Annotated in this window: 99 protein-coding genes and 4 pseudogenes (2 of these 103 running past the window's edge); 56 read left to right on the top strand and 47 right to left on the bottom strand. The window is 70.1% G+C overall.

Translation table 11 applies throughout. The features are described from left to right. Positions 1-1,635, top strand: the 3' portion of a protein-coding gene (locus ABCR94_RS27340) for an NHLP bacteriocin export ABC transporter permease/ATPase subunit (protein ID WP_347122698.1). It extends 1,272 nt beyond the left edge of the window; only the last 1,635 of its 2,907 coding nucleotides appear in the window; its start codon lies beyond the left edge, outside the window; the stop codon is at positions 1,633-1,635. Positions 1,636-1,679: 44 nt separating this feature from the next. Here the strand turns inward: ABCR94_RS27340 and ABCR94_RS27335 are convergent, their stop codons facing one another. Then, positions 1,680-3,014, bottom strand: coding sequence for a DUF6777 domain-containing protein (locus ABCR94_RS27335; RefSeq protein ID WP_347122697.1), 1,335 nt, complete (start codon positions 3,012-3,014; stop codon positions 1,680-1,682). Between the two features lie 152 nt (positions 3,015-3,166). Here ABCR94_RS27335 and ABCR94_RS27330 point away from each other — a divergent pair, with 152 nt between their 5' ends. After that, positions 3,167-4,438 carry a streptophobe family protein gene (locus tag ABCR94_RS27330; protein ID WP_347122696.1) on the top strand — a complete coding sequence of 424 codons (1,272 nt, stop codon included), beginning with the start codon at positions 3,167-3,169 and terminating at the stop codon, positions 4,436-4,438. 13 nt (positions 4,439-4,451) lie between these two features. Here the strand turns inward: ABCR94_RS27330 and ABCR94_RS27325 are convergent, their stop codons facing one another. The 3 genes from ABCR94_RS27325 to ABCR94_RS27315 are packed head-to-tail and all read right to left on the bottom strand — an operon-like array spanning position 4,452 to position 8,715. Then, positions 4,452-5,465 (bottom strand): serine/threonine-protein kinase, encoded by a 1,014-nt coding sequence (locus ABCR94_RS27325; protein WP_347122695.1) that lies wholly within the window; start codon positions 5,463-5,465, stop codon positions 4,452-4,454. After that, entirely contained in the window at positions 5,465-6,349 is an 885-nt protein-coding gene (locus ABCR94_RS27320) for an SH3 domain-containing protein (RefSeq protein WP_347122694.1), read from the bottom strand. The genes ABCR94_RS27325 and ABCR94_RS27320 overlap by 1 nt, the downstream gene beginning before the upstream one ends. A gap of 14 nt (positions 6,350-6,363) precedes the next feature. Beyond that, a complete protein-coding gene (locus tag ABCR94_RS27315) occupies positions 6,364-8,715 on the bottom strand; it encodes an FHA domain-containing protein (protein WP_347122693.1) in 2,352 nt (783 codons plus the stop codon). A 469-nt stretch (positions 8,716-9,184) separates the two neighbouring features. Here ABCR94_RS27315 and ABCR94_RS27310 point away from each other — a divergent pair, with 469 nt between their 5' ends. The 9 genes from ABCR94_RS27310 (at position 9,185) to ABCR94_RS27270 (ending at position 20,885) form a co-directional block, all read left to right on the top strand. Then, the gene (locus ABCR94_RS27310; protein WP_347122692.1) at positions 9,185-11,350 is read left to right on the top strand and encodes a hypothetical protein; all 2,166 of its coding nucleotides are present in this window, start codon (positions 9,185-9,187) and stop codon (positions 11,348-11,350) included. A gap of 91 nt (positions 11,351-11,441) precedes the next feature. Next, complete coding sequence (gene pelF, locus ABCR94_RS27305) at positions 11,442-12,953, top strand: GT4 family glycosyltransferase PelF (protein WP_347122691.1); 1,512 nt, start codon at positions 11,442-11,444, stop codon at positions 12,951-12,953. Continuing rightward, a complete protein-coding gene (locus tag ABCR94_RS27300) occupies positions 12,950-14,311 on the top strand; it encodes a hypothetical protein (protein WP_347122690.1) in 1,362 nt (453 codons plus the stop codon). Before pelF ends, ABCR94_RS27300 begins: the two co-directional genes overlap by 4 nt. A 30-nt stretch (positions 14,312-14,341) precedes the next feature. Continuing rightward, positions 14,342-15,361, top strand: coding sequence for an SDR family NAD(P)-dependent oxidoreductase (locus tag ABCR94_RS27295; protein WP_347122689.1), 1,020 nt, complete (start codon positions 14,342-14,344; stop codon positions 15,359-15,361). A 79-nt stretch (positions 15,362-15,440) separates the two neighbouring features. Beyond that, a complete protein-coding gene (locus ABCR94_RS27290; protein WP_347122688.1) occupies positions 15,441-16,154 on the top strand; it encodes a nucleotidyltransferase family protein in 714 nt (237 codons plus the stop codon). 7 nt (positions 16,155-16,161) lie between these two features. Beyond that, positions 16,162-17,064 (top strand): NAD-dependent epimerase/dehydratase family protein, encoded by a 903-nt coding sequence (locus tag ABCR94_RS27285; RefSeq protein WP_347122687.1) that lies wholly within the window; start codon positions 16,162-16,164, stop codon positions 17,062-17,064. Between the two features lie 68 nt (positions 17,065-17,132). After that, the gene (locus tag ABCR94_RS27280; protein ID WP_347122686.1) at positions 17,133-17,777 is read left to right on the top strand and encodes a spherulation-specific family 4 protein; all 645 of its coding nucleotides are present in this window, start codon (positions 17,133-17,135) and stop codon (positions 17,775-17,777) included. Beyond that, the gene (locus tag ABCR94_RS27275) at positions 17,774-18,574 is read left to right on the top strand and encodes an endo alpha-1,4 polygalactosaminidase (protein WP_347122685.1); all 801 of its coding nucleotides are present in this window, start codon (positions 17,774-17,776) and stop codon (positions 18,572-18,574) included. The genes ABCR94_RS27280 and ABCR94_RS27275 overlap by 4 nt, the downstream gene beginning before the upstream one ends. A 253-nt stretch (positions 18,575-18,827) precedes the next feature. After that, on the top strand, positions 18,828-20,885 hold the full coding sequence (locus ABCR94_RS27270; RefSeq protein WP_347122684.1) for a phosphocholine-specific phospholipase C: 2,058 nt from the start codon (positions 18,828-18,830) through the stop codon (positions 20,883-20,885). 343 nt (positions 20,886-21,228) lie between these two features. Here the strand turns inward: ABCR94_RS27270 and ABCR94_RS27265 are convergent, their stop codons facing one another. The 5 genes from ABCR94_RS27265 to ABCR94_RS27245 all read right to left on the bottom strand — a co-directional run bounded on the left by ABCR94_RS27265 (position 21,229) and on the right by ABCR94_RS27245 (position 25,737). Beyond that, the gene (locus ABCR94_RS27265) at positions 21,229-21,387 is read right to left on the bottom strand and encodes a hypothetical protein (RefSeq protein ID WP_347122683.1); all 159 of its coding nucleotides are present in this window, start codon (positions 21,385-21,387) and stop codon (positions 21,229-21,231) included. A 100-nt stretch (positions 21,388-21,487) separates the two neighbouring features. Then, a complete protein-coding gene (locus ABCR94_RS27260) occupies positions 21,488-22,441 on the bottom strand; it encodes a cytochrome c oxidase assembly protein (protein ID WP_347122682.1) in 954 nt (317 codons plus the stop codon). A gap of 108 nt (positions 22,442-22,549) precedes the next feature. After that, entirely contained in the window at positions 22,550-23,575 is a 1,026-nt protein-coding gene (locus ABCR94_RS27255; protein WP_347122681.1) for a 6-phosphofructokinase, read from the bottom strand. Positions 23,576-23,730: 155 nt separating this feature from the next. Next, on the bottom strand, positions 23,731-24,459 hold the full coding sequence (locus ABCR94_RS27250; RefSeq protein WP_347122680.1) for a type 1 glutamine amidotransferase: 729 nt from the start codon (positions 24,457-24,459) through the stop codon (positions 23,731-23,733). A gap of 39 nt (positions 24,460-24,498) precedes the next feature. Next, entirely contained in the window at positions 24,499-25,737 is a 1,239-nt protein-coding gene (locus ABCR94_RS27245) for a MurT ligase domain-containing protein (protein ID WP_347122679.1), read from the bottom strand. Between the two features lie 149 nt (positions 25,738-25,886). Between ABCR94_RS27245 and def the strand changes: the two genes are divergently transcribed. Beyond that, positions 25,887-26,432: a peptide deformylase gene (def, locus tag ABCR94_RS27240; RefSeq protein ID WP_347122678.1), complete on the top strand. Its 546-nt coding sequence runs from the start codon at positions 25,887-25,889 to the stop codon at positions 26,430-26,432. Between the two features lie 10 nt (positions 26,433-26,442). On the opposite strand, the gene ABCR94_RS27235 is transcribed toward def, so the two are convergent. Next, the gene (locus ABCR94_RS27235; RefSeq protein WP_347122677.1) at positions 26,443-27,090 is read right to left on the bottom strand and encodes a TetR/AcrR family transcriptional regulator; all 648 of its coding nucleotides are present in this window, start codon (positions 27,088-27,090) and stop codon (positions 26,443-26,445) included. Positions 27,091-27,254: 164 nt separating this feature from the next. Between ABCR94_RS27235 and ABCR94_RS27230 the strand changes: the two genes are divergently transcribed. Further along, positions 27,255-28,481, top strand: a complete 1,227-nt coding sequence (locus ABCR94_RS27230; protein WP_347122676.1) for an acyl-CoA dehydrogenase family protein — start codon at positions 27,255-27,257, stop codon at positions 28,479-28,481. A gap of 82 nt (positions 28,482-28,563) precedes the next feature. Here ABCR94_RS27230 and ABCR94_RS27225 read toward each other — a convergent pair whose 3' ends face one another. The 3 genes from ABCR94_RS27225 to ABCR94_RS27215 form a co-directional block, all read right to left on the bottom strand. Beyond that, on the bottom strand, positions 28,564-29,052 hold the full coding sequence (locus ABCR94_RS27225) for a glutathione peroxidase (RefSeq protein WP_347122675.1): 489 nt from the start codon (positions 29,050-29,052) through the stop codon (positions 28,564-28,566). 116 nt (positions 29,053-29,168) lie between these two features. Then, entirely contained in the window at positions 29,169-30,050 is an 882-nt protein-coding gene (locus ABCR94_RS27220; RefSeq protein ID WP_347122674.1) for an acyl-CoA thioesterase, read from the bottom strand. 17 nt (positions 30,051-30,067) lie between these two features. Beyond that, positions 30,068-32,590 (bottom strand): DEAD/DEAH box helicase, encoded by a 2,523-nt coding sequence (locus tag ABCR94_RS27215; protein ID WP_347122673.1) that lies wholly within the window; start codon positions 32,588-32,590, stop codon positions 30,068-30,070. Between the two features lie 143 nt (positions 32,591-32,733). Here ABCR94_RS27215 and ABCR94_RS27210 point away from each other — a divergent pair, with 143 nt between their 5' ends. Together ABCR94_RS27210 and ABCR94_RS27205 are read left to right on the top strand one after the other, a co-directional pair. Beyond that, positions 32,734-33,525 (top strand): metal-dependent hydrolase, encoded by a 792-nt coding sequence (locus ABCR94_RS27210; RefSeq protein ID WP_347122672.1) that lies wholly within the window; start codon positions 32,734-32,736, stop codon positions 33,523-33,525. A 50-nt stretch (positions 33,526-33,575) separates the two neighbouring features. After that, complete coding sequence (locus ABCR94_RS27205; RefSeq protein ID WP_347122671.1) at positions 33,576-34,082, top strand: DinB family protein; 507 nt, start codon at positions 33,576-33,578, stop codon at positions 34,080-34,082. Between the two features lie 33 nt (positions 34,083-34,115). Here the strand turns inward: ABCR94_RS27205 and ABCR94_RS27200 are convergent, their stop codons facing one another. Next, a complete protein-coding gene (locus tag ABCR94_RS27200) occupies positions 34,116-35,897 on the bottom strand; it encodes an ABC transporter ATP-binding protein (protein ID WP_347122670.1) in 1,782 nt (593 codons plus the stop codon). Continuing rightward, complete coding sequence (locus tag ABCR94_RS27195) at positions 35,894-37,780, bottom strand: ABC transporter transmembrane domain-containing protein (protein WP_347122669.1); 1,887 nt, start codon at positions 37,778-37,780, stop codon at positions 35,894-35,896. The genes ABCR94_RS27200 and ABCR94_RS27195 overlap by 4 nt, the downstream gene beginning before the upstream one ends. Before the next feature lie 184 nt (positions 37,781-37,964). Here ABCR94_RS27195 and ABCR94_RS27190 point away from each other — a divergent pair, with 184 nt between their 5' ends. Next, positions 37,965-39,569 (top strand): peptide-N4-asparagine amidase, encoded by a 1,605-nt coding sequence (locus tag ABCR94_RS27190; RefSeq protein ID WP_347122668.1) that lies wholly within the window; start codon positions 37,965-37,967, stop codon positions 39,567-39,569. A 97-nt stretch (positions 39,570-39,666) separates the two neighbouring features. Here the strand turns inward: ABCR94_RS27190 and ABCR94_RS27185 are convergent, their stop codons facing one another. Then, positions 39,667-41,160: a Gfo/Idh/MocA family protein gene (locus tag ABCR94_RS27185; protein WP_347122667.1), complete on the bottom strand. Its 1,494-nt coding sequence runs from the start codon at positions 41,158-41,160 to the stop codon at positions 39,667-39,669. A gap of 280 nt (positions 41,161-41,440) precedes the next feature. Continuing rightward, the gene (locus tag ABCR94_RS27180; RefSeq protein WP_347122666.1) at positions 41,441-41,908 is read right to left on the bottom strand and encodes a MarR family winged helix-turn-helix transcriptional regulator; all 468 of its coding nucleotides are present in this window, start codon (positions 41,906-41,908) and stop codon (positions 41,441-41,443) included. A gap of 92 nt (positions 41,909-42,000) precedes the next feature. On the opposite strand from ABCR94_RS27180, the gene ABCR94_RS27175 reads away from it, so the two are divergent. Together ABCR94_RS27175 and mltG are read left to right on the top strand one after the other, a co-directional pair. Then, the gene (locus ABCR94_RS27175) at positions 42,001-43,812 is read left to right on the top strand and encodes an ABC transporter ATP-binding protein (protein WP_347122665.1); all 1,812 of its coding nucleotides are present in this window, start codon (positions 42,001-42,003) and stop codon (positions 43,810-43,812) included. A 280-nt stretch (positions 43,813-44,092) separates the two neighbouring features. Continuing rightward, positions 44,093-44,899, top strand: coding sequence for an endolytic transglycosylase MltG (mltG, locus tag ABCR94_RS27170; protein ID WP_347122664.1), 807 nt, complete (start codon positions 44,093-44,095; stop codon positions 44,897-44,899). 3 nt (positions 44,900-44,902) lie between these two features. Here mltG and ABCR94_RS27165 read toward each other — a convergent pair. Beyond that, positions 44,903-45,298 (bottom strand): annotated as a pseudogene (locus tag ABCR94_RS27165) (pyridine nucleotide-disulfide oxidoreductase); the annotation flags it as partial. Positions 45,299-45,381: 83 nt separating this feature from the next. On the opposite strand from ABCR94_RS27165, the gene ABCR94_RS27160 reads away from it, so the two are divergent. From ABCR94_RS27160 to ABCR94_RS27145, 4 genes are all read left to right on the top strand, one after another. Then, entirely contained in the window at positions 45,382-46,959 is a 1,578-nt protein-coding gene (locus ABCR94_RS27160) for a recombinase family protein (RefSeq protein ID WP_347122663.1), read from the top strand. Between the two features lie 180 nt (positions 46,960-47,139). Then, positions 47,140-47,346 (top strand): hypothetical protein, encoded by a 207-nt coding sequence (locus tag ABCR94_RS27155; RefSeq protein ID WP_347122662.1) that lies wholly within the window; start codon positions 47,140-47,142, stop codon positions 47,344-47,346. Then, positions 47,330-47,851, top strand: a complete 522-nt coding sequence (locus ABCR94_RS27150; RefSeq protein ID WP_347122661.1) for a DUF6879 family protein — start codon at positions 47,330-47,332, stop codon at positions 47,849-47,851. The genes ABCR94_RS27155 and ABCR94_RS27150 overlap by 17 nt, the downstream gene beginning before the upstream one ends. Next, positions 47,841-48,674 (top strand): helix-turn-helix domain-containing protein, encoded by an 834-nt coding sequence (locus ABCR94_RS27145; RefSeq protein ID WP_347122660.1) that lies wholly within the window; start codon positions 47,841-47,843, stop codon positions 48,672-48,674. The genes ABCR94_RS27150 and ABCR94_RS27145 overlap by 11 nt, the downstream gene beginning before the upstream one ends. Positions 48,675-49,870: 1,196 nt before the next feature. On the opposite strand, the pseudogene ABCR94_RS27140 reads toward ABCR94_RS27145, so the two are convergent. After that, positions 49,871-50,578 (bottom strand): annotated as a pseudogene (locus ABCR94_RS27140) (NAD(P)-binding domain-containing protein); the annotation flags it as partial. Positions 50,579-50,732: 154 nt separating this feature from the next. Here ABCR94_RS27140 and ABCR94_RS27135 point away from each other — a divergent pair. Continuing rightward, positions 50,733-51,023: a hypothetical protein gene (locus ABCR94_RS27135; RefSeq protein ID WP_347122659.1), complete on the top strand. Its 291-nt coding sequence runs from the start codon at positions 50,733-50,735 to the stop codon at positions 51,021-51,023. Positions 51,024-51,095: 72 nt separating this feature from the next. Here the strand turns inward: ABCR94_RS27135 and ABCR94_RS27130 are convergent, their stop codons facing one another. The 5 genes from ABCR94_RS27130 to ABCR94_RS39210 form a co-directional block, all read right to left on the bottom strand. Then, complete coding sequence (locus tag ABCR94_RS27130; RefSeq protein WP_347122658.1) at positions 51,096-52,304, bottom strand: LLM class flavin-dependent oxidoreductase; 1,209 nt, start codon at positions 52,302-52,304, stop codon at positions 51,096-51,098. Further along, complete coding sequence (locus ABCR94_RS27125; RefSeq protein WP_347122657.1) at positions 52,304-53,347, bottom strand: ABC transporter substrate-binding protein; 1,044 nt, start codon at positions 53,345-53,347, stop codon at positions 52,304-52,306. Before ABCR94_RS27125 ends, ABCR94_RS27130 begins: the two co-directional genes overlap by 1 nt. Positions 53,348-53,409: 62 nt before the next feature. After that, positions 53,410-54,309 carry an ABC transporter ATP-binding protein gene (locus ABCR94_RS27120; protein WP_347122656.1) on the bottom strand — a complete coding sequence of 300 codons (900 nt, stop codon included), beginning with the start codon at positions 54,307-54,309 and terminating at the stop codon, positions 53,410-53,412. Then, positions 54,282-55,166, bottom strand: coding sequence for an ABC transporter permease (locus tag ABCR94_RS27115; RefSeq protein ID WP_347122655.1), 885 nt, complete (start codon positions 55,164-55,166; stop codon positions 54,282-54,284). The genes ABCR94_RS27120 and ABCR94_RS27115 overlap by 28 nt, the downstream gene beginning before the upstream one ends. Positions 55,167-55,307: 141 nt before the next feature. Next, positions 55,308-55,391 (bottom strand): putative leader peptide, encoded by an 84-nt coding sequence (locus tag ABCR94_RS39210; protein WP_434600287.1) that lies wholly within the window; start codon positions 55,389-55,391, stop codon positions 55,308-55,310. Positions 55,392-55,576: 185 nt separating this feature from the next. Here ABCR94_RS39210 and ABCR94_RS27110 point away from each other — a divergent pair, with 185 nt between their 5' ends. Further along, positions 55,577-55,999 carry a secondary thiamine-phosphate synthase enzyme YjbQ gene (locus ABCR94_RS27110; protein WP_347122654.1) on the top strand — a complete coding sequence of 141 codons (423 nt, stop codon included), beginning with the start codon at positions 55,577-55,579 and terminating at the stop codon, positions 55,997-55,999. Here ABCR94_RS27110 and ABCR94_RS27105 read toward each other — a convergent pair. Next, positions 55,991-56,829 (bottom strand): annotated as a pseudogene (locus ABCR94_RS27105) (substrate-binding domain-containing protein); the annotation flags it as partial. The gene ABCR94_RS27110 and the pseudogene ABCR94_RS27105 sit on opposite strands and share 9 nt — an antisense overlap. Here ABCR94_RS27105 and ABCR94_RS27100 point away from each other — a divergent pair. Then, positions 56,793-57,293 (top strand): annotated as a pseudogene (locus ABCR94_RS27100) (LLM class flavin-dependent oxidoreductase); the annotation flags it as partial. The pseudogenes ABCR94_RS27105 and ABCR94_RS27100 sit on opposite strands and share 37 nt — an antisense overlap. A 36-nt stretch (positions 57,294-57,329) precedes the next feature. Here the strand turns inward: ABCR94_RS27100 and ABCR94_RS27095 are convergent. Further along, the gene (locus ABCR94_RS27095) at positions 57,330-59,903 is read right to left on the bottom strand and encodes a polysaccharide lyase family 8 super-sandwich domain-containing protein (RefSeq protein WP_347122653.1); all 2,574 of its coding nucleotides are present in this window, start codon (positions 59,901-59,903) and stop codon (positions 57,330-57,332) included. A 233-nt stretch (positions 59,904-60,136) separates the two neighbouring features. Here ABCR94_RS27095 and ABCR94_RS27090 point away from each other — a divergent pair, with 233 nt between their 5' ends. The 8 genes from ABCR94_RS27090 (at position 60,137) to melC2 (ending at position 70,219) form a co-directional block, all read left to right on the top strand. Then, positions 60,137-61,183, top strand: a complete 1,047-nt coding sequence (locus ABCR94_RS27090; RefSeq protein WP_347122652.1) for a hypothetical protein — start codon at positions 60,137-60,139, stop codon at positions 61,181-61,183. Positions 61,184-61,194: 11 nt separating this feature from the next. Beyond that, positions 61,195-62,865, top strand: a complete 1,671-nt coding sequence (locus tag ABCR94_RS27085; RefSeq protein WP_347122651.1) for a CHAT domain-containing protein — start codon at positions 61,195-61,197, stop codon at positions 62,863-62,865. Beyond that, on the top strand, positions 62,865-65,654 hold the full coding sequence (locus tag ABCR94_RS27080; protein ID WP_347122650.1) for a tetratricopeptide repeat protein: 2,790 nt from the start codon (positions 62,865-62,867) through the stop codon (positions 65,652-65,654). The genes ABCR94_RS27085 and ABCR94_RS27080 overlap by 1 nt, the downstream gene beginning before the upstream one ends. After that, positions 65,647-67,344 (top strand): FHIPEP family type III secretion protein, encoded by a 1,698-nt coding sequence (locus ABCR94_RS27075; protein WP_347122649.1) that lies wholly within the window; start codon positions 65,647-65,649, stop codon positions 67,342-67,344. Before ABCR94_RS27080 ends, ABCR94_RS27075 begins: the two co-directional genes overlap by 8 nt. After that, positions 67,341-67,580 carry a hypothetical protein gene (locus ABCR94_RS27070; RefSeq protein WP_347122648.1) on the top strand — a complete coding sequence of 80 codons (240 nt, stop codon included), beginning with the start codon at positions 67,341-67,343 and terminating at the stop codon, positions 67,578-67,580. Before ABCR94_RS27075 ends, ABCR94_RS27070 begins: the two co-directional genes overlap by 4 nt. Before the next feature lie 83 nt (positions 67,581-67,663). Next, positions 67,664-68,485, top strand: a complete 822-nt coding sequence (locus tag ABCR94_RS27065) for an SDR family NAD(P)-dependent oxidoreductase (protein WP_347122647.1) — start codon at positions 67,664-67,666, stop codon at positions 68,483-68,485. Between the two features lie 399 nt (positions 68,486-68,884). Beyond that, the gene (gene melC1 / locus ABCR94_RS27060) at positions 68,885-69,292 is read left to right on the top strand and encodes an apotyrosinase chaperone MelC1 (RefSeq protein WP_347122646.1); all 408 of its coding nucleotides are present in this window, start codon (positions 68,885-68,887) and stop codon (positions 69,290-69,292) included. A 99-nt stretch (positions 69,293-69,391) separates the two neighbouring features. Continuing rightward, positions 69,392-70,219: a tyrosinase MelC2 gene (gene melC2, locus ABCR94_RS27055; protein WP_347122645.1), complete on the top strand. Its 828-nt coding sequence runs from the start codon at positions 69,392-69,394 to the stop codon at positions 70,217-70,219. Here the strand turns inward: melC2 and ABCR94_RS27050 are convergent, their stop codons facing one another. Together ABCR94_RS27050 and ABCR94_RS27045 are read right to left on the bottom strand one after the other, a co-directional pair. Next, positions 70,220-70,924, bottom strand: coding sequence for an HAD family hydrolase (locus ABCR94_RS27050; RefSeq protein ID WP_347122644.1), 705 nt, complete (start codon positions 70,922-70,924; stop codon positions 70,220-70,222). 68 nt (positions 70,925-70,992) lie between these two features. Then, positions 70,993-71,475, bottom strand: coding sequence for an Lrp/AsnC family transcriptional regulator (locus ABCR94_RS27045; RefSeq protein ID WP_347122643.1), 483 nt, complete (start codon positions 71,473-71,475; stop codon positions 70,993-70,995). Between the two features lie 230 nt (positions 71,476-71,705). Here ABCR94_RS27045 and ABCR94_RS27040 point away from each other — a divergent pair, with 230 nt between their 5' ends. The 3 genes from ABCR94_RS27040 to ABCR94_RS27030 all read left to right on the top strand — a co-directional run bounded on the left by ABCR94_RS27040 (position 71,706) and on the right by ABCR94_RS27030 (position 75,758). Next, on the top strand, positions 71,706-73,211 hold the full coding sequence (locus tag ABCR94_RS27040; protein WP_347123103.1) for an FUSC family protein: 1,506 nt from the start codon (positions 71,706-71,708) through the stop codon (positions 73,209-73,211). A gap of 304 nt (positions 73,212-73,515) precedes the next feature. Then, the gene (locus ABCR94_RS27035) at positions 73,516-74,646 is read left to right on the top strand and encodes a nitric oxide synthase oxygenase (RefSeq protein WP_347122642.1); all 1,131 of its coding nucleotides are present in this window, start codon (positions 73,516-73,518) and stop codon (positions 74,644-74,646) included. Positions 74,647-74,711: 65 nt separating this feature from the next. After that, positions 74,712-75,758 carry a lactonase family protein gene (locus ABCR94_RS27030; RefSeq protein ID WP_347122641.1) on the top strand — a complete coding sequence of 349 codons (1,047 nt, stop codon included), beginning with the start codon at positions 74,712-74,714 and terminating at the stop codon, positions 75,756-75,758. A 101-nt stretch (positions 75,759-75,859) separates the two neighbouring features. Here ABCR94_RS27030 and ABCR94_RS27025 read toward each other — a convergent pair whose 3' ends face one another. Next, positions 75,860-76,786, bottom strand: coding sequence for a sirohydrochlorin chelatase (locus ABCR94_RS27025; RefSeq protein ID WP_347122640.1), 927 nt, complete (start codon positions 76,784-76,786; stop codon positions 75,860-75,862). Between the two features lie 95 nt (positions 76,787-76,881). Then, positions 76,882-77,955: an N-acetylglucosamine kinase gene (locus ABCR94_RS27020; RefSeq protein WP_347122639.1), complete on the bottom strand. Its 1,074-nt coding sequence runs from the start codon at positions 77,953-77,955 to the stop codon at positions 76,882-76,884. 153 nt (positions 77,956-78,108) lie between these two features. Here ABCR94_RS27020 and ABCR94_RS27015 point away from each other — a divergent pair, with 153 nt between their 5' ends. Continuing rightward, on the top strand, positions 78,109-78,771 hold the full coding sequence (locus ABCR94_RS27015; RefSeq protein WP_521978008.1) for a uracil-DNA glycosylase: 663 nt from the start codon (positions 78,109-78,111) through the stop codon (positions 78,769-78,771). Positions 78,772-78,859: 88 nt separating this feature from the next. On the opposite strand, the gene ABCR94_RS27010 is transcribed toward ABCR94_RS27015, so the two are convergent. Next, positions 78,860-79,945 (bottom strand): WD40/YVTN/BNR-like repeat-containing protein, encoded by a 1,086-nt coding sequence (locus ABCR94_RS27010; RefSeq protein WP_347122637.1) that lies wholly within the window; start codon positions 79,943-79,945, stop codon positions 78,860-78,862. 525 nt (positions 79,946-80,470) lie between these two features. Here ABCR94_RS27010 and ABCR94_RS27005 point away from each other — a divergent pair. From ABCR94_RS27005 to ABCR94_RS26995, 3 genes are all read left to right on the top strand, one after another. Further along, a complete protein-coding gene (locus tag ABCR94_RS27005; protein ID WP_347122636.1) occupies positions 80,471-82,375 on the top strand; it encodes a neutral/alkaline non-lysosomal ceramidase N-terminal domain-containing protein in 1,905 nt (634 codons plus the stop codon). Positions 82,376-82,444: 69 nt separating this feature from the next. After that, positions 82,445-83,518, top strand: a complete 1,074-nt coding sequence (locus tag ABCR94_RS27000) for a hypothetical protein (RefSeq protein ID WP_347122635.1) — start codon at positions 82,445-82,447, stop codon at positions 83,516-83,518. 110 nt (positions 83,519-83,628) lie between these two features. Further along, positions 83,629-84,027: a hypothetical protein gene (locus ABCR94_RS26995; protein WP_347122634.1), complete on the top strand. Its 399-nt coding sequence runs from the start codon at positions 83,629-83,631 to the stop codon at positions 84,025-84,027. A gap of 54 nt (positions 84,028-84,081) precedes the next feature. Here the strand turns inward: ABCR94_RS26995 and ABCR94_RS26990 are convergent, their stop codons facing one another. Then, positions 84,082-85,161, bottom strand: coding sequence for an NADH:flavin oxidoreductase/NADH oxidase (locus tag ABCR94_RS26990; protein ID WP_347122633.1), 1,080 nt, complete (start codon positions 85,159-85,161; stop codon positions 84,082-84,084). Between the two features lie 183 nt (positions 85,162-85,344). On the opposite strand from ABCR94_RS26990, the gene ABCR94_RS26985 reads away from it, so the two are divergent. Then, the gene (locus tag ABCR94_RS26985; protein WP_347122632.1) at positions 85,345-85,719 is read left to right on the top strand and encodes an ArsR/SmtB family transcription factor; all 375 of its coding nucleotides are present in this window, start codon (positions 85,345-85,347) and stop codon (positions 85,717-85,719) included. Positions 85,720-85,764: 45 nt separating this feature from the next. Here the strand turns inward: ABCR94_RS26985 and ABCR94_RS26980 are convergent, their stop codons facing one another. Both ABCR94_RS26980 and ABCR94_RS26975 read right to left on the bottom strand, forming a co-directional pair. Continuing rightward, on the bottom strand, positions 85,765-87,111 hold the full coding sequence (locus ABCR94_RS26980; RefSeq protein WP_347122631.1) for an FAD-dependent oxidoreductase: 1,347 nt from the start codon (positions 87,109-87,111) through the stop codon (positions 85,765-85,767). A 190-nt stretch (positions 87,112-87,301) separates the two neighbouring features. Continuing rightward, positions 87,302-87,976 carry a DUF305 domain-containing protein gene (locus tag ABCR94_RS26975; protein WP_347122630.1) on the bottom strand — a complete coding sequence of 225 codons (675 nt, stop codon included), beginning with the start codon at positions 87,974-87,976 and terminating at the stop codon, positions 87,302-87,304. Positions 87,977-88,119: 143 nt separating this feature from the next. On the opposite strand from ABCR94_RS26975, the gene ABCR94_RS26970 reads away from it, so the two are divergent. Beyond that, the gene (locus ABCR94_RS26970) at positions 88,120-89,607 is read left to right on the top strand and encodes an LVIVD repeat-containing protein (protein ID WP_347122629.1); all 1,488 of its coding nucleotides are present in this window, start codon (positions 88,120-88,122) and stop codon (positions 89,605-89,607) included. Here ABCR94_RS26970 and ABCR94_RS26965 read toward each other — a convergent pair. The 9 genes from ABCR94_RS26965 to ABCR94_RS26925 form a co-directional block, all read right to left on the bottom strand. Continuing rightward, positions 89,595-90,236, bottom strand: a complete 642-nt coding sequence (locus tag ABCR94_RS26965; protein ID WP_347122628.1) for a TetR/AcrR family transcriptional regulator — start codon at positions 90,234-90,236, stop codon at positions 89,595-89,597. The genes ABCR94_RS26970 and ABCR94_RS26965 overlap by 13 nt on opposite strands. Before the next feature lie 156 nt (positions 90,237-90,392). Then, positions 90,393-91,154: a GNAT family N-acetyltransferase gene (locus ABCR94_RS26960; RefSeq protein WP_347122627.1), complete on the bottom strand. Its 762-nt coding sequence runs from the start codon at positions 91,152-91,154 to the stop codon at positions 90,393-90,395. Positions 91,155-91,216: 62 nt separating this feature from the next. Continuing rightward, positions 91,217-91,912 (bottom strand): HAD family hydrolase, encoded by a 696-nt coding sequence (locus ABCR94_RS26955; protein WP_347122626.1) that lies wholly within the window; start codon positions 91,910-91,912, stop codon positions 91,217-91,219. Continuing rightward, positions 91,909-92,577: a phosphatase PAP2 family protein gene (locus tag ABCR94_RS26950; RefSeq protein WP_347122625.1), complete on the bottom strand. Its 669-nt coding sequence runs from the start codon at positions 92,575-92,577 to the stop codon at positions 91,909-91,911. Before ABCR94_RS26950 ends, ABCR94_RS26955 begins: the two co-directional genes overlap by 4 nt. 33 nt (positions 92,578-92,610) lie before the next feature. Then, positions 92,611-93,546 (bottom strand): M56 family metallopeptidase, encoded by a 936-nt coding sequence (locus ABCR94_RS26945; RefSeq protein WP_347122624.1) that lies wholly within the window; start codon positions 93,544-93,546, stop codon positions 92,611-92,613. 125 nt (positions 93,547-93,671) lie between these two features. Further along, entirely contained in the window at positions 93,672-94,247 is a 576-nt protein-coding gene (locus ABCR94_RS26940) for a DUF5134 domain-containing protein (RefSeq protein WP_347122623.1), read from the bottom strand. Positions 94,248-94,424: 177 nt separating this feature from the next. Then, positions 94,425-94,676 carry a hypothetical protein gene (locus tag ABCR94_RS26935; RefSeq protein ID WP_347122622.1) on the bottom strand — a complete coding sequence of 84 codons (252 nt, stop codon included), beginning with the start codon at positions 94,674-94,676 and terminating at the stop codon, positions 94,425-94,427. A 45-nt stretch (positions 94,677-94,721) separates the two neighbouring features. Continuing rightward, a complete protein-coding gene (locus ABCR94_RS26930; RefSeq protein WP_347122621.1) occupies positions 94,722-95,108 on the bottom strand; it encodes a VOC family protein in 387 nt (128 codons plus the stop codon). A gap of 101 nt (positions 95,109-95,209) precedes the next feature. Next, the gene (locus ABCR94_RS26925) at positions 95,210-95,896 is read right to left on the bottom strand and encodes a DUF2848 domain-containing protein (RefSeq protein WP_347122620.1); all 687 of its coding nucleotides are present in this window, start codon (positions 95,894-95,896) and stop codon (positions 95,210-95,212) included. A gap of 126 nt (positions 95,897-96,022) precedes the next feature. Between ABCR94_RS26925 and ABCR94_RS26920 the strand changes: the two genes are divergently transcribed. Further along, complete coding sequence (locus ABCR94_RS26920; RefSeq protein WP_347122619.1) at positions 96,023-97,399, top strand: nitrilase-related carbon-nitrogen hydrolase; 1,377 nt, start codon at positions 96,023-96,025, stop codon at positions 97,397-97,399. An 8-nt stretch (positions 97,400-97,407) separates the two neighbouring features. Here ABCR94_RS26920 and ABCR94_RS26915 read toward each other — a convergent pair whose 3' ends face one another. Then, entirely contained in the window at positions 97,408-98,055 is a 648-nt protein-coding gene (locus tag ABCR94_RS26915) for a GntR family transcriptional regulator (RefSeq protein ID WP_347122618.1), read from the bottom strand. A 96-nt stretch (positions 98,056-98,151) separates the two neighbouring features. Between ABCR94_RS26915 and ABCR94_RS26910 the strand changes: the two genes are divergently transcribed. Next, positions 98,152-98,703, top strand: coding sequence for a GNAT family N-acetyltransferase (locus tag ABCR94_RS26910; protein WP_347122617.1), 552 nt, complete (start codon positions 98,152-98,154; stop codon positions 98,701-98,703). 63 nt (positions 98,704-98,766) lie between these two features. Here ABCR94_RS26910 and ABCR94_RS26905 read toward each other — a convergent pair whose 3' ends face one another. Further along, the gene (locus ABCR94_RS26905; protein ID WP_347122616.1) at positions 98,767-99,450 is read right to left on the bottom strand and encodes a glycerophosphodiester phosphodiesterase; all 684 of its coding nucleotides are present in this window, start codon (positions 99,448-99,450) and stop codon (positions 98,767-98,769) included. A 565-nt stretch (positions 99,451-100,015) separates the two neighbouring features. On the opposite strand from ABCR94_RS26905, the gene ABCR94_RS26900 reads away from it, so the two are divergent. The 5 genes from ABCR94_RS26900 (at position 100,016) to ABCR94_RS26880 (ending at position 104,670) form a co-directional block, all read left to right on the top strand. Beyond that, positions 100,016-101,413 carry a DUF6421 family protein gene (locus tag ABCR94_RS26900; protein ID WP_347122615.1) on the top strand — a complete coding sequence of 466 codons (1,398 nt, stop codon included), beginning with the start codon at positions 100,016-100,018 and terminating at the stop codon, positions 101,411-101,413. A 26-nt stretch (positions 101,414-101,439) separates the two neighbouring features. Then, positions 101,440-102,213, top strand: coding sequence for an SDR family NAD(P)-dependent oxidoreductase (locus ABCR94_RS26895; protein ID WP_347122614.1), 774 nt, complete (start codon positions 101,440-101,442; stop codon positions 102,211-102,213). Next, the gene (locus ABCR94_RS26890; protein ID WP_347123096.1) at positions 102,210-103,280 is read left to right on the top strand and encodes a threonine aldolase family protein; all 1,071 of its coding nucleotides are present in this window, start codon (positions 102,210-102,212) and stop codon (positions 103,278-103,280) included. The genes ABCR94_RS26895 and ABCR94_RS26890 overlap by 4 nt, the downstream gene beginning before the upstream one ends. Before the next feature lie 74 nt (positions 103,281-103,354). Next, positions 103,355-103,954: a transglutaminase-like domain-containing protein gene (locus ABCR94_RS26885; RefSeq protein ID WP_347122613.1), complete on the top strand. Its 600-nt coding sequence runs from the start codon at positions 103,355-103,357 to the stop codon at positions 103,952-103,954. Between the two features lie 11 nt (positions 103,955-103,965). Further along, on the top strand, positions 103,966-104,670 hold the full coding sequence (locus ABCR94_RS26880) for a B3/B4 domain-containing protein (RefSeq protein WP_347122612.1): 705 nt from the start codon (positions 103,966-103,968) through the stop codon (positions 104,668-104,670). A gap of 20 nt (positions 104,671-104,690) precedes the next feature. Here the strand turns inward: ABCR94_RS26880 and ABCR94_RS26875 are convergent, their stop codons facing one another. Beyond that, positions 104,691-105,413 (bottom strand): lysophospholipid acyltransferase family protein, encoded by a 723-nt coding sequence (locus tag ABCR94_RS26875; protein WP_347122611.1) that lies wholly within the window; start codon positions 105,411-105,413, stop codon positions 104,691-104,693. Between the two features lie 246 nt (positions 105,414-105,659). Here ABCR94_RS26875 and ABCR94_RS26870 point away from each other — a divergent pair, with 246 nt between their 5' ends. The 6 genes from ABCR94_RS26870 (at position 105,660) to ABCR94_RS26845 (ending at position 112,261) form a co-directional block, all read left to right on the top strand. Beyond that, positions 105,660-106,022: a TlpA family protein disulfide reductase gene (locus ABCR94_RS26870; RefSeq protein WP_347122610.1), complete on the top strand. Its 363-nt coding sequence runs from the start codon at positions 105,660-105,662 to the stop codon at positions 106,020-106,022. Positions 106,023-106,232: 210 nt separating this feature from the next. Then, entirely contained in the window at positions 106,233-106,748 is a 516-nt protein-coding gene (locus ABCR94_RS26865) for a flavin reductase family protein (protein ID WP_347122609.1), read from the top strand. Between the two features lie 200 nt (positions 106,749-106,948). Beyond that, positions 106,949-107,734, top strand: a complete 786-nt coding sequence (locus tag ABCR94_RS26860; protein ID WP_347122608.1) for an electron transfer flavoprotein subunit beta/FixA family protein — start codon at positions 106,949-106,951, stop codon at positions 107,732-107,734. Positions 107,735-107,919: 185 nt separating this feature from the next. Then, positions 107,920-108,882 carry an electron transfer flavoprotein subunit alpha/FixB family protein gene (locus tag ABCR94_RS26855; RefSeq protein ID WP_347122607.1) on the top strand — a complete coding sequence of 321 codons (963 nt, stop codon included), beginning with the start codon at positions 107,920-107,922 and terminating at the stop codon, positions 108,880-108,882. A 184-nt stretch (positions 108,883-109,066) separates the two neighbouring features. Next, positions 109,067-110,350, top strand: a complete 1,284-nt coding sequence (locus ABCR94_RS26850) for a DUF6986 family protein (RefSeq protein ID WP_521977898.1) — start codon at positions 109,067-109,069, stop codon at positions 110,348-110,350. Between the two features lie 69 nt (positions 110,351-110,419). Then, the gene (locus tag ABCR94_RS26845) at positions 110,420-112,261 is read left to right on the top strand and encodes a serine/threonine-protein kinase (RefSeq protein ID WP_347123088.1); all 1,842 of its coding nucleotides are present in this window, start codon (positions 110,420-110,422) and stop codon (positions 112,259-112,261) included. 39 nt (positions 112,262-112,300) lie between these two features. Here the strand turns inward: ABCR94_RS26845 and ABCR94_RS26840 are convergent, their stop codons facing one another. Beyond that, complete coding sequence (locus ABCR94_RS26840; RefSeq protein ID WP_347122605.1) at positions 112,301-113,347, bottom strand: LacI family DNA-binding transcriptional regulator; 1,047 nt, start codon at positions 113,345-113,347, stop codon at positions 112,301-112,303. 133 nt (positions 113,348-113,480) lie between these two features. Here ABCR94_RS26840 and ABCR94_RS26835 point away from each other — a divergent pair, with 133 nt between their 5' ends. Beyond that, positions 113,481-113,976, top strand: the 5' portion of a protein-coding gene (locus ABCR94_RS26835; protein WP_347122604.1) for an ROK family protein. The gene runs 467 nt beyond the window's last position; only the first 496 of its 963 coding nucleotides appear in the window; the start codon lies at positions 113,481-113,483; its stop codon lies beyond the right edge, outside the window.

Here is a 113,976-nt window from a genome sequence, read left to right as displayed (position 1 = left end):
CTTCTCGGAGTGCTCGTGACGGTGGGCCTCGGCGCACTCGTGCCGATCGCGACCGGGCAGGTGCTCGGCGTCTACGTGCCCACGGCCCGCACCGGCCTCATCGTCCAGGTCTCGCTCGCCCTCATGATCGCGGCCATGGTGTCCGCCGCGTTCATGCTGCTGCAGAATCTCACCGTCCTGCGCATCGAGGGGCGCATCGAGAGCGTCCTGCAACCAGCGGTGTGGGACCGGCTGTTGCGGCTGCCGACCCGGTTCTTCACCGAGCGCTCCACCGGAGAGCTCGCGAGTGCGGCGATGGGGGTCAGCTCCATCCGGCGGCTGGCGTCCGGCATCGGACCTGTCGTCGTGCAGTCGAGCACGGTCGGTGCGATGAACATCGCCCTACTGCTCTGGTACAGCGTGCCGTTGGCGCTGGCGGCCATCGCCATGCTGCTCGCCATCGGAGCGGTGTTCCTCGGGATGGGGCTGTGGCAGCTGCGATGGCAGCGCCAGCTGGTCGAGCTGGGCAACAAACTCAACAACCAGGCGTTCCAGACGCTGCGCGGGCTGCCGAAGCTGCGGGTCGCCGGGGCGGAGAGCTTCGCCTACGCCGCCTGGGCCCGCGAGTTCGCCCGCTCCCGCGAACTGCAACAGCGGGCGGGCCGCGTCAAGAACCTCACCACGGTCCTCGACGCCGTCTATCTGCCGGTGTGCTCGCTCACCATGTTCATCCTGCTGGCGGGACCGGCCCGCGGCAGCATGTCGGCCGGGGAGTTCCTGACCTTCAACACGTCCGTGACGATGCTGCTGACCTCGGTCACCCAGCTCACCGGCGCGCTGGTGTCGGCCGCCGCGGTGCAGCCCATGTTCGAGCAGCTCAAGCCGGTCCTGGACGAGGCGACCGAGGCCGGAGACGCCGGCGCGCAACCCGGGGAGCTGTCCGGCGGGATCGAGGCCAGGGACCTCTCCTTCCGCTACACCGAGGAGGGGCCCCTGGTCATCGACGGCGTGTCGCTGACGATACGGCCGGGCGAGTTCGTGGCGGTCGTTGGCCCCAGCGGGTGCGGGAAGTCGACGCTCCTGCGGCTGCTGATCGGATTCGACCGACCGGCCTCGGGCAGTGTGCTGTACGACGGCCAGGACCTGGCGGCGCTGGACAGGGCGGCCGTACGCCGTCAGTGCGGGGTCGTCCTGCAGAACGCGCAGCCGCTCAGCGGCTCCATCCTGGACTGCATCTGCGGCACCGAGGCCTTCAGTCAGGAAGAGGCGTGGGAGGCCGCCGAAATGGCGGGACTTGCCGAGGACATCAGAGGTATGCCGATGGGGATGCACACCATGATCTCCGACGGTGGCGCCATCTCAGGCGGTCAGCGCCAGCGTCTGATGATTGCCCAGGCGCTCGTACGCCGCCCCCGCATCCTGTTCTTCGACGAGGCGACGAGCGCGCTGGACAACGAGACCCAGCGGATCGTGACCGAGAGCACCCGCAGGCTGAGCGCCAGCCGCCTGGTGATCGCCCACCGGCTGTCCACCGTCATGGACGCCGACCGGGTGATCGTGATGGCGGACGGCCGGATCGTCGAACAGGGCCCGCCGGGCGAGCTGCTCGCCGCCGACGGGCACCTCCACAAGTTGGTGCGGCGTCAGATGACCTGATCAGGCCGGGCCCCGCGAGCCCAGCCTGATCCGAACGACACCCCCTAGTAGACGTCCGCAGGGGCCGCCGAGCCGGACTGCGCCGAAGGCGGCGCCGGGGAATCCTCCGCCGAGGACTCGGGGGACAGCTGTGACGTCGGGGGTGCGGAGGACGGCGGCTCCAAGGACGGCGACGACGGCGACGACTCGGGCGGCGAGGACGGCGGCGACGGTGACGCCGAGGACGGGGGACACGTACCTGTGGACCCGCCGGGGTCCGGGGACCCGGATCCGCTGACGGACGGCGACGGGCAGGCCGACGTGGACGGCGCCGACGAGTCCGCGGACGGCGCCGGGTCGGTCACGGGCGGCGGGGTTTCCTTGTCGCTGCCGCCGGTGTCGCCCGCGTCGCGCGCGAACCATTGCTCCTGCTGCGGGTCGAAGATGATGAACACGTTCACCACCTGGACCGCCGGCGCCACCGCCACGACCTTCGACGGGCGGTACGCGGGCCAGTTGTCACCCGTGCGCCGGGGCGTGCCCTGTACGGCGACCGGCGGGAGCAGCGGATTTCCGCACGCGCAGCGCACCCGTGGCACACCGCGGTCATCGATGAGGACGGCCGTGCCCGACTGCAGCACCGCCTGGTAGCTGGTGGGGGAGCCGCTCCGGTAGCCGTGGTTGGTGACCCGGGTGTCCATCCGCAGCTGGACGGGCGTCAGCTTCCGCAGATACGCCGGGACGGCTGAGGGCTCGATGCTCAGGACGGAGGCGAATGCCTTGTTCTTGGCCGGTTCGGCGGTGAGCGCGGTGATCTGCTTCTCCACGTCGCAGCTGGCGACGTCGCGGGTTCCGCCGTACAGACCGGGTGCCGACCCCTGTACGCCGCGGGTGACGGTGCCCCCGGACGTGGCGGTGGAGGTGGGTGTGGAGGCGCTCGGCGGCGCGGGAGGCGATGTCGCGGGGGAGCTCTTGCGCGCCGATGATCCGGTGTACGGATCCGGCCCGGACGAGCCCGCGGCCTGCAGGAACACCTCGCCGCCCGCGACCGGCCCGCCGTCGGGCCTGGTGAGGACAACGGTCAGCACCACCGCCGCCACGAGAGCACCGGCGATCGCCGCCACCCGGGGTGCGGAACGCCACCAGGGACGGCCGGGTCCCCCACCGGGGCTCGACCCGGAGCCCTTCGCAGGGCCACCTGGCCCAACCGGGCCACCCGGACCACCTGGGCCACCCGGACCACCTGGGCCACCCGGACCACCGCCGCCGCTCGGCGGCTCCGGGGGGCGGCCGGAGGGCGGTGTGGGGACCTGCTGTGTCGGCCCCGGCTGTGAAGGGCCCGAAAGCGGGCCGGAGGGGGGTCCTGTGGGGCGGCCGGACGATGGCGGTTGGGTACTCACGGGCTCCGCTTCCCAACGTAGGGATTAATCCCAGTTTCTTACGTACTGTCCCTATTCTGTGCCCTGTAGTCGGCCGGCCCGCAAGCCGACGGGTCCGGTCCGTTCGGCGCGCTCAGCTCGCGGCGGGCCGAACCGCTGCTTAGCGTGGCAGCGTGAGCCAACCCGGATCAACCGTCGGCAGCGCCGCCCACGCCTGGCGTGACGCCTTGGTGGCGGTGCTCGCCGGGCTGGCGGCCATGGTGGTCACGGCCGCCCTCGGCCTGTGGGCCGCCGGTGCGACCGGTCTGCCCGGCAGCGCCTTCGTGCCGGTGGTCGCGGCCGTGGTCGTCATGGCGGCCGGCGGCTCCGTCGGACTCTCGGGAGACGCCGGGGCTATCGCCGAGACCAGTGCGAGCCTCACGGTGATGCCCCTCTCGGTCACCCTCGCCGGGGCCCTGGTGACCGCCGCCGGCTTCCTGCGGCCACTGCGGCACCGAGCCGTGGCCGGTACCCGCGAACTGGCAGGCCGAGCCGCCCGGCTGGCGGCGCTGTGGGCGCTGGGGCTCATCGGCCTCTCCGGCCTGGCCCGCCACACCTTCACACTCCCGGTCGAGGACCCGACGGGCGGCATCATCGGCGACGCACTGGACGCTTCCCCCAAGGTCGGGTTCGAGGCCGACATCCCCGTCACCCTCATCTTCGGCCTGCTGTGGCTCGCGGGCGTCCTCGCTCTCGCCCTCCTGGTGTCGCGCAGGGCCCCGCTCCCCGCCCGCCTGGTGCGCTTCCAGGAACCGGTGCGCCCGGCGGCCTTCGCGATGGTGGTGCTGCTCCTCGGGTACGTCCTGCTGGGCCTGCTCGCCGGTCTCGTCGTCATGGCGACGCGCGGTCACCCCGCCGAGACGGTCGCCGTGATCCTGCTCGGACTGCCGAACCTCGTCTGGCTCGCACTTACCCTCGGTCTCGGGGCTTCCTGGGAAGGAAAGGTGGAAGGCCCCTTCGGGCTGCCGATGCCGCAGGCGCTGGACTCGGTCCTCCGCACGCCGCAGGACTCCACCCTCAATCTCCGTACGCTTGCCGACTACGACGGGCGGGCCTGGTGGCTGGCGGCCGTGGCCGCCGTCCTGCTCCTGGCCACCGCGTTCCTCATGGCAGCCCGCTCACCGGCCCGGACGCGGCCCTGGCAGCACGCCGTACACATGGCGGTGGCGCTCACCCTCACGGTGCTGACCGTCTGCCTGGTAGCCCGGATTTCCGCGCACTACGGCCTGTCGTTGCTGGGCATCGGAGACCTGGGCGGTGGGCTCGGCGGCGAGGTGTCGCTCGGGCCGCGTCTGTGGACGGCGCTCGGCGCGGCAGCGGTCTGGGGGCTGGTCACCGGCTTCCTCGGCAGCCTGCTCGCCTCGCGGGTGCACCGGCGGGGCGAAGTGGAGCCGACGGTGGATTGAGGCCCGCTGCCGGCTACTTCAGGCCGGTGAAGACCGGCCGCGCCCAGCGAGGCGGCGCGGGAGGCGGGCCTGGCCCGGCGGACCGGGCATCGACGCGCAGGTCCACCCGCGTCGGCGCGTGCCCCGGTGCGGCCGGACCACCTCCCGCCCCGGCGGCGCGCAGCGCGGCCACGAACTGCAGGCAGGAGTCGAAGCGGTCGTCCGGGCTCTTGGCGAGAGCCTTCGCCAGTACGTCGTCGACGGCGGCCGGCAGGTCGGGGCGCAGACCCGTCAGCGGCGGTGGCGGGTCGAACTGATGGGCCCACAACAGGGCCATGTCGTCGTCGCGTTGGAAGGGCGGGGCTCCGGCCATGGTCTCGTGGACGACGCAGGCCAGGCTGTAGACGTCGCACCTGCCGTCCACCGGGCGTCCGGAGATCTGCTCCGGCGCCACATAGTCGAGTGTGCCGACGAACTGGCCCACGCTGGTGAACCCGGTCAGCGAAAGCGACTTCTTCGTCAGCCCGAAGTCCGTGAGGTACACATGCTCGGGGTGGTCGCTGTCGGTGCCCGCCGCGACCAGGATGTTGCCGGGCTTGACGTCCCGGTGCACCAGGTCGTGGTCGTGGGCGGCATCGAGTGCGGACGCCACCTGAGCGGCGATCCGAACCGCCGCTCCGAGCGACAGCGGCCCCTGCCGGTCCAGCAGGGCGCGCAGGTCCTGTCCGGCGACGTAACGCATGGCGATGTAGAGAATGCCGTCGGTCTCGCCTGCCTCGAAGACCGGGACGATGTGCGGATGGTCGATCGCGGCGGCCACCCGCGACTCATGGGTGAACCGTTGGCGGAACGTGTCGTTGCGGGCGAGTTCGGGGGCGAGCAGCTTGAGGGCGACCGTACGGTCCAGTCGCAGGTCCCTGGCGCGGTAGACGACCGCCATGCCGCCGCGGCCGATCTCACTCTCGACCAGGTAGCTCGCGATCTGCTTCCCGAGCAGGTCGGACGGCCTTCCGACGGGCAGGCCCGGGTCGTGCGGGGCTTGGGCCATCACACGTCACCCGGCTGGGTGCGGGGATGCCCGGCTGGCCCGTGGGCGCCGCCGGTGTCGTCGAGGGGCTTCACCAGCCGCGTCGGACCGCCGTCGGCCGCATCGGCCGGGCCGTGCGCTGCCACCCGGGCCGCATCGGCCGGGTCGTGCTCCGCCATCCGGGCCGGGTCCACGACCTGCGTGGGCTCCGGGCCCGCCGCTGCGCCCGGGGCTTGCTCGGCACTCTCTCGCGCGACTGCCCGAGCCGACTCCGCGAGCTGTGCGGGATCCTCTCCCGGCACGCCGCTCGGTGCGCGACCCGCTTCCTCCGGCGTGACGATCCGGGTCGGCTCCGGCCCCACGGTTCGCGGGCGTTCCGGCGCCTGCGCCCGGACATCGGGGCCGGGCGCGCTGCCCGGACCGGGACCCGCCGAGGCCGCATACGTGCTGAGCCGTGTCCCGTCGCAGAACACCCAGCGCTCGTGCTCGGCGTCGTACAGCCACACCGACTCGCCGTCGACCACCATCCCCACCCTCAGCCCCTGGGTACGGCGGCGGAAGCTCTCCCCGTCGCTGCGCCCGTCGGCCAGCTCCTGCGCCGCGCGCCGGTACTGGCCGAGCGACTCCTCGACCCGGGCCAGCAGTGGCCGCGGGTCCGCCGTGCGGGCGAGCGGCTGCCCGGCCGCGGGTGGCCCCTGCGGCACGGAGACCAGCAGCCGGCCGTCGACCCAGGCCGACCAGCCGTTGGCGCACACGATCTGTCCCCAGTCCCCACGCCGGTCGAGCAGTTGGACCGGCAGCAGCGGGTCGAGCGGGTCGGTGGGCCGGGACATGTCCGGCACTTCCCAGGCGGGCAGCCCCTCGTGGGGGACGACATGCGTCGGGCGGAACTCCGGGGTCGCCATGGCGGGTCCCGCCCCTACTTCCGCATGATCGCGGGTTCGTGCCGGCGCAGCAGCTTCGCGACCGCGTACCCGAAAACGACGCAGAGCACCACCAGCATCCCCATGTTGAGCAGCCACACACTCGCCGAGTGCTCGAACAGCGGATCCGCCGTCAGCTTGCCGGGCACGATCCGGGCCAGCCCGATGGTCCCCGCCATCGCTCCCATGGCCCACCGGGAGGGAACGAGCCACGACAACTGCTCGACCCCCACCACCCCGTTCAGCTTCAGCAGCGCTCCGCAGAACACGACCTGGACGATGGCCAGGAGAACCAGCAACGGCATCGTGACCTCCTCCTTGCGGACCAGGGCCGACACGAGGAGACCGAGCATCATCGCGGTGAACGACAGCAGCGCCACGGCCACGGTGATTTCCACCAGTGGCGGCATGAGCACCCCTTCGCCGCCGGGGGCGTTCAGATCGACGCCGACGAGGCCGACCAGGGTCAGAACCACGGCCTGCAGCACCGTGATGGCGCCGAGCACCACGACCTTGGACATCAGATACGCGGATCTGGACAGCCCGACAGCACGCTCCCGCTGGTAGATGACCCGCTCCTTGACCAACTCGCGCACGGCGTTTGCAGCGCCCGTCAGCACACCACCCACACACAGGATGAGTAGGGCGTTCAGCGCTGTTTCCTGGGTCAGCTTCGAGCCGGCCAGAGCGCGGGCCATCGCGCCCATGACGAACGGCAGGGCGATCATGATGGCCAGGAAGGTCCGGTCGGCGCTCAGCGCGGCGGCGTACCGCCGCACCAGCGTCCGCAGCTGTGCACCCCAGCTCCGGGTCCTCGGTGGGGCGATTGACGCGGCGGGGGCGTGCGGCAGGCTCGGCCGCACCATGGAGTTCGCGATGTACTGCCGGTGGAACGGCGACTGGCGGTACTGCTCCGCCCAGTCGCGACCGTGGTCGCTCTCGAAGGCCTCGAACGCCTCCGGCCACTCCTCGAATCCGAAGAAGGCCAGTGCGTCCTCGGGCGGCCCGTAGTAGGCGATCCGGCCGCCGGGGGCGAGCATCAGCAGCCGGTCGCAGACATCCAGGCTGAGCACGCTGTGCGTGACGACAACGACGGTGCGTCCGTCGTCGGCGAGGCCGCGGAGCATGTGCATGACCGAACGGTCCATCCCCGGGTCGAGCCCGGACGTCGGTTCGTCGAGGAAGAGGAGTGAGGGCTTCGTCATCAGCTCCAGAGCGACGCTGACCCGCTTGCGCTGGCCGCCCGACAGGCTGTGGATCGCCTGGTCGGCCCGTTGCTCCAGGCCCAGCTCGCGGATGACCTCGGTGACCCTGGCCCGGCGTTCGGCTTTCGCGGTGTCCTGGGGAAAACGCAGCTCGGCAGCGTATCCGAGGGCCCGGCGCACGGTCAGCTGCGCATGCAGGATGTCATCCTGTGGTACCAGGCCGATGCGCTGACGCAGCTCCGCGTAGTCGCGGTAGAGGTCGCGGCCGTCGTAGAGCACGGTGCCCTGATCGGCGGGGCGCAGCCCCGTCAGCGCGTTGAGGAGGGTGGACTTGCCGGCGCCGCTGGGCCCCACCACGGCGAGCAGGCACTTCTCACCGACGGGGAAGGAGACGCGGTCGAGGAGTGTCTTGCGGCCCTTGTCCACCGTGACCGCCAGGTCCTGGACATCGAGCGAGACCTCGCCGGTGTCGACGAACTCCTGCAGGGTGTCACCGGCCAGGCAGAACGCCGAATGGCCGATGCCGACGATGTCACCGGGCGAGACCGGGGCGCGGGCGACCGGCTGGCCGTTGAGGAAGGTGCCGTTGTGACTGCCGAGGTCGACGATCTCGTACGTACCGTCCGGATGCGCCCGTAGCTCCGCGTGCCGGCGCGAGACGATCAAGTCGTCGATGACCAGGTCGCTGTCGCCTCCGCGGCCGATGCGGACGGTGCGGACCGGCAGCGGTCGCACGGTCGTCGGCTGCCGGAAGGTGCCCGTGGCCGCGGGCATGGAGACGGATGACGGCCGGTCCGGTGCCCGTGGCGCGGGGGGTGGTGGGGCATGGTCCACGAGTACGGCGCGCGGTCCGTCGGCGGGGTTGCCGAACCGGACGACGCTGCCGGGGCCCACGGTGAACTCGTGGACCCGCCGGCCCTCGGTGTAGGTGCCGTTGGTGCTGTTCTCGTCCTCCAGCGTCCAGTGGTCGGCCACGGCTCGGAGCACCGCGTGGTGCCAGGACACCCGGGCATCGTCGATGACGATTTCGCTCAGGGGGTCGCGCCCGACGTGATAGTCCCGGCTCGGACTCAGCACCGTGGAACCTGCGTCGGTTTCGAGGACGAGTTCGGGGGCATTGGGCGTGTCAGGACGCTTCACCATGTCCGAATTCTAGCCATTTGCTGAACTATGTGCCCGATTGGCCGTGGACTCGGCGGCGGGCGATCGGCCGGCCGGTCCACGGTTGCGGGATCGGAGACTGTCGGTGATTGGCTGAATCCGGTGAGTGGCCCACGAAATCTTTCAGTGGTCCAGACCGCACGAGTGTGCCGGTCGGTGCGGCAAACGCTTTCAGCGTCGTGAGCTGTGGCGCAGGGGCGCCGTCCGCCCGATTGGCGTATGGGGGCAGGGGTGCCGGGCCAGCCGATCGGCCGGATTCGGTTATAGGTGAGACGGGTGTGTTTCTCGCCAGGTTTCACGATGTCCACACACAACCTCCATTTCACCCCTCAGTATGTGATCCGACAGGGCGGGACGCAGGGGGGCGGCTTCGGCAGCGTCCGTCCCGCTGGGGGGTGGGGACATGCCGGCTTGTATGTGGCATGCCCCTTCTGGGGAGGACTTGCAAGTAATGACACGTACGGCCCGTTTTGCCGCGCTGTCCACGCTGTCCGCGGCGACGCTGATGCTGACACTCGTCGCACCGGCCAGCGGCGCCGCCGCGGCACCGGATTCGCGTATCGACCTGAAAGTCCTGGTGGTGAGCGACGGAGGCCCGGCCACCGCCGCGATAGCCGCCGAACTCGACGGCGCGGGGACGCCGTACACCACGCTCGAACTGTCCCGCCAGGACCGGCCGGTGATCAACGCCGGCTTCCTCGCCGACACCGTCGACGGGCGTGCGCGGGCCAAGTACCAGGCCGTGGTGCTGCCCAACGACAATCCGTTCGGCGCGGGTTCCGCGGAGATGGCGGCGCTCGTCTCGTACGAGAAGACCTTCGCGATACCGCAGGTCGACGCATACACCTACGCCCGGCCCGAGGTCGGGCTCAACTACCCCGCCAACGGCGGCTACAGCGGCTCCCTGGACGGCGTGCGCACCGAGGTGACCGCCGCGGGGAAGGCCGGGCCCTTCGGGTATCTCGACGGTGCGGTTCCCTTCGAGGACAACTCGCCGACCGTGGGCGAGAGTTACGCCCATGTCGCGAAGCCGCTGGCGGGTGCGGACTTCACCAGTTACGTCGACGCGCCGGTCCCCGGCACCCAGGAGCGCGGCTCGCTCGTCGGCGAATACCGCCACGACGGCCGCCGCGAACTGGTCGTCGGGTTTGTCTACAACCAGAACCAGCAGCAGTTCCGGCTGCTCGCCCGGGGCATCGTCGACTGGCTGACCCAGGGCGTGCGCATCGGCGCGTCCCGCAACTACTTCGCGGTCCACGTCGACGACGTGTTCGCCGCCGACGACCGCTGGGACACCGAGCTCAACTGCACCCCCGGTGATGTGGACTGCGCCCCCGGCCAGGGCGGCGAGCCCGACCCGATCCGGATGACGGCCGCCGACGCCCAGTACGCGGCGCAGTGGTCCGCCACCAAGGGCTTCACCCTGGACATGGCGTACAACGGCGGTGGCAGCGAGCTCTACAAGGAGGAGCACGCCGGCGCCGACCCGCTGGCGCAGCAGCTGACCGCGGACAAGAACGCCTACCGCTGGATCAACCACACCTACAACCACCCCTTCCTGGGCTGCGTCCAGAACGTCACGGTCGTCCCGTGGATCTGCGCCAAGAACACCGACGGATCAACCAAGTACGTCACCCGCGCCGAGATCTCCGCCCAGATCGGCGACAACCGCGCCTGGGGCGACCGCGCAGGACTCCCCCAGCAGAAAAGCGAGTTGATCACCGGTGAGCACTCCGGGCTGAAGATCCTGCCGCAGCAGCCCGACGACAACCCCAATCTCGCGCCGGCGCTCACCGACAACAACATCACCTCGCTCGGCTCCGACAACTCCCGCGACCGTACGCAGCGGCAGGTCGGCCCGGCGCTCACCGTGCCCCGCTACCCGGTGAACGTGTTCTACAACGCGGGCCGCGCCACCGAGCAGATCGACGAGTACAACTGGATCTACTCCAGGGCGTCCCAGGGCGGCAGCGGCATCTGCGAGACCGCGCCGGGCACCACCTGCCTCAGCGAGCCGCTCGACACGGTCACCGGTTACGCCGACTACATCGTGCCGCTGGAAGTACGCATCGGCCTCGGCCACGTCCTCACCAACGACCCGAGGCCGCACTACATCCACCAGTCCAACCTCGCCGAGGACCGCATCGCCTACCCGGTGCTCGACGGCATCGTCGGCCAGTACTCCGCGCTGTACGCCGACAACACCCCGCTGGTGAACCTGCGTCAGCAGCAGATCGGCGAGGAACTGCGCGAGCGGGCCGCCTGGAACACCGCCGTCAAGGCGGGCCAGGTGACGGCGTACCGGATCGGCAACGCCGTCACCGTGCGAGCCCCCGGCGGCATCCGCGCCGCCGCCACCCTGCCCACGGGCACCCGGCAGAACCTGCTGCTCGGCACCCAGGCCTTCGGCACCCCCTACGCAGGGTCGCTCTCCGGCCGGGCCGCCCCCGGGCTGCTCCAGGACCGGGTGACGCTCACGCTGCCCGCCGGCACGGTCCCGCCGTCCACGAGCAAGGTGGGCCGGCCGGGCAAGGCGCAGCCGGTACGGGGCAGCGCCCCGCGTCTGCCGGTGCCCGCCGGAGTTCTCAAGCGGGTCCCCTACGGCGTCACCGGCTGACCGGCGTCACCGGCGTACCGCGCACCACCGGCGTACCGCGCACCACCCGCATCCCTGCCACCGCACGCATCTCCCGGGGGACCAGCTCGTCATGCCCGATCTACTCCGCCCGCTCTCATCCGGCGCGGCCCGGGTCACTCTCCTCACCGAAGGCACCTACCCGCACAGCCACGGCGGCGTGAGCGTGTGGTGCGACCAACTCGTCAACGGCATGCCCGACTTCGACTTCCGGGTCATCGCGGTGACCGGAACCGGACAAGAGCCGCTCGCCTGGGAGCTGCCCGGCCATGTCGCACCACCCGTCACCGTCCCCATGTGGGGGCCCGACCCGGTCGGCGCCCGGCCGCGAGGCCGGCGCAAGCGGCAGTTGATGGCCGCGTACGAGCGCTTCCTCACCGCACTTCTGGATCCCGCGGCGGAGGACCAGTTCGGGCCCGCACTGCACCAACTGGCCCGCGCGGCCAGGGACGGCGTGCTGGCGCCCGCCCTGCGCACCGACCAGGCCGTCCGTATCCTGGCGGCCGTCTGGAACCGCCCCGACCTGGCCGTGCACGCGGCCAGGCCGTCCCTGCACGACGCCCTGACCGCGACCGATCTGCTGGAGCACGCACTGCGCCCGCTCTCGGCAGCGCCGCCCGAGTACGGGGTGTCGCACGCGGTCAGCGGCGGCCTCGCGGTGCTGCCCGGCCTCGTAGGGCAACAGCTGCACGGCGTACCGCTGTTGCTCACGGAGCACGGCGTCTATCTGCGGGAGCGCTACCTCGGCTACCGCACCGGCCCCTACCGGTGGCCGGTCAAGGCGCTGCTGCTCGGCTTCTTCCGGCTGCTGGCCGAGGAGACGTACCGCACCGCGGCCCTGATCACCCCGGGCAACCGTTACAACCGGCTCTGGGAGGAACAGGGCGGCGCCGCACCGCACCTGATCCGTACCGTCTACAACGGCGTCGACCCGGCGGCCTTCCCGGCCGCCGGGCCCGAACCGGAGGTCCCCACGCTCAGCTGGGCGGGCCGCGTCGACCCGATCAAGGACCTGGAGACCCTCATCAGGGCCTTCGCCCTGGTCAGGGCCGAGATACCGGACGCCAGACTGAGGCTCTTCGGCGGCACACCGCGCGGCGGCGAGTCCTACCGGGAGCGCTGTGAGGCGCTCGCCGCGGAGCTCGGGCACGCGGACGCCGTCGTCTTCGAAGGACGCGTCGATGACATCCGTGACGCCTACGCCGCGGGCAATGTCGTGATGCTCTCCAGCATCAGCGAAGGCTTCCCGTTCACCCTGATCGAAGCCATGTCCTGCGGGCGCGCCACCGTCTCCACCGACGTCGGCGGCGTGCGCGAGGCCGTCGGCGAGACCGGTCTTGTCGTGCCGCCCCGCGAACCCGAGGCGATGGCCCGCGCGGCCCTGGAAATGCTCCGCGACCCGGTACGCCGGTCCGCGATGGGCGAAGCCGCGCGGCTGCGCGTCATTGAGCAGTTCACCCTCCGCCAGACCATCGACACCTTCCGCGCGATCTACACCGAACTCGCGCAGGGCACCGAGGACACCGCAGTCGACACCGGCGCCAACACCTGGCGCGAGGACCTGCATGCGGGAGCCATCGGATGAGCGGCCCGCTGCGCCTGCTGCCGGGCGAGGGCGGCAGCCTGCCCGTCCTGCCCCGGCCCCGGTCCGGAACCAGGCGCCGGCCCAGCTGGGCCGAAGACCCCATCGACGAACTCGCCGACCGCCTGGTCGAGCCCGTCGCCGCCGCCGTCCACCCGTACGAAGTCGCCGCGCTCCTGGAGTCCGACGGCATGACGGGCGATCAGATCAGCGCCCGCTACGCACGCCCCGACCTGTTCACCCTCGCCGAGGACCTGTACGCCCGGGTCCCCAGGCACTACCCCGAACCACCGCCCACCGCCGACCCCTGGCACCCCGACCATCTGCGCTGCGCCCTGCGCGGGATCGTCTTCGCGCTCCCCGGTCTCGCCTATGTGCTGGGCGCCGGACTGTGGGCAGGACCGGCCGCCGCCAACGGGCTCATCGCCGCCGGCCTCGCGGCCTGGGCCTGGAACCAGGCGCTGAGCCACCGCGCCTTCCTGCGTCTGGGCACCGGGGGCGCGTCCGCCGCGGGCCGCGCCCTGCGGCTCGGCGCCCCGGTCGGCGCCCTGCTCGCCAGTTCCGTCGCGCTGCTCATCGCCGGCCCGGGACCGGCAGCGGTCTTCGCCGCCGGGCAGTCCTGCTACCTGGGCGCGGCGACCGTACTCCTGGTCCTCGGCCGCGAACGGGCCCTGCTGTTCGCGCTGCTGCCCATCACCGTGGGCGCGGTCATCACTCTGTGGTGGCAGCCACCGACCGCCGTGGTCCTGGCCCTGCTGTTCGCCACCATGGCGCTGACCGTGCTGGCGGCCGCCCACGGAGTACGGGCCGCCCTGCTCTCGGGCCCGGCGCCCACGGCCCCCGCGCCCGGCCTGCGGCGCTCCCTGCCGTACGGGCTCTTCGGCCTGGCCGCCGGGGTGCTGGCCGTACTCACCGGGACCGAGGACCCGCACGCGGTGCTCCTCCTGACCCTGAGCATGGGCTTCGCCGAATGGCTGCTCTACCGCTACCGCGGTCTTGCCGTGGCGGCCCTGCGCGCCAGCACCGAACCGCGCGGGTTCGCCCTGCGCGCCGCCCGCGCCCTGGGGATGTGCCTGAGCGCCTACCTGGCGCTGCTCGCCGCCGGAGCGCTGCTCGCCGGCACCGCGCCGGCCGCGCTGCTCGGCCTCGGCGCCGTGCTCTGGACCGCCCTGCTGCTGCAGGCGTTCGGAGTGGCCTGGCCGCCCGCGGCCGTCTGTCTCACGGCCGCGGCGGCCGAAGCCGCGGCCACGGCCGCCGGACTGCCCACCGGACCCGTCCAACTGCTCTGCCGCCTTACCGCGGCCGTCGCCCTTCTTGTCCTTGCCTGCCGCTTTCTCGGCCGGCCCACAGCACACCGCTGATCCCCGCATCCATATTCGGAGGAACACCCCATGACCGCGCCCGCATCCGCACCCGTGTCCCCACTCGTCGCCGTCACCGGCGCCGAGGGCTTCATCGGCTCCCACCTCACCGAGACCCTGGTCGCCGCCGGCTTCCGGGTCCGGGCGATGGCCCAGTACAACTCCTTCTCGTCCTACGGCTGGCTGGAGACCCTCTCCGCCGAGACCCTCGACCAGGTCGAGATCGTCCTCGGCGACGTCCGTGACCCCGGCTCGGTCAACCAGCTGATCCTGGGCACCGAGGCCGTCTACCACCTCGCCGCGCTCATCGCGATCCCGTACTCCTACCAGGCCCCGCACAGCTACGTGGACACCAACGTCACGGGCACCCTCAATGTCCTCGAAGCCGTGCGCAGACAGGAGACGCCCCGCCTGGTGCACACCTCCACCAGCGAGACGTACGGCACCGCGCAGACCGTGCCGATCACCGAGGACCACCCCATCAACACCCAGTCGCCGTACGCCGCTTCGAAGGCGGGCGGCGACCGGCTGGCCGACAGCTACCACGCCAGCTTCGCCACCCCGGTGGTCACCCTGCGCCCCTTCAACACCTTCGGCCCGCGCCAGTCGATGCGGGCGGTCATCCCGACCGTCATCGGCCAGGTCGCGGCGGGGGAGAAGACCATAACCCTCGGGGACCTCCGCCCTACCCGCGACTTCCTGTACGTCAAGGACATCGCCCGCGCCTTCCTGGCGGTCGGCACTGCGCCCGCCGCCGCTGTCGTCGGACGCACCTTCAACGCCGGTACCGGCGGCGAGATCTCGGTGGGAGACCTCACCCACCTCATCGGCAAGCTGATGGACACCGAGCTCGACGTGCGCGAGGACGAGCAGCGCATCAGGCCCGCGGCGTCCGAGGTGATGCGCCTGGTCGCCGACGCGTCCCGGCTGCGCGCCGCCACCGGCTGGCAGCCCGAACACGACCTGGAGCAGGGGCTGACGCACACCATCGAGTTCTTCCGCGACCCGGCGAACCTGTCGCGCTACAAGACCGGCATCTACAACATCTGACCCGGTCGGCGCCCACAACGTACGACTTCACGAGATATCGGTACATGACGCACCCGCACACGACGTATTGGGGACTTCGATGCATGCAGTGATCCTCGCCGGTGGCAAGGGCGTCCGGCTGCGGCCGTACACGACCGCACTGCCCAAGCCGCTCGTACCCATCGGCGACCAGCACGCCATCCTGGAGATCGTGCTCCGCCAGCTCGCCTCGTCGGGCTTCACCACATGCACCATCGCCATCGGCCACCTCGGCCACATCATCCGCGCGTACGTCGGTAACGGCTCCCAGTGGGGGCTGCGGGTCGGCTACTCCACCGAGGACAGCCCGCTCGGCACGATGGGCCCGCTCCTCACCATGATGGACCGGCTGCCCGACCACTTCCTGGTGATGAACGGCGACATTCTGACCGACCTCGACTACGGCGACGTACTCAAGCAACACGCTGATTCCGGTGCCCCGTTGACCGTCTCCACGTACGCCCGCAAGGTCGCCATCGACTTCGGCGTCCTGACCACCGAGTCCGGCAAGGTCGTGGGCTTCAAGGAGAAGCCGAGCATCGACTACCGCGTCTCCATGGGCGTGTACGGCCTCACCCGCGACACCCTCGCCAACTACACCCCGGGGCTGCCGCTCGGCTTCGACGAACTGGTCCTGGACCTGCTCGCCGCCGAAACACCGCCGCACGCCTACGAGTTCGACGGCTACTGGCTCGACATAGGACGCCCCGACGACTACGACCAGGCCAACGCGGAGTTCACCACCCACCGCGGCCTGCTGCTCAAGGGGGCGTGAGCCGGTCATGCGCATTCTCGTCCTGGGCTCCACCGGATTCCTGGGCGGGCACATCGCCGAGCAGCTGCGCGCCCTGCCGGGCGTGCGGCTGCTCGTCGGCGGCCGTTCCCCGGCCGCCGATGTGCCGCTCGATCTGACCGCCGACCCCGACGTCCTCGCGGACGCGCTGCACGTCATCGCGCCCACCGTCGTCGTCAACTGCGCCGGCCTGGTGACCGGCAGTACCGTCCGGCTCACCGACGTCAACGCCCGCGGGCCCGCCGCGCTGTGCGAAGCGCTTCGCGCGGCAGCACCCACCGCCCGCCTCGTCCACCTCGGTTCGGCCGCCGAATACGGGCCCATCCCGCCCGGCGAAACCGTCGCCGAGGACGCCGCGACGCGCCCCCAGGGCCCGTACGGCGCCACCAAACTCGCCGGCACCGCGGCCGTCACCGCCGCCGGTCTCGACGCGGTGGTGCTGCGCGTCTTCAACCCGGTGGGCCCCGGGGCGCCCGCCGCCGGACTGCCGGGACGGCTCGCCGGTGAGCTGCGCCGGGCCGGCCTGGCGGGGACCGTACGGGTCGGCGACCTCTCGGCGTACCGCGACTTCGTCGACGTACGGGACGTGGCGCACGCGGCGGCCCTCGCGGCGACCGCTCCCGGACCGCTGCCGCCGGTCCTCAACATCGGCAGCGGACAGGCCACCGTGGTCCGCGACCTCGCCGACGGACTGGTCCGGGCCGCCGCTTTCGACGGCAGCATCGAGGAGGCCGGCCAGGGCTCGGCCCGCTCGTCCGCCGTCTCCTGGCAGTGTGCGGACATCTCAGCCGCCAGGTCCGCCCTGGGCTGGCAGCCGAAACGCCCGCTCGCACAGTCGCTGACCGACCTGTGGCAGGCGCTGCCCTCGGTCGCTGTCCCGGCAGCCCGGTGAGCGCGGAGCCGCAGACAGACCCGGGACAGCGAGCACACCCGGGGCCGCCGATCAGGCTCCTCGTACCCATGTACGTCCACCCTGCCGTCGACCCCGACGCCTGGTGGACGCTCGTCGAGTCCGCGCCCCTGCTGTACGGCGTGGTGCTCAACATCGCCGACGGTCCCGGCTCGGCGCCCGAGCCGTCGTTCGCCGCCGCCGCCCGCGCTCTGCGGGCGGCGGGGGTGCGTCTCCTCGGATACGCCGACACCGACTACGGACACCGGCCGCTGCGGGCCATCACCGCCGACTTCGACCGCTACCGTGACTGGTACGCCACCGACGGCTTCTTCCTGGACCAGGCCGCGTCCGAACCGGCCGCCGTACGCCGCTACCGGCGCATCGCCCGCGCCGCGCGCTCCCGCGGCGGCCGAACGGTCGTCCTCAACCCCGGGACCCATCCGGCGCCGGGCTACGCGTCGTTCGCCGACCTCCTTGTCACCTTCGAAGGCGACTGGACCGCCTACTCCGCCGCGCCCGCCGCCCCCACCTGGACCGCCTCCCATCCGCCGGAACGCTTCTGCCATCTGATCCACGGCGTACCGCCCGGCCTGTGCGGCCTCGCTGCCCGCACCGCGGCGCTGCGCCGCGCCGCCGTGCACTGCGCGGTACCGGGCCACGGCCCCAACCCCTGGTCGCTCCTGCCGCCCGCCTTGCACCGGAAGGCCCCATGACCCGCCCGCACGTCCTGCACCCGCTCATCCTCCTCACCCTGCTCGCCCTCCTCGCCGCCTGCTCCACCCCCGCGCCCGGACCCGGCCCGGCCCCCGACCGGCGGTGGCGCCCCCCGGTGGGCACCACCTGGCAGTGGCAGCTCGACGGCCGCATCGACCGCCGGGTCGATGTCCCCGTCTACGACATCGACGGATTCGAGAACGACGCCGCCGCCGTCGACCGTCTGCACCGGGACGGCCGCAAGGTGATCTGCTACATCAACGCGGGCGCCTGGGAGTCCTTCCGCCCCGACCACCGGGACTTCCCGGCCGCGGTCCGGGGCCGTACCAACGGCTGGGCCGGCGAACGCTGGCTCGACATCAGGCAGTTGGACGTACTGCGCCCGCTGATGGCCAAGCGCTTCGACATGTGCCGTGAGCGGGGATTCGACGCGGTGGAGCCCGACCTGATGGACGCCTACCTCAACGACACCGGCTTCCCACTGACGGCCGCCCACCAGCTCGCGTACAACCGCATGCTGTCCTCCCTGGTCCGCTCGCGCGGCATGTCCGTCGCCCTCAAGAACGATCTGCCGCAGATTCCGCAGCTGGTAGGGGACTTCGACTTCGCGGTGAACGAGGAGTGTGCGCAGTACGACGACTGCGCGGCGCTCGCCCCCTTCGTGAAGGCGGGCAAGGCGGTCCTGCACGTCGAGTACGCCGTGCCGGTGGGCGATTTCTGTGAGCGCTCCAGGAAGCTGGGCCTGAGCTCGATGCGCAAGAAACTGAACCTGGGGGCGTGGCGCGAGCCGTGCTGATGGGCGGGTGCGGGTGCGGGGTGCGGGTGCCTTTCCCCACCCCGCCCCTTCCCGAAACCGGGGCACGCCCCGGACCCCGGACGGGCTGAAAGAAGTCTTTCAGCCCGTCCGGCGTTTGAGGACTTTCGGGAAGGGGCGGGTAGGGGACAGCGCCGCAGGCACCCGCACCCCACCCCGCCCTTCCTTTTTGATCACCCCTCTTGGACACTTCGCATGCTCCCGTTTCCCCCCACTCCAAGAGGTCCCCGCACTTATGCCTGAACTCAATCGGCGCCGCTTCCTCCAGATCGCCGGCGCGTCCGCCGGCGCCGCCGCCCTGGCCGGCAGCATCGGCCGGGCCGCGGCCATCCCCGCCAACCGCCGCTCCGGCACCATCGAGGACGTCGAGCACATCGTCGTCCTGATGCAGGAGAACCGGTCCTTCGACCACTACTTCGGCGCACTGAAGGGTGTCCGCGGATTCGGCGACCCGCGCACGGTGAAGCTGCCCAGCGGCAAGTCCGTCTGGCACCAGTCGGACGGCGTGAAGGACGTACTGCCCTACCACCCGGACGCGGAAAACCTCGGGATGCAGTTCATCGCGGGTCTCAACCACGACTGGGCGGGCGGCCACCAGGCCTGGAACCGGGGCAAGTACGACAACTGGATCCCCGCGAAGTCACCGGGGACGATGGCGTACCTGACCCGCGAGGACATCCCGTTCCACTACGCGCTCGCCGACGCGTTCACCGTGTGCGACGCGTACCACAGCTCGTTCATGGGGGCCACCGACCCCAACCGCTACTACATGCTGTCGGGCCACACCGGCAATGACGGCAAGGGCGGCGGGCCCGTCCTCGGCAATGACGAACTCGGCTACGACTGGACGACGTACCCGGAGCGGCTGGAGCAGGCCGACGTCTCGTGGAAGGTCTACCAGGACATCGGCGACGGCCTGAACGCCGCGGGCAAGTGGGGCTGGGGCGACGACGCGTACCGGGGCAACTACGGTGACAACTCGCTGCTGTACTTCAACACGTACCGCAACGCCAAGCCCGGCGACCCGCTCTACGACAAGGCCCGCACCGGTACCGACGTCAAGAACGGCGACGGTTTCTTCGACATCCTCAAGGCCGACGTCGCGGCCGACAAGCTCCCGCAGATCTCCTGGATCGCCGCCCCGGAGGCCTTCACCGAGCACCCCAACTTCCCGTCGAACTACGGCGCCTGGTACATCTCGCAGGTGCTGGACGCGCTCACGTCCAACCCCGAGGTGTGGGCGAAGACCGCCCTGTTCATCACCTACGACGAAAACGACGGCTACTTCGACCATGTGCCGCCGCCCTACCCGCCGGCCTCCGCCGCCCAGGGCCTGTCCACCGTGGACACCGCGCTGGACAACTTCGCGGGCAACGGCAGCTATTCGGCCGGCCCCTACGGCCTCGGCCAGCGTGTGCCGATGCTCGTCGTGTCCCCCTGGAGCACCGGCGGCTTCGTCTGCTCGGAGGTCTTCGACCACACCTCCCTCATCCGGTTCATGGAGAGCCGCTTCGGCGTCGGCGAGCCGAACATCTCGCCCTGGCGCCGCGCCGTCTGCGGTGACCTCACATCGGCCTTCGACTTCGGCCTCCGGGACACCGCACCCGCCGCGCTCCCGGACACCGACGGATACACCCCGCCGGACAAGGAACGGCACGACAGCTACGTACCCAAGCCGCCCGCCAACCCCGCCCTGCCCAAGCAGGAGAAGGGCGCCAGGCCCGCCAGGCCGCTGCCGTACGCGCCCCTGGTGGACGGCGCGGCGACGCCTTCGACGGGGAAGTTCACGCTGACCTTCAGCGGGGGCGAGAAGGCCGGGGCGTGCTTCTCCGTCACGTCGGCGAACCGCACGGACGGCCCGTGGACCTACACCGCCGGGGCCGGCAAGAAGCTCTCCGACACCTGGAACACGAAGCACTCGAAGGGCGCGTACGACCTCTCGGTATTCGGCCCGAACGGTTTCATGCGCACCTTCAAGGGCCCCGGCATCACCGTCGGCCCCGAGGTGGGCGCCCGCCATGACGCCGCCAGTGGCCGCGTCGTGCTGACCATGACCAATCCGACGGGCGCCGACTGCCATCTCACGCTCACGAACGCGTACGGCAGAAAGCGCGAGACATTCACGGTGCGGGCGGGCGGCAAGGTGGTGCACCCGGTGGACCTGCGCGGGAGCAAGCGCTGGTACGACCTGTCCGTGGTGTCCGACAACGACGCCGCGTTCCTGCGCAGGTTCGCCGGGCACGTGGAGACGGGTGAGCCCGGCGTGAGCGACCCGGCGATCATCAACGGCTAGGCCCGGTGCATTCTGAGAGCGCTCTCAACGAGGTTTCAGAGTGGCGCTGCGTGGAGTGCATGTCAATGGTCTAGACGAGACGTCCGAGGCTCCCGCGGAGGTCCTGGGACCTCCGCGGGACTGGCGCGGGCCGCACACCCGTACGGGGGACAGTGCGCCGGGGGACGACCCGGCGACGGTGAGCGCCACGGGCCGGCGGGCAGGGCCGGCCCACGGCCCGGCCGCAAGACCTGCGCGATCCGCCAATTGCCCGCGCATGCGATGCCCGCACCGCGCCCGCGCAGGCCCGCGTCGCGCGGTGCGGAGACGTTTCAGCTCCTGCGCGGCCCAGCTGCCGCGTGACTCAGCTGCTGCGCGACGCGGCCATCCCGAGTGTCACCAGACCGAGCACCACCCAGCCGAACCACAGCCAGCCGTTGCTGCCGAGTGCCACCGTGTACGCCGTGATGACCACCAGCGTCCCGACGGTGAGCACCCCCATGGACTTCGTGGAACCGGGCATGCGCGCCCCCTCCTTCGGAGTGGAGGCCCATCGTCACCCGTGGAACGCTCCGGCGCTACTGTGCCTGCCGGACCCGAAGGTCCGAAAACCGCTGGACGGGCTATCGGCTGCGCGCGTTCAGCGAGGCCAGATAGGCGTTGTACGCCACCAGCTCCTTGTCGCCGTCGCGGTCGGCGGCCCGGTCCGAGCGCCGCGCGACCCGCTGCTCGGAGCGGTACCACTGGAAGACCAGCGCGATCAGGACCAGCACGGACGGGATCTCGCTGAACGCCCAGGCGATGCCGCCCGCCGCGTTCTGGTCGGTCAGCGCGTCGATGCCCAGCGACGCGGGCGGGTTCTCGTACGTGCGAATCATGGGCTGGGTCGCCATCATCAGGGCGATGCCGAAGAATGCGTGGAAGGGCATCCCGGCGAACAGCTCCAGCATCCGCATCACATAACCGGGGCGGTGCGGGCCCGGGTCGATGCCCATGATCGGCCAGAAGAAGACCAGGCCGACGGCCAGGAAGTGCACCATCATCGCGAGGTGCCCCGGCTTGCTCTCCATCAGGAAGTCGAAGAGCGGCGTGAAGTAGAGCCCGTACAGGCTCGCGATGAACAGCGGGATGGTGAACGCCGGGTGCGTGACGATCTTCATATAGCGGCTGTGCAGCAGCATCAGCAGGATCTCGCGCGGACCCTTGCGGTTGCCGCGCCCCGCCACCGGCAGCGCGCGCAGCGCCAGCGTGACCGGGGCGCCGAGCAGCAGCAGGATCGGGGTCAGCATGCTGATGATCATGTGCTGCACCATGTGCACGCTGAACATGACCATGCCGTAGTCGTTGAGCTTGGTGCACATCACCAGCGCGATGCTCAGCACGCCGATCACAAAGAAGATCATCCGGCCGACCGGCCAGCTGTCGCCCCGCCGGTGCAGCCGCACCACACCCCATGCGTAGAGACCCAGCGCCAGTACGCAGCTGATCAGGAAGAAGGGGTCCGGGGAGAACTCAAGTCCCCGTCCCAGCGTGAACGGCGGCAGATCCATGTTCATGCCGTGCCCGCTGTGTTCCATCTGTCTCTCCCGAGGGGGTTACCCATTTCGTGCCGGTTGTCCGCTCCAGACTAGAACCGCCCCCGGTCGCGGTTGCGGCCGGGGGCGATCGGTGGAACGGGCAACAGCTCAGAGCACGCACTCGGCCTCGGCGTACCGCTCGCTCGGCACGGTCTTGAGCGTTTCCACGGCCTCGGCCAGCGGAACCATTCTGATGTCCGTGCCGCGCAGCGCCGTCATCATGCCGAACTCGCCGCGGTGCGCCGCCTCCACCGCGTGCCAGCCGAAGCGGGTCGCCAGTACACGGTCGTACGCCGTCGGGGTTCCGCCGCGCTGGACGTGGCCGAGGATGACCGGGCGGGCCTCCTTGCCGAGGCGCTCCTCCAGCTCGACCGACAGCTGGGTGGCCACGCCGGTGAAGCGCTCGTGGCCGTAGACGTCCTTGACGCCCACGTCGAACTCCATGGAGCCCGCGCGCGGCTTGGCGCCCTCCGCGACCACGACGATCGCGAACCGCTTGCCCGCCGAGAAGCGCTTGCCGACCAGTGCGGTCAGCTCGTCGATGTCGAAGGGCCGCTCGGGGACGACGATGGCGTGCGCGCCGGCCGCCATGCCCGAGTGGAGCGCGATCCAGCCGGTGTGCCGCCCCATGACCTCGACGATCAGCACCCGCTGGTGGGACTCCGCGGTGGTCTTGAGCCGGTCGAGGGCCTCGGTCGCCACTCCGACGGCCGTGTCGAACCCGAAGGTGACATCGGTCGACGAGATGTCGTTGTCGATGGTCTTGGGTACGCCGACGATCGGCAGCCCGGCCTCGGCGAGCAGGTTCGCCGCCTTCAGCGTGCCCTCGCCACCGATCGGGATGATCGCATCGAGACCCAGGTCCCTGACATGGCCGCGGGCCTGCTCGACGCCGCCGCGCAGCTGCGCGGGCTGCACCCGCGAGGAGCCGAGGATCGTTCCGCCGCGGGCCAGGATGCCGCCGACCGCGTCCAGGTCGAGCTTGCGGTAGTCGCACTCCAGGAGACCCTTCCACCCGTCGTGGAAGCCGATGACCTCGTCACCGTGGTCGACGACGGCGCGGTGCACGACCGAGCGGATGACGGCGTTCAGGCCGGGGCAGTCGCCGCCGGAGGTGAGTACACCAATTCGCATGCCCGAAAAACCTTTGCAACGTGGGCCGAAGACCGGACCACGTCGTCCGGGTTGGATCCCGTCACCCTACTCGCGCAGGGTGACGGGACCGAACCGGACGTCCGACTGCTGGACACCTCAAAAACTGTACGAACCCACCAGGACCCGGCGCCCGGTCAGGCGGGCTGCGTCGCGGCGCCGATGCGCTCGGCGCGCAGCGCCTCGTACCACCGGTCGTCGGCGGGCGGCAGCGCGTTGACGTCGAGGGCCAGCTTCAGCAGCAGGTCCGCGATGAGCGGGTTGCGGGCGAGCACCGGGCCGTGCATGTAGGTACCGAAGACGGTGTCGTTGTACGCGCCCTCCGTGCCGTCGCCGGTTCCGTTGCCCTTGCCGATCTGCACTCGGGCGAACGGCCGCGCAGTCGGGCCGAGATGGGTGATGCCCTGGTGGTTCTCGAAGCCGGTCAGCTGCGGGAGGTTCAGCCGGTCGTCGATGTCGCCGAGGACGTCGCCGACACACCGCTCGCCCTCACCGCGGGTGCTGACCACGTCGAGCAGCCCCAGGCCCTGCTCGCGCTCGCCGAGGTCGTTGACGAACTCGTGGCCGAGGATCTGGTATCCGGCGCAGACCGAGAAGACGATCGCGCCGTTGGACACCGCGCGGCTCAGGCCGCCGTCGCGGCGAAGGCGCTCCGAGGCCAGCCGCTGCGGCCGGTCCTCGCCGCCACCGATCAGATAGATGTCGCCCGAGGTGGGGATCGGCTGGTCGCTGCGTACATCCACACGCTGTACGTCGAGGCCGCGCTGGCGGGCCCGGCGCTCGACGACCAGGACATTGCCCTGGTCGCCGTACGTGCTCAGCAGGTCCGGGTAGATCCACACCAGGCGCAGGCTGCTGTCGCTCATGCTTGCTTGTCCATTTCTTCCGGTGTACGCGGCCTGGTCCTAGTTGCCGACGCGGCGGCGCAGGTCCTGGAAGGCGGTGTAGTTGGCGATCGTCTCGATCCGCCCGGGGGGCGCCAGCTGCACGGCCTCGTCGAGGGTCTCGCAGACCCGGAAGTCCAGGTTCGCGACCTCCAGGCGCACGGCCAGGTCCAGCTTGCGGTCGCCGAGCACGAAGATCGGGTGACCGGCGAGCCGGGGGTAGTCGACGTCCCACAGCCATGAGGTGTCCGTGCCGTCCGCGCCGCGCGCGTTGACGGCGAGGATCACCGGGGTGGGCGGCGGGTCGATGAGGGAAAACGTTTCGAGCCAGCCCGCCGGGTTCTTCGCGAGGAGCAGCCGCAGGTCGCGGTTCTGGAACTGCACCACGTCGTAGCGCCCCGCCACCGCCTGCACCTGGTACATGCGCTCCAGCGCCACCTGCGGCGGCACACCGAAGGTGGCGGCGACCGCGGCCGAGGTGGCGGCGTTCGCCTTGTTGGCGCGGCCCGGAAGCTGAAGATGGATCGGCCAGGCCGAGCCGTGCGGGTCCACGACGTGATCGCCGCTCAGCACCCAGCTGGGGGTGGGACGGCGGAAGCCGCAGTCGCCGCAGTACCAGTCGTCGCCGGGGCGCTGCATCACACCGCCGCACGACGGGCAGGACCAGGCGTCGTCCTTCCACTCCTGGCCGGCCGCCACCCACACCACATTGGGGGAGGAAGAGGCGGCCCAGACGATCAGCGGGTCGTCGGCGTTCGCGATGACCACGGCCTTGTTGCCCGAAAGACCCTCGCGCCAGTGCTCGGCGAGCATCCGCGTCTCCGCGGCCCGGTCGAGCTGGTCGCGGGAGAGGTTGAGCAGGGCGATCGCCTTGGGCGTCACATCGCGTGCGACACCCGCGAGGTACTTCTCGTCGACCTCGATCACGCCGTACTTCGCGTCCGAGCCGCCGGCCAGCGCGGACGTGATGCCCGCCGGCATGTTGGCGCCCAGCGCGTTGGAGACCACCGGGCCGCTGGCCCGCAGGGCCTCGGCGATCAGCCGGGTCGTGGTCGTCTTGCCGTTCGTCGCAGAGACAAGCACGACGTCGAGATGCTGGGCGAGCCGCCCGAGCAGATCGGGGTCGAGCCTGAGCGCCACCTTGCCGCCGATCACGGATCCGCTGCCGCGTCCCGCGGCGCGGGACACCGCCGCCGCCGCCTTGCCTGCCGTCACGGCCAGCTTGGCCCGCGGCGACAACGGCTCCGTGTTGCCTGCCATCGTCACTGATCCTCCTTGCATCCGGCGCCGCACTTGCCCCAGGTCCACCGGTCAACAGTCGGGGCTCAGCCTATCGAGATCCAGCCGTGGCCCCGAACCGCGGCACCGCCCGAAGGCTGTGGTACCTGGTGGAACGTAGGCTTACGGCCATGCGACACCGCCCAATTCCCGGCAGTTCCGGGCTCGTACGACCCATGACCATGCTGGGTGATCCGGTGCTGCATGCCACCTGTGAAGCCGTGACCGAATTCGGCCCCTCGCTCGTCGGTCTCGTCGAGGACATGTTCGCGACGATGTACGCGGCCGACGGGGTCGGCCTCGCGGCGAACCAGATCGGCCTGCCGCTGCGCGTCTTCGTATACGACTGTCCGGACGACGAGGACGTCCGGCACGTGGGGCACATCGTCAACCCACGCCTGCTGGAGGCGGAGGTCGACGCCATCACCGTACGCGGTCCCGAGGGCTGTCTGTCGCTGCCGGGCGTCGAAGCGGGCACCGAACGCTTCGACCACACCGTCGTCGAGGGGGTGTTGGTCACCGGCGAGCCGGTACGGATCGACGCCACCGGGTTCTTCGCCCGCTGCCTCCAGCACGAGTGCGACCACCTGGAGGGCCTGGTCTATACGGACCGGCTCACCGGGTGGCGCCGGGCGCGGGCACTGCGGGCCGCGCGGCGGGCGGGCCGGAAGCCGTGAAGGGGGCGGCTCAGAAGCCGGGGCCGCCCGCGCGGTCGCCCGCGGCGGCCAGCCTGCCCCACAGCAGGTCGGCGAGACAGGACACCAACTGGGCGCGGGAGCAGGGCCGTTCGCCAAGCCACCAGTCGCCGGCTGCGTGCATCATGCCGACGATTCCATGGCCCCACACCCGGGCGAGCTGCTCGCTGCCGGGGCCCAGGTCCACCCGCTCGGCGATGACCTTCGCCAGCTCCTCGCCGAGCCGGCGCAGCAGCGGCGCCGAGTGCCGGCCGACGTCGAAGCCCTGCTCGGGCTGGTACGCCTCCTCGGAGGGATGCATCAGGAAGCGGTAGACCTGCGGCCGGGCCTCGATCGCCGAGAGGTACGTGTCGAGCGTCGCCTCCACCCGTTCGCGCCGCTCGGCCGGCGCGTCGAGCGCCGCCCGCAGGGCGTCGAGCAGGGCGTCGGTGTGACGCTTGGCCAGGGCCCGGTAGAGGCCGCCCTTGTCGCCGAAGTGCCGGTAGAGGATGGGCTTGGTGATCCCGGCCTCGGCGGCTATGGCGTTCATGGAAGCCTGTGGGCCGTCCCGGAGTACCACGTGGTCGGCCGCTTCGAGCAGTTCCCGCCGTCGTCGTGCGGCCGCGGAGCGCTGCTGCGCATCCTGCTGTGTGGTGTCCATGGTGTGTCTCCCCGCCCAAGCGATTCCGTGACGCGGGGGAAACGTAACACTGTGGCCAAGGCCTGTGACGATCCGCCCGGCAGTGGTTGACAGGGCCTACTTGCCAGTAACAGACTCGGGTTACCGTAAGTAACGCTTGATTTGAACGCAGTGCTGGAGGGGACATGGCCGAGTTCACGCTCGAACTCAACGATGACCAGAAGCAGGTCCGCGACTGGATCCACGGGTTCGCCGCCGATGTGATGCGCCCGGCCGCCGCCGAGTGGGACGAGCGTGAGGAGACTCCCTGGCCCGTCATCCAGGAAGCCGCCAAACTCGGCATCTACTCCCTGGACTTCTACGCCCAGCAGTTCTTCGACCCGACGGGCCTCGGCATCCCGATGGCGTTGGAGGAGCTCTTCTGGGGCGACGCGGGCATCGGCCTGTCCATCGTCGGTACGGGCCTGGCCGCCGTCGGCGTCCTCGCCAACGGCACCGAGGAGCAGATCGGCACCTGGATCCCGCAGATGTACGGTGACGCCGCCGACGTCAAGGTCGCCGCGTTCTGCTCCTCGGAGCCCGACGCGGGCTCCGACGTATCGGCGATGCGCACCCGCGCCGTGTACGACGAGGCCAAGGACGAGTGGGTGCTCAACGGCACCAAGACCTGGGCGACCAACGGCGGCATCGCCAATGTCCATGTCGTGGTCGCACTCGTCGACCCCGAGCTCGGCTCCAAGGGCCACGCCTCGTTCATCGTCCCGCCGAACACCCCAGGCCTGTCCCAGGGGCAGAAGTTCAAGAAGCACGGCATCCGCGCCTCGCACACCGCCGAGGTCGTCCTGGAGGACGTACGCGTCCCGGGCCACTGCCTGCTCGGCGGCAAGGAGAAGCTCGACGAGCGCCTCGCCCGCTCCCGTGAGCGCGCCAAGAAGGGCGGCGAGCGCGTGAAGAATGCGGCGATGGCCACCTTCGAGGCGTCACGCCCGGCGGTCGGCGCGATGGCGGTGGGCACTGCCCGCGCCGCGTACGAGGTCGCACTCGACTACGCCAAGACCCGGGAGCAGTTCGGCCGCCCGATCATCGACAACCAGGGCATCGCCTTCCAGCTCGCCGACATGCGCACCCAGATCGACGCGGCGCGGCTGCTGGTGTGGCGGGCGTCCTGGATGGCGACGGCGGGCAAGCCGTTCACCTCGGCCGAGGGCTCCATGTCCAAGCTGTTCGCCAGCGAGACGGCCAAGACGGTCACCGCGCAGGCCGTGCAGATCCTGGGTGGCAACGGCTACACCCGGGAGTACCCGGTGGAGCGCATGCACCGGGACGCGGCGATCTACACCATCTTCGAGGGCACCAGTGAGATCCAGCGCCTGGTGATCGCCCGCACCCTGTCGGGCATGCCGATCCGCTGATCCGCGCGCAGGACGTACGAAAAGCGCCGCCCCCTGGAATTCGCCAACGAGACGGCGGCGGCGCTTTTTTGTACGTGGCGGGTCAGGCCGTGAGCTGCGCCTCGATGGCGGCGACGACCTCGGGGGCGTCGGGCTCGGTGCGCGGGCGGAAGCGCCCGACGACCTCACCCTGGGCGGAAATGATGAACTTCTCGAAGTTCCACTGGATGTCGCCGGCCTCGCCGTCCACGTCCTTGACCTGCGTCAGCTCGTCGTACAGCGGGTGACGGTGATCGCCGTTCACCTCGATCTTCTCAATGAGCGGAAACGTTACGCCGTAGCTCGCCGAGCAGAACGTCTGGATCTCCTCCGCGCTGCCCGGCTCCTGGCCCGCGAACTGGTTGCACGGCACCCCGAGCACCGTGAAGCCGCGGTCCGCGTAGCTCTGCTGGAGCCGCTCCAGGCCCGTGTACTGCGGCGTCAGGCCGCACTTGGACGCCACGTTCACCACCAGCACCGCCTTGCCCCGGTACGCCTCCAGCGTCACGGGCTCGCCGGTCAGGGTGTTCAGCGGGATGTCGTACAGGCTCATCGCCGTCTCCTCATGTGCGGGTCGGTATTAGGTCGGGCAGGGGTACGTACTGTTTCAGAGGCAGGCCGGCGCGAAGCCGACGGCCCCTGGCCGGCGGGTGGTTGCCCGCCGGCCGCTCACGCTTCGAGCGTGCGGAAGAGCCCCTCCTGGACCACGGATACGAGCAGGTTGCCCGCGCGGTCGTAGATCCGGCCACGCGCCAGCCCCCGCGCGCCCGTCGCGATGGGGGACTCCTGGTCGTAGAGGAACCACTCGTCCGCCCGGAACGGCCGGTGGAACCACATCGCGTGGTCCAGCGACGCGATGTCGAAGCTGCGCGGGCCCCAGAGCGGCTCGACCGGGATCCGTACGGCGTCAAGCAGCGTCATGTCGCTCGCGTACGCCAGCGCGCAGGTGTGGACGAGCTGATCGTCGCCCAGCGGCCCGACCGCGCGCATCCACACCGCGCTGCGCGCGTCCGCGCCCTTGATCTCGTCCGGCGTCCAGCGCAGCCGGTCGACGTAGCGGATCTCGAACGGCTGGCGCCGCGCCATGCGCTCCAGCGACTCCGGGAGGCCGCCCAGGTACTCACGGACCTCGTCGGCCACCGTCGGGAGCGACTCGGGGTCCGGCACCTCGCGGGCCGGCGGCAGCTGGTGCTCGAAGCTGCCCTCCTCCGGCTTGTGGAAGGAGGCCGTCAGGTTGAAGATCGTGCGGCCCTGCTGGATCGCGGTGACCCGGCGCGTGGTGAAGGAACGCCCGTCCCTGACCCGCTCGACCTGGTAGACGATCGGGACACCGGGACGGCCCGGCCGCAGGAAGTACGCGTGCAGCGAGTGGACCGGCCGGTCGCCGTCCGTGGTGCGGCCCGCCGCGACCAGCGCCTGACCGGCGACCTGCCCGCCGAAGACCCGTTGCAAGGACTCCTCGGGGCTGCGCCCGCGGAAGATGTTGACCTCGATCCGCTCCAGGTCGAGCAGGTCGACCAAGTGCTCGGCGGGGGTCGGCGTGTGCGTCATCGCGGGTCTCTCCACTCTCACAGCCGGCCGACGTCGGTGACCCGGACGACGGCGCGGCCCTCCTCGTCGGAGGCCGCGAGATCGACCTCCGCGCTGATACCCCAGTCATGGTCGCCGTTCGGGTCGGCGAAGGCCTGGCGGACGCGCCACAGGTCGTGCTCGGCGTCCTCCTCGATCATCAGGAGCTTGGGGCCGCGCGCGTCGGGGCCCGTCCCCAGGTCCTCGTACTCGTCCCAGTACCCGTCCATCGCCTTGCCCCAGGCACCCTCGTCCCAGCCGGACTCGGCATCCAACTCGCCCAGCTCCCGCACCCGGTCCAGGGCGGCCATCTCCACCCGGCGGAACATCGCGTTGCGTACGAGCACCCGGAAGGCACGTGCGTTCGCCGTGACAGGCTTGACCTGGTCGGCGCGGTCCTGGGCCTGCTCGGCCGTCTCCACCTCGGGGTTGGCGAGCTGCTCCCACTCGTCGAGGAGGCTGGAGTCGACCTGACGCACCAGCTCGCCGAGCCAGGCCGTGAGGTCCTCCAGGTCCTCGGACTTGAGGTCGTCCGGGATGGTGTGCTCCAGGGCCTTGTACGCGCCCGCCAGGTACCGCAGGACGATGCCCTCGGTGCGGGCCAGCTCGTAGTGGGACGTGAACTCCGTGAAGATCATGGCGCGTTCGTACATGTCGCGGACCACGGACTTCGGCGACACCGGGTGGTCACCGACCCACGGGTGGCTCTGGCGGTACACGTTGTACGCGTGGGCCAGCAACTCCTCCAGCGGCTTCGGGTACATGATGTCCTGGAGCCGCTCCATGCGCTCCTCGTACTCGATGCCGTCCGCCTTCATCTGGCCGATCGCCTCGCCGCGCGCCTTGTTCTGCTGGGCGGCCAGGATCTGACGCGGATCGTCCAGCGTGGACTCCACGACGGACACCATGTCCAGCGCGTACGAGGGGGAGTCGGGGTCGAGCAGCTCGAACGAGGCCAGCGCGAACGTCGACAGCGGCTGGTTCAGTGCGAAGTTCTGCTGGAGATCGACCGTCAGCCGTACGATCCGGCCCTCGGCGTCCGGCGTTTCGAGCTGCTCCACTACGCCGCCGTCGAGCAGCGAGCGGTAGATGGCGATGGCCCGCCGGATGTGCCGCAACTGCGCCTTGCGCGGCTCGTGGTTGTCCTCCAGGAGGTGGCGCATCGCCTCGAAGGCGTTGCCGGGCCTGGCGATGACCGAGAGCAGCATGGTGTGCGTGACCTTGAAGCGCGAAGTCAGCGGCTCGGGATCGGAGTTGATGAGCTTCTCGAAGGTGGCGTCGGACCAGGCGACGAAGCCCTCGGGAGCCTTCTTGCGGACCACCTTGCGGCGCTTCTTGGGGTCGTCGCCCGCCTTGGCGAGCGCCTTCTCGTTCTCGACGACGTGCTCGGGCGCCTGGGCGATGACATAGCCCGCCGTGTCGAAGCCGGCCCGCCCGGCGCGACCCGCGATCTGGTGGAACTCCCGGGCGCGCAGCGTGCGTACGCGGGTGCCGTCGTACTTCGAAAGGGCCGTGAACAGCACGGTGCGGATGGGCACGTTGACGCCGACGCCCAGCGTGTCCGTACCGCAGATGACCTTGAGCAGACCGGCCTGCGCGAGCTTCTCCACCAGGCGGCGGTACTTGGGGAGCATGCCGGCGTGGTGGACGCCGATTCCGTGGCGTACGTAACGCGACAGGTTGCGGCCGAACTTGGTGGTGAAGCGGAAGTTGCCGATGAGCTCGGCGATCTGGTCCTTCTCCGTGCGCGAGCACATGTTGATGCTCATCAGCGACTGCGCGCGCTCGACGGCCGACGCCTGCGTGAAGTGCACGATGTAGACCGGCGCCTGCTTGGTCTCCAGGAGCTCGGTCAGTGTCTCGGTGATCGGCGTCTTGCGGTACTCGTACGACAGCGGGACCGGCCGGGTCGTGGAGTGCACGACGGAGGTGGGGCGGCCCGTGCGGCGCGTCAGGTCCTTCTCGAACATCGAGACATCGCCGAGGGTCGCCGACATCAGGATGAACTGCGCCTGCGGCAGCTCCAGGATCGGGATCTGCCAGGCCCAGCCGCGGTCCGCTTCGGCGTAGAAGTGGAACTCGTCCATCACGACCTGGCCGATGTCCGCGTTCTTGCCGTCACGCAGCGCGATGGAGGCCAGTACCTCGGCGGTGCAGCAGATGACCGGGGCGTCACTGTTGACGGACGCGTCGCCCGTCAGCATGCCGACGTTCTCCGTGCCGAAGATCTTGCACAGGTCGAAGAACTTCTCCGAGACCAGCGCCTTGATGGGCGCGGTGTAGAAGGTGACCTTGTCCTGGGCCAGCGCGGTGAAGTGCGCACCCGCCGCGACCAGGCTCTTTCCGGAGCCGGTGGGGGTGGACAAGATCACGTTCGCGCCGGAGACCACCTCGATCAGCGCCTCTTCCTGGGCGGGGTAGAGGGTGATGCCCCGGCCCTCGGCCCATGACGAGAAAGCCTCGAAGAGGGCATCGGGGTCGGCGGTCGGGGGCATCTGATCGATAAGGGTCACACCCCCCATCTTGCCTGCCTTCCGCCCGGATGAGGGAACCGGACGACCGTACGAAGATCACGAGCGCTACGCTGCCTTCTCGGCAGGGCGTCGACACGGCGTCAACTCGGCCTGGGTCGAGGCAAGCACAAGAGCAACGGGGCTGAACGACCATGATGGGACCGGCGCACTCACTCTCAGGGGCAGCGGCCTGGCTGGGGGTGGGGGCGGCGGCGGCCGCGGCCGGCCATCCGATGCCCTGGCCCGTACTGGCCGTCGGAGCACTGATCTGTGCGGGCGCGGCGCTCGCTCCCGACCTCGACCACAAGTCCGCGACCATCTCGCGCGCCTTCGGCCCCGTCTCCAAGGGCCTGTGCGAGATCGTCGACAAGCTGTCGTACGCCGTCTACAAGGCGACCAGGAAGCAGGGCGACCCCCGCCGGACCGGCGGCCACCGCACACTCACCCACACCTGGCTCTGGGCGGTCATGATCGGCGCGGGAGCGTCGGCGGCAGCGGTCACCGGCGGCCGCTGGGCGGTCCTCGCGCTGCTGTTCGTCCACCTGGTCCTGGCCGTGGAAGGCCTGCTGTGGAAGGCCGCCCGGGTCTCCAGCGACGTCCTGGTGTGGCTGCTCGGCGCGACGAGCGCCTGGATCCTCGCCGGCGTACTGGACAAACCGGGCAATGGCGCTGACTGGCTGTTCGCGGCGCCGGGCCAGGAGTATCTGTGGCTGGGCCTGCCGATCGTCCTGGGCGCCCTGGTGCACGACATCGGTGACGCCCTCACTGTCTCCGGCTGCCCGATCCTGTGGCCGATCCCGATCGGCCGCAAGCGCTGGTACCCGATCGGACCGCCGAAGCTGATGCGGTTCCGGGCCGGCAGCTGGGTGGAGCTGAAGGTGCTGATGCCGGTGTTCATGCTGCTCGGGGGAGTGGGCGGGGCCGCCGCGCTGAACTTCATCTGATCCCGCTCCGTACGGAAACCGGCACTTTCACCTGCTGAAGGGAACGAGAAGTGACCACCGAACGCACAGGCCCGCCGCTCACCGGGGGCGAACGCGAGATGCTGCGCGCCTTCCTCGACTACCACCGTGCGACGCTCGCCATGAAGTGCGACGGCCTCGGCGACGACGACCTGCGCAGCCGGTCCATGCCGCCGTCGACGCTGTCCCTGCTCGGCCTGGTGCGGCACATGGCCGAGGTGGAGCGGGTCTGGTTCCGGCTGGTGATCGACAAGCAGGACATCGGGCGTGACTGGTCGGACGACGGCGATTTCCAGGCGGCGTACGACGCGAGTGGGTCGACCCGGGCGGAGGCGTTCGACGCGTGGCAGGCGGAGGTCGCGCACGCGCGCCGGATCGAGGAGCAGGCCCCCTCGCTCGATGTGACGGGCTTCCACGCCAAGATGGGCGGGGAGGTGTCGCTGCGCCTGGTGATGCTGCACCTCATCCACGAATACGCCCGGCACAACGGCCACGCCGACTTCCTGCGCGAGGGAATCGACGGGACCGTCGGGGCCTGAGGGGCGCGTCGCGGCGTGCCCCTTCCCGGCTTCCTACCCGTGCCAGGAGCGCCAGAGCGCCGCGTACGCCCCGTCCGCAGCCACCAGCTCGTCGTGGCTGCCCAGCTCGCTGATCCGGCCCTCCTCGACCACCGCGATCACATCCGCGTCGTGCGCGGTGTGCAGCCGGTGCGCGATGGCCACGACCGTACGGCCGTCGAGCACCCGCGCCAGCGAGCGCTCCAGGTGCCGGGCCGCCCGCGGGTCGAGCAGGGACGTCGCCTCGTCCAGGACGAGGGTGGGCGGATCGGCGAGGACCAGCCGGGCCAGCGCGATCTGCTGGGCCTGCGCCGGGGTCAGTACGTGCCCGCCCGAGCCGACCTCGGTGTCCAGACCGTCACCCAGAGCCCGCGCCCAGTCCTGCGCGTCGACCGCGCCCAGCGCCGCCCACAGCCGCGCGTCGTCGGCGTCCATCCTGGCCAGCAGCAGATTGTCGCGCAGGGATCCCACGAAAACGTGGTGCTCCTGGTTGACCAGCGCCACATGCTCACGCACCCGCTCGGCCGGCATCCGCGACAACTCGGCCTTGCCCAGGGTTACTTCACCGGTGCGCGGCGCATAGATCCCGGCCAGCAGCCGCCCCAGCGTGGACTTGCCGGCGCCCGAGGGGCCGACCAGCGCCAGCCGGGTCCCGGGCGCGACGTCCAGCGTCACCCGGTGCAGCACGTCGACGCCCTCGCGGTAGCCGAAGTGCACCTGGTCGGCGCGCACCGCGCGGCCGTCGGGCTTCACCAGCTCGTCGCCCGCGTCCGGCTCGATCTCCCGGACGCCGACAAGGCGGGCCAGCGACACCTGGGCGACCTGGAGCTCGTCGTACCAGCGCAGGATGAGGTTGACCGGGTCGACCAGCATCTGGGCGAGCAGGGCGCCCGTCGTCAGCTGGCCGACGGTGATCCAGCCCTGGAGGACGAAGATGCCGCCGAGGAGGATCGTCGAGCCCAGGATCGTCATGTGCGTGACGCTGATGACGGGGAAGAGCACGGACCGCAGCCACAGCGTGTACCGCTCCCAGGCGGTCCACTCCTTGATCCGCTGCTCGGACAGGGCGACCCTGCGGTCACCGAGGCGATGCACCTCTACGGTCCGGCCCGCGTCCACCGTCTCGGCGAGCAACGCCGCGACCGCCGCGTACCCGGCCGCCTCCGAGCGGTACGCCGACGGGGCCCGCTTGAAGTACCAGCGGCACCCGATGATCAGCACCGGCAGGGCCACCAGCACGGCCAGCGCCAGCGGCGGCGCGGTCACGGTGAGGCCGCCGATCAGCAGACCGGCCCAGACCACGCCGATCGCGAGCTGCGGCACGGCCTCGCGCATCGCGTTCGCCAGCCGGTCGATGTCGGTGGTGATGCGCGAGAGCAGATCACCGGTCCCCGCCCGCTCCAGCACACCCGGCGGCAGACCGACCGACCGTACGAGAAAGTCCTCGCGCAGGTCGGCCAGCATCTCCTCGCCGAGCATCGCGGCCCGCAGCCGCATCTGCCGGGTGAAGAGCGTCTGGATGACCAGCGCGATCCCGAACACCGTGGCGACCCGCCCCAGGTGCAGCTCACGCACCCCGTTCGCCAGGTCCTCGACGAGCGAGCCCAGCAAGTAGGGGCCCGCCATCGAGGCGACTACCGCGAGCGCGTTGAACACCACGAGTACGGTGAACGCCCGCCGGTGGCGCCTCATCAGCTCGCGCACATAGGTCCGTACGGTCGCCGGACTGCCGACGGGCAGCGTCGTCGACGACTCCGGTGCCGCCGGGTCGTACTCCGGTGGTGCCACGCCGATCATGCCGACTCCTCGATCTCTTCCAGTACGGCCCGCTCCCGCGCGGCCATTTCCTGCGCGGTCTTTTCCTGCGCCCGCGCGACCTCGATCTCGTCCTCGGTCTCGCGGGTGACGACCGCGCGGTAACGCGGTTCGGTGTGCAGCAGCTCGCGGTGCACACCCACCGCGGCCACCTCGCCCTCGTGCACGAACACCACCCGGTCGGCGTGGTCGAGCAACAGCGGCGACGACGCGAAGACAACGGTCGTACGTCCCGCACGCAGCCCCTTCACACCCGCCGCGACCCGCGCCTCGGTGTGCGAGTCGACGGCGGAGGTCGGCTCGTCCAGGACGAGGACCTCCGGGTCGGTCACCAGCGAGCGGGCCAGTGCCAGCCGCTGGCGCTGGCCGCCCGAGAGGGAGCGCCCGCGCTCGGTGATCCGGGTACGCATCGGGTCGTCGCTGTCGTCGGCCGAGGCCTGGGCGAGCGCGGCCAGCACATCGGCGCACTGCGCCGCGGCGAGCGCGTCCTCGGGGGTCACATCGCCGGACGCCGGTACGTCGAGCAGCTCGCTGAGCGTGCCGGACAGCAGCACCGGGTCCTTGTCCTGGACCAGTACGGCCTCGCGTGCGGCGCGGAGCGGCAGATCGTCGAGCGCGACCCCGCCGAGCAGCGCCGAGGGAACGGTCCTTCGCGCCGGCCCGTCCGCGGTGTCCGGGTCGCCTGTCGTCTCGCCGTCGGTCGTGGCGTGGCCGCCGAGGCGCTCCGCGAGCCGCCCCGCCACATCAGGGTCGCCGCACACCACGGCGGTGAACCGGCCCGCCGGAGCGAGCAGTCCGGTCGCCGGGTCGTACAGGTCGCCGGAGAGGGGCTCGTCGCCGGAGCCCGCCGTACCGTCCGCCGCGTACGCCGAGCGCTCCAGCGCCAGCACCCGCGCCGCCCGTACCGCCGAAGGCCGCGAGAAGGAGTACGCCATGGCGATCTCCTCGAAGTGGTGCAGCGGGTAGAGCAGCAGGGTCACCGCGCTGTACACGGTGACCAGTTCGCCGACCGTGATCCGGCCGTCGAGGGTGAGTCGCGCGCCGTACAGGACGACGGTGATCAGCAGCAGGCCAGGCAGCAGCACCTGGACCGCGGAGATGAGCGCCCACATGCGGGCGCTGCGCACGGCTGCCCTGCGCACCTCCTGGGAGGCGCGCCGATAGCGGCCGAGAAACAGCTCCTCGCCGCCGATGCCGCGGAGCACCCGCAGGCCCGCGACGGTGTCGGAGGCCAGCTCGGTGGCCCGGCCGGCCTTCTCGCGCTGGATGTCGGCCCGCTGGGTCGCCCTGGGCAGCAACGGCAGTACGGCCAGGGCCAGTACGGGTGCGCCGATCGCGACCACGATGCCGAGCTCGGGCTGGTAGAAGTACAGCCCGATACAAACGATCACGAGCGTCAGGGCGGCGGCCGCGAAGCGCGAGAGTGCCTCGACGAACCAGCCGATCTTCTCGACGTCACCGGTGGAGACCGCGACGACCTCGCCCGCGGCGACCCTGCGGGTCAGCGCCGAGCCCAGCTCCGCCGTCTTGCGGGCCAGTAGTTGCTGCACGCGTGCGGCGGCGGTGATCCAGTTGGTGATGGCGGTCCTGTGCAGCATCGTGTCGCCGAGCGAGACGGCCACCCCGAGCACTGCGATCAGCCCGGCGGCGACCGCGAGGCCGCCGCCCGAGCGGTCCACCACGGCCTGCACGGCGAGGCCCACCCCCAGCGGCAGCGCGGCGACACCGCACTGGTGCAGCAGCCCCCAGGCGAGCGCCTTCAGCTGCCCGCCGAGCTGATTGCGCCCGAGCCACAGCAGGAATCGGGGCCCCGACCGGACGTCGGGGACGCCTGGATCTGAGTACGGAAGTTCGCGAATCTGCATGACGTCCCACGGCTCGGTGTGTGCTCGGTGTGTTCGGGTGTGTTCGGGTGGCTCAAACCGTGCAAGGTTCGCCTTTTGGCGCTGCCGAAAGCAATTGGTTTACGGGCCGGGAGCACCAGAACGAGCCACATCGGGGCAGCTCACCCTGGTGCTCCCGGCCCGTCCCGCGCTTCACTCCTGTCGCATGAGACAGCGAAAAGTCATGTGTATGATCACCGGTCTGATCCTGGCCGCGGGAATGCTGCTCGGCGCGGGCCCGGCCGCCGCCGCCGGGCAGCCACCGCCCCCCGAATTCGGCTCCGACTGGCACGATCCCGTCACCGCGGCGCCACCCGTCGAACGGCCGGACACCCGCTCCTGCCGGGTGACGCTCGCCGCGGCGCAGTTCCGTGACTTCACTCCGTACAAGGGCGGTTACCGGCCGCCCGAAGGGTGCGGCAAACGGTGGAGCAAGGTGGTGCTCGAACTGTCGGGCAAGGTCGCCGGGCGGCAGTACGACCGGCTCGGCTATGTCCACGTCGGCGGCGTCGAAGTGCTCCGCACCTCCACGCCACAGCCCTCGCCCGACGGCATCACCTGGTCGGTGGAGAAGGACGTCACGCGCTACAGCGACACCTTCCGCCGTGAGCAGCCCGTCGAAATGCTCATCGGCAATGTCGTCAATGAGACATACACCGGCGTCATCGACGTCAAGGCGACCCTGACCTTCTACGCCGCCGAGAGCCGCACCCCGCCCGCCGCCGCGCCGGACCGAGTGCTCACTCTTGACGACGATTCGCTGACCACCCCGCGCAACTCCGAGCGCATCGTCGCCGAGGTGTACGCGACGGGCTCGGGCGGCGGCTGCGAGGAGTACTGGTACCTGGCCGTGCCCCAGGAGGCGCCGTACTCCTGCAAGGCGGCGGACGGTCCCTACCGCGAGGTGCAGATCAAGGTCGACGGTCAACTCGCGGGCATCGCGGCGCCGTTCCCCACGGTCTGGACCGGCGGCTGGTCCAACCCCTTCCTCTGGTACGTGATCCCCGGGCCGCGCGCCTTCGACGTAAAGCCGATCCAGTACGACCTGACCCCCTTCGCGGGCCGCCTCAACGACGGGCGCCCGCACCGCGTCGAGGTGTCGGTCGTCGGCGTCCCCGAGGGGCAGAGCGGGTGGAGCACTCCCGTCAATGTGCTCGTCTGGCAGGACAAGGGCCGGGAGGTCGTCACCGGCGGCCCGGTCCGGCACCTTGAAGGTGCGCCGGTCAATTCGACGACGTACACGGCGGGTACCGAGCACCGCCTCGACACCAGGGGCGGCCACCGGCTGACCGTCTCGGGCTGGGTCGACACCTCGCACGGGCGGGTCGCGACCACCGTCGCCCGCTCGCTCGCCAACACCTCCGTGCACCGCTGGACCGACGGCGAAAGCACGGACGCCCTGAAGGGGACGTGGACGGACGACGAGATGGTCACCACCGACGGCCGCGGACCGGCCCGCGTCGCCTCGGAGCGGCGTACGTACACGATGGACGGCACGACGACGCTCGGCGCGGGAGACAGGCTGCGCACGGTCCTCGCGCTCACGGACCGCACGGACATCGGGGTCGTGCGCGGCGGCAGGCGCGACGGGTCGCGGACCGACGACACCTACCGGGGCGACGCGACGTACACGGCGAACGTCCCGCGCGAGGAGCGGCACGCGGTCGCCACCACGAGTGGGCGCCACCGGCTGTACGGATCGGCGGGCTGCTACGACCGGAGCCTGGAAACGGTCCAGGGGGTGGTGACGCGGGACCGGCGGCGCTGCTGATCGACGCGGCTCTAGGAGCAAGATCCGAGACAGAAGCTTCCCGCGCAGACGAGTTGAGGGACGGGGCCCGGCCCGCTCGGCCGGGCCCCTCGGCCCGCTACTCCTTCGGCTTCTCGGAGTCCATGCCGGGGCGCGACTTCTTCCACTCGCCGCGGGTGAAGTCCGGGATCTGCTGCGGCATCCCCTTCGCCTTGATCGACAAGTGGCTGAGCGGTACGGGCGCCGTCCACGTCGCCGCGTCGTACACGTCGAAGTCCGGGACCAGCCCCAGCTGCATGCACTGCATCGTCCGGTAGACCATCATGTAGTCCATGCCACCGTGGCCACCGGGCGGGTTGGCGTGCTCCTTCCAGAGCCAGTGGTCGAAGTCGGCGGCGTACTTCGAGAAGTCACCCCACTCGTCGTCCTGGTGGTCGGGCTCAAGGTAGATCCGCTCGGGGTAGTCCTCGAAGACGCCGCGCGTACCGCCCAGACTGTTGATCCTGCTGTACGGGTGCGGGGTCGAGACATCGTGCTCAAGCCGGATCACCCGGCCCTTGGCCGTCTGGACGAGGCTGATCGTACGGTCGCTCTCTATGTACGACTCCTTGAAGCTCGGGTCGCCCGGCGGCATGTGCTCCGCGCGGTACTGGGCGAGACCGAGCGCGGGGGAGCCGACGCTGGTGATGCTCACGGCGCGGTCACCGCGGTTGAGGTCCATGTAGTTGGCGACCGGGCCGAAGCCGTGGTTGGGGTAGAGGTCACCGCGCAGCCGGGTGTGCCACAACCGGCGCCAGGGGCCTTCGTAGTAGTCCGGGTCGAACATCAGGCCGCGCAGATCGTGGTTGTACGCGCCCGCACCGTGCAGCAGATCACCGAACTTGCCCGCGTGGGCCATGCGCAGGACGCGCATCTCGTTCTTGCCGTAACAGCAGTTCTCCAGCTGCATGCAGTGGCGCCGGGTGCGCTCGGAGAGGTCAACGAGCTCCCAGAGCTGGTCCAGTTGGAGCGCGACCGGACACTCCACGCCGACGTGCTTGCCGTTCAGCATGGCCGTCTTCGCCATGTCGAAGTGGAAGTCCCAGGGCGTCGCGACGTACACGAAGTCGATGTCGCCGCGCTTGCATAGATTCTTGTAGTCGTCCTCGCCCTTGGTGTAGACGGCGGGCGCGGGCTGCCCGGCCTTGACGACCTTCGCGGACGCCGCCTCGGTCTTCGTCTTCACCGGATCGCAGATCGCGACGACCTTCACTCCCGGCACCGCCAGGAAGAGGTCGATCATGCTGCCGCCGCGGTTGCCCAGGCCGATGATGCCGACCCGGACAGTGCTGCGCCGTTCGAAGGGGACACCGGCCATGGTGCGGCCCTTGCGCTGGGGCGCGGCGGCCTCCGCTCCCGCTTCGGCTGCCGCAGCCGCCACGGCCGGCTCCGCCGCCGACGCGCTGCCTGCCGTACCGAGCGCGCCGAGTCCGATTCCGGCGCCTGCCGCGCCCGCGGTCCACAGGACCGAGCGTCGGCTCGGCGGGATGTGGTCGCTGCCTTCGTTGCTGTCGCTGCTGTCGCTGCTGTCGCTGCCGTCGTGCTGCGGGGTCTGCGGTGCTGCGTCGTTCATCGAGCCTCCAGGGGAACTGGCGGTGCGCTGCTGGGACGTGAACATCGGTGAGTGACGTGTAATTCGGTGGCAGACGTGCAATTCGGTGATGTGAAATTCGTGGCGTGAACCTCGGTAAGGACCCTGGTAGTTGTGGCTGCTGATGCGCAAGAGGGGCAATTGGACTCTTGGAACGGGCTCATGGACTCTCGTCGCCGGACCGCGACGCGCCGGGTGCCCGTGACGTCCACGTCACGGGCACCCGGCGGCGTATTGAACGGGAGCATGCCCCGGGCTCCACTCAGCAGCTGCGCTCCGGCATCCCGTCGACCAGCGTGGACATCAGCCCGCCGAGCACCTCGCGCTGTGCGGCGGTCAATGGGGCAAGGATCTCCTCCGCGGCGTCGCGGCGTGCGCTGCGCAACGACCCGAGAGTGGTCCGGCCGGTGTCGGTGAGCTCGATCCGCACCACCCGGCGGTTGGTGGGATCGGGCACCCGGCGCACCCGGCCGCTCGCCTCCAGGCCGTCGACCAGGGTGGTCACGGCGCGCGGAACGACGTCAAGACGCCGGGCGAGATCAGCCATCCGCGGCGACTCGTCGTGATGCTGGTAGTGGTTCGAAACGGTGCGCAGCAGCCGGGACTGCGCGGGGGTGATGCCGATCGGCTCCATCTGCCGGCGCTGAATGCGATGGAGTCTGCGCGTCAGCCGCAGCAGCTGCTCGGCCAGCAGGCCGTCGGCGTCGGACGTGACGTCGGAGGTGCTCATACTGGGAACAATATCAGGACCTTGTGCATTGTGAGTATAGGTAACAATGAGCTATGCTCCTGAAATCCCGTTTTCTCACCCTGAAGGAGCCCATGAACCCCGATCGATCCTCCTGGACGCCCCCAGCCCGAGACCCCGCGCAGCCGGAAAAGCCCGCGCAGGTGCGTCGTATCCTCCGGCTCTTCCGCCCCTACCGCGGCCGACTGCTGATCGTCGGCGTGCTCGTCGCGGCCTCGTCGCTCGTCGCCGTCGCCTCGCCGTTCCTGCTCCGCGAGATCCTCGACACCGCGATACCGCAGGGCCGCACCGGGCTGCTCAGCCTGCTCGCCCTCGGCATGATCCTGACGGCCGTGGTGACGAGTGTCTTCGGCGTGCTGCAGACCCTGATCTCCACGACGGTCGGCCAGCGCGTCATGCACGACCTGCGCACCGCCGTCTACACCCAGCTCCAGCGGATGCCGCTGGCCTTCTTCACCAGGACCCGCACCGGCGAGGTGCAGTCCCGCATCGCCAATGACATCGGCGGCATGCAGGCGACGGTGACCTCCACCGCGACCTCCCTGGTCTCCAATCTGACCGCGGTCCTGGCCTCGGTCGTCGCCATGCTGGCCCTCGACTGGCGGCTGACCGTCGTCTCGCTGCTCCTGCTGCCGGTATTCGTCTGGATCAGCCGCCGGGTCGGCCGCGAGCGCAAGAGGATCACGACGCAGCGGCAGAAGCAGATGGCATCGATGGCCGCGACGGTCACCGAGTCACTGTCCGTCAGCGGCATCCTGCTCGGCCGCACCATGGGCCGCTCCGACTCGCTCACCAAGGCCTTCGCCGAGGAGTCCGAGCGGCTCGTCGACCTCGAAGTGCGCTCCAACATGGCCGGGCGCTGGCGGATGTCCACCATCGGCATCGTCATGGCTGCCATGCCCGCCGTCATCTACTGGGCCGCGGGTCTGACCATGCAGTCCGGTGGGGCCGCCGTTTCCCTCGGCACGCTCGTCGCCTTCGTCACGCTCCAGCAGGGCCTCTTCCGGCCCGCCGTGAGCCTGCTCTCGACCGGTGTGCAGATGCAGACTTCGCTCGCGCTCTTCCAGCGGATCTTCGAGTACCTGGACCTCCCGGTGGACATCACCGAGGCCGAGAAGCCGATCCGGCTGGAGAAGATCCGTGGCGAAGTGCACTTCGACGGCGTCGACTTCGCCTACGACGAGAAGAACGGCGACACGCTGAGCGGCATCGACGTCACGGTGCCCGCGGGCACCAGTCTCGCCGTCGTGGGGCCCACCGGATCCGGCAAAAGCACCCTGAGCTACCTGGTGCCCAGGCTGTACGACGTGACCGGCGGCCGGGTCACTCTCGACGGCATCGACGTGCGCGACCTGGACTTCGACACCCTCGCCCGCGCGGTGGGCGTGGTCTCCCAGGAGACCTACCTCTTCCACTCCTCGGTCGCCGAGAATCTGCGCTTCGCCAAGCCGGACGCGACCGACGACGAGCTGCGCGCGGCGGCCGAGGCGGCCCAGATCCACGACCACATCGCCTCGCTGCCCGACGGGTACGACACCCTGGTCGGCGAGCGGGGATACCGGTTCTCCGGCGGCGAGAAGCAACGCCTGGCCATTGCCAGGACCATCCTGCGCGACCCGCCCGTCCTCATCCTCGACGAGGCGACGAGCGCCCTCGACACCCGTACGGAACACGCCGTGCAGCAGGCCATCGACGCGCTTTCGGCCGGCCGTACGACCATCACCATCGCGCACCGCCTGTCCACCATCAGGGACGCCGACCAGATCGTCGTCCTCGACGGCGGTCGGACCGCCGAGCGCGGCAGCCACCAGGAGCTGCTGGAGAAGGACGGCCGGTACGCCGGCCTGGTCCGCAGGGACACCGAGCTGGCCCCCGTCGCGTCCTGAGGGGGGAGCCGCACCCCGCCGCTCCCCTGGGACGGGGGAGCGACGGCGCCGGAGAGCGTGGGTTTTCCTTGTGCTTCGTTCATCCGGGACTGCGCAATAGCGGTCTGCAGCCTGTCACTTGCTCACCGTAAGCATCAGGCGCGGCAGGGAGGTTGAGCAACGAGAACGACCACGGCCACGCGTTCGAGCGAACATCCGACCCCCTGTTCGTGTGTTCCCCGTTTTCGTGTCGGCGTTCCCAGCTCCCGGAAACGGCGCATCGCGCGGGTTAGCGTGCCCCATGAAGAACGAATCTCTGCCAAAACCGCCCAAACATAAGCCCCGTCTGACGCGCCGCGGCCGGCTGCTGCTGGTGGGCTCGACGGTCGTGGTGGCGGCCGCCGTCCTGGTGCCGCTGCTGCTGCTCGGAAACGACGAGGGGCGCTCGCAGAGCCTGCTGGTTCCCGAGGGGTGGCGAGCCCCGCAGGTGTACGCCGCGGTTGACGAGGCGCTGGAAGCCGCATCCGGCACCACCGAGAAGGCCGTCGCGAAGGCGGCGCTGAAGCTGCCGGGCGAGGCCGGGGCCAATCCGGAGGGGTTCCTCTTCCCGGCGACCTATCCGGTCGACGAGAAGACGACGCCCGCGAGTCTGCTCTCGTTCATGGTCAATACCGCCGACAAGAAGTTCGGCACGGCGCCCACGGTCTACCGGACCGTCACCATCGCCAGCATCGTGCAGGCCGAGGCCGACACCCCCGAGGACATGGGGAAGGTGGCAAGGGTCGTCGACAACCGACTGCTCCGCGGCATGCCGTTGCAGATGGACTCGACCCTGAACTACGCGCTCAATCGAAGCACCCTCGACATCACCCACGAGGACACCAGGATCAATCACCCGTACAACACCTACGAGCGCACCGGTCTGCCGCCGACCCCGATCGGCAACCCCGGGCAGGAGGCGATGGACGCGGTGCGCAATCCGCCGGCCGGGAACTGGCTGTACTTCGTCACCGTCGCCCCGGGGGACACCCGCTTCACCGACAACTACGCCGAGCAGCAGAAGAACGTGCAGGAGTTCAACAGGAACCGCAGCGGTGGCAGCGCCTGACGGTCAATCGGCCACCGCCGCTGCCGCCATGGGCGGCGCAGCCGCCGGCTCGGGCAGGCGCTCCAGCAGCCGGGTGATCGCACGCACGGCCGCCCGTCCCGCCCGGTTGGCGCCTATGGTGCTGGCTGAAGGTCCGTAACCGACCAGATGGACCCGCTCGTCGCGCCACGCGCGCGTGCCGTCCACACGGATGCCGCCGCCCGGCTCGCGCAGCTTCAGCGGCGCCAGGTGGTCGATCACGGGGCGGAACCCGGTGGCCCAGAGGATCACGTCCGCCTCGACCGTGCGCCCGTCGTCCCAGGCCACGCCCTTGGGCGTGATCCGGTCGAACATCGGCAGCCGGTCCAGGGTGCCGTCCGCGCGGGCCCGCGCGACGGCCTCGGTGACGGGCAGGCGGGTCCAGGGCGATTGACAAATATGCGGTACCCTTGAGGGAGCGTGGTACGGCTCGATGCCGACCGCAGGCCACAGGGGGAGACACAGTGACCAGGACACGGCGGGTCTTGCTGGCAGAGCGCATCTCTGACGCCAAGGGGGAGCGTTCGGAGTCCATTGACGCCCAGGACTTGAAGTTGCGCACCAGGGCCGTGCAAGAGGGCAACGTGACCATCGTTGATGCGGCTGTAGACATGTCCGTCTCAGGTGACGTTGACATGATCGATAGGCCAAGCCTTGGGAAGTGGCTCACGCCGGAAGGGCTCGAACAGTGGGATGAGATTTGGGTAACGACACAGGACCGGTTGAGCCGGAGTGACGTTCACTTCATGGCTTTTGTGTTCAAGGTCATTGAGTGGTCAAAGGTCGTAGTGGTCCTGGATGACCCACAGTTCAATGAGCAGATGCACACCAGCGAAGGAAGGCTCATCCTTCACGCTAAGGCTCTTGGACCGGCTAAGGAACTTGAGCGAATCAAAGTGAGAGTGCAAGAATCCCACGACCGGCGACGCTTCACCAATCGTTGGCATGGAGGGTTCCCCTCGTTTGGCTACCGCCCTCTCAATATATTCATTGACGGGCAGCCTGCGGCATTCCTGGAACTCGATGAGGACATGGTCAATGTCCTGCGAGAGATGCGCAAGCAGATCATCGGCGGCCAATCGTTCCTGGGTGTAGCTAAGTATCTCAACTCCACAGGCATCCTTACTGCAAGGGACAGGGCCCGTCTCCGTAAGGGGAAGCCAGTCAAGAGCAAGGGCGTGGAGGGCGTTCAAGAGAAGTGGTCAGAGACAACCGTTAGGAACGTCCTGATTAGCGACTCCACCCAAGGTTTGAAGAAGCACAAGACAGAAACCGTCTACGGCATGGATGGGCATCCTGTCCGCCTGGCTGAGCCTGTATTCACCGAAGATGAATGGGATTCCCTGCAAGCAGCCGTGGCGCGTAGGAGGATGACCACCGTTCGAAGGGTGAACGGAACGAACCCAATGTACGGCGTGACGTTCTGTGCGGAGTGTGACGCCAAGGCGGTACAGAAGGAGTCAAGGCGTAATGACAAATGCTACCGGTACTACAGGTGCGGGGCATTCCCCAAGGAAGACCGTTGCCGGAACATCGTCATGCGTGCGGAGCAAGTAGATGAGTTCGTAGAGATTGCCTTCCTTCAGAAGTTCGGCAAAGTCCGAGTGACTAAGAGGGTGTGGTCTCCTGGCTCTGACACCACAAAGGAACTCACAGAAGTGACACGGCGCATGGAGCGCTTGCGAAAGCAGGATGAGGAAGGGGACTGGGACGACGACCAGGAGGGCTACCGGTTCCGCATGAATCAGTACAAGGCCCGTAGGAAGGCTCTTGAGGCCATGCCTGTGGTCCTGTCCGGATGGTTGGAGGAGGACCAAGGGATGACCTTTGCGGAACTCTGGCCCACTCTGGACTTGGATGGTAAGAGGAAGCAACTCATCTCATCAGGTTTTAAGGTCATGGTGGGGAACAAGACGTTTGCCATTACCCCGACCCCGGATAACTACGAGGAGAGGAAGGTCAAGGCGGACGCTCTGTCTCCAGAAGAAGTGAACCGGGTAAATGCGTTCCATGCGGCCAGGCTAAGCAATCCATTTAGCTGAGGGAAGGAGAGAGCACCCTCAGGTGCCCGATGCAGGGATTCCAGGGTGTGTGTTGACACCTGGGGCCAAGATCCATACCCGACAACGCGAATATTGCCGATGCCGCATAGACGGCCAGGGGATGACCCCGTACCGTCGTCCTCACAGCCTCAACCGAGGCCCGAGACAGGGGGTTTCAGCGTGGTGCGTGAGGAACTGACTCGACTCACCGGGAACGGCAACGGCGAGTGCAATCAGAACGACTGCCCCAACGTCTACCGGACCGCTGGCGGCTCCATCGTCGTGCAAGGCGATGTATCCCATGTATTCCAGCCTCCGAAGGGTGAGGCCCTGGTAGAGATCCCGGAAGCGATTCTCAGGGAGGCGATCCGTGCTCTTGGATGGTGAAGCTTGGCAGGCAAAGTTTCGGGACTTCCAGACCGAGGCATGGCGACTTGAAACGCTGCCTGAGTACAAAGTCCCGCAGGAAGAGCATGAGATACGGTCCTTTCTCGCAGGGGAACGTATCGATCCTCACACGCACTCGAATGAGTACACCGAAGATCTCAAGAGGGTGAGCAGCCAAGGGAAGAGTAAGGGCCGCGCACGCATCGTCACTCGCCCTCTGTCCACATATCTCAGGTATGAATTCATGTATTATCGCCCTCACGTCTGGGCTGGCGAAGATATCCGAATCATGGACGTAACTAACCGGGAAAATTCCCTGGCTGGTGTTCAAGATTTCTGGATGTTCGACAAAAAGGAAGTCGTCCTCATGCACTATGAGGCAGACGGAACACAGATCGGCCGAGAGGTCTACGAGGGTGACGTAACACCCTTCATCGAATACCAGCGCATCGCACTGGCGGAATCAGTGCCATTTGAGGAGTACGTGAAGGGTCTTGACGTTTGAGCCGGAGGAGCTAGGCCAATTTAAAGCTGACTTGGCCGACACTCTCAAAATGCTCCGTAAGCGGGCCGGGTTCACACAGACCCGGCTCGCTCATCGCTGCAATATGTCACAAACAAAGATCAGCAATATTGAAGGAGCAAGACTCACGCCCAGTCTTGTTGACGTTGAACTGATTTTGAGAGCCTTGGATGCACCGCCGGAACTCGTGTCGCAGGTTGCTGCTCTAGCGCGTACGGCTAATACCGAATGGCAAGATGTATGGTCGCAGCGCCGTACCGGTCTCGAAAAGAAGCAGAATGAGCTAGCTGGTTTCGAGCAATCATCTACAGATTTTAGATACTTCCTGCTATCCATGGTGACCGGGCTGCTTGCGACGCCGGATTACGTCAGAGCAAGTCTCGCCCATATTCCTGGTGACCACAGTAAAGCCATTGCGAAGAAGCTGGAGCGGCAGGCAGCCCTTTACGACACATCAAAACGCTTTACCTTTATCCTGACGGAGCAAGCCGTGAGATGGCCGTTTCTTCCTTCGGCAGCCATGGCCGTACAGGTCGACCGGCTCGTATCGATCAGCCTATTGCCAAATATTAAACTCGGGATCATTCCCTTGGCAGGTCATATGCCGGTTGGCCCATTGAACACTTTCACCATCTATGACAGTCGAATAGCCACGGTGGAGACTCAAACAGGGGCAATGGTATTCAGGGATCATCGGGACGTATCTGCTTACCTGAATGAGTTCGCGGTCTACGAAAGTCATGCCCTATTTGGGGAGCAGTGCAGAGAAGGACTAGCTGAGTGGGCGGACTGTTTCCGCTCATGATCTTTAACCGACAACACAAATAAGGCTAGGTCCACACCCAGTTACACCCGATCATGGGTTGATCAGGAAACTGGGAGGACAGATGACAAGAGCGCAGAGGCCCCAGGGCTACGGACTCACGGAACTTCCTCCGGACCCTAAGCCGGTACCGGGATGCCGCACTTGTCTCGGCATCTGCGTACAGCGTGCGAATTACCGTTCGACAGGTGGCTACAGTGCTGTATCCGATGCGAATATTGAGTTGCGCCAGCATCAGGCCGAGGCACACAAGTCATGAGCCTTGAGGAGGGTCCTGGACTCTTGGCAGACTCTCCATCGATGACCCTGCGCGTCTCTCACGACTCGGGGCGTACATGGGAGCCAGAGCGGGCTGTGTTCGCCACTGATGACCTTGACTTGCTGGGTACGGCTGCATGGCCTCCCTGCGAGTGTCCACGCTGCATCAAGGGCATCACACTCTGAAACCCTGTATGGCGTCGAAGGAGTGCCCCCTTCGGCGGGGGGCCTACTGCAAGCAGTAAGGGGTACTGCCCAGGAGCAAGGAAGGCCCCGGCTCTAGTGGCCGGGGCCTCTCTTCGTACAGGGGTAGATGCACAACCTACCTACTCACTCACTTAACTCACTCAGAGGGCACCCCTTCGGGGGGTGCCTACTGGTACCAGGAATCAAGGAAGTGGGGTTGGTATATAACCAACCCCACATTAAATAAGTACCTGTCCTATCCAGGAAGGCAGGACACGGCCTAGGAGAACTGAGATGCAGGTCACACAACCTGGGAAAGGCGCAAAGTTCAGGGGAATTGCAGAGAGCCGAGGCGAGGTGAACCGCAGGGCCGAGAGGGGCCCGGTGGAAGCCTTGGAGGGCCTAGTGGGCACGGAAGGGCGGCGAAGAGGCGTCAGGGCTTCCAGGGAGCCCCTGCGGCTCCATAACCCGTACAGGATGGAAGGAAGGTGCTCCTGCGGTTCACAGTGGAAAGGTCGGTAGGTGTTACCCCAGGTGATACATGTGATGTGGCCCCTGACATGGAGGGGCGGAGGGTGTGACGCTGCATCAGATGAGAATGATTGCCGGTAGGGGTGATCGACGCCCAGGACTCATGATCATCACCGGGGAGGGGAGTGTCCCCGCCCTGGCCACGGTGACGGAGCGCCATCAAGGCAGGTCAGTGAGAGGTGTTGTCAATGAGCAGTGACCCGTAGGCCGGTCACCGACACGACGCTCTGGGGCGGCAGCCCGCGCCGTACCCGCTCGTCCACGAGTGCGACCGCCGCGCGCCCCTGGTCCTCGCCGAACGGTCCTTCGCGGAAGAGCGGCGGGCGCCGCGTCACCCAGGTGGTCTCCGCGGCGGTCCCTGCCACCTCCAACAGATGCTGTACGCCGGAGGTCCCGCCGCCCACGACGATCACGCGCTGCCCGGCGAACTCCTGCGGCCCCGGGTAGTTCGCCGTGTGCAACTGCCGTCCGCGGAACGTCTCCTGGCCCGGGTAGCGGGGCCAGAAGGGGCGGTCCCAGGTGCCCGTCGCGTTGATCACGGCGCGCGCCGACCACACGCCCATGGACGTCTCGACGAGCAGCCGCCCGTTCTCGCCCGCGCGCACGGCCGCCACATCCACCGGCCGGCGCACCCGCAGCCCGAAGGTCTGCTCGTACGTCTCGAAGTACTCGCCGATGACTTCGGACGAGGGACGGTTCTCGTCGGCGCCGGTCAGCTCCATCCCGGGCAGCGCGTGCATTCCGTGCACCTTCCCGTACGTCAGGGACGGCCACCGGAACTGCCAGGCGCCTCCCGCACGCGGCGCGTGGTCGAGCACCACGAAGTCCCGGTCCGGATCCAGGCCGGAGCGCCGCAGATGGTAGGCGCTGGACAGCCCGGCCTGCCCGGCGCCGATCACGACCACGTCCACGTCCGCAACCACGCCCACGTCCACGTCCGCAACCACGTCCACGATCACGTCCGCGACTCGCGCCCCGATGTTGTTCACGCTTCTACTAACAGCGTCGGTCCGGTGGATCTTCCCGCCGCCAGGTACTTTCCGGCGATGTGGGTACGGTGCCGGAATGACCACCGTCGAATACGTGTACCGGGTGGACGCACCCGCCGGAAGCGTCGGCTGGCGTCCGCTGGGCGAGCGCTACCGGGGCACCGTGATGACCGACACCCTGCCCGAGGATGCCGAGTTCGTCGCCGCGGGGGTGGTGCGCGACCTTGCGACGGAGTGGGACCACAGCGGCACAGGTATCCACCACGTCCGTATCTGCGTGTGGCGCGACACGGAGGGCGTGGGGCCCGAGGACGCGGAATGCACGGTGGAGGTGCAGCCCGACCTGGATCAGCTCCCCGACGCGTGACTCGGGGTGCCGCGGCGGGGCCAGGCACGGCACCGCCCCGGGCCGATGAGCCCCTGCCCGCGCCCGTACGGCCTACCGCCCTCCGCCGAGCAGCAACGGCGCCCCGCCGGGCGCCGATGCCGGCCGCCCGTTCGCCGCGGGCACCCCGCTCAGCGGTGAGGTGAGCGTGCGCGGCAGCAGCCCGCGCCGCGCCAGCTCCGGGGTGACGCCCTCACCGAACCAGTACGCCTCCTCCAGATGGGGGTAGCCGGACAGGACAAAGTGCTCGACGCCCAGGGCGTGGTACTCCTCGATCCGGTCGGCGACGTCCCCGTGGCTGCCCACCAGTGCCGTGCCCGCCCCACCGCGCACCAGGCCGACCCCCGCCCACAGATTCGGCGAGATCTCCAGGCCCTCCCGCGAACCTCCGTGCAGCGCCAGCATCCGCTGCTGGCCCACCGACTCGCTCTTGCCCAGCGCCTGCTGGGCCGCCGCGATCGTGGCCGGGTCCAGGTCGCCGAGCAGCCGGTCCGCGGTCGCCCAGGCCTCGCGGGCGGAGTCCCGCGAGATGGAGTGCAGCCGGATACCGAAGCGGACCGTACGACCCCGCTCCTCGGCGAGCCCACGTATCCAGTCGATCTTCTCCTTCACCTGTGCGGGCGGTTCGCCCCAGGTCAGATACACATCGGCGTGCTCCGCCGCGACCGGCCCCGCGGCGGCCGACGAACCGCCGAAGAAAATCTCCGGCAGCGGGTCCGGCGGCAGCGCGGTCAGACCGCCCTCCACCTGATAGTGCTCACCGTCGAAGTCGTACGACACCCCGCCCCACGCCCCACGTACCACCTTGAGGAATTCGGCCGTCCTGGCATAGCGGCGGTCGTGGTCCAGATGGTCGCCGAAGCGCCGCTGCTCGGTGGAGTCCCCGCCCGTCACCACATTGAGCAGCAGTCGCCCCCGGGTGATGCGCTGGTACGTCGCGGCCATCTGCGCGGCGAGTACGGGCGAGATCACCCCGGGCCTGAACGCCACCAGGAACTTCAGCCGCTCGGTGTGCTGGGCCAGCGCGACCGTGGTCAGCCAGGCGTCCTCGCACCACGTGCCGGTCGGCGTCAGCACCGCCTCGAAACCGAGCTGTTCGGCCGCCTTGGCGATCTGGGCCAGATATTCGATGTCGGGCGCGCGCACGCCGCTCACCGGGGTGATCTTGGATCGCTTGATGCCGCCGTCGGTGTAGGCGTGCCGGTCGACGAGGGTCCTGCCGTCACCGCCGGTGGGAAGGAACCAGTGCAGGTGGACGGTCATCAGGAGGTGGCCTTTCCGTAACGGCGCGGAGCGGTGGTGGACGCCGGGAGATCGCGGTTGAAGCGGGTGTCGACGTAGTCCTTGAAGGCGAACCGGCGTGGAATCAGCTTCAGTTCGGCGAAGGTGTCGGCGATGCGCTGCTCGGAGGCGATGGCGCCGCTGTCCACGGCGACCGGCACACGCGTGGCGTTGGTGCGCTTCACGGAGTCCAGCGCCACCTCGTACGGCAGCCCGGTCTCCTTCGCCCAGACCTTCGCCCACTCCTCGGGGTGCTCGAAGACCCACGCCTGCGCCCGGTTGAGGCGGAGCAGATAGTCGCCGACGGCCCGGGACTTCTCCTTGTCCTTCAGCGCGGTGGGCGAGGCGACCTGGAAGCTCAGGCCGTTGACGACGCCCTCGCCATTGGTCAGCACGCGCGCCTTCGCGCTGCTCAGGACCTGTGAGGTGTACGGGTCCCAGATCGCCCAGGCGTCGACCTTGCCGCGGCTGAACGCGGCCAGTGCGTCGGCCGGCTGGAGGTATTTGAGCTGCACGTCCTTGATGGTGAGCCCGGCCTTCTTCAGCGAGGCGATCAGCAGGTAGTGCGCGGAGCTGCCCTGAGCGACTGCCACCGATTTGCCCTTGAGTTCGGCGGGCTTCTTCAGCGGGGAGTTCTCGGGGACCACGATGGTCTCGCCCGCGGAGGAGCCGTGCGAGGCGCCCACCACCGTGATCTTCGAGTCGGAGCCCGCCGCGAAGACCGGCGGGGTGTTGCCGACGCCGCCGATGTCCACGGCCTTGGCGTTGACGGCTTCGAGCAGCGGCGGGCCGGAGGCGAAGGTGGACCACTTGATCTTGTAGTCCAGGTCGTCGAGTTCACCGGCGGCCCGCAGGATGGCCTCCGAACCGCCCTTCTGGTCACCGACGTTGAGCGTGGTGCTGCCGGATCCGTCCGTGCCGTCGCCGGGCCCGCCCGAGGTGTTCGCGGAGGACGCCCCGCCGCACGCGGTCAGCAGCAGGGAGAGGGGGAGGAGCAGGACGGGCAGGAGGGTGTGCCGTTTCATGGCTGATCGGGTTCTCTCTGTGGTGGAGCCGGGGGTGGGGTGAGCGGGGGTGGGGCGGGAGTTCAGGCGGCGTGCTCGTGCACGGCGTGCTCCTGGTGGGTGGCGGGTCGCGGCTCCGGACGGTCCTCCTGATGGGGCTCCCGTCGGGGCTCCTGGTGGGGCGCCGACTCGTCAACGCCCAGTTCGGCCAGCAGCCGGGAGCGCTGCGCGGCGAACCCCGATGCGCCGACGGACCGGGGGCGGTCCAGGGCGACGCGCGTGTCGTACGCGATGAGGCCTTCGCGCATGACCAGCACCCGGTCGGCGAGCAGCAGCGCCTCGTCGACGTCATGGGTGACCAGCAGCACCGCGCAGCCGCGCCGCTGCCACAGCTCGGCGACCAGCCGCTGCGCGGTGAGGCGGGTCAGTGCGTCCAGCGCGCCGAACGGCTCGTCGAGCAGCAGGAGATCCGGTTCCCGTACGAGCGCACGGGCCAGCGAAGCGCGCTGGGCTTCGCCACCGGACAGGGTCTTGGGCCAGGCGCCCGACCGGTGCCCGAGCCCGACCTCCTCCAACGCGCTCTCGGCGACGGCTCGTTCGGGCTTGCCGGGCAGCCCGAGCAGCACATTGCGCCACACCCGCTTCCACGGCATGAGCCGCGGTGCCTGGAAGGCCACGGCCCGCCGCTTTGGCACGAGTACGGTGCCCTCGATGTCCCGGTCGAGCCCGGCCAGGACACGCAGAAGGGTGGACTTGCCGCAGCCGCTGCGGCCCAGCAGCACGGTGAACTCGCCTGCGCGCAGGGTCAGATCGAGCCCGTCGATGACCGGCCGCCCGTCGAAGGCACGGGTCAGCCCCTTGACCCGTACGGCGTCACTGCGCACTTCGGCGTCGGTGGCGTCGGTTGCCACCGGGCCTGCGGTCTCGGTCCCTGACTCTGACTCTGTCTCTGCGGTCACTGGCCGGTGAAGTTCGGTCGCCATTGCAGCAACAGCCTTTCGAGGGAGCGGACGATGACATCGGCGGTCAGGCCGAGGAAGGCGTAGACGACCAGGCAGACGACGATCACGTCGGTACGGAAGAACTCGCGGGCCTGGTTCATCAGGAAGCCGATACCGGCGTCGGCGTTGATGGACTCGCCGAAGACCAGCGCCAGCCAGGCGGTCGCCAGCGAGTAGCGCAGCCCGGTCATCGCCCCGGGAAGCGCCCCGGGCAGTACGACGTGCCGGACCAGTCCCCAGCGGCCGAGCCCCAACGCGTGTCCTGCCTCGATAAGTTGCTCGTCGACGCCACGGATCCCGGCGTAGACGTTGAGGTAGAGGTGGAAGGCCACACCGAGCGCGATGAGGGCGATCTTCGGGGCCTCGCCGATGCCGAGCCAGATGATGAACAGCGGGATCAGGCCGACCCAGGGGACGGTGCGCAGCATCTGCACGCTGGCGTCGACCAGGTCCTCGCCGAGCCGCGACAGGCCCGAGACAAGCGCCAGCGCGGTGCCGATCACGACGCCGAGCAGCAGCCCCACGGCGACGCGCTGGAGCGAGACCCCCATGGCGTTCGGCAGTGTGCCGTCGGCGATCAGGTCGGCGCCGGCCCGGGCGATGGTGCCGGGTGAGGCGAGGATGTCGGGGTGCAGGACGCCGGTCGCGCTGAGCACCTGCCACAGGGCGAGCAGGGTGAGAGGTCCGACGGTGCGGCGCAGCCAGCGGGGTACCGAACGGCGACGGCTGCCGGCGGAGGCGCGGGGTGTGACGGGTTCAAGGTCGGGTGCGGCAGGCGGCGCCTGCGGGGATGAGCCGGATTTAGCAGATATGTCCGGCGGGGCATGGCCGAGGCTCATTGCGGACTCCACGGGCAGGAGGCGGCGCGCCTCAGCTGCCGTGCGCGGCGTTACGGCACGGAGTCGGTGAGGCGGGGCGCAGTGGGGAGAACTGGCGGGAAGCCAGCGGCGCGGCTGGCGCGCGTAAGGATTGAGAAGGCGTCAGCAGCCGCGGCGACACGCGGCGGAGGCCACTCGCAGCAGGTCGATGTGACCGCGCGTAGTGAGTACTACTGAACGCAACATGCGCCAGAAGGTAGCGAGGGGGGTGGGCCATGGTCAATGCCGTCTCGACACATGGACACGCGTTCTTGAGGGGTGGACTCCTCGTACGTGCAGCTCGTACGTGCAGCTCGGACGGGCAGCTTGGACGTGCAGCTCGGATGGACAGCCGGAGTGGAAAGCTCTGCCCGATGCGCGAGGATGGAGGAATGTCCGATGTCTTCACCACCCGCATCCTGCGCGTCACCACCGGTTCGCACGAGACCGTGAGCGACCTGACGCGCGACATCGAGCGGTTCCTCGACGAGGCGGCGCACGGCAGGGACGGCCTGCTCAATGTGTTCGTACCGCATGCGACCGCCGGAATCGCGGTCATCGAGACGGGCGCGGGCAGCGACGACGACCTGCTCGACGCGCTGCGCACCCTGCTCCCTGCCGACGACCGCTGGCAGCACCGCCACGGCAGCCAGGGCCACGGCAGAGACCACGTCCTGCCCGCCATCGTGCCGCCGCACGCGACACTGCCGGTGGTGGGCGGCCGGCTGGAGCTGGGCACCTGGCAGTCCATCTGCCTCGTCGACACCAACAAGGACAACCCCGACCGTCAGGTGCGGCTGAGCTTCCTAGGCTGACGCCGCCGGGTCGGTGGCGCGCTGCCTGCGGTAGGCGTCGGCGCGCCGCACGAAGATCTCGTGCAGGTCGTGCGCCGCGCCGGGCGCGGAGCCGGCGAGGGGGCGCTGAAGCGTCAGGAGGACGTCGGTCGTCGCAGCCACCAGCGGACGGTAGGTGATCACTCCGCAGCGCTCCAACGGGTCACCGACGATCCTGAAGTCCGGCAGGACCGTGGAGCCGAGGCCCTCCGCCACCATCAGCTTGCCCATTTCCGCTCCGTCGGTGGAGTACGAGAAGGCCGGGTCCCGCCCGTCGAGGAGACGGTGGACATAGCGGTGCATGACATAGCCGGAGCGCATCACGATGAGGGGCTCGCTCAGCAGATCGCTGACGCTCACCGAGCTCAGCGCCGTCAAGGGGCTGCCGGTCCGCAGGCAGACCACCGGACGCCCCCGCAGCAGCTCGGTGGTGTGCAGGCCGGGCGGTTTGTCGTCGCCCTGGAGGTAGTTGACGAGGCCGAGGTCCAAGCCGCCCCCAGGAGGTCGCGGTGGATGTCCGACTGCTGGGCGCCGGTCACCTCCACCTGGGTCCCGGCGTGGGACGCGCGGAACTCCTGGATCGTCGGTACGAGCAGGGGAACGGTGGCCGCGTTGACCGTGCCGAGCCGGATCATGCGGCTGTTGCGATGCTGATCGCCGGCCGCGCGGCGCAGCTTGTCGACTGCGTCGAGCACGCCGACGATGTGCGGCAGCAGCTCCCGGCCCTCGGCGCTGATCTTCGCGCCGGAGCGCCGCCGGTCCAGCAGGTCCACGCCGGGGCCTGGCAGCCCTCGCGGGACGCACCGTACGGTTCGGCATCCGTCTGCACGTGATCTCCCGCGACACCGCGCAGCAGGCGTGGGCGCAGGCCCAGCAGCTCCTGGACGGGTTCTCGGACGACGCGGTGCGGGCCGTTCAGGCGGGGCTGGCACTCAGCGAGTCGGAGGGGCAGCGCCGGATGACGGCCCTGCACGGCGGGAGCACCGGCAGCCTGGAGGTCTCACCGAATCTGTGGGCCGGGGTCGGCCTGGTCCGCGGGGGCGCGAGCACCGCGCTGGTCGGCAGCCACAGCGAAGTGGCCGAACGGATCGCGGAATACCACCGGCTCGGCATCGACGAGTTCATCCTGTCGGGCCATCCGCATGTCGAAGAGGCCTACTGGTTCGGGGAGGGCGTGCTGCCACTGCTGGCCGCCGCCGGCCTGTGGACCCACCCCGCCGCGCCTCCCGCGCACCCCGGCGTACAGGTGCCCTTCGCCGCCGGGGTGTCCCGCTGATCCGCCTGTACGCCGGCCCGGACGCTGGTCGCGAGGCTAGCCGCGCAGTACGACCGTGAAGCTGCGGCCGTACGCGCGACGGGTGTTGAAGTCCAGCCGGGTTCCGCCGGGGACCCGGCTCACCCGTACCTCGTCGTCAGAGGTGACCGTCCGCAGCGACCGGCCGCGGATGAGCACACCGACCCGGTCCCGGCCCATGGTCGGGTCCGACACGGCGACCGTGGTCGGACCGTGCCGCTCGCGCTCCACGATCACCGACGCGGGCCCCTCGATGCGCAATCCGGCAGCCTCGTGGCGGCCGGGCGTAAAGGAGTTGGCGGCCGTCAGGCCGAGCCCGGTGTGGGTGACGGCCTGGAGGCGCGGGGTGTTCGCCAGGATCCTCAACGGCCCGTCGCCGTACGATCCGTCGCCGCGGGACCGGTCGCCGTAGGACCGCAGGCGTGCCTCGTCCGCGTTCGGCACCAGGGCGTAGGCGAGGCGGGCGGGCCGGGCTCCGGGCGCCAGATCGCAGGTCACGCCGAGGACGGTACGGGTCACCGGGGTGTCCGGGTTCGACGTACGGACGATCCGGCGACTGCGTGTGACCTCGTCCAGAGCGACCCTCACCCGCGGAGTGTCGAGGAAGAGATAGCCGACAGCGCCGCCCCGCGTGGCGTTGGCGTGGCGCAGCCAGCGGAGATCGGCGGTGCCGGGGCCGGCCCAGGGGCGGCCGTCACGGAGCATCCCGGTGACGGCGAGCCGATCGTCCGGTGCGGCGGTGCGCGCATCGACCGTCGTGGTCACCGCCCGGCCGGCGGCGTCGCCCACCCCGGCGGCGAGCACCACGATCTCGTCGTCGAACAGGAACCACGACTTCGTCGCCGTCGCGTTGCGGTAGGCCACGAAGTCCTCCGGCAGCACACCCGCGGCCTTGTCGCGGTGAGCGACATCGCCGGACTGCACCATGCCGACGGCGCCGTACGCCCCGAGCACCGCCCCGCCCGAGTGCCGCGCGGTGCCGCACGGGAAGTACACGTAGGTGTTCTGCGACGTGGACGAGGAGGTGAAGTTCAGTGGGTGGCCGGGGTTGTCGTAGTACGGCTTCCCGTACAACTCCAAAACCGTGCGCCGTGGTTCGACCGGTGCGGTGACACCCGCGAGGCCGTACGGCGAGACGGTGGTGAAGTAGTCGACGCCGTACGCCCGGGTCTGGTCCTGGCCGGACAGATAGAGGTAGTACGCCCCGTCGCCTTGGAACCACGGCATGAGGTTCTCGCCGTTCATGTACTCGTACTTGCTGATCCGCTCGGAACTGCGGGCCAGCGCGAAGGCGTAACCCGGCCTCCGATGCACGTTCCTGTCCATGGCGTTGAACGCGACGCTGCGGGAGGCGGGGTTGAGATCCACGGGTGGGACCGAGTCGTCGCCGAGGATGTCGGCGTGGCGCACGATGCTCACCGGGGAGACAAAGCCGGCCGGATCGAGGACGGTGTGCGAGGTGGCCCGCAGGTGTTTCACGTAGCTCTTCAGCGCGGTGGCGTCGGCGTCGCTCGCGAGCGAGGAGAGGTCGACGACGGCCTCGACGACCACCGCGACGTCGGTGTAGCCGGTGTCCGTACGCGACACCGCCCGCCCCTTGACGATCTCCATCATCCAGCCCTCGAAGATCAAGGGTGCGAAGCCGTTCCGCACCCAGCCCTGCACGGTCGGTACCAACTCCGCGCCGTGCGCGAAGCCCGTACCGTCGAGGATCTTCAGGGTCTGGACGACACGGGTCAGCAGCCCCTTGCCGTAGGAGCCCGTGTAGGCGACGGAGGCATGCTGGATGAAGGACCCGTCGGCGTAATACCCGTCCGTGACACCGTGGTTGAGGTGGTAGGGGTCGATGGTGGCGAACACGGTCAGCTGATCGGTGAGGGCCTTGCGGACCCGTGACTCGTCGCCGAGCAGGGCGCCCTGCAGGATCCTGTTGGTGGTGATGTCGGCGAGGTTGGCGCCGGTGTGGAAGCGCGAGTCGAGATTCACGTCGCCGTTGATGCCATTGCGCAGGTACGCGTCCATCGAAGCGACGTAGGTCGCAAGGAGCTCCGGACGCTCCGCTCGCACCCGGTCGGCGAGGAGTGCCAGGGTCCTGCTGATGTGCTGGGAGATGCCGATCTCCCAGTGGAACCAGTTGCCGTAGTAGCCCCTGGACTGGTCCCCGTAGTACTTCTCGTGCAGCCTGGCGAGACCGTCAAGTACCCGGCGCTGCACGGCGGGGCTCTGGTGCAGATCCGAGGCAGCGGCGCCCGGCATGCGGGTGGCGAGGGCGATCTCGTACAGCTGCCGGAAGGCGGTGTTGAGGTTGGCCTCGTCGGCGCCGAGCACCAGACCGGCGAACAGCTCGCCCGGGCCCGCGGTGTCCATCGACCTGAGGTTCGCCCGCGCCCTGTTCGTCATGGCGGTGAGCTTGGCGGCCGTCTCCGGCCGGGCGTTGGAATCGGCGGTCCCTGCGAAGACCGCCACGGTGTTGGCCAGGAGACGCGCGCTGTCGGCGGCCACGGCGGCGGCGCTCGCCGGCCGCACGGGGACCACCGCCAGGAGACCGGTGGCGGACAGGGCGGACAGCAGGTGTCTGCGGGTGATCTCCATGGCGTCCTCCGCCGCTGAGACGACACTCCGGCGCGCGGAGTCAAGCAGATGCCCCGACCGGCGGCAAGGGCCGCACGGAGGCAAGCTGAAACCGTACTGCCACTTCAGTCCCAGCGGCCGCGCACACGGGCTTCCGTGCACCATCTCTTGCGCGCAACTCTCGCTGCTCATAGCGGTGTTGGGCTAACGTCTTGGTGGGCAAGGCGTTGCTTTCCCGGGGGAGGGAGCCTGTCATGGGCGTTGTAAACGGCCTCGGCTCGCTGGGGAGCTCGGTGCGAGGACTCGTGCGGGCTCCGGCGCAGCCGCCCCTGTGGACGCGAATCGATCCGTCGCGCGTGGACCGGCCCCTGGAAGGCGGCACACTGGACCCTCGCCGGGACTACTTCGAGATCCGGATCAACCGGCTCCATCTGGCCCACGGGCGCCAGTGGTTCAGCGAATTCACCCCGGTCGTCTTCGCCGCCACCGAGTTCGTCCGCGACGGCGCCGACGCGGTGACCCCTGCGATGGTCGGGCCCGGCCTCATCCAGCGGCACGGCGCCGAAACACCCCTCGGGACGGTGCTCGCCAATACCCGGGTCGCCGGGCCCCACCCCGCACCACCCGGCGGCCTCGCGCTCTCCGTCGTGCTGTACCGGCTGCAGACCGGTGACACCGCCCAGCCGTTCCTCAACGTGATGCAGGGCGCAGCCGGAGCACTCGACCTGGCGGCCGGACTCACCCCGTACACCGCGCTGGCCAAGGTGGTCGTCGACGGGATGAACGCCCTGGTCGGCGGAACCCAGCCGCTGGTCGCGCGGCGGGACGAATTCGAGCCGGGGCTGCGGCCCGCCCACTACGCGCTCATCGGTCCGGAAAGCCGCGTCGACCCGGCCTGCCTCCACATCAGCGAGGGCGAACTCGCCCACTGGTCCGACGGCCGCCTGGTGCCCTTCAGGAGCACGGACTACGTCCTCTACAGCCTCGCCAGGGTGGCGCCGAAAGATGTGGACGTAACGCGCCTTCCGCTGTTCCGCACATGGCAGGACGTCGTGAAACAGGCGACGGAGGCGGTCACCGACGAACGGTGGCTCGGAGCGAAGGCGGCCATGGCGACGCTCATCGGCCAGCTCTACGGCAGCCCCGATCTCACCTGGGAGCACGCCGAGATACTGCAACAGGAATGGACCGAAACCATGGTGGCCCTGCGCGAGAGGGCAGTCGGCCTCGCCCATCTCTCCGACGACCGGACCCCGCTGACCCCGGCACGCTCCCGGGCCCTCGCGGTCCTGGACCTGTAGGGCGGGCGGTCGTGGTCACCTCCACGCTCACCATCCTCAACGACCGGCAGGGTGAGTACGAAGACGACATCCTCTACCGACGCGAGCAGAACAAGCACGTACGCGGCCCGCTCGGCGGAAGCGCGCTGCTTCGCGAAACCGTGAACATGCTGAACCGGTGGGTCGCCGAGTACGAACACTGCCGACGCGACGAACTCACCCTGCTCGGCAGGTGCTTGTACGCCATCGCCTTCGGAGAGGACAGCGACGACACAGCCGATGGTGCGCCGCTGCTGCGCCGGGCCTTCGAGGAGACGTACGAGTTGCATCGCACCACCCTGAGAAGCACCACCTTTCGCCTCCGGCTGATCGTCCGCCGGGAGGCATTGGAACTGGGCTGCTATCCCTGGGAGTTCCTCTTCATGCCCCGCGCGGAAGGCAGCGGCTTCTTCCTCGCCGGTGAGCAGGCCGAGACGGTCCTGAGCAGATACATCCCCAACAGCGACACCGTCCCCTCCGACGAGGACCACAGCCCGCTGCGCATCCTTGTTGTGCTCTCGCGTCCCAGCTCACCCGGCTTGGCCAAGGTGAAGGCGGACAACCTGATCAAGGCGGTCGAGGAACTGCGGTCGGACGAAACCGACGTGGAGGTCGTGGACTCACCGACTCGTACCGAACTGCGGGACAGCATCGTCCGGCGGCCCACCCACATCATCCATTTCATCGGGCACGGCAGCGGCGGGGCGATCGCTCTCAAGAAGGGCGAGCGAGAACTGCGAGCCGCCCACGCCGATCTCTACCTGCGCCGTTCCCAGGGCGAGATGCTGAAGGAGATCGACGAGGCGGACTGGGCCGACAGCGTGTCCCTCTGCACCCTGCTGCGCTCCGGCCTGGACGGTGCCCCGGGGGCTACCGGTATCCGTCCCCGAGGCCGCCTGATTTTCCTGCATGCCTGCGAAGGCGCAGGCATGCACGCTGTCAAGGACTCGCTGCGAAGCTTCAGCAGCATCGCCCGTGACCTCGCCGACGGAGAGCGCGTCGCCGGCGTGGTCGCGATGCAGTACGCGATCGGCATCGAGGACGCCGAACGATTCGCCGTCCATTTCTACTCCCGGCTACGGGCCGGGGACCGCCTCGACGAGGCGGTGAGTCAGGCCAGATGGGAGCTCGGGGGAATGCCGGGGCCCGGCCGCCAGTCATGGGATCACCGGTGTTTCGGCACGCCCGTGATCTATGTCCGTCAGGAGTCCGCAGTCTTCCGGTACGCCTCGGTGCGACGGGACGCCGGATATGGCGGGGGCGGGCAGTTGTCGGCCCCGGTCAAGGCTCCCTGTCCGAACCCCCTGTGCCTTGCCGCGGTCATCACCGGCCAGACGCGGTGCCGCGGGTGCAACTCGCTGTTCAGGAGCTGCCCGAAGGGCGACTGCGCAGGGCTGGTCATGACAGCGCCTGGTTCCGATTGCACCACGTGTGACTACCGGGTTCCCACCCACGAGGAACGCACGGCCGGCCACGACACGGCGCAGCGCTCCGAGCCCTCGGACACCCGCTTCGACACCACGCCCCGCTCGGTCCCCCGCCAGCAGGATGGCCACGCTGACGGGAAGCGGCTTCGGAGCCCCCACCTGCACAGCGGCGGTGACCGTGACATCGGTTACGGGGAAACCCCGGACGATGACGCCGCACCGCGCCGGGAAGCATGATGGCTGCTTCCTCCGACCCCAAGGTCTCCCTGCGGAGGGTCCGGGCCGACGCCTTCCGGGACGCCGCCCTTGCCGAGGCGGACATGCGCCGCGCCGTGGACGCGCTGGAACCGCTGCTCGGCGCTGCGACCGACAGTGCCGACCTGTACTTGATGCTGGATCAACTCAATGCTCAAGCCGCTGAGTTGGTAGGAGATGCGCTGCTTCCGGTGCTCGACACAGTACGCAGCCGCGTCCTGGAGATCCTGCGTCACACCGTGACCGAGTCCGTACGCGCCGCGCTGGCCGTGAGCCCGGAGGCCGGACGGCACGCATGGCTGAGCTGCTACGCCGAGGCGCTGATGAGCTTCCGCGAACCGCTCACCCGGCACCTGTTCGACGCGCGCCTGTCGGTCGCCTTCCCGGACGCCGACCGCCTGGCGCAATTGGCCGGATGGACCGATGACCTGCACGGCCAGCGGTGGGCCCGGGTCCGTCCGCTGCTGGACTACCTGGTCGGTGCCTCGCAGTACAGCACCCGGCTGAGGGTCAACCTGCTGGTATCGGCCGGCGAGGTGGCGCTCTACTGGCAGGGGGACCGGGCCGGTGCCAAGCGCTGTTTCGACATCGCCATGGAGGTGGGCCCGAAGGAACCGAGGGCCTGGGAAGGAACAGGCGACTATTTGCGGGCGGAGGGAGATCTGGACGGCGCCGAGCAGGCATTCCGGCAGGCCGTCGAGGTGGCTCCGGAAAGCGGAACCGCGCATCGGCGGCTCGGTGAAGTGGCCGAGGACCGTGATGACCTCGAGAGTGCCGAGCGGCACTATCTGCTCGCCGTCGCCAACAGGGCGTGGAATTCCGACGGTCACCGGGCTCTGATCGCGTTCTACAGCCACCCCAGGATGTACGAGCGCCGCAAGGGCCGGATAGCTGCGCTCGCCGCCCAGGCCAACGCTGCGGAGCCTGTGTACCGGTACGACACCCTGGTTTTCCTCGGCGCGGCGTACCGCGACAACAGGGAGTTCGAACTGGCACGGATGCAGTTTCGCGCGGCGATCTATCTGCACCCGCAGCGGTCCGGCGCTCGTACGGCACTGGCCGATCTGTACCGTCTGGAAGGCGACTTGGAGCGCGCCGAGCGGGATTGCCGGTGGGTGCTCGGGCAGGAGCCCGGGTACTGGCCCGCCGTCTACCAGCTCGCCAAGATCTGCGAGGACCGCCACGACTGGGAGCGTGCCATCGCCCATTACGAGCGGACCCTGGCCTACCGTCCGCCGTACATGGAGCCGGACGTCTACGGCGGCATCGCCATGGCGCACCTCGGCGCGGAGCGCCAGGCGCAGGCGGCCGCAGTCGCTCTGGACGGCCTGCGTGCGATCCCCGGCAGCGCCTATCTGCTCCAAGTGGCGGCGGAGATCGCGCAGCGCATGATCGAGGCAGAGGGGGAACAAGCGGCCGAGCAACTCCTTCGCCAGGTAAGGGATGTGAAGGGCGAGAGCTACGAGGCGGAGTACCAGCGCAGCCGTGGGCAGCTGTACTACGAACACGGTGACTTCCCCCGCGCCGCGACGGCATACGAGCGGGCGATTTCCGCGGACGCCACCCGTGCCGACTACCACCGGGACGTGGCCCGTGCCTACCGGGACGCCCACGACTGGAGCCGTGCGCGGGAGGCCCTGGAGCGGGCTCTCGAACTCGACCAGGACGAAGAGCTGTACCGGGACGAGCTCGGCTCCCTCCTCAATCGGGAGGCCAACCGGCTGAGTGAGGAGGGTCGTTATGCCGAAGCTGCCGACGGCTACCGGGGCGCGTTGGAGCTGCTGCCCGACGACGCCGTGATCCACTCCAACCTGGCGCTCGTCCTGGAGTGGGGGAGGTGGCCGGGCAGGATGGCCGTCACGCTGCGCGAGGCTGTCGCCGCGATCACCCGGGCCGAGGAGCTGTCCGGCGACCCCGGGTACAAGGTGCGCCGCTCCAAGCTGGAATGGCTGGAGGGGCTGGTCGGGAGGTACGGCGAACTGGTCGCGACGCCCGCGATGGGTATCCCGGTCCGGGTTGCCATTTCCCGCGATCTGGTTCCGCTGGTCGATCCCGCGGAGGGGGGCCGTACGTTCATGTACGAGGATGTGCCCGTCGCCCGGGACCGGGTGCGGGAGGAGATCGGCTACCCACTTCCGGGCTTCCGATTCCGGGACGACCCGGACCTGGGGCCCGGCGGCTTCACCGTCAGCATCCATGAGGTCGAGGTGGCTCGGGGTGCGGCCGAGGACGAGAGCGATCTGCTGGAGCAGGTGGTGGCCGTGGTACGGCGCCACGCCTGGCGGCTGCTGGGAATCGATCAGGCCGAGCAGTGGCTGGCCGAAGCCGCACCCAGCCTCGCGCCGCGCGCCCGCCTGGCCGCCACCCGCGTCCTCAGGGCGCTGGCCAGGGACGGTGTGCCGCTGACCCCACGGGTGGCGGAGTACCTGGTGGGCAGCGAAGAACTCAAGAGTGCGCCGGCGCCGATCGTGCGGCAGGTGCGACTCGCTCTGCGGGACACCCTCCCGGGCAACGCCGAGGGAACCGCGTCGGCCCCGGTGCCGCAGTGGCTGGAGGCGAAGGCCCGGCAGCTCCCGCTGGGGTCAGCGGATGAGCACAGGCTCGCCACCGACCTCCGCAGCCTCCTGCCTCCCGGCGCCCGGACCACCCTCGTCACCTCCGAGTCGGAGCTGCGCCCCTGGTTGCAGCGGTTCACCGAAGGAGCCATCGGCCCCGGACAAAGCCGATGCGCCGGTGTCCTGGAGCACATCGAAAGGGCGGATGATGGCTGACTCCACCCGACTGCCGGTCACCGTTTCGGTGCGCGGGCCGTTGGCCCAGCGACTGAAGCCGGGCCAGGGCGCCGAGAAATGCACACAGGAGATCGCTGCCCGGGTGGACCAGGTGCTGGCCGAGTTGGGACTGGCCGGGAGCGCGGACGTACGAACCGACCTCGCGTGCGGGGGGCCGCAGCCGGCGCCGGAGGACTGGATCGAGCTGCGCGTACTCGGCAGGCGCTGCCGCTATCCGGCCGAGCTGCTGGCCCAGTTGGCTGCCGCGCTGGAGGGTCGGCAGGCCGAGAGCCTGCGTTCGCCGGTGCGGGAGGAGTGGCTGGACGGTGGGCCGGCCGGAGATCGTGCGGCCGTGCTGATCGGGGCGCTCTGCGCCGAGGCGGTCAAACTGCGTCCGTCCGTCCTCCTCGGACCTGGGCAGGTAGCGGCGTCGGCCGAGGCACTGCACCTGTCCGAGGTCTCGCCGGGCTGGCTGGACAGAGTCCTCGCGGACCTGCTGGATCGCGGGATCGGGATCGGCGAGGTGGCGTCGCACGGTCCCTTGGTGCAGGAGGGACAGCAGGCGGGAACGCACGCTGTGAGTGAATCGCTCACGTCCGCGCTGTCCGCCTCCTCGCTGGAGGTGCTGGTCCCGCAGGACATCGCTCCGCTCCTTGGCAAGGGGGACCTGGGGGACGACGCCGATCTGCTGGGACATGTGGCCGCCTCCCTGTTCGAGGGAAGCGGGTTGCTCGTACCGTCGTTTCGAGTGATGTCGTCGGAGAGCCTCCCGGCCGGTTGTTTCGCCTTCCGGCTGAACTCCCTGCTCACCGCGCCGACCGCGGCACTCGGGCCGCAGGAGATCCTGGTGAACGACACCTCCGAACGGCTCGCCCTGCTGGGGGTGGAGGCCCGCGCGGTGGTCAACCCGGCCACCGGCGGCCCCGGGGCGCTGGTCCCGGCCTCCGACGCGCAGCGGCTTGAGGACGATGGCCTGACCGTCTGGACCAGAGAAGGCCACGTGGTGCTCTGCCTGGGGCAGGAGCTGCGCCGCCGGGCCGGATGGCTGGTCCACCAGGACAAGGTGCAGGCCCAACTCGACGTTCTGGAGGAGGTACTGCCCGCCGTGGTGGGTGCCGCGCGCGCCCGTATCGACGCCGCAGAACTGGCCGTACTGCTCCGGGCCCTGGCCGCCGACGGTATTTCGCTGGGCAACCTCCCGCCCGTACTGGAGCGGATCATCGACGCCGGCTATGTGTCTCCACGGCCCGATTCCGGCCGTTTCCTGCTCCTGGACGATCCGGTGACCGCAGCCCGTACGGGACCCGGGGCGGGCCCCGGCGATCCGGCCTGGCTGGAGGTTTTCGTACGCACCGGCCTGAGGCGTGAGATCGCTGCCCAGCGTTCGGTGAACCGGGACACCCTCGTGGTCTATTTGCTGCACTCCGAGATCGACCAGTTGCTGCGGCAGCAGTTCTGCGAGGAGACGCAGGACAGGGTGATCGAGGCGGTCCGGGCCGAACTGGCCCTGCTGCCGGTTACGGCGCAAGTGCCGGTGATCCTGACCGACGACGACATCCGCCCGGTGCTGGGACAGTCGCTGGCCTGTGTGCTGCCCCGCGTGGGTGTGGTGGGTTACGGAGATCTGCCGCCGGACTTCAATATCCAACCGGCGAGCCGCATCGAACTCATCGGAAGGACGCCACCATGAGTGCTGGAGCGGGTGAGGAGCCGCGCCTCGGCTGGTACGGGCGGTGCCCGTGCGGGGGCACCTACGAGGAGCGGTGGGTGGACGTGCGTTTCACCGACCCTCACGGATCCTCCGGCCGGTTGACGGACGTGCCCCAGGGTGCCTGCGTGCTGTGCGGATCACGGGTCTACAAACTGGCGGTCCTGCAGCGGATCGAGGGCGCGTTCAAGGGCGCGCTCACGGACGAAGCCCAGTGAACACGTGCTCTTGCCAGAGCAGTTGAACCACTGGATATGCTCAGGTGGCTCTGCAAGTGACCCTGTTCGGAGGCCATACGACCATGCCTGATCAGCGAGTTGTCATCGTGACCGGCGGAGGCACAGGCATCGGAGCCGCCACCGCTCGGCTGCTCCGCGAAGCCGGACACCAGGTGGTCGTCTCGGGGAGGCGGCCCGAGCCGCTGCGCCGGCTCGCCGAGGAGACCGGCGCTCTGGCGCACCCCTCCGACGCCGCCGATCCCGACGCCGTCGTCGACCTCGTCGATGCGGCCGTGTCCGCCTACGGGCGGCTGGACGGGCTCGTGCTCAACGCGGGGATCGGGCGCAGCGGCGCGGTCGGTGCCCTGTCGGTCGAGGACTGGGAGAGCGTCATGCGTACCAACCTCACCGGGCCCTTCCTGCTCCTGCGCGCCGCGCTCCCACACCTGTTGGCGGCGCGCGGCTCGGTCGTCGCGGTCGCCTCCGTGGCCGCGCTGCGCAACGGGGTGGGCAACGCGGCGTACGCGACCTCCAAGGCCGCGCTGCTCCAGCTGTGCCGTTCGCTCGCCGTCGACTACGGCCCCCAGGGTCTGCGGGCCAACACCGTGTGCCCCAGCTGGGTGCGTACCGAGATGGCCGACCGGCGAATGGAGCGGTTCGCGCAGGAGGCGGGGCTGGGGGACGGCGGGGCGGATGCGGGGTACGAGGAAGCGACCCGGCTGACTCCCGCGCGGCGACCCGGTGAACCGCGTGAAGTCGCGGAAGCCGTCGCATGGTTGCTCTCGCCCGCCGCGTCCTTCGTCAACGGAGCCGTGCTCACGGTCGATGGTGGGGTCACGGCGCTCGATCCCGGGACGGCCGCGTTCGACTTCCGGATCGAATCGCGTGGTGGGGACGGGAGTTAGAACTCCGCAGGCGTGGCAGGTGCGGCCGGGGGATTCCGGACAGCTTTGGAATGTGAGCACAGCCACGTCGGTCGGGGTGTGGCAGGAAATTCTTCACGAGATCGTCGCATCTTCCGCAAGAAATCCTGATAGAACGCCGTTTCGCCACCAGGACAGAAAGATCAACTTCGTTCAATTCTGCACTTCGTGTCCCGGCCTGTCCGTATAGCGGTGAACCGACCCGCTGCGACTACTGCCTACCGGACGTATGGCTGTAGGCATATGCCAGGACGGCTCACCGGGTTGCGCGGGCTCTGACCAAGCCGAAGGCGCTACCGGTGACATGCCGTCAATGACGAGGATGCCGAGGCCGTTTGCCTCCGGGTCCACCGAAACGCAGTCATATCTGGGGGCTTTTCCATGTCTCAACTCACCCGCCGTCGCGCCCTGGGTGCCGCAGCGACCGCTCTGACCGGACTCGCTGTGACGGGCTTCGCGCGGACGGCCGGCGCGGCCGACCCGCGGACCACCGGGCAGCACCCCGAGGACCACTCGGGACACTCCGGACACGATGGGCCGCAGCCGTTCAGCGAGACCTTCCAGGGGCGCCGCATACAGGGCGCGCCGTCGGACGGCGGAGGCCATCACGGGGGGCACGGGGGCGGCTACTCCGTGCGGATCGACGGCGAGGAACTGCACGTCATGCGGAACGCGGACGGCACATGGATCAGCGTCGTCAACCACTACGAGACGTTCGCGACCCCGCGCGCGGTGACCCGCGCCGCCGTGGTCGAGCTTCAGGGCGCCCAACTCGTCCCGCTGGCCTGATCCCGCAACGCGTCCAGTGACGCATCACGCGACGCATCACGCGGCGCGTCCCGAATCGCGCGATTCCGCCGTCCGTTTCCACAACCGGGGAGCACTCTCATGACCGTACGCAAGAACCAGGCGAACCTCACCACGACCGAGAAGCGGGCCTTCGTCGACGCGCTGCTCGAACTCAAGCGCAGCGGCCGGTACGACACGTTCATCACCACCCACAACGCCTTCATCATGAGCGACACCGACAACGGGGACCGGGTGGGCCACCGGTCGCCGTCCTTCCTGCCCTGGCACCGCAGATTCCTCATACAGTTCGAGCAGGCGCTCCAGGCCGTCGACCCGACCGTCGCACTGCCCTACTGGGACTGGACGGTTGACCGCACCGCCGCCGCCTCCCTGTGGGCGCCCGACTTCCTCGGGGGCACAGGACGCAGCAGGGACGGGCAGGTCACCGAGGGGCCGTTCGCCTTCGGGGGCGGCAGATGGCCGGTCACGGTGAGGGTCGACGGGCGCGGCTTCCTGCGCAGGGCCCTCGGATCGGGTGTGCCGCAGCTGCCGACACGCGTCGAGGTCGACTCCGTGCTCGCCATGCCCACGTACGACACCGCGCCCTGGAACAGCTCGTCGGACGGGTTCCGCAACCACCTGGAGGGCTGGCGCGGCGTCAACCTCCACAACCGGGTGCACGTCTGGGTGGGCGGTCAGATGGCCACCGGCGTCTCGCCCAACGACCCGGTGTTCTGGATGCACCATGCGTTCATCGACCGGCTCTGGGCGCAGTGGCAGGCGCGCCACCCCAACTCCGCCTACCTGCCGGCCGCGGGGACGGCCAACGTCGTGGACCTCCATGACGTCATGCGCCCCTGGAACGACGTGACGCCGGCCGACATGCTGGATCACACCAAGCACTACACCTTCGACACCGCGGCGTAACTAGAAAGCCGACGGCACGGGCGCCGGCCGGCGGAGCCAGTCGTATGCCGCCTGCGCGGTGAACTCGCCCTGCCCGCCGGGGAAGAGCAGCTCGGCCGCGGTGAACGCCGGGTCGCCCACGGCGGCGCGCACATAAGGGACGGCGATGCAGCGCATGCCCGCCGCGCGCGCCGCCGCCGCGCCGGGCGCGGCGTCCTCCAGGACCACACAGTCCGCCGGATCGGCGTCGATCCGGCGGGCGGCCTCCAAGAAGATGTCGGGTGCGGGCTTGCCGTACGGGACTTCCTCGGCGGAGACCGCGGTGGTGATCAGCGCATCGAGGCCGGTGCCGGCGAGCACCGCCTCGATGGCGGCGCGGGAGGAACCGGACGCCACGATCATGGGAGTTCCGTCGGCGTGCAGCCGCTCGACGAACGTGAGCATCTCGGGGAAGACCTCGGTCGACGCGCGGGCCAGCTCCAGGTAGAGCCCGTTCTTCCGGGCCAGCATCTCCTCCAGCGGCGCCTCGATCCTGTACTGCTCACGCAGGACCTCCAGGGTCTCGCGGGTGCTGATGCCGATGAAGCGGGCATGCTCCTCCCAGCTGAAATCCGCGACACCGTACTGGGTGAGCAGCCGCCGGCCCGCCTCGTAGTAGTTCGGCTCGCTGTCCACGAGAGTGCCGTCGAGATCGAAGATGACCGAGATGCCGCGCGGAGTGCTCATACCCCCAGCATGCCAATCCGGTGATCAACGTGACGTACCGGCCGGACGGCGTCGAGTGTGCCCATGCGTCAACGTGACGTACCGGCCGCCCTGCCCACCGCCTCGACCAGCGGAAGCAGCCGGTGCGCGACCCGCTCGCGCAGCGCCACCTCCGTGCGGGTGCGCACCACGCCGGGGAGCTGGATCAGGTGCTGGATGATGTCCTCCAGGTGCCCGTTGTCGCGCGCCGCCACCCGTGTCAGCAGATCACCTCCGCCGGTGATCGAGAACGCCTCGATGATCTCGGGAACGGCCGCCAGGGCGTCACCCACCTCGTCCAGATGCCCCTGGGTCACCTCGACGTGGACGAAGGCCAGCACGGGGTGGCCGAGTGCGGCGGGGGACAGGGAAGGGCCGGTTCCGGTGATCACACCGTCTCGCTCCAGCCGGTCCAGCCTGGCCTGGAGGGTGCCGCGGGCAATGCCGAGGACGCGGGCGTATTCGCGCACGCTGCTGCGCGGCTGCTCGATGAGCAACCGCAGGATGCGGGTGTCGAGCTCGTCCACTGCCATGATCCGTTGGTCTCCCTGTGGCTCGACTGTTGCGGCATTTACTGTACCAATGGCCCAGTGCTGGGGAGCTGAGTTGAGCCATCGACCCCTTAGATGCTTTCCTCTGGGTATTGATGGCGCCGCGCAGCGCCGGGACGGCAACGAAGCCGCTTTCCGGATCCGCGGCGCCTTTGCCATGCCTACGGGGACACCCGGGGGAACAAGGGGGGCGGCGGACCGTCGTGAAGAGGATGTTCGTGGCTCCGGATCCGGGGCGTCTGCGACTGCGCGTCTCCACCCGCGCTGTCATCGGGGTGGGTCTCTCGGTGGCCGCCGCCGAGCTGGTCGGCCTCTCCCTGACCGCCTCCATCACGGCGGGCCTCGCCGCGCTCCTGGCACTCTTCACCGTCCAGGACCCCACGATCCGCCGCCAGGCCGTCACCACCGTGCTGCTGCCCTCCGTCGGTCTTCCCGTACTGGCCCTGGCGACGGCCCTGCACGGCCTGCCGCACGTGCGTGACCTGGCATTCCTTGCCGTGGTCTTCTGCGGTGCCTACGCCAGGCGCTGGGGGCCGCGCGGGCACGCGCTCGGCATCTTCGCGTTCATGCAGTTCTTCGCCACCCAGTTCCTGCACGCCGAACCCGGGCAGCTCCCCGAGCTGTACGCCGCGGTCGCGCTGGCCGTCGCGGTCAGTGCGACGGTGCGCTTCGGCCTGTGGCCCATCGAGCGGCGCACCCCGCCCCCCGCCGTGCCCGCCCCGCTGACCGGACGCGGGATCACCCGCCCCACCACCCGCCAGGCGTTCCAGGTGACGGCCGCCTGCGCGTTCGCCCTCGCGATGGGGCAGCTGCTCTCCCACGAGCGCTGGTACTGGGCCGTCGGCACCGCCTGGTGGATCTTCGTCAACACCACCGCGCGCGGTGAGACCCTGGTGCGGGGCTTTCGCCGGGTCGTCGGCACGGTTGTGGGTGTCGGCGCCGGACTGCTCGTCGCGATCCCGCTCGCCGGTGCGCCCACGCCGACCGCCGCCCTGGTCGCCGTCTGCGTCTTCGGGATCTTCTACACCGCGGCCCCGTCGTACAGCTGGATGATGTTCTTCGTGACGGTCATGGCCGGTCTCCTGTACGGGCTCCTCGGCGTCCTGCACCCCGGGCTGCTTCTGCTGCGCTTCGAGGAGACCGCCGTCGGCGCCCTCGGCGCCGCCCTCGCCGTCGGCCTGGTCCTGCCCGTCACCACCCACGCGACCACCGATGCCTGGATCCAGCGCGCCCTGCACAGCGTCCGCGCCTGCACGGCCCATGCCGCGCGGCGGCTGGCCGGGGACGACGCCGCCGACCCGGCCCCCCACGCGGCCGAACTGGAACAGCTGCTCGCCCGGGTACGGATGACCCTCGCCCCGCTGGTGCACCCCCTCAGCCCCCTGCGCGCCCGCAAGGCCCGTGCCCGGCAGGTCATCACGCTGCTCGACGACTGCGCCCGCCTGGTGCGCTCTCTCGCGTCCGTGGCCGCCCACCCCGACGCCTCCCACGACGCACGCCTGGCCGCCGCCTGCGCGCGGGTGGAGGCCGCCGTGGAGGCGCTGGTGTCACCGGCCGGGGCGGTGCCCACCGGGCAGTGGCCCGTGTCCGTACAGGCGCCCGCCCAGCACCCCGGGGCCGAGGCGGCGCTGCGCCATCTCCACGAGCTGGAAAGGGCGCTCGGCGAGCTCGCAGCGCCCCTGCGCGCGCCCTCGCGCGGGCCGCTCGTAAGCGCCTGAGCTGGGGCCTGGACAGCGGGTCATTGAATGATGCACATGTATCCGGCACTCACAGGGTGGATCAGTGCGCCCAGGGGGTAACCCGGCGGAATCACAGGGGTGACCGGCGCGGGCCGCGCGGGAGCGGTCCGTATCCCCTTAGGTCCGGGGGTTTCGCACCATGTGGAAATACCGCCGTCGAGTCGTGGGCCAGAAGTCGTGGCTAGCCCGTTCCACCCCGCCGACCGAGCAGCACGAACGGCCGGCCGTGGTGCCGGCTGCACACGCGGGGTGCCCGGCAGGCCACCCGCAGGGCCCGGACCACGTGCCCCGCGCCCCGGACACGCTGAACCGGCAGGCCGAGGAATTCATCCTGCTCCACCACAGCGAGGAGCACACCGACGCCGACACGGGCTACACGGAGCGCCGGCTGACCGACATACGGGCCGAGATCAGCGCCACCGGCACCTACCGGCACAGCGCTGCGGAACTCGCCTTCGGGGCCCGTGTCGCCTGGCGCAACAGCAACCGCTGCATCGGCCGTCTCTACTGGCGGTCCCTGCGCGTCCGCGACTGCAGGGAGCTCAGCGATGCCGAGGACATCGCCCGGGAGTCCGCGGCCCATCTGCGGGAGGCCGGCAACGGCGGAAGGATCCGCCCGCTGATCACCGTGTTCGCCCCGGATACCCCGCACCGCCGCGCCCCACGCATCTGGAGCGAACAGCTCGTGCGGTACGCGGGCTACGCCACGGCCGGCGGTCGCGTCGTCGGCGACCCGCGCAACACCGGTATCACCGCGCTCGCGCTGCGGCTGGGCTGGCCGGGCGGCCCCGGCACCCCCTTCGACGTACTGCCGCTGATCGTCCAGGACGGTGACGGCACGCTGCGCTGGTTCGTGCTGCCGGACGACGCGGTGCTCGAAGTCGAGCTGCGCCACCCCGAGGGCGGCTGGGGCGCGGAGTGGGGACTGCGCTGGAACGCGGTGCCGGCCATCTCCTGCATGTGCCTGGAGATCGGCGGCGTCTGCTACCCCTCGGCGCCCTTCAACGGCTGGTACATGGGAACCGAGATAGGCGCCCGCAACCTGGCCGACACCGACCGCTACGACCTGCTGCCGCGCGTCGCCGAACGGCTCGGGCTCGACACGTCGAGCGACCGTTCGCTGTGGAAGGACCGCGCGCTCGTCGAGCTCAACCGCGCCGTGCTGCACTCGTTCGATCGCGCGGGCATCACCATGTCCGACCACCACACCGAGTCGTCGCGCTTCCTCACCCATGTCGACCGGGAGGAGGCGAAGGGCCGCGAAGTGGGGGCGGACTGGTCGTGGATCGTGCCGCCCATCTCCGGTTCGGCCACACCGGTCTTCCACCGGACGTACGACGCCACCGAACGGCGGCCCGCCTATGTGCAGCACCCGGAGGCGCTGGCGCACACCCGCGGAGAACATTTGGTCTAGACCGCACCCCGCCCCTGCTAGCGTCTGCCCCGCAGCACGATCAACTGGCGGAAAGGGGCTCCACGGTGAGCAGCAACAACGCGGCCGGGCGCGCATTCATAGGGTCGTTCACCTCGGCAGGGGGGCACGGAATCATCGCCGCGGCCGTGGACGGGGAGACGGGCGCGCTGACCCGGCTCGGAGCGACGGACGCGCTCCAGGACCCGTCGTTCCTGGCGATCGCGCCCGGCTCCACGGTCCTGTACGCCGTCAGCGAGACCGAGGACGGGGCGGCAGCGGCATTCGACGTGACCGGCGACGTGCCCCGGCCGCTCGGCGACGCGGTGCCGGTGGGCGGCGCGTCACCCACCCACCTCGCCCTGACCGCCGGACACCTGGTGACCGCGAACTACAGCTCGGGAAGCGTCACCGTGCTCCCCGTGCGCGCGGACGGCGCACTGGAGGCCGCCACCTGCGTCCTGCACCACCGAGGCAGCGGCCCACGCGCCGACCGCCAAGAGGGACCGCACGCGCACCAGGTGCTGCCCGATCCCGGTGGGCGGTGGCTGCTCAGCGTCGACCTCGGGACCGACTCCGTACGGGTCGGCGAGCTCACCGCCACCACGGGCACCCTGCGCGTGCACACTGAGACCCCGCTGCGGCCGGGCACCGGCCCGCGCCATATGGCTTTCCATCCGGACGGCGCGCACGCGTACGTCCTCAACGAGCTGCAGCCCACCCTCACCGTCTGCCGGTGGGACGCCGAGTCCGGCATTCTCGTACCCCTCGACGAGACCCCCGTGGTGGCGGCGGGTACCGACAGCGAGGTCCACCCCTCCGAGGTGGTCGCCGCGCACGACGGGCGGTACCTGTGGGCGGCCAACCGCGGTCACGACAGCATCGCCGTCCTCGCACTCGACGCGACCGGCGCCAAGGCGGAGCTGGTCACGACGGTGCCGTGCGGCGGCCACTGGCCCCGCGACCTGACGCTGGACCCGACGGGACGCCGGCTGTACGTCTCCAACGAGCGCTCCGGAGACGTCACCTGGTTCGACATCGACCAGGAGACGGGCATTCCGCACCGCAAGGGCTCCATCGAGGCGCCCGCGGCCTCCTGCGTCGTCTTCGGCTGACGCGCCGCGCAGTCGCAGAAGCCCTATGGGCAACGTGAAGGGCCCGCACCGAGCGCTTGAGTTCCAGTGATCGGTGCGGGCCCTTCAACGGCTCCCGGCGCTCAGCGGACTGGCGCCCCCTGCGTCTGCTGCTGGGGGGCGATGCCCAGCGCCGTCGAGTAGTGCGACAGTACGAGCTTGCCGATCGCGGGGTACGCGCCCAGCGGCTCGGCCGTCGCGCAGTCGGCCTCCTTGACGGCGGCGTCGAGCAGGCTGTCCGGCACCTCGGGACCGATCGCGTACGGAGCGAGCGCCAGGTTGGCCGAACCCGAACCGCGCAGCTCCTCGGCGGCGGCGGCGATCGAACCCTCCTGGTCGAGCGCGGCGGCCAGCACCGGCACGGCGAGCCGCGCGGCCAGCAGCATGCCCGTGATGCCGGCGGCCTGCACAGCCTCATCGCCACCCACTGTGGCCAGGATGATGCCGTCGGCCGCCGTGGTGACCGTGAACAGCCTGGCGCGGTCGGCGCGCGCCAGGCCGGCCTCGGAGAGGCGTACGTGCAGGGCCTCGGCGAGCAGCGGGTGCGGGCCGAGGACATCGGTCAGCTCGGCCGCGGCGCGGCTGTCCCCGACGGCCTGACGTATCCGGCGCATCAGGGCGTTCTCCGGGCCGGCCAGCAGCGGCACCACGACGGCGACGATGCCCTGCGGCTCCGTGGCTTCGCGGCCCGCGGCGAGTGCCTGCTCGTAGCGGGCGGTTCGCTCGGTGGCGGCGTGCGCGAGGATGCTCCCGAGCGAGGGGTATTCGGCGTCGTCGCCGTCGAGGTAGCCGATTCTGGCGTCGAGGCCGGGCAGCTCGGAGCGGGCGATGCTGATGATTTCTTCCGCCAGGCTGCGCGGAGCGCTGCCCGGGGCGCCGGGGACGGCGAGAACAAGCGCGGGCGCGCCCTCGGGCGCCACCGCGGGTTCCGGGCGGCGGTGCCGTCCGGACTGGCGGGGTCGCGGCATTCGTACAGGCAGGCCGGATGCTGGCCCAGTGGGGGAGCTCATGGCGCCGCATGCTACTGGCTTTGGGTACCCGGCCGTTCGGGTAGGGCCCAATCAAGCGGTGTCTGTCCCCATATATCCCGTGAGTCGCTTTGAGTTCAACTGCCCTGCTCTGTCGGTACGTGCAGCAGGCGTGCGTCGAGCGGCAGGCGCAGCCCCCCGGTGGCCAGCGCCGTCGCGATGAGCACCGCCCCGTCGAGCGGATCACCTGCGGCGATGACCGTACGGGCCTGCGGCAATCGCGCGCCGAGCTCGCCGCGCAGGGGTACGAGGAGAGGGTCGCCCATCTTGAACAACCCCCCGGCAAGGCCGACTTCGCACCCCCCGGACGGCGGGCACACGGCGACCGCGGCGTCGGCGATGTGCCGGGCGGCCTCCCGCAGGATCCCGGTGGCGACCGGATCGGCCGGCTCGGCGGCGGCGCAGCGGGCCACTTCCGGCGCGAAGGAGGCGAGCACCGCGGGCCGGTCGGTGCGCGGGTAGAGCAGCGCGGGCAACTCGGGAGCGGGACCGAAGACCGCTTCCACCCGGGCCAGCAGCGCCGGGGAACCGCCGCGCCTGCCGTCGTGGGCGCGCATCGCCGCGTCGAGCCCGGCCCGCCCGATCCAGGCACCCCCGCCGCAGTCGCCCAGCAGGTGCCCCCAGCCGTCCGCCCGGCGCCAGCCGGTCAGATCGGTACCCAGCGCGATCATCCCGGTACCGGCGGCGACCACAGCTCCGGGCCGCTGGCCGAGCGCTCCGGCGTACGCCGTGACGGCGTCCGCGGCCAGCGCGAGACGTCGTACACCGAGCGACCGCGCCAGCGCCCCGGGCAGCTCGGCGCGCAGGTCGGTGCCGAGCGTCGCCATCCCGGCGGCGCCGATCGCGACGGCCGACACGGCGTCGGCCCCGGCCTGATCCAGCAGGGTCCGCGCCATGGGCAGCAGTTGGTCCAGCAGATGCGCGGCGTCGATTCCGGCGGGTCCGGTGCGTACGGGCACCCGGGACGTGGCGCTCCGCGCGAGCCCGGCGCCGATGGTGTCCCCGCGGCTGCCGACGTCGGCGAGGGCCACGCGCAGCCCCGAGCCGCCGGAGTCCACCCCCAGCACCCAGGGGCCCGTACCGCCGGGGAGCGCCGCCACGGCAGTCGCCGGTTCACCGGCTGCGGGCACCTGCGGACGGGGACGGTTCATTGGTGCGACCTCATGGACCGACTCCTGGGGCGAAGAGCAGTGACGACGGCACCTTATCCGCAGGCCCGCATGCCCGAGTCCGTACACGGCGACGACCGGGTTCGGGGTGCGCTCGCTACGCCGGTAGAGTGATGCGGCGTGGCAGCACTCTCGTTGGATGAACTTGTCGAGCCCGGCTGGGCGGACGCGCTGCGTCCCGTGGCCGGGCGCATCGCCGCGATGGGCGAATTCCTGCGCGCCGAGATCGCGGCAGGCCGCACCTACCTGCCCGCCGGTGCCCATGTCCTGCGCGCGTTCCAGCAACCGTTCGACGAGGTGCGTGTCCTGATCGTGGGTCAGGATCCGTACCCGACTCCGGGGATGGCCATGGGGCTCAGCTTCGCGGTCGCGCCCGACGTGCGTCGTCTGCCGGGGAGCCTGGAGAACATCTTCCGGGAGCTGCACACGGACCTGGCGCTGCCCCGCCCTTCCAACGGCGATCTGACACCGTGGTCGCGCCAGGGAGTGCTGTTGCTCAACAGGGCGCTGACCACGGCCCCTCGCGACCCGGGGGCCCATCGGGGCAAGGGCTGGGAGGAAGTGACCGAGCAGGCCATCAGGGCGCTGGTCGCGCGCGGCAGGCCGCTGGTGTCCGTGCTGTGGGGACGCGACGCCCGTAACCTGCGGCCGTTCCTCGACGGCCTGCCGGCGATCGAGTCCGCGCACCCCTCGCCCATGTCGGCGGACCGCGGATTCTTCGGCTCACGTCCGTTCAGCCGGGCCAATGAACTGCTGGTCGGCCAGGGCGCGCAGCCAGTGGACTGGCGACTGCCGTAGGGCAGCAGCACGGTTCATACTCACGCCGGTCCTGGGCCGGGCCCCTGTCCGGCCCGGCCCGCGCCAGGCCGGCCACGCCCCGTCCCGGTCAGCCGATGGCCGCCGCCCGCACGCTCAGGACGTCTGGCAGGTGCGAGGCGAGGAGCTGCCAGCTGTCCCCGTCGTCCGCGCTCGCGAACAGCTCACCGTTGCGATTGCCGAAATACACGCCCGCCGGGTCGGCGTCGTCCGTACAGAGGGCGTCGCGCAGCACCGTCCCGTAGTGCGCTTCGGCGGGCAGCCCGGCCGACAGGGGCTCCCAGTTCTTGCCCGCGTCGCTCGTCCGGTAGACCCGGCACTTGTTCTCCGCGGGGACCCGGTCGGAGTCGGCGGTGATGGGGAAGAGGTACACCGTGTCCGCGCGGTGCGGGTGTGTCGCGGCGGCGAAGCCGAAGGTGGACGGGAGCCCTACCCCGATGTCGTGCCACTGCGCCCCCGCGTCGTCGCTGCGGAAGACGCCCCAGTGATTCTGGAGATACAGCCGGTCCGGATCCACCGAATCCTGCGCGATCTTGTGAACGCACTGGCCGAACTCCGGGTCGGGGTCCGGCAGGAAGACCGCCGAGACGCCCTTGTTCGACGGCGCCCAGCTCGCGCCGCCGTCCGTCGAGCGGAACACTCCGGCGGTCGACACCGCGACCGTCACTGCTTGGGCGTCGCGCGGATCGGTGATGATCGTGTGCAGCCCCTCACCGCCACCGCCCGGCACCCACTGCGAGCGTGTCGGGTGCTCCCACAGCGACCGTACGAGCTCGAAGGACTCCCCGCCGTCGGTGGAGCGGAACAGCGCGGCCGGCTCCGTGCCCGCGTACACCACATCGGGCGCCGCGGGCCCGGCCGGATGCAGCTGCCATACCCGCTCCAGCGAAGCCCCGGTGAATGGCGGGAACTTCACCGCCGGCTCCTTCGGCTCGACCCAGGTCGCGCCGAGGTCGTCGGAGTGGAAGACGGACGGACCCCAGTGCAGACTGTCCCCGCCGACCAGCAGCCTGGGCACCGCCCGGCGGGTGTCGATGGCCGTTGAGTACACCGCCTGGGCGTTGAAATGCGGCCCGTCGAACTCCCACTTCCCGCCGCGCCTGCGGCCGATGAAGAGTCCTTTGCGGGTACCTACAGTGAGCAGTACGTCGGTCATTGCCGACACCTCCACGACGACGTTGTCTCAGATACGGGCCAGTGTGCACCCGCCCACTGACAGTGGCCCCTGGAGCAGGTGTCGTCCCAGGTCAGGGCGGTCTGTCGCAGTCCGGGGTGACCGGTCGGCGACGAGGTGACCGGTCGGGGACCAGGGCGCCTGATCAGGGTCAGGTTCAGGTTCAGGGTCAGGGTCAGGATCAGGACCAGGACCAGGACCAGGTAGGTAGGACGCTCGCTCGGTCGAGGTCAGGACGTCCCGCGGTCGGGCGTCCCGGCCACCGCGCAGGCGCCGAGCCGCTCCAGCTCCGCCAGGAACGCCGCGGCGGGCACCCCCTCGGCCGAGGGGGCCTCGGCCCCGACGCCCCCGGTCTTCGATTCCGTCGACGCCGAACGGCGCTACCGCAAGAAGTAACTCGCTGCCGGATCGGGGCTGTTCGGTAAGTTCGGCTTCTCCGAGGGCGACGCCGGGCACCTCACCTTCGACTGATCCCGCCCGCCCCAACTCCCCTGAAGGAGTACGCACATGAGCTACCTGGCCGGGCGTGGCATCGCGGACATCACGGGGGAGGCGGCGGGCTGCGGGATGCTCGGATACGGCAAGGCCGAGCAGCAGTCGACGGGCATCCATACCCGGCTGCACGCGCGGGCGTTCGCGTTCGCCGACGACCACCCGGCTCTCCCCACCACTGATGTGCGGCGGATCCTGCTGGTCGTCTGCGAGCTGCCGCTGATGTCCGCGGGCGTCGTCAGGGACGTCCTGCGGCGGCTGCCCGACGGCTACACCGAGTCCAATGTGATGATCACCGCGACCCATACCCACTGCGGCCCCGGCGGCTACTTCCACCACGAGCTCTACAACAGCAACACCGGCGGCTTCCGCGAGCAGACGTACGGCGCGATCGTCGACGGTATCGTCGAGGCAGCCCGCGCAGCCCATGCGGATCTCGCCCCGTCGGCGCTGCGGCTGGCCCACGGCGAACTGTTGGGCGCCAGCGCCAACCGTTCCCGGCGCGCCTTCGACCGCAACCCCGCCGCCGACCGGGCGCACTTCCCGCACGCGGTGGACCCGCAGACCACCGTGCTGCGCATTGAACGCGACGGAGTGCTTGCCGGCGCGGTCAACTGGTTCGCCACCCACAACACCAGCATGACCAACACCAACACGCTCATCAGCGCCGACAACAAGGGCTACGCCGCCTCCCGTTGGGAGCAGGACGCCGAAGGCGCGGGCCTCGTGACCGCGTTCGCGCAGACCAACGCCGGTGACATGTCCCCGAATCTCCGCCTGAGGCCGGGCAGCGGCCCCACCGACGACGAGTTCGAGAACACCCGCATCATCGGCAGCCGCCAGTACGAGGCGGCCCTCGCCCTGGACGGCGACGAGCTGACCGGCCGCCTGGATTCGCGGCTCACCCACGTCGACCTGTCCAAGGTGACCGTACGGCCCGAGTTCACCGGAGACGGCCGTACGCACCGCACCTCGGGCCCGGTCGCTGGCGCGTCCGCCTTCGCCGGTGCCTGGGCGGACGGACCGGGCTTCAAGGGTTTCCGGCCCGGCCGCAATCTGCTCTGGGACACCCTTTCGCAGCAGGTGATCTACCCCCTGGCACCCCGACTCCGCGACGCGCAGTCACCCAAGGGGCTGTGCCTGCCCGCCGGCCCCATAAACCGGCTGCGGCCCATGGTCCAGGAGCGGATCCCGGTCCAGCTCCTGGGCATCGGACCGCTGTACCTCATCGGCCTGCCCGCCGAGGTCACCATCGTGGCGGGGCTTCGGTTGCGCCGTACCGTCGCGGACATCGTCGGTGCGGATCCGGCGCATGTACTCGTCGCCGGGTACAGCAACGCGTACGCGCACTACGTCACCACACCTGAGGAGTACGACGCCCAGGAGTACGAGGGCGGCAGCACCCTCTTCGGCCGCTGGGAACTGCCCGCCCTGTGCCAGAGCGCGGCCGCTCTCGCGGAAGCGATGCGTGACGGCGTACCGGCAGGGCACGGCACGCCGGAGCGGCTGCGGCCACCGCGCAAGCGCCACCGGCGGCGCGGGAGCGATACGCCCCATCCCGGCCGGGACTTCGGCGACGTGCTGTCCTTCGGGCGCGACGGCAGCCTGGTCACCGCCAGGTTCGTCGGCGCGCACCCCGGCAACGATCTGCGCCGGGGCGGCACCTATCTGGCGGTGGAACGGCTCTGTGCGGGCGGTGACGACGGCGGCGAGGGCGACTGGATCAGGACCGCCGACGACGGCGACTGGTCCACGGCCTTCCGCTGGGCCGCGGCAGGAGGTTTGGCCTCCACCGTGACGGTGACCTGGGACGTCCCGCCGGACACCGCGCCCGGCAGCTACCGGCTGCGTTACTTCGGCGATACGGCGTCGGGTTCCTTCACCGGCGCGACCGCTCCTTTCGAGGTACCGGGACGGTAGACGGAACCGGGAGGCGCGGAAGCGGCGTTGTACCTGGGGAAGCGAAAGCGAACTGAGGGGAGTGCGCCAGTGACCATCGGGTCGGTACGGATCGACGGCGACAGCCTGCTGCTGCCGGGCGGGGTGCGCGTGCGGTTCGTACGTACGCTGCGGCTGCCCGAGAAGGGGACGCACCAGCTGCCGCCGGGCCTGGGCTCCTTTCCGCTGCGCAGGATCGAGGACTACCCGGACACGGCGCCGGCACAGTGGTTGGAGCGGGGCGGGGTGATGCTCCCGGTGTATCTGCGGGAGGCGATGTGGCTGAGCTTCTCCGGGACCGTGGAGCCGGCCGCCCTCCAGGTGGGCGTGGGCAAGGTGTGCGCGGTGTCCGGGAAGCCGTGGAGCAGCCGGCTCTCGCGCGCCCCGCAGAACTATCTGGCGCTGCCGCGCCAGCCATGGCTCGACGGCATCAACTCGGGCAAGGGCACGGTGCGGCAGTTCGTGGCGGTGCCGCTGGGCATGGGCGCGACGGTGGAGGGCCAGGTCACCGGCGAGGAGACGTGGGGCGGGGTGCAGCTGCAGTCCTTCGCCCTGGCGGACGGGCCCCTGGCGGCGTGGCGCGAGGAGCAGCGGTTGCTGGCGGAGCGCAGGGCGGCGTATCCGCCACCGTCGGCGCCCGGTGTCGCGTTCGGGGCGCCGCCCGCGCCCGGCGGCGGGTACGGCGCACCGATGGCGGCCGCCGCCCAGGCCGCACCCGCACCCGGCCGCGCGCCCCAGGCACCGGCGGCGATGGGGCTCGGCGTCGGTGGCTCCATGCGCCAGGAGGTCTACCAGGACGACCGGCCCGCGGCCGACTGGGCCGAGGATCCGTCGGGGCGGGTCTTCGTCCACCTGGTGACGCCCCCCGAGTGGCGGCGGATCACCGGCGAGGAGCCCCCGCCGTCCCCGGTGGACCGGGCCGCTTACACCAGGGCGGGACTGCCCTGGTTCGACTACTACGACGCCGACGGCGAGGACCTCGCGCCCACGGACACCCTGGGCGGCGTCAAGCCCGCCGGGGAGTGGCTGGGTGAGGACCACACGCCGTGGCAGGAGCCGTCGCCGCAGCAGGTCAAGCCGCTGAAGGACGCGCCGGGGAAACCGGTGGCCGACGGGGACTGGTGAGGTCGGGCACCGGTGACGGTACGGTCACTGTGGGCGCGCACGCCCGACAGAGCCGTCGGTTCGCCGACGAACGAGGAGCCGTCGGTTCGTCGGCGTACGAGGAGACAGCGATGCCCGAGATCCGTATGCACACCGTGGACGATTCGGCGGGCCGGGTGGAGGTGGCCGCGGGGCCGGCCGGGAAGGCCGGTGCCGGGCAGGTCCACATCGGTGCGCGGGGCAGCGCGTACGTCGGTCTGATCGCCACCCCCGAGCAGGCCCGGGAGCTGGCGGCCGCTCTCCTGCGCGCGGCCGACGAGGTGGACAGCGCCCTGCGGACGGAGCCCGTGACTGTCAGGGCGGGGGAGTTGCGCCGGGGAGACGTGCGCAGCGGCGACCGTACGATCACGGTCGAGCGCGTCAAGATCGACGGGAACACCGCCCAGATCACCTGGACGTCGGGCCCCGGCCGCCAGTGGACCCAGGGCTATGCCACGGACACGGACATCAGCCTCCGGCGGCGGGCGTGACCCCGGGCCCCTGCTCTCGTCCGAGGACGGGAGCAGGGGCCCGGGGTGTGAGGATCAGACCGACCGGTGGTACTGCTCGGGGACGTGGACGTCGCCGCCGAGTTCGCGGGCGGCGTGCCGCGCGAAGGACGGGTTGCGGAGCAGCTCGCGGCCCAGCAGGACGGCGTCCGCCTCACCATTGGCGATGATCTTCTCGGCCTGCGCCGCGTCGGTGATCATCCCTACCGCGGCGACCGGCAGTTCGGTCTCGGCCTTGACACGGGCGGCGAACGGGACCTGGTAGCCGGGGCCGGTCGGGATGCGCACACCGGAGGCGTTGCCGCCGGAGGAGACGTCGAGGAGGTCGACGCCGTGCTCCTTGAGGAGGGTGGCGAGGCGGACGGTGTCGTCCGGGGCCCAGCCGTTCTCCTCCAGCCAGTCGGTGGCGGAGATTCGGAAGAACAGCGGCTTGTCCTCGGGCCACACCGCCCTTACGGCGTCCACGACTTGGAGCGCGAAGCGGACGCGGTTCTCGAAGGAGCCACCGTAGGCATCGGTGCGGTGGTTGGAGTGCGGGGAGAGGAACTCACCGATCAAGTAGCCGTGCGCGCCGTGCAGTTCGACGACCTCGAAGCCGGCGGCCAGGGCGCGCCGGGCCGCTGCTGTGAACTGCCCTACGATTTGCTGGATCTGCTCGGTCGTCAGCTCGTCCGGTACGGGATCACCCTCCGCGAAAGGGACCGGGCTCGGCGCCGAGGGCTGCCAGCCACCCGCGTCCACACCGACCGGCCCGCCGTCCACCCAGGGGCGGCCGGTCGAGGCCTTGCGTCCCGCGTGGGCGATCTGGATGCCCGGGACCGTGCCCTGGGTCTTGAGGAAGCGGGTGATCCGGGCGAGGGCCTCGACCTGAGTGTCGTTCCAGATGCCGAGGTCGTACGCGCTGATCCGGCCCTCGGGGCTCACGCTCGTAGCCTCGACGAGTATCAGGCCGGTGCCGCCGGCCGCGCGGGCCGCGTAATGGGCGAAGTGCCAGTCGTGGGCGACGCCCGCCTCCGGCCCGGTCGGCTGCGCCGAGTACTGGCACATGGGTGCCATCCAGACTCTGTTCGGGACGGTCAGTGATCGCAGAGTGTAGGGCTCGAACAGGCTGCTCACGGCGGACTCCATTCACGACGGTGTCGAATATTCGTCGTACGATACACATCATAGTACGGCGAATGTCAAACTACGAGGTGCCTCGTACAATGGAATCTCTAGGGAATCTCGAAGATGAAGACCAAGAGGCAAGACAGAGCCGCAAGCCGAAGGTTCAGGACGAAAGACGAAAGTGGAGTCGCCGTGACCACCGCCCCGACCAGTCGTGAACTCGCGCACCCCGCGCGCGACGAGATCCGCCTCGAAGGGGTGCTGCACGCGCTCTCCGACCCCATCAGGATGCGCATCGTCCGCGAGATGGCGGTGGTCGACACCGAGTTGCCCTGTTCGTACTTCAGCCTGCCCGTCACCAAGTCCACGACCACCCACCACTTCCGGGTGCTGCGCGAGAGCGGTGTGATCCAGCAGGTCTACCGAGGCACGGCCAAGCTCAACTGCCTGCGCCGCGACGACCTGAACACACTCTTTCCGGGGCTGCTCGGCAGCGTCCTGGCGGGCGCCGACGGGCAGGCGGACCGGTTGGGGAGCGGGGACCGGTTGGAGCAGGCCGGTAGCTGATCCGCCGAGCCAGAGGGTGCCGATCCGGCGGCTCGGGCGCCCGGGTCAGCCCGTCCCGTCCGCCGCCGCCAGCAGCCCCGCCCAGTCGTGGAGCTTCACCGAGCCCCGGCCCAGCGAAACCCCCAGCGCCGCCTCCGCCGCCACGATCGCCTGCCACTGTGGCCACTCCACCGGCCTGAGCCCCGATGCGCGCAGTACGTCGACGGGGTCGTCCGGGAGCGGGCGCCCGGCCAGTGCGGGTGCGTCCGCGAGCAGCGAGGCCACCGTCTCCTTGGAGCACGGCCGGTTGGTGCCGATCACGCCGGTCGGGCCCCGCTTGATCCAGCCCGCCACGTACTCCCCGGGGGACGGGACGCCGTCCCGCAGCACGCGCCCGGCGGCGTGCGGCACCGTGCCCCGCGCCGGGTCGAACGGGAGCCCGGCGAGCGGCGTTCCCCGGTAGCCGACCGACCTCAGGACCAGCTGGGCCGCGATGTCCTCGTACGTTCCGGTGCCGCGTACGCCGCCGGCGCCGTCCGGCACGGTGCGCTCGAACCGGACCCCCGCGGCCCGCCCGCCTTCCTCAAGCACCTCGACGGGCCGCAGGAAGAACCGCAGGTGGATGCGGCGCGCCCGGTCCTCGGCGTCGCCCTCCGCCCAGCCCCGCAGCACCTCGACGTTGCGCCGGTTCACGGCGGGCAGGGCCGCGGGCCGCGCGTAGTCGGGATCCAGGGCCAGCTCGTCGGGGTGGACCACCATCCGGGCGTCGGGCAGCGTGCCCAGCTCCCGCAGCTCCTTGGTGGTGAACTTCGCCTGCGAGGGGCCGCGTCGCCCCACCATGTGCACGTCCCGCACCAGGCTGTCCGCCAGGACGCCGAGCGCGGGCTGCGGCACATCGGTGCGACGCAGCTCCTGGGCGTCGCGGGCGAGGATCCGGGCCACGTCCACCGCCACGTTGCCCACCCCGATGACAACGGCCGAACGGGCACTCAGCGCGAAGGCGTTGGGGGCCGTGTCCGGGTGCGCGCTGTACCAGGAGACGAAGTCGGTCGCGGAGCAGCTGCCAGGCAGGTCCTCACCCGGGACGCCGAGTCTGCGGTCCGTCGCGGCCCCGACGCAGTACACCACCGCGTGGTACAGCTCCAGGAGTCGCACGGACGCGAGCGCGGGTGATCCCACTTCGATGTTGCCCACGAAGGTGATCCGGTCGTGTTCGAGGACCGTCCGCAGATTGTTCTGAAGCGACTTGATCTTCTCGTGGTCCGGCGCGACGCCGTACCGCACGAGGCCGTACGGGCAGGGGAGCCGGTCCAGTACGTGCACCCGCACGTCGGGCACCGTCTCCTGCTGCACCAGGGCCTGCGCGGCATAGACCCCGCTCGGGCCTGAACCGATGACTGCGACGCGAAGCACGGCGGGGGCTCCTTCCCGCAGGATGACTCAAGCATCGCACCGAAGTGCCGTATTGCGGGAGATGGGACGACGGGGTGCCTTTGCGGCGCGGGGAATGAACGGCGGATCGCCATCGAGCGAGTGGCACAGGCCCGTGCCCCGTGCCCCCGTGCCCACGCGCCGCGTGTGCCCGCGCCCCCGCGCGCATGGCTCACTTCATGTCGCGCATCCTGCCGACCTCGACGGTCTGCTGGGCGACCACGTCGCTCGCCATCTCCTCGATCAGAACGTTGTTCCCCTGCGCGAGGACATCGGTGGCCATGGAGACGGCGCCCTCGTGGTGGGTGATCATCAGCTTGAGGAAGAGCCGGTCGAAGGCCTCGCCCTTCGCCCCGCGCAGCTGCCCGAGCTGCTTCTCCGAGGCCATCCCTGCCATCGCTCCGTGCTCGTGCCCGCCCTTGCGCTTCGCCTCGTCGTGATTGTCGAGCCAGCCCTGCATCGCGCCGATCTCCGGCCGTTGGGAGCCCGCGATCCGCTCGGCCAGCCGCTTCACCTGCGTCGAATGTGCCTGCTTCGGCGCGAGTTCGGCCATCACCAGCGCCTGTTGGTGGTGCTTGATCATCATGTGTGTGTAACTGAAGTCCGCCGAGTTCGGCGAGTCGTCGGGGCTCTCCTTCGCGGCTTCGTCCGCCGACAGGGTCCTCGCGGGTTCGCCAGGTCTGCCCGGCGCCACCACCGAGGGGCCCGCGGCTGCCTTCGGCTGCGAAGCGCCCCGGTCGTCCTTGCCGCCCGCGTCACACGCACCCAGGCCGAACGCAAGAAGTGCGACCGATGTCGCCGTGAGGGCGAGCGGTCGAAAACGTGCGGACCTGCGACGGAACGACATGGTGACTCCTTGGGACACAACGGGCAGTTGGTGACCGACTTCTATTACGTCTTCGTTGCCATCTGTTGAGATGTGCATGCAAAGGAAGATACTGCCGAGGTCCGCGAACCGTTCAACCATGGACGGACACAAGGGAGGACGCAGTGACCTCGTTGCACAACACCAGCGTGCGGCGCAGACGTCTGGGCGTGGCAGTAGCCGCGGCCGGCCTCTTCGCCACCCTGCTGACGGCAGGCACCGCAGCCGCGACCCCCGACCCGGGAGACGCGCCTGCGAAGAAGAAGGGCGTGACCACCTCGCAGCAGGCCGAAGCCAGGGCTGCCATCGAGAGCGGCGAGATACCCGGTGTGGACGAGATCGTCCACAGCGAGAACATCGAGCACCTCGCGAACATCCCCAAGGACGCGCTCAAGGGCACCAACTCGGACCTGGCCTTCCAGGGCAAGTACGCCTTCTCCGGGAATTACGACGGCTTCCGGATCTTCGACATCAGCAACCCGAAGGTCCCCAGGACCGTCTCGCAGGTTCTGTGTCCCGGTTCGCAGAACGACATTTCCGTCTCCGGAGACCTGCTCTTCCTCTCCACCGACTCCTCGCGCAGCGACGACTCCTGTACCAGCACCACGCAGCCCGCGACGGAGAAGTCCTCCTGGGAGGGCATGAAGATCTTCGACATCAGCGACAAGCGCAACCCCAGGTATGTCGCCGCCGTCGAGACCGCATGCGGTTCGCACACGCACACCCTCGTGCCGGAGCGCCGGAACGTCTACGTCTACGTCTCCTCGTACTCCCCGAGCGAGACCTTCCCGGACTGCAAGCCGCCGCACGACGGCATCTCCATCATCAAGGTGCCGCGCAAGGCCCCGCAGGAGTCCGCGGTCGTGGACTTCCCGGTGCTCTTCCCGGACGGCGGCAACCCGGGCTCGCCCACCAACCCGGGTGTCTCCAAGACGACCGGCTGCCACGACATCACCGTGCTGCCCTCCAAGGACCTGGCCGCCGGCGCCTGCATGGGTGACGGCATCATCTTCGACATCGAGGACCCGGAGAAGCCCAGGGTCATCGACCGTGTCCAGGACAACGTCAACTTCGCGTTCTGGCACTCGGCGAGCTTCAACCAGAAGGCCGACAAGGTCGTCTTCACCGATGAGCTCGGCGGCGGTGGCGCGGCCACCTGCAACGTCGCCACCGGTCCGAACCGCGGTGCCGACGGCATCTACGACATCACCGGCAAGGGCGACGAGCGCAAGCTGGTCTTCAAGAGCTACTACAAGATCGACCGCCACCAGGCGGACACCGAGAACTGTGTCGCCCACAACGGCTCGCTGATCCCGGTCAAGGGCAAGGACGTCATGGTCCAGGCCTGGTACCAGGGCGGCATCTCCGTCTGGGACTTCACTAACTCCTCCGAGCCCAAGGAGATCGCCTACTTCGAGCGTGGTCCCCTCAGCGCGGACACCATGGTGACCGGCGGTTCGTGGTCGGCGTACTACTACAACGGCTACATCTACTCCAACGACATCGCGAAGGGCTTCGACGTACTGAAGCTCAGCGACAAGCGCACGGACGGCGCGAAGAGGGTAAGGCTGGACGAGCTCAACGTGCAGACCCAGCCCGACTACCGCCGCTGATCGGACACAGAGGTACGCGTGCCGTCGGGCGGTTCCCCGCCCGGCGGCACGCCGCGTTCCCAGTCCAGCCCGTACCGCTGGAACAGCTCGGCCCGCAGCAGGGTCGGCGGCATCGGGGCGCCGGGCAGCAGTACGGCGAACACCGCCCCCATCAGCAGGGCGCGCAGCAGCGGATAGTCGACGTCCACATCGGGCGAGCCATAGTGCACCACCGTGTCGCGGAGCAACTGCGCGAGCCGCTGCTGCTCCGGACATTGCACGAACCCCTCGGCCTGCAAAATGCCCGCCATGTGTGTGCGCATCAGGCGGGGCCGTTCGCGCGCCAGGCCCAGGATGGCGTCGATGGCGCGGGCAAGCAGCTCGTCGCCGTCCTCGGTGCGGGGCTCACGCTCCAGCGCGGCCTGCAGCGTCATGTGCATCAGCCGGTGGACGGCCGACTGCAGCAGCTGCCGTTTCCCGGGGAAGTAGTACGACACCAGACCCCGGGCCGCGCCGGCCCGGTCGGCGATGTCTCCGAGCTTCGTCGCCTCGTACCCGTTCTCCCCTACGAGCTCCACGGTCGCCTGCAGCAGCCGCTCCCTTGAACGTCGTCGCAACTCTTCATTGACCGATGCGCTGCGCGGGGACATGCTGTACTCCTGCGTTGACTGGCTCTGAGCCAATATACTCAGTTGTCTCACGACAGTCCCCTTCCGGGGTCCGTATCGTGGGCTTGCCATCCGTATTCGGCGGCGCGGGGGACTGCCGGATGCGGGTGGCGTTTTCTGTCGGGGGAGCCGGGGGGCTCAGCCCTGCCAGGCGAAGACGTGTGAGCGGCCGACGGCCGTGAAGCCGCGGCGCGCGTACCAGCGCTGCGGCCAGCCCTCCGGGTCGGAGACCAGGAAGAGCAGGGCCGAGTCCCCGGCGTGGTGCACGGCGGTCGACAGGATCGCGTTTGCGTAGCCGCGCCCGGAGTGGTGGTCGGCGGTGATCAGGCCTTCCAGCTGGGCGATGCCCTGATCCGGTTCCAGATAGACGTCGGCCCAGGCGCTGATGGTGCCGTTCTCGTCGCGTACGGCGAAGAAGTCGACCCGCTCGGCGCCGCCGAGCCGGGCCGCGCGGGAATCGGCGAGCTGGCTGATGACGCCGTCGTCGGCGTCGGGCAGCCAGCTGCGGAACTGCCGGACGGTGGCAGGCCGCAGTTCGCTGAGGGACACCGTGCGCACCCGTGGGTCGGGGGCGGCGGCCTTGCCGGAGCGCACCATGACGAGCTCGGTCGCGTGGGTGTACCCGGCGGCGGTGAGGGCCGGTGCGACGGCGGCCCCGACGGCGTCGTCAAGGACGGTGATCCGGCGGTGGGCCAGGTGACCGAGCACGGAGTCCGCGAGGGCGGGGAGCCGGGCGGGCGGCGCCGTGTCGTCGATGATGATCTGGTTGTGTTCGGGGGAGTGCGCGTACTCCGGGGTCAGCACCGCCACGCCACCGGGCACCTCGGTGGTCTCGGCGGCCTGGCGTCTGGCGAAGGACGCACGGAAGGCCGCGATGCGTTCAAGATCCGTGGCTGGCATGCGGTCACTGTATCGACGGGCCGCCCGGACTCGGCGGCTGCACGGATCCCGCGCGAGGCGAATCAGCCGACCAGGTCGAGTACCGGGCGCAGCCCCGCGGGCCGCTCATCGACGGGCACATGGTCAACGAACCGCACCGCGCAGCCCAGTTCGGCCGCGCCGCCGTCCGCGTGCCGGTCGTCGCCGACCATCAGGACCTCCCGCGGATCGTGCCCGAGCGCGTCGCAAGCCGTGGCGAAGAGGCGCGGGTCCGGCTTCTGGATGCCGTACTCAAACGACATGACGTACGCGTCCACCAGCGCGTCAAGACCGTGCGCGCGGAACACCGGCCGCAGGTCCCAGCCGATGTTGCTGACCACCGCCACCGCGATGCCGCGGCGGCGCAGCTCACCGAGCACCTCGGCGGTGTCGGGGTACGGCTGCCAGGCGGCCGGCGACTTGTGGCGGTCGTAGAGGGCGTCGTACAGGCGGGCGTCCGGGAGCTCCACCTGGCGGGCGAGGCCCGTGTACGCGGCGCGGTGGCGCTCCGCGCTCTCGTCACGGGTGGCCCACAGTTCCGCGAGATGCGGCGGCACCCGCCGGGGAGAGGCCCCGCCCGGCAGCGCGCCCGCTTCCTCCAGCCGGTGCGCGTACCGGGTGAACGCGTCGGGCGGTAGGTCGAGACCTGTCTCGTCGATGACGGCCCGCAGCCACGCCGAGGTCGGTTCGATCCTCAGCAGGGTGCCGGAGAAGTCGAAGAGCACGGCCTTGATCGTCATGTGGGTGATCCTTCCCGGGAGGCGACGCGGCGACCGTACGCCACGACGGAGAGCGCCACGAGCGCCACCCCCAGCAGCCATCCGCCCAGCACATCGGTCGGCCAGTGCACGCCGAGATACATCCGGGTCAGGCCCACGCCGACGACCGAAACCGCACCCACCACGAGGACGGCGGTACGCAGCCTGGGGTCCGCGCCGCGCAGGGCCAGCAGCCACACCAGCAGTCCGAAGGTGACCGTGGCCGTCATCGCGTGGCCGGACGGCCAGGCCGCGTAGTGCGCGGAGTCGACCGGGTCGGGCCACTGGGGCCGCTCGCGGCCCACCGCGGCCTTGAGGCCCTGCTGGAGCGCCACCGCGGCGGCGCTGGTCGCGACGGCCCAGAGGGCCAGTAGCCGCTCTCCCTGCCACAGGAGCCAGCCGACGGCGACGGCCATCAATGCGCGCATCATCCACGGGTCCCACGCCCAGTCGGAGAGAATCCGGCTGGTCTTCGTGATCCCGGGGTGGTCGACCGCGGGGCCGTGCAGGCTGTCGGCGACCGTGCGGTCGAACGACACCAGAGGCCCCCACTCGACCGCGACGAGCAGCAGGAGCAGGCCCGACAGGGCGGCGAAGGCGATCCCGGTGCGTACGGGGGCCGGTGATGCCAGGTGCGGGGAGTGCATGGGGAGATCCTCGCCCACGACCGGCGGTGGAAACTATCCGAGGGCGCGCAGCCCCGGCACGAAAGCCACCAGGAGTGGCACCACCGGGACGAACGAGGCGGCGGCCGTCAGCCGCAGTCTGCGGCCCGCGGTGAGGCGCGGGGCCGCCGAGAGCAGCCGGTGCACGCGCTGCGGAAGTTCCGCGTCGGGCGTCGCGCAGGGGCCGAACACACCGCGGTCCTCGTTGAGTTCGACCAGGGCCAGCGCGATCGTGAGGCGGCCGAACCGCCGTGAGGCGACATCGTCGGCGGCCAGTTCCACCAGTCGGTGCATCTCGTCGCGGAACGCCGCGAACACCGGGATCTGCGGGAAGCCGATGGCCAACGCGGACGCGCAGTGCAGCAACCAGTCGTGCCTGGCCCGCGCGTGTCCCTGCTCGTGCGCCAGCACCGCGTCGAGCTGGCGGCCCTTCAGGCGCTGCAACGCCGCCGTGGTGATGGCCAGTTGGGGCGCCGCGCCGGGCAGCCACCAGACGTCAGGACGCTCGCCCTCCAGCACGACGAGCCGGTCGCTGCCGGGCTCCTCGCCGGGCATCAGCGGGGAGCGTACGAGCAGTTCCGCACGCCGCTGCCTGCGGCCCACGTGCGCCCGGCGGATCTCCCGGACCAGCATCGCCGCGGTCCAGGCACCTCCGCACGCCAGCAGCACCGCGATGACGGCCGACCAAGGGCCGTACGCGGCAAGGGCGTACGCCTCCATCACGCCGTGCGGCGCGGAGGCGAACACCTGGCCCCGTACGGCCTGCCAGGCGGCGGCCGCACTGAACGTCATCGACAGGGCGAAACACAGCAGCACGGCGGCCACCACGCACTGCCACACCCACAGCGCCACCACGGGCTCGCGATCCCGCCAGTCGGCGCGCGACATGAGCCGCGGGGCCGCGACGGCAGCAATGACGCCGAGCAGCAGTAGCGCGAGGGAGACCGTCATGGGGTCAGCCTATGAGGCGGTGCTACCTGGCGGTACGGCATCGCGCGGCAAGTGACGCAGGCCACGGTTTTACCGAGGGCCGCAGAGGGGACGAAAGCCGCCCTCGCAGGGGAAACCCGGCGCCCTCACAGCGTGACCAGCATCGCGATCATGCCGATGCCCATGGACAGCCGGCAGGCCAGCGCCAGCTCCGGCCGCGCACCCCAGGCGACGGCCGCACCGCTCGCCGGGCCCGCCGCCACCACGGACACGGGCATCAGCCGCACCCCCGAGCGCAGGACGTACCCGGCGTAGTACAGCAGCAGGGCGCCGGTCAGCAGCGGGATCCCGCCCGCGCCGTACCCGGTCGGGTGCCCCGCGTGCGCGGAACTCCCGGCGCCCGGCGCCATCACCAGCGCCATGTAGACCATCGCGGCCGACCCGATCACATGGTGCAGATGGTGAGCGCTCTCCCGGGACTGCCCCAGGGCCCGCAGCGCCGCGGCGCCGAACACGGCGGCGTACAGCGCCCATCCCCACACCGGCGGTGCGAGCGCCGCCGCGGGAAGGGCCATCACCGCCATGCCGAATCCCATCAAGGCCTCGCTGCCCGCGCCCGTGCGGTGTTCCCCCGCGCCGCTGTTCATGCGCAGCAGGCAGTACGCGCCGGTCGCCGCGCACAGCGCCACGAGCAGCCAGCCGGACATCGCTTCTCCGTGCACGGCGAACCTCCCCGTTCGACGGACGGTGTCGTCCCGTCGATGCCCAAGGCTGTTACGTCGTATGCGAGCGCACGGGGGTACACAGGGGGCTCATCGGGGGGACTCGAATCCGCCGCGACTCCGGAGGAGCCCGTCGGTCCTTCACCGGTAGGCGAGCAGAGCGTTTTTGCTGCCCTGCTACTCGTCCCCGACGTCGCGCCGGCTGGAGAGCGCCAGCTCCGCCCAGGGGGTCAGTGCCTCGACGTAGAACGATCCGAGCGTGGGGCGCAGGACGACCCACCCCTTGCTCTCCAGGCGCCGCAGGATGCTGCTCGCGTCCTCACCCAGCTCCGCGGCAATCTCGCGCTCCTGCGGCATGTTGCCGGCGCTCAGGTGCTCGCGGATGCGCAGGAGGAGTGTCTCCTCTTCGGTGGTGATGTCGAAGTCCACGCTTCGACGCTACGGGGAGGCGGAGGGGTCCGCCTCCCGGAGCGCTCACGGGCGGTACCGCAGGGGGTGATCTTCCGGGACTTCTACGATGACGATTTTGCATCCGTCGGGATCGGCGATCCACATCTCGACGAGCCCCCAGGGCTCCTTCACCGGCGGACGCAGCACCTCGACGCCTTTCGCTGTCAGCTCCTCGTGCGCGGCCTTTGCGTCCGCGACCTGGAGCCACAGCTGGAGGCCGGGGGAGGACGGGGTGTCGGAGCGCCCGGAGACTTCCAGGAAACCGCCGCCGAGGAAGTACACCGTGCCGCGCTCGGGGCCCGTGCCGAACTCGCGGTGCACGGCGAGCCCCAGCGCGTTGCCGTAGAAGGCGCGGGACCGGTCGGGGTCGGTGGGGTGCAGGAGCGTCCTGCTGCTCAGTACGTGGACCATGCATCCGGACCCTAGCCCGATCCGTGACCCCGCGCCGAGGCTGCGGGCGACCGTGTCCCGGCCGCCCCGCGGCTTCGCGGCTTCGCGCCACCGTGCGCGGCTCAGCCGATCGGCGTCGGCATCCGGACCACGTCGTAGGCCAGCGGGATCACGTTTCCCGTGCCCGGGTCGCTCAGCTCCACGCGCCAGTGCTCGGCGAACTGGTCCACGCCCTCGGCCATTGGGATGGTGCCCGAGATCAGCACCGTGCCGGGAATCAGCTCGCCACGCCCGCGCAGGACGTCGGCCCAGTACCCGGGGGTGAGCAGCTCGGCCAGCGTGCCGTCCTGGATCAGGGTCTCGGCGCCGTCGTGGGTCACCCAGGCCCGCAGGGTCAGCTCGTCGAGCCGCTCCGTCACGTCGGACAGCGGCCAGGCGCGGCGGGCGAGCACGTCGGGCCCGGCGTTCTTGCTCCACGCCACCCCGTGCACCTCCAGCTCACGGTCGGTGTGGTCGCAGGCCGCGGTCAGCAGCAGCTCCCCTTCCGCGCCCACCACCAGCGCCCACTCGGCCTCGCCCGAGGTGGCGCCGTGCTGGACGCTGACCAGGTCGGTCTGCTGGGCGAGGTAGGGCGAGACCGGGTAGAGCGCGGGGGTCACGGACGGGGCCGGCACACCCAGCGCGGCGAGCTCCGCCACGTGCGCGGCCACGTCATCCTGGCTGCGTCCGGCGTACCCGGCGTTGAGCACCTGGACGACATCGACGTCCCTGGTGGAGCCGTCGGGGAGTTCGAAAGTCAGCAGCGCCATGGAAAATCTCCACATCAGTCGCGGTTTCGGAGCGGTTAACTTTGCGCGGAGGGCTTGCGCATACGATCTGTATACAAGAAGTATGCCGGAAGGTCGACGTCACGCCCTCGCACAAGGGCGGAAAACGTGAAGCGCACCAGCACCAGCACCAGCACCAGTACGAGCGCCAGTACGAGCACGAGCACGAGCACCGACAAGCCCCAGGCCGACAGGTCCGCGGTCCGCCGCGCCTTCTTCGCCAGCCTCACCGGAACCGCCCTGGAGTGGTACGACTTCGCGATCTACTCAGCGGCCGCCGCGCTGGTCTTCGGCGACCTCTTCTTCCCCTCCGAGGACCCCACGACCGGCACCCTGCTCGCCTTCTCGACCTACGCCGTCGGCTATGTCTCCCGGCCGCTGGGCGGGTTCGTCTTCGGCCGCCTCGGGGACGTGATCGGCCGGAAGAAGGTCCTGATCGCGACCCTCGTGCTGATCGGCGTCGCGACATTCCTGATCGGTCTGCTGCCCACCTACGCCACCATCGGCGTGGCCGCCCCCATCATGCTGGTGCTGCTGCGCTTCGCCCAGGGCGTCGGAGTCGGCGGCGACGCCGACCGCTCCGAGGAAGAGCCGGGAAGGAGGAAGAGCCGGGAAGAGGGAAGGCGCAGCAGCCTTCCGCTCCCGTCCCGACCGCCACCACCGGCTGACCCACGCCCCGGAAGGAACCACCCCATGCGCATCGCCCTGAGCCAGATCACCACCGGCCCCGACCCCGAGCGCAACCTGGAGCTGCTGCGCGAACAGACCCACCGGGCAGCGGAATCCGGTGCCCGCGTCGTCGTCTTCCCCGAGGCCGCGATGGCCTGCTTCGGCACCCCGCTCGCACCGTTCGCCGAACCCCTGGACGGCCCCTGGGCGACGGAGATCCGCCGGATCGCCGCGGAAAGCGGTCTGGTCGTGGTCGCCGGCATGTTCACCCCCGCACCCGGCGGCAAGGTGACCAACACACTGCTGGCCACCGGCCCCGGCGTCGAAGCCGCCTACGACAAGATCCATCTGTACGACGCCTTCGGCTTCGCCGAGTCCGACACCGTCGCGCCCGGCGTGAAGGTCGTCACCATCGACGTCGACGGCGTCCGTATCGGCCTCGCCACCTGCTACGACGTCCGCTTCCCCGAGCTGTTCCGCGCCCACGCCGACGCCGGAGCGGTCCTCACGCTGCTTCCCGCGTCCTGGGGCGCGGGCCCCGGCAAGCGTGAGCAGTGGGACCTGCTCATCCGCGCCCGTGCGCTCGACGCCACCCTGTGGCTGGCCGCCGTCGACCAGGCCGACCCGGCGGCGTCCGGCGCGCCCGCGGCCTCGAAGGCGCCCACCGGAATCGGCCGCAGCGCAGTCGTCGGCCCGGACGGGACCGTACGTCGGCAGCTCGACGCGGGGCCCGGGCTGCTGGTGGCCGACGTGGACATCGACGAGGTCGGCGTGGTCCGCCGCGCCGTGCCGGTGCTGGCCAACCGCAGGCTGTAGCAGGCGCTTCAGCCGGCCAGGAGCACCCTGAGCGTCGTCTCCAGGTGGCTGTCGATCGCGGCGCACGCCGCCGGTGCGTCACGGGCGGCGATCGCGGACAGGATGGCCCGGTGCTCGTCGAGGACCGACTCCTGGCGGCCGTGCTGGTTGTACAGCGCCACCACCCCGGCCCGGATCTGCCTGCTGCGCAGCCCGTCGTAGTGCCGGTCGAGCAGGGCGTTGCCCACGGAGGACACCACCGTCGCGTGGAAGAGGTGATCCACCGCGATGAACTCCTTGGCCGATTCCGGTCCGCTGAGGGTGTTTTGACGCTCCAGCAGCTCCGTCAGCTCCCGCACCGGGGCCCGGTCACCCGCGATGAGCCGCTCCGCGGCGTACCGCTCGACGATTCCGCGCAGCTCCATCAGCTCGGTGATCTCCCGCCCCGTCAGGGGCACGATCTGCGCGCCGCGCTTGGGCACCAGCCGGACGAGGTCCTCGGCCGCGAGCAGCAGCAGCGCTTCGCGGATGGGGGTGCGCGAGACCCCGATACGGTCCGCGAGCTCCTGCTCGGACAGGAACGTTCCCTGCAGATCCGGATCGGTGAGGACGTTCTCCTTGAGAAACGCGTACGCCTTGTCCCGCCCCGATGCCACAGCTACCCCCACAGATTGCATACAAGAAGTATACAGAAATAGTGCCCACGGCACACGGGTCCGACGCGCGTTACTCTCGGTGCTCCCGTGCAGCAGCAGAGATCTTGGAGCGTCTTCATGGACACCACCCCGCGCCCGGCCACCGGCGAACTCGTCTTCAGGGACGCCGAACCGGCCGACGCAGACGCGCTGGTCTCGCTGATCGAGTCGGCGTACCGGGGGGACTCCAGCCGGTCCGGCTGGACCACGGAGGCGGACATCCTCGAAGGGCAGCGCACCGATCCCGACGGCGTCCTCGACGTGATCAAGACGACCGACGGCAAGCTGCTGATCGTCGAGCGGGACGGCGCCCTGGTCGCCTGCTGCCAGCTCGAATCCCGCGCTGACGCCGCCTACTTCGGCATGTTCGCCGTCCGCCCCGACCTGCAGGGCGCCGGCCTCGGCAAGGTGATCATCGCCGAGGCGGAGCGGGTCGCCCGCGAGAGCTGGGGCGCGGGCGAGATGCATATGACGGTGATCTCGGTGCGCGACGATCTCATCGCCTGGTACGAGCGCCGCGGCTACCGCCGTACGGGAAAGATGACGCCCTTCCCGTACGGCGACGAGCGCTTCGGTGTTCCGCAGCGCACCGACCTTCAGTTCGAGCTGCTGGTCAAGGCGCTCGCGTAAACGATTCTCCGCATCGGCGCCGCGCGGTCCGATCGGCGCGGCCCGACCCGCGCGGCGCCGGGCTCAGGCCGTGAAGCGGCCGGTGCGACGGATCTCCGGATAGTCGGTCGTCGCGCCGTCCAGTTCCAGTGCGCGCACCAGCCGCAGCTGGTCCTGGGTGTTCACCACCCAGCCGATGATCTTCAGCCCCGCCGCGTGCGCCTGCTCGACCGTCTCCAGGGTCAGCCTGCGGATGTTCAGCGCGAGGGTCGCGGCGCCGACCGCCTTGGCGCGGTCCACCACATCGGTGCCGTAGCGGCTGGCGATGAGCACCGTACGTACACCGGGCACGAGTGACGCGATCTCGGCGACCGCCTCGTCGTGGAACGACGACACCTCCACGCGGCCCGCCAGGTCACGCCGGAGCATCACCTCGGCGAGCGCCCGCGCCGCCGCCGCGTCCTTGATCTCCGCCTGGAGCGGCGACTTCACGCGGTCGAGCACCTCCTCGAAGAGAGGGACGCGTTCGCCCCTCCCCGCGTCGAGTTCCCGCAGTTCGGCGAGGGTCATGTCGGCGATCTTGCCCTTGCCGTCGGTCGTACGGTCCACCTCGGCGTCGTGCATGATCACAAGCGCGCCGTCCTTGCTCAGATGCAGATCCAGCTCGATGACGTCCATGCCGGCCTGTTCGGCACGTACGAAGGAACGCAGGGTGTTCTCCGGCTCGACACCCATGACCCCACGGTGACCAATGGTGAGGAAACTCAAGGCAATCTCGCTTCCGTCGACAGCGGCTCCAGCGCAGCCTAACGGCCCGCCTGCGAGAGGGAACCTGCCCCGCGCGGGGAAGCGGAATGCTCCGATCGGGCGCTCGCGATCCCGAGGACCAGACCGGTGATGAGGGCGGCGACAAGGACGGCACGGATACTCACGCGGTACGGCTCCCGGAAGTGCGGACGAGGTGCTCAATCCGTCCGTACTACCCCTGCGGCGGGGCCCGTCGCGAGTTGTGTCACTCGTGCGTGGGCGAGTCCGGCGGGCCTTGACGCCCGAGGCGGGCGTTCACCGGAAGCTGCGGGGCGCCGGAGCGACGGTGGTGGAGCGCCGGTGCCCCGGGATGGGCCATGGGTTTTTCACGTGCGGTGAGCACCTGGGTGATGCCCGTGACTCTGTGGCCCCGGTGGCAGAAGCGATCGCAGGAAGGGCCACAGACAGGAAGAACGGCGGCGAGTCAGGGGCCTCGGCAGGATAATTTACTGAGCTCCCCCTTGGACGAAAGAAGCGAACACCGATACGGTGTCTTGACGCGAGGTTCTCCCGTGAAGGAAGTGACATGACGGAAATTCTTGTGCAGGACGCAGCAGCCGACGGCATATCCGGTGACTGGCGTGTGGTCGAGCACCCGGCCTGGCCCGAGCTCAAGAATGCCGTTGAGCAGATCCGGTCCTGGCAGTCGAAGGACGGATCCATCGACTTCGACGCCGAGGGCGCCCCGTCGCGCGCCACCGCGGAGGCCACCATCGACCGCGTGATCAACGCGATCGAGGCGCTCGCCCCACTGCTGGCGCACAACGCCGCATATCACCGGGCCCTCGTCGTCGATCTCCAGAAGTGGTCCGACGGCGCCTTCGGCGTGCCCGACTTCCTGGACTCGCTGCTCGCCTTCCAGCCCGCCCAGAATCGCGCCGACGGCCTCCAGCACCTGGTCGTCTTCCCGATGTACACGCAGAACGGCAACCCCGACCGCAATCTCGAAGCGGTCGTGCTGCGGATGGTGTGGCCCGACTGGCTCGCGGAGCTGGAGCGCACGCGCTACGACAACCCCCTCTTCCTCGGCATCACCTTCGAGGACTTCACCGCCGGTTACGACACCAACTCGGCGGTGCTCTTCCCGGAGACGATCGCGGTGCGCGAGGCCCCCGAGCGCTTCACCTGGGGCGGCATCTTCTGCGACCGCGAGGCGGCCCGTTTCCGCCGGGTCACCGAGGCCTCCGTCGAGATCCTCGGCGTCGAACTGCCCGACGGCGTGCGCGAGATGCTCGGCGACCAGGACCGCTGCCAGCAGGCCTTCGTGCTGTGGGACATGGTCCACGACCGCACCCACAGCCACGGCGATCTGCCCTTCGACCCCTTCATGATCAAGCAGCGCCAGCCGTTCTGGATGTACGGCCTGGAGGAGCTGCGCTGCGACCTCACCGCCTTCAAGGAGGCCGTGAAGCTGGAGGCCGACGGCTTCGGCCAGGGCCGCGACGTCCAGTACGCCGTGCTCTTCGACCGGATGTTCCGCTTCCCGGTCACCGGTGAGCGCGTACGCAACTACGACGGTCTCGGCGGCCAGCTGCTCTTCGCGTACCTCCACAAGCACGACGTGCTGCGCTGGACGGACAACACGCTGAAGATCGACTGGGAGCGGGCACCGCAGGTCACCAACCAGCTCTGCGGTGAGATCGAAAAGCTCTACCGCGACGGCATCGACCGGCCCAAGCTGGTGCACTGGTTCGCCGCGTACGACCTGGTCTCGACGTATCTCGCGCCGCACCCGGGCTCCCGCTGGGCCAAGGGCCCCGACGCCCTGGACCTCTCGCTGCCGCCGCGCAAACTCGTCGACGAGGTGCTTCCGGACGAGTTTCCCCTGAGCATGTTCTATGAGGCGCTTTCCAAGAAGCTGAAAAATGTGATCGCCTCGACCAAGGGGATCACCGCGGCGAGCGCGGAGCGGGTGGCCGCATGAGCCCTCGTGCCCAGGAGGCGACGACCATGAACGTGCAGAACCATGGCAAGGCGAACGGGAACGGTGCGCTGGAAGGCGCTGTGGTCGCGGTGGCCGGAGCGGGCGGGCCCGCGGGCCGGGCCACCCTGCTCAGGCTGGCCGAGGCGGGCGCGATTGTGGTCGGCTCGGACGCCGACGCCGCGCGCCTCGCGGAGGCCGTCGACGCCGCCAGGTACGCCCACGGCGGGGCCACGGTCACCGGCGACACCGTCGACCTCCTCGACCTGGAGGCGACCCGTGCCTGGGCGGACCGCACCGAGAAGGAATTCGGGCGGATCGACGGCATGGTCCACCTCGTCGGCGGCTGGCGCGGCAGCGCGACCTTCGCCGAGACCGACCTCGCGGACTGGGACCTGCTGGAGAAGCTGCTGATCCGCACCGTCCAGCACACCTCGCTCGCCTTCCAGGCCCCGCTCCTGCGCAGCGACCGCGGCCGCTACCTCCTGATCAGCGCGGCCGGCGCGTCCAAGCCCACCGCGGGCAACGCCGCGTACGCCGCGTCCAAGGCGGCGGCCGAGGCGTGGACCCTCGCGCTGGCCGACGACTTCCGCAAGGCGGGGGGCGAGGGCGGGCCGCGCACCGCGGCTGCCATCCTGGTCATCAAGGCGCTGGTGCACGACGCGATGCGCGCCGAGCGCCCGAACGCGAAGTTCGCGGGCTTCACGGACGTCAAGGAACTGGCCGACGCCATCGCCGGTGTCTGGGACCGGCCCGCCCCGGAAGTGAATGGACAGCGCCTGTGGCTGACCCCCAAGCCGTGAACGTGGCGAAGACCGACGCCCGTCGGCACCACGACCCCCGGGTACGCGGCTTCGCCAGTGACAACTACGCGGGCGCGCACCCCGAGGTGCTCGCCGCACTGGCCCTCGCCAACGGGGGCCATCAGGTCGCCTACGGCGAGGACGACTACACCGAGCACTTCCAGCGGATCGTGCACAGCCACTTCGGCGCGCTCGCGGAGGCCTTCCCCGTCTTCAACGGGACCGGTGCCAACGTCGTCGCGCTGCAGGCGCTCACCGACCGGTGGGGCGCGGTCATCGCCGCCGAGTCCGCGCACATCAACGTGGACGAGTGCGGAGCCCCCGAGCGGGTCGGCGGGCTCAAACTGCTGACCGTACCGACGCCGGACGGCAAGCTCACACCCGAGCTGATCGACCGGCAGGCGTACGGCTGGGACGACGAGCACCGTGCCATGCCGCAGGTCGTGTCGATCACTCAGAACACCGAACTGGGCACGGTCTACACCCCGGACGAGATCCGGGCCATCTGCGTGCACGCCCATGAGCGCGGCATGAAGGTGCACCTCGACGGCGCCCGCATATCCAACGCGGCCGCCTCCCTCGACGTACCGATGCGGACCTTCACCAACACCGTCGGTGTGGACGTCATGTCCTTCGGCGGCACGAAGAACGGCATGCTCTTCGGCGAGGCCGTGATCGTCCTCAACCCGGACGCCGTGCGCGCCATGAAGCACCTGCGCAAGCTGTCGATGCAGCTCGCCTCCAAGATGCGCTTCGTATCGGTGCAGCTCGAAGCGATGCTCGCCCGCGACCTGTGGCTGCGCAACGCGCGTCACGCCAACACCATGGCGCAGCGGCTCGCCGCGGGCGTCCGTGGGGTGGACGGCGTGGAGATTCTCTATCCCGTGCAGGCCAACGCGGTCTTCGCGCGGCTCCCGCACGACGTGAGTGAGCGGCTGCAGAAGCACTACCGCTTTTACTTCTGGGACGAGTCCGCCGGCGATGTCCGCTGGATGTGCTCCTTCGACACCACCGAGGACGACGTGGACGGCTTTGTGCAGGCGCTCAAGGAAGAGATAGCCAAGTAGCGCAACTGTATGACTATGCGGCCGACCGGAAAGGCATTGACTGCCGGTCGGCCGCTTCTTTATGCTCGCTGACCATGGAACTGATCCAGGAAACCCTCGAACCTGCCGCCTATCTGGCAGCCGATGAGGTCGTCGACCATGAGCACCCGCTCGTGCGGGAGACGGCCACCCGACTGCGTGCCGAAGCAGCCGACGCATACGTATACGCCGAAGCGGCCTTCGTGTTCGTACGCGACGACATTCCGCACTCCAGCGATGCGGGCGACCCGAGGGTCACCTGGCGCGCTTCCGACGTCATCGCGCAGCGGACCGGAATCTGTTACGCCAAGGCCCACGCCCTCGTCGCGCTGCTGCGGGCCGAGGGGATTCCCGCCGGCTTCTGCTATCAGCGGCTGGCGGACGACAACGGCTCGGACCCGGTCGTCCACGGGCTGGTCGCTGTGCGGCTGCCGGGGCATGGTGCGTGGGCCCGGCAGGATCCGCGCGGCAACAGGCCGGGCGTCGACGCCCGGTTCTCGCTCGACGGCGAACGGCTGGCGTACGTCGTACGCCCGAAGTTCAGCGAAGTGGACTATGCAGTGCTGTATGCTGCACCGCATTCGGCCGTTCTGCGTGCCCTGCGCACCGCCCAGGACCGGTCGCACCTGTGCCGCACGCTCCCCACCTCACTGTGAGAAGGAAGTTCATGACGCTCACGCTCACTGTCTCCGATGAGGTGCGCACCCTCGCGCCCGGCTTCACCCACCTGGCCGTCGAGGCGCACGGCCTGGTCAACGGGCCCAGTACCGAGGCGAGTTCGGCCCTCCTCGACGACGCCATGCGCCGCCTCGCCGAGCGCCTGAACGGGCGGGCCCCGCACGAGGACCCGCACATCGCCGCCTGGCGCGAGGCGTACACCGCCTTCGGCAGCAAGCCGTCGCGCACCCGCAACTCGGCGGAGGCGCTGGCGAAGCGCGCCCTGACCGGTGCGGGACTGCCGCGGATCAACCTGCTCGTCGACCTCTACAACGCGATCAGCGTCGCGCATCTCGTCCCGGTCGGCGGCGAGGACCTGGACCGCGTCCGGGGCGCCATGCGGCTCGTACGGGCCACCGGCGGCGAACCGTTCGCCACGGTCACGGGCGGCGAGGACGCCGTCGAGCACCCGGACGCGGGCGAGGTCGTCTGGCGCGACGACGAAGGCGTCACCTGCCGGCGCTGGAACTGGCGCCAGGGTGTCCGTACCCGCCTGACCGAGGAGTCGGTGAACGCGGTCTTCCTGCTGGAGTCGATGGCCCCCATGACACTCGGCGAGCTCGACGCCGCGGGGGCCGAACTCGCCGAGTCGCTGGAGAAGCTGAGCCCCGGAGCGCGGATCACCGTCCGCCCCCCGGCGCCGCACCGCGCGTAGCGCGGCCCCGCGGCGGCAGGTCAGCCCGCCTCGCGCACCTGTCCGGGAAGCGGCGCGGTACCACCGAGGTGCGCCGGGATCCACCAGGTGTCCTCGGCGTTCTTCGGGCGTACGGGATAGGCGCGCTGGGCGGCCTCCAGGAGCTCCTGCACCCGCTCGCGCAGTCGCCGGGTGATCGCGCCCGCGAACTCGTCCGTGGGCGCCGCCATCGGCTCACCGACCCGGATCGTCACGGGGATGTGATTACGGCCGAAATTGCGCGGCTTCCCCTTGGTCCACAGCCGCTGAGTGCCCCACAGAGCCATCGGGATCAGCGGTACGCCGGCCTCCTGGGCGAGCCGGGCCGCACCCGACTTGAAGCCCTTGAGGGTGAAGGACTCGGAAATCGTCGCTTCCGGGAAGACGCCGATGATCTCGCCGCCCCGCAGCGCGTCGAGGGCGTGCGCATACGCCGCCTCGCCCTTGTTGCGGTCGACGGGGATGTGCTTCATGCCGCGCATCAGCGGTCCGGAAATCTTGTGCCGGAAGACCGAATCCTTGGCCATGAAGCGCACCAGACGCCTCTGCGGCAGCGTTCCCAGCCCCGCGAAGATGAAGTCGAGGTAGCTGATGTGGTTACTCACCAGCACGGCGCCACCGGTGCGGGGGACGTTTTCAGAACCCTGCGTGTCGATCTTCAGGTCGAGCGCCTTGAACAGGGTAAGTGCGGCACCAATGACCGGCCGATAGACGAGTTCTGCCATGTCGGAGGACCCCTTCTGTGCCCGGGGAGGCTCTCCCGGCGGAAGTTACGGAGCCGTAGGTTAAGCGGCTTTGGGCAGATCGTGCCCCATGAGCGGCCGAGTAGCCAGTCCTGCTGTCTTTCCGGCGCGAGATTCTCGTCACTTGGAGAAACTTGGGGAATCGTCCCGATCCCGTGAACGCTGAAAGGATGAGCGGAAGGACGCATCCGCGAGAACGGATTGCCTGGAACGCAAGGGGGGCCGAAGGTGCGCGGGCACGAAAGCGGTACGGGTGGCGACGCGAGTGCCGGTGCGGACACCCGCACCAGACTCGGCGCGGCCGAACTCGGCGAGGAGCCGGGGGAGCGCGCGACGCTCGTTCAGTTCTCCAGCGCCTTCTGCCAGCCCTGTCGGGCGACCCGGAGGACCCTTCTGGAAGTGGCGGACATGGTCGACGGCGTCGCCCATGTGGAGATCGACGCGGAGGAACGGCTCGACCTCGTACGGGAACTCGGCATCCTCACGACCCCCACCGTGCTCGTGCTCGACGCGGAGGGCCGGATCGTGCGCCGGGCGGCGGGGCAGCCGCGCCGGGCCGATGTCATCGCGGCCCTCGGCGATGCCGTGTGAACGCGAGCCCCGTGACGCATCTCCCATATCCCGGACGCGGCTTGACTGTCCGTGCCGCGAATCGACAATCTGGCCGCGTGCCGCCAGAACTCCTTCTCCACGGGCGGGCCCATGTCGACCTGGGCCGCGACGCGAGTGCGCGCTGTCCGGGTGCCTGAGCACCCACGGACTCGTATGCACCCTCCGCAGAAGGACACGAAGGACAACCCGATGACGGCATCGCCCTCGCTCGACTCCCCCCGCCAGGCCCTGAAGGCCTCTCCCGACCTGCTCCGTTCGGTCTTCCGGCAGCACGCGGCCGGCGTCGCGGTGATCACTGCGCAGGGCCCTGCCCCCGTCGGGTTCACCGCCACCTCGCTGAACTCCGTCGCCGCGGACCCGCCCCTGATCTCCTTCGGCGTGGGCACCGGCTCATCGAGCTGGCCCGTGCTGGCCGAGGCCGAGCACATCGGCGTCCACATACTCGCCGAGGACCAGCAGGAGCTGGCGGCCACCTTCGCGCGCAGTGGCGCGGACCGTTTCTCGCCGCCGACCCGGTGGCGTACGGGGCCTGAGGGCGTACCGCTGCTCGACGGAGTACTGGCGTGGCTGGTGTGCCGAGTTGTGGCGCGCGTGCCGGCGGCGGATCATCGCATTGTGCTCGGCCAGGTCGTCGCGGGCGACCCTGCCGGGACGGGGCGGCCGCTGCTCTATCACCAGGGACGCTTCAACGCACTGAGGGACTGAGAGTTCCCGGTGGACAGTGATGCATCACCGTTGGCAAGGTCACAGTTCAAAGCGCTTGCTTACGGGGAATGCACTGGGTGTACTGGCGAGTAATATTCTAGTCGGAGCGCGGTCCGCCCCGACCGGGATCCGCCCCTTCGGGCGCCTATGCTGCCTGCAACGAGGCACCAAAAAGTAGACGATGCAGTAGGAGAGCCGGCGTGAGCCTGAGGATCGTTGTCTGTGTGAAGTACGTGCCCGACGCCACCGGTGATCGGCACTTCGCCGATGACCTGACTGTCGACCGCGACGACGTCGACGGCCTGCTGTCGGAGCTGGACGAATACGCCGTCGAGCAGGCGCTGCAGATCGCCGGCGAGGCGGACGACGCGGAAATCACCGTGCTGACCGTCGGCCCCGAGGACGCCAAGGACGCGCTGCGCAAGGCGCTGTCCATGGGCGCGGACAAGGCCGTCCACGTCGAGGACGACGATCTGCACGGCACCGACGTCATCGGCACCTCGCTGGTGCTCGCCAAGGCCATCGAGAAGACCGGTTACGACCTGGTCATCTGCGGCATGGCGTCGACCGACGGCACCATGGGTGTCCTGCCGGCGATGCTGGCCGAGCGCCTGGGCGTCCCGCAGGTCACCCTGCTCTCCGAGGTCTCCGTCGACGGAGGCGTCGTCAAGGGCCGTCGTGACGGCGACAGCGCGAGCGAGCAGCTGGAGGCGTCCCTGCCGGCCGTCGTGTCCGTGACGGACCAGTCGGGCGAGGCCCGCTACCCGTCCTTCAAGGGCATCATGGCGGCCAAGAAGAAGCCGGTCGTGTCCCTGGACCTGGGCGACCTGGACATCGACGCGGACGAGGTCGGCCTCGCGGGCTCCTGGACCAAGGTCGATTCCGCCACGGAGCGTCCCGCCCGTACGGCCGGCACGATCGTCAAGGACGAGGGCGAGGGCGGCAAGCAGCTGGCCGAGTTCCTGGCGGGGCAGAAGTTCATTTGAGGAGATGAGGTGGGTTGGTAGCTACAGCAACCCACCCCTGGATGGCTCGCAGGAGAGCAATCCCGTGACTCCTCCCCCTCGCGAGGGGGCTTCTCACTCGGCTGCTCAGCGGCCTCATGACGGACAGGTCCTGCCCAGTGCCTCGCGGCACGAAGGCGGAGCCCAGTAGTACAACAGGAGCAGAAATGGCTGAAGTTCTCGTCTATGTCGACCACGTGGACGGCGCCGTCCGCAAGCCCACCCTGGAGCTGCTGACGCTCGCCCGCCGCATCGGCGACCCCGTCGCCGTCTCGCTCGGCGCCGGCGCCGAGGCCACTGCCGCCGTGCTCGCCGAGCACGGCGCGGTGAAGGTCCTCACGCTCGACGCCCCCGAGCTCACCGACTATCTCGTCGTGCCGAAGGTGGACGCGCTGCAGGCCGCGTACGACGCCGTTTCGCCGGTCGCCGTCCTCGTGCCGTCCTCCGCCGAGGGCAAGGAGATCGCGGCCCGCCTCGCGGTCCGTATCGGCTCCGGCATCATCACCGACGCCGTCGACGTCGAGGCCGGTGACGAGGGCCCGGTGGTCACGCAGGCCGTCTTCGCCGCGTCGTACACCACCAAGTCCCGCATCTCCAAGGGCACGCCGGTCATCACGGTGAAGCCGAACTCCGCGCCGGTCGAGGCCGCCGCGGCCGCGGGCACCGTCGAGGCGCTCACCGTGTCCTTCTCCGAGCTGTCCACCGGCACCAAGGTGGTCGCCCGCACCCCGCGCGAGTCCAGTGGCCGCCCCGAGCTGACCGAGGCCCCGATCGTGGTCTCCGGCGGCCGCGGCGTCAACGGCGCCGAGAACTTCGCGGTCATCGAGGCCCTCGCCGACTCCCTCGGTGCCGCCGTCGGCGCCTCGCGCGCCGCGGTCGACGCTGGCTGGTACCCGCACTCCAACCAGGTTGGCCAGACCGGCAAGTCGGTCTCCCCGCAGCTGTACATCGCGTCCGGAATCTCCGGCGCGATCCAGCACCGGGCCGGCATGCAGACCTCGAAGACCATCGTGGCCATCAACAAGGACGCGGAGGCCCCGATCTTCGACCTGGTCGACTACGGCGTGGTCGGCGACCTCTTCGCGGTCGTCCCGCAGCTGACCGAAGAGGTCATCGCCCGTAAGGGCTGACCTGCGGAAGTCTCTTGGGCCGGGGCCGTGCGGTGATCTTTCACCGCGCGGCCCCGTGCCGTTTCCGGCAACCATTGACAACTATCGGTAGCCATTGACAACCATTGACGCAGACAGTGGGCGCCTATTAACTTCACTATGCGGATTATTGATTCCGTGAAGCGGAAACTTGGAGGGTGTGGGAATGGGTCAGCAGGAGACGGTGGCAACGAGCCTCGCGGGTGCGATCAGCGAGGGGATCAGCGCTTCCCTCGCGCCGGTGGACGCGGACCTCGCCCGCCGCTACCCGGGGGACCCGGGCACCCGCCAGCCCGTCCACACCGTCTACGTCCCCGCTGACGTCTTCGATGCCGGCACCGTCCGCGCGTGGGGCGACCAGGCACTCGCCGCCCTCGACGAGCACGCACCGGACGCCGCCGCCTTCGCCGGTGTGCTCGGCATCCCGGACGAGCTCGCGGATTCGGTCCACGCGCGCGTGCGGGCCAAGCTGGAGCGCGAGCCCGTGGAAGACCTGCGCATCGACTTCGAGGACGGGTACGGCCCGCGCCCCGATGCCGAGGAGGACGCGGCGGCGGCCCGAGCGGCCCGCCTGATCGCCGAGGCGTACGACAACGGCACCGCGGCCCCGTTCATGGGCATCCGCATGAAGTGCCTGGAGGCAGCGGTACGCGACCGGGGCATCCGCACGCTCGACATCTTCCTCACCGGGCTGATGGACGCCGGAGGCCTGCCCGAGGGCCTTGTCCTGACGCTGCCCAAGGTGACGTACGCCGAACAGGTCACCGCGATGGTGCGGCTCGTCGAGGAGTTCGAGAAGGCGCGGAGCCTGGAGCCGGGACGGATCGGCTTCGAGATCCAGATCGAGACCACCCAGTCGATCCTCGGCGCCGACGGCCGTGCCACCGTCTCGCGCATGATCGAGGCCGCCCACGGCAGGGCCACCTCACTGCACTACGGCACCTTCGACTACAGCGCCTCCTGCGGTGTTTCGGCGGCCTACCAGTCGCTGGACCACCCGGTCGCCGACCACGCCAAGGCCGTCATGCAGATCGCGGCGGCGGGCACCGGCGTGCGGCTGTCCGACGGCTCGACGAACGTCCTGCCGGTCGGCGCGACCACGCGGGTCCACGACGCGTGGCGGCTGCACTACGGCCTGGTGCGCCGCTCGCTGGCCCGCGCGTACTACCAGGGCTGGGACATGCACCCCGGCCACCTGCCGACCCGCTACGCCGCGGTGTACACCTTCTACCGCGAGGGACTTGAGCAGGCGGCGGCCCGGCTCACCGCGTACGTGAACCGGGCCGGCGGCGATGTGATGGACGAGCCCGCCACCGCCAAGGCGCTCAGCGGCTATCTGCTGCGCGGCCTGGACTGCGGGGCCGTGGACGTCGCAGAGGTCGCCCGGCTCACCGGTATGACCCGCGCCGACCTGGACACCCTCGCGGGCCGCCCGGTCGCCGCCAAGTAGCCGGCACACCTGTCACTGCTGCCCCGTACTCTGTACCCGACCACAGTCGGACACAGGAACGGGGCAGTGGTGTCAACGGGGGAGAACGAGCGGCTCGCCGGCCGCTATCGAGTGATCGAGCAACTGGGCCGCGGCGGCATGGGCGTGGTGTGGCGCGCCGTCGACGAAGTGCTCGGCCGTGAGGTCGCCGTCAAGGAACTGCGCACGTACAACGACTCGTCGGCGCCCGAACTGGCCGATCTACGGGTGCGGATGCAGCGTGAGGCACGGGCCGCCGCGCGAGTACGGCACCCCGGCGTCATCGCCGTGCACGACGTCACCGACCACAACGGCCGCCCGGTCATCGTCATGGAGCTCGTCGACGGGCCCTCCCTTGACGACGTCCTGACCGAGCGCGGTGTCCTGGACCCGCGCGAGGCGGCGTCCATCGGCGCCGAGGTGCTGCGGGCGCTGGGCGCCGCGCACCGCGTCGGGGTGCTGCACCGTGACGTCAAGCCGGGCAACATCCTGCTGGACCGCAGTGGCCGCGTGGTTCTCACCGACTTCGGGATCGCCGCGATGGACGACCCGGGGGACGGCTCGACCACGCATCTCACGCGCAGTGGCGAACTGGTCGGATCCCTCGACTACCTGGCGCCCGAGCGCGCCCAGGGCAATGACCCCGGCCCGGCGTCCGACGTATGGGCGCTCGGCGCGACGCTGTACGCGGCGGTGGAGGGCGCCTCGCCGTTCCGCCGCACGTCGACCTGGTCGACGCTGACCGCGATCGTCGCGGATCCGCTGCCGGAAGCGCGACGCGCGGGTCCGCTGGGGCCCGTACTCCAGCTGCTGATGCACAAGGACCCGGCGCAGCGCCCCGACGCGGACGCGGCGGCCGGGCTGCTCGCGGCGGTCGCGGCCGGCGTGGACACCACGGGCACCGCGGCCACCAGGAAGCTGGGCGGCGGCGCCCTCGGCGGGATACCCGGGGGAGTGCCGGCCCGGGGCCCGCAGGCGGCACCCAGCGGCCCTCCGCAAGTCGCGCCGCGCGGGGTGACCGAGCTCGATGTGCTGCCGCACCGGCCCGAGGGCTTCGGCCCGGCGCTGGCTCCGGTGCCAATGCCCGCACAGCCCGGCCCCGGTCCGGCACCGGGGCCCGCGACTGCCGCCACTCCTGTCCCGGCGCTTCGGTCCGGGCGCGGGAAGGTCCTGGTGGCAGTGGGTGTGGTGGCCGTCCTGCTGGCCGGGGGCGGCGTGACGTACGCGCTCACCGACCATTGGGAGGCAGCGTCCGGTGGGCTGGCCAAGGGCGCGGACACGAGCGAGTCTCCCGGCGGCAGCGAGCAGATCCCCACCGGCGGCAAGCCCTCCGGGGCGAAGAAGCCGGCCGGCCCCGAGCCCACCGGGCAGGGCGGCGAAAAGTCTCCGAAGCCGGATGCGAAGAAGCCGCCCGCCGGTGGAGACGGCGACAAGGAGGCCGGCGGCTCCAGTGAGTCCGACGGTTCCGACGGCGGGGCTTCAGGCTCCTCCGGAGGCTCGGACGCGGGAAGCACATCGGGCTCGGGCGGCAAGACGACCGGCGGGTCCGACGGCGGCGGTTCCACGTCCGCGACCGGCGGCGGGGGCGAGCCCGGCACCCCGGACCCGGCCCCCGTCTGCAACGGCATCGGCGGCGGCAAGTACAACTGCAATGTCTGGCGCTCCGCGAAGTCCTATACGGCGAGCGGCGCCGAAGCAGGGGTGCTGAACGCGGGCATCAACTACTTCTTCTGCCAGCAGAACCTCGGGCGCCGCGAGACCCACGACCAGTGGACGAACGTCTGGTGGGCCAAGACCGACGACGACAGCGGCAACACCGGTGTCTTCGTCAGCACCGTCTACCTCAAGGGCGGCGAGAACGACAAGCCGCTGCCCGGCCTGCCGGTCTGCTGAGGCGGCGCCATGCCCCTCGTACACCCAGCCCCCGTACGCTCAGCGCGCCCGGTCCCAGGGCTTGATCTCGCCCGAGCCACGGGCGATGAGGCGGGTCGGGAGCTCCACCCGCGCCGGGGCGTCGTCCGAGCCGTCCAGGCGCCGGAAGAGCCGGTCGGCCGCGGTGCGGCCCAGGGTGGCGGCGTCCTGGGCGATGACGGTGAGTCCTGGCTGCAGCAGGTCGGCGAGCTCGATGTCGTCGAACCCGACCAGGGCGATGGGGTGCTTCCGGGCGGCCAGTACGCGTACGGCCGTCACGGTCACCCGGTTGTTGGCCGCGAAAATCGCCGTTACGGGCTCGGGGGCGTCCAGCATCGCGGTCGTCGCGTCCCCCACCCGCTCGGGCGCGGTGCTGCCGAGCGACATCCAGGACTCGTCGACCCGCAGCCCGGCGTCCTCCATCGCGGCGTGATAGCCGCGCAGCCGCTCGATGGCGGTGTGGATGCGCGGCTGGTCGCCGATGAAGCCGATACGGCGGTGCCCATGGGCGATCAGATGGGCGACGCCCTCACGTGCTCCGCCGAAGTTGTCCGAGAGCACCACGTCCGCGTCGATCATCCCGGCGGGGCGGTCCACGAAGACGGTGGCGACACCTGCCGCTATTTCCTGTTCCAGGTAGCGGTGGTCGTCCCCGGCGGGGATCACGATCAGACCGTCGACGCGCCGGGCACACAGCGCGAGCACCAGCTCCTGCTCCCGGGCGGGGTCCTCGGCGCTCGACCCGTTGATGAGGAGGGCGCCGTGGGCGCGGGCCACTTCCTCGACGGCGCGGGCCAGCGGCCCGTAGAAGGGGTCGGCGAGGTCTTCGAGGACCAGTCCGATGCTGGCGGTGCGGCCCTTGCGCAGCACCCGGGCGCTGTCGTTGCGGCGAAAGCCCAGGGCGTCAATGGCCTCCTGGACACGCCGTTCGGTGTCGGGCGTGACGCCTGCCTCGCCGTTCACCACCCGGGAGACCGTCTTGAGGCCCACCCCGGCGCGCGAGGCGACATCCTTCATGGTCGGCCGGGTACCGTAACGGGGCTCTGGTCGGCTCGTGGTCTCGGCCACAGTGCGCTGTCCTGTCGTCGTCGAATGTGTCAAAGGGTGTGCCGTCGAGCATAGAGCCTGGACAACGTTGTCAGCTGAATAGAGACTGGTCCCTGACCTGCCACCATCCCGTCCACCTGGAGACCCGACACCGATGCACACCGACCTCGTCGCCGCGCTGGATATCGGCGGCACCAAGATCGCCGGAGCTTTGGTGGACAGCAGCGGGCGGATTCTCCTGCGGGCGCAGCGGCCCACTCCCGCACGCGAGGACGGCGAAACGGTGATGCGCGCGGCCGAAGCGGTCCTCACTGAGCTGACCACCTCCTCGCTGTGGGAGCGCGCGGGGGCCGTCGGCATCGGCAGCGCGGGTCCTGTGGACGCCTCCGCCGGCACGGTCAGCCCGGTCAATGTCTCAGGCTGGCGCGATTTTCCGCTGGTCGAGCGGGTGCGCGCGGCCACCGGCGGCCTGCCGGTCGCGCTGGTCGGTGACGGCGTCGCGATGACGGCCGCCGAGCACTGGCAGGGCGCGGCCCGCGGTTACGACAACGCGCTGTGCCTGGTCGTCTCGACCGGGGTGGGCGGCGGGCTCGTGCTGGACGGGAAGCTGCGCACCGGACCGACGGGCAACGCGGGCCACATCGGTCACA

The organism is Streptomyces changchenzhani (assembly GCF_039766235.1).
In the GTDB taxonomy this organism is placed as follows: Bacteria; Actinomycetota; Actinomycetes; order Streptomycetales; family Streptomycetaceae; genus Streptomyces.
This window is presented reverse-complemented; position numbering and strand designations above follow the sequence as displayed.

Excerpts from the sequence above, each read along its gene's own strand:
- ABCR94_RS27315 (WP_347122693.1), bottom strand. The coding sequence starts at position 8,715 with ATGGTGAAGCGTCCTGACACGCCCAATGCCCCCGAACTCGTCCTCGAA.
- ABCR94_RS26880 (WP_347122612.1), top strand. The coding sequence starts at position 103,966 with ATGACGCTCACGCTCACTGTCTCCGATGAGGTGCGCACCCTCGCGCCC.
- ABCR94_RS27025 (WP_347122640.1), bottom strand. The coding sequence starts at position 76,786 with ATGAGCTCCCCCACTGGGCCAGCATCCGGCCTGCCTGTACGAATGCCG.
- ABCR94_RS27090 (WP_347122652.1), top strand. The coding sequence starts at position 60,137 with ATGGGCGTTGTAAACGGCCTCGGCTCGCTGGGGAGCTCGGTGCGAGGA.
- ABCR94_RS27190 (WP_347122668.1), top strand. The coding sequence starts at position 37,965 with ATGAGACAGCGAAAAGTCATGTGTATGATCACCGGTCTGATCCTGGCC.
- melC2 (WP_347122645.1), top strand. The coding sequence starts at position 69,392 with ATGACCGTACGCAAGAACCAGGCGAACCTCACCACGACCGAGAAGCGG.
- ABCR94_RS27045 (WP_347122643.1), bottom strand. The coding sequence starts at position 71,475 with ATGGCAGTGGACGAGCTCGACACCCGCATCCTGCGGTTGCTCATCGAG.
- ABCR94_RS26975 (WP_347122630.1), bottom strand. The coding sequence starts at position 87,976 with ATGTCGTTCCGTCGCAGGTCCGCACGTTTTCGACCGCTCGCCCTCACG.
- ABCR94_RS26875 (WP_347122611.1), bottom strand. The coding sequence starts at position 105,413 with ATGGCAGAACTCGTCTATCGGCCGGTCATTGGTGCCGCACTTACCCTG.
- ABCR94_RS27180 (WP_347122666.1), bottom strand. The coding sequence starts at position 41,908 with ATGAGCACCTCCGACGTCACGTCCGACGCCGACGGCCTGCTGGCCGAG.
- ABCR94_RS27120 (WP_347122656.1), bottom strand. The coding sequence starts at position 54,309 with ATGGCGACCGAACTTCACCGGCCAGTGACCGCAGAGACAGAGTCAGAG.
- ABCR94_RS26885 (WP_347122613.1), top strand. The coding sequence starts at position 103,355 with ATGGAACTGATCCAGGAAACCCTCGAACCTGCCGCCTATCTGGCAGCC.
- ABCR94_RS27040 (WP_347123103.1), top strand. The coding sequence starts at position 71,706 with ATGTTCGTGGCTCCGGATCCGGGGCGTCTGCGACTGCGCGTCTCCACC.
- ABCR94_RS27135 (WP_347122659.1), top strand. The coding sequence starts at position 50,733 with ATGACCACCGTCGAATACGTGTACCGGGTGGACGCACCCGCCGGAAGC.
- ABCR94_RS27260 (WP_347122682.1), bottom strand. The coding sequence starts at position 22,441 with ATGGAACACAGCGGGCACGGCATGAACATGGATCTGCCGCCGTTCACG.
- ABCR94_RS27185 (WP_347122667.1), bottom strand. The coding sequence starts at position 41,160 with ATGAACGACGCAGCACCGCAGACCCCGCAGCACGACGGCAGCGACAGC.
- ABCR94_RS27095 (WP_347122653.1), bottom strand. The coding sequence starts at position 59,903 with ATGGAGATCACCCGCAGACACCTGCTGTCCGCCCTGTCCGCCACCGGT.
- ABCR94_RS27115 (WP_347122655.1), bottom strand. The coding sequence starts at position 55,166 with ATGAGCCTCGGCCATGCCCCGCCGGACATATCTGCTAAATCCGGCTCA.
- ABCR94_RS26915 (WP_347122618.1), bottom strand. The coding sequence starts at position 98,055 with ATGCAATCTGTGGGGGTAGCTGTGGCATCGGGGCGGGACAAGGCGTAC.
- ABCR94_RS27270 (WP_347122684.1), top strand. The coding sequence starts at position 18,828 with ATGCCTGAACTCAATCGGCGCCGCTTCCTCCAGATCGCCGGCGCGTCC.
- ABCR94_RS27200 (WP_347122670.1), bottom strand. The coding sequence starts at position 35,897 with ATGATCGGCGTGGCACCACCGGAGTACGACCCGGCGGCACCGGAGTCG.
- melC1 (WP_347122646.1), top strand. The coding sequence starts at position 68,885 with ATGTCTCAACTCACCCGCCGTCGCGCCCTGGGTGCCGCAGCGACCGCT.
- ABCR94_RS27265 (WP_347122683.1), bottom strand. The coding sequence starts at position 21,387 with ATGCCCGGTTCCACGAAGTCCATGGGGGTGCTCACCGTCGGGACGCTG.
- ABCR94_RS26950 (WP_347122625.1), bottom strand. The coding sequence starts at position 92,577 with ATGCACTCCCCGCACCTGGCATCACCGGCCCCCGTACGCACCGGGATC.
- ABCR94_RS27215 (WP_347122673.1), bottom strand. The coding sequence starts at position 32,590 with ATGGGGGGTGTGACCCTTATCGATCAGATGCCCCCGACCGCCGACCCC.
- ABCR94_RS27220 (WP_347122674.1), bottom strand. The coding sequence starts at position 30,050 with ATGACGCACACGCCGACCCCCGCCGAGCACTTGGTCGACCTGCTCGAC.
- ABCR94_RS27300 (WP_347122690.1), top strand. The coding sequence starts at position 12,950 with ATGAGCGGCCCGCTGCGCCTGCTGCCGGGCGAGGGCGGCAGCCTGCCC.
- ABCR94_RS39210 (WP_434600287.1), bottom strand. The coding sequence starts at position 55,391 with ATGTTGCGTTCAGTAGTACTCACTACGCGCGGTCACATCGACCTGCTG.
- ABCR94_RS27285 (WP_347122687.1), top strand. The coding sequence starts at position 16,162 with ATGCGCATTCTCGTCCTGGGCTCCACCGGATTCCTGGGCGGGCACATC.
- ABCR94_RS27290 (WP_347122688.1), top strand. The coding sequence starts at position 15,441 with ATGCATGCAGTGATCCTCGCCGGTGGCAAGGGCGTCCGGCTGCGGCCG.
- ABCR94_RS27130 (WP_347122658.1), bottom strand. The coding sequence starts at position 52,304 with ATGACCGTCCACCTGCACTGGTTCCTTCCCACCGGCGGTGACGGCAGG.
- ABCR94_RS27245 (WP_347122679.1), bottom strand. The coding sequence starts at position 25,737 with ATGGCAGGCAACACGGAGCCGTTGTCGCCGCGGGCCAAGCTGGCCGTG.
- ABCR94_RS27050 (WP_347122644.1), bottom strand. The coding sequence starts at position 70,924 with ATGAGCACTCCGCGCGGCATCTCGGTCATCTTCGATCTCGACGGCACT.
- ABCR94_RS26925 (WP_347122620.1), bottom strand. The coding sequence starts at position 95,896 with ATGGCGCTGCTGACTTTCGAACTCCCCGACGGCTCCACCAGGGACGTC.
- ABCR94_RS27280 (WP_347122686.1), top strand. The coding sequence starts at position 17,133 with ATGTACGTCCACCCTGCCGTCGACCCCGACGCCTGGTGGACGCTCGTC.
- ABCR94_RS27275 (WP_347122685.1), top strand. The coding sequence starts at position 17,774 with ATGACCCGCCCGCACGTCCTGCACCCGCTCATCCTCCTCACCCTGCTC.
- ABCR94_RS27070 (WP_347122648.1), top strand. The coding sequence starts at position 67,341 with ATGAGTGCTGGAGCGGGTGAGGAGCCGCGCCTCGGCTGGTACGGGCGG.
- ABCR94_RS27250 (WP_347122680.1), bottom strand. The coding sequence starts at position 24,459 with ATGAGCGACAGCAGCCTGCGCCTGGTGTGGATCTACCCGGACCTGCTG.
- ABCR94_RS26995 (WP_347122634.1), top strand. The coding sequence starts at position 83,629 with ATGCCCGAGATCCGTATGCACACCGTGGACGATTCGGCGGGCCGGGTG.
- ABCR94_RS27225 (WP_347122675.1), bottom strand. The coding sequence starts at position 29,052 with ATGAGCCTGTACGACATCCCGCTGAACACCCTGACCGGCGAGCCCGTG.
- ABCR94_RS27125 (WP_347122657.1), bottom strand. The coding sequence starts at position 53,347 with ATGAAACGGCACACCCTCCTGCCCGTCCTGCTCCTCCCCCTCTCCCTG.
- ABCR94_RS27020 (WP_347122639.1), bottom strand. The coding sequence starts at position 77,955 with ATGAACCGTCCCCGTCCGCAGGTGCCCGCAGCCGGTGAACCGGCGACT.
- ABCR94_RS27075 (WP_347122649.1), top strand. The coding sequence starts at position 65,647 with ATGGCTGACTCCACCCGACTGCCGGTCACCGTTTCGGTGCGCGGGCCG.
- ABCR94_RS26910 (WP_347122617.1), top strand. The coding sequence starts at position 98,152 with ATGGACACCACCCCGCGCCCGGCCACCGGCGAACTCGTCTTCAGGGAC.
- ABCR94_RS27175 (WP_347122665.1), top strand. The coding sequence starts at position 42,001 with ATGAACCCCGATCGATCCTCCTGGACGCCCCCAGCCCGAGACCCCGCG.
- ABCR94_RS27235 (WP_347122677.1), bottom strand. The coding sequence starts at position 27,090 with ATGGACACCACACAGCAGGATGCGCAGCAGCGCTCCGCGGCCGCACGA.
- ABCR94_RS27310 (WP_347122692.1), top strand. The coding sequence starts at position 9,185 with ATGACACGTACGGCCCGTTTTGCCGCGCTGTCCACGCTGTCCGCGGCG.
- ABCR94_RS26900 (WP_347122615.1), top strand. The coding sequence starts at position 100,016 with ATGACGGAAATTCTTGTGCAGGACGCAGCAGCCGACGGCATATCCGGT.
- ABCR94_RS27010 (WP_347122637.1), bottom strand. The coding sequence starts at position 79,945 with ATGACCGACGTACTGCTCACTGTAGGTACCCGCAAAGGACTCTTCATC.
- ABCR94_RS26960 (WP_347122627.1), bottom strand. The coding sequence starts at position 91,154 with ATGCCAGCCACGGATCTTGAACGCATCGCGGCCTTCCGTGCGTCCTTC.
- ABCR94_RS27065 (WP_347122647.1), top strand. The coding sequence starts at position 67,664 with ATGCCTGATCAGCGAGTTGTCATCGTGACCGGCGGAGGCACAGGCATC.
- ABCR94_RS27005 (WP_347122636.1), top strand. The coding sequence starts at position 80,471 with ATGAGCTACCTGGCCGGGCGTGGCATCGCGGACATCACGGGGGAGGCG.
- ABCR94_RS26850 (WP_521977898.1), top strand. The coding sequence starts at position 109,067 with ATGGGTCAGCAGGAGACGGTGGCAACGAGCCTCGCGGGTGCGATCAGC.
- ABCR94_RS27230 (WP_347122676.1), top strand. The coding sequence starts at position 27,255 with ATGGCCGAGTTCACGCTCGAACTCAACGATGACCAGAAGCAGGTCCGC.
- ABCR94_RS26945 (WP_347122624.1), bottom strand. The coding sequence starts at position 93,546 with ATGACGGTCTCCCTCGCGCTACTGCTGCTCGGCGTCATTGCTGCCGTC.
- ABCR94_RS27255 (WP_347122681.1), bottom strand. The coding sequence starts at position 23,575 with ATGCGAATTGGTGTACTCACCTCCGGCGGCGACTGCCCCGGCCTGAAC.
- ABCR94_RS27320 (WP_347122694.1), bottom strand. The coding sequence starts at position 6,349 with ATGGCGACCCCGGAGTTCCGCCCGACGCATGTCGTCCCCCACGAGGGG.
- ABCR94_RS26930 (WP_347122621.1), bottom strand. The coding sequence starts at position 95,108 with ATGGTCCACGTACTGAGCAGCAGGACGCTCCTGCACCCCACCGACCCC.
- ABCR94_RS27295 (WP_347122689.1), top strand. The coding sequence starts at position 14,342 with ATGACCGCGCCCGCATCCGCACCCGTGTCCCCACTCGTCGCCGTCACC.
- ABCR94_RS26865 (WP_347122609.1), top strand. The coding sequence starts at position 106,233 with ATGACGGCATCGCCCTCGCTCGACTCCCCCCGCCAGGCCCTGAAGGCC.
- ABCR94_RS27195 (WP_347122669.1), bottom strand. The coding sequence starts at position 37,780 with ATGCAGATTCGCGAACTTCCGTACTCAGATCCAGGCGTCCCCGACGTC.
- ABCR94_RS26855 (WP_347122607.1), top strand. The coding sequence starts at position 107,920 with ATGGCTGAAGTTCTCGTCTATGTCGACCACGTGGACGGCGCCGTCCGC.
- pelF (WP_347122691.1), top strand. The coding sequence starts at position 11,442 with ATGCCCGATCTACTCCGCCCGCTCTCATCCGGCGCGGCCCGGGTCACT.
- ABCR94_RS26965 (WP_347122628.1), bottom strand. The coding sequence starts at position 90,236 with ATGTCCCCGCGCAGCGCATCGGTCAATGAAGAGTTGCGACGACGTTCA.
- ABCR94_RS27080 (WP_347122650.1), top strand. The coding sequence starts at position 62,865 with ATGGCTGCTTCCTCCGACCCCAAGGTCTCCCTGCGGAGGGTCCGGGCC.
- def (WP_347122678.1), top strand. The coding sequence starts at position 25,887 with ATGCGACACCGCCCAATTCCCGGCAGTTCCGGGCTCGTACGACCCATG.
- ABCR94_RS27210 (WP_347122672.1), top strand. The coding sequence starts at position 32,734 with ATGATGGGACCGGCGCACTCACTCTCAGGGGCAGCGGCCTGGCTGGGG.
- ABCR94_RS27325 (WP_347122695.1), bottom strand. The coding sequence starts at position 5,465 with ATGGCCCAAGCCCCGCACGACCCGGGCCTGCCCGTCGGAAGGCCGTCC.
- ABCR94_RS26895 (WP_347122614.1), top strand. The coding sequence starts at position 101,440 with ATGAACGTGCAGAACCATGGCAAGGCGAACGGGAACGGTGCGCTGGAA.
- ABCR94_RS27110 (WP_347122654.1), top strand. The coding sequence starts at position 55,577 with ATGTCCGATGTCTTCACCACCCGCATCCTGCGCGTCACCACCGGTTCG.
- mltG (WP_347122664.1), top strand. The coding sequence starts at position 44,093 with ATGAAGAACGAATCTCTGCCAAAACCGCCCAAACATAAGCCCCGTCTG.
- ABCR94_RS26955 (WP_347122626.1), bottom strand. The coding sequence starts at position 91,912 with ATGACGATCAAGGCCGTGCTCTTCGACTTCTCCGGCACCCTGCTGAGG.